This window comes from Rheinheimera aquimaris, from assembly GCF_020531985.1.
Lineage (GTDB): Bacteria > Pseudomonadota > Gammaproteobacteria > Enterobacterales > Alteromonadaceae > Alishewanella > Alishewanella aquimaris.
The window spans coordinates 574662-690004 of the sequence record NZ_JAJAVQ010000004.1; the positions used below are offsets into that span (position 1 = coordinate 574662).

Sequence of the window (115343 nt, forward strand, 5' to 3'; positions counted from 1 at the left end):
GTCCGTGCACGGAGATTTTCTATGATCACGGCGAGCATATCTGGGGCGGCCCACCAGGTTCACCGGAAGAAGACGGTGACCGTTATATCGAGATCTGGAATATCGTCTTTATGCAGTTTAACCGCCACGCCGATGGCCGCATGGAAAACCTGCCTAAACCCAGCGTTGATACCGGTATGGGGCTGGAGCGGATTGCAGCTATTTTGCAGCATGTACACAGCAACTATGAAATTGACACCTTTGTTGCATTGATCAAAGCGGCAGCAGAGGCGACAGGCGCAACGGATCTGAGTGATAAATCGCTGCGGGTAGTCGCCGATCATATCCGTAGCTGTGCTTTCCTGATTGTTGATGGCGTTCAACCGTCAAACGAGGGCCGCGGCTATGTGCTACGCCGTATTGTGCGCCGTGCTGTGCGTCACGGTAACAAGTTAGGCGCTAAAGGTGCGTTTTTCTACAAACTGGTCGCAGCGCTGGTAGCTCAAATGGGTGAAGCTTACCCTGAGCTGGCAGAAAAGCAGGCTGTGGTAGAAAAAATTCTGAAGCTGGAAGAAGAGCAGTTCGGCAAAACGCTGGAACGTGGCTTAGCGATTTTAGAAGAAGCGCTGGCTGGCCTGCAGGGTACCGAGTTGCCTGGCGAGCTGGTATTCAAGTTATACGATACTTACGGCTTCCCGGTTGACCTGACAAATGATGTGGCGCGTGAGCGTAATCTGACCATAGACCAGGCCGGTTTTGATGCCGCTATGGCAGAGCAGCGTAAAAGGGCACAACAGGCGTCAAACTTTGGTGCAGATTACAACGCAGCAGTGACTTCCAGTCAGCAGACAACGTTTACCGGTTATGAGCATGAATTTGGTAATGCTCAGGTAGTTGAAATCCTGTTTGAAGGCAAAGCTGTTCCGGCGATACAGGATGGTCAGCAGGCTATGCTGGTGCTGGACGCAACACCTTTCTATGCAGAGTCAGGCGGTCAGATGGGCGACAGCGGTACACTGACATTGGCCAGTGGCGCTGTGTTTACCGTGCAAGACACGATAAAACTGGGTAAAGCTTTTGCGCACAAAGGCAGTGTCGCGGGTAGCATAAAAGTTGGCGACAAAGTAGATGCGCAAATTGACAGCGCCCGCCGTGCAGCCATCAAACAAAACCATTCTGCTACCCACTTGTTGCATGCCGCCCTGCGCAACGTGTTGGGTGAGCATGTTACGCAAAAGGGCTCTTTGGTGGGGCCAGAACGCTTACGTTTTGACTTTAGCCACTTCGAGGCGGTAAAACCGGAAGAACTGCGCCTTATTGAACAAATGGTTAATGAGCAAATTCAACACAACAATGTGCTGCAAACCCGGTTAATGCCGATTGAGCAGGCCAAAGCCGCCGGCGCAATGGCGCTGTTTGGTGAAAAGTACGACGACGAAGTACGCGTACTGAGCATGGGCGAATTTTCTATTGAGCTGTGTGGCGGCACTCATGTAAGCCGCACCGGTGATATTGGTTTGTTTAAAATCGTCTCTGAAGGTGGTATCGCCTCTGGTGTGCGCCGGATTGAAGCTGTTAGCGGTAGCGGCGCCGTATCTTATGTACAGCAGTTAGAGCAGCAGGCACAAAGTGTAGCCAGCGCGCTAAAAGGCGACCTGTTTAGTATCAGCGAGCGTGTGCAGCAGGCGCTGGAGCGCAGCAAGCAGCTGGAGAAAGAAATTGATCAGTTAAAAGCTAAGCTGGCCAGTCAGGCAGGTGCGTCTTTATTGGAGCAGGCAGATAACGTAGCCGGGGCGACGGTGCTGATTACACAACTGCCAGCAACGGAGCCTAAAGCACTACGTACTATGCTCGATGAACTGAAAAATAAACTGAACTCAGGCGTGATCTTACTTGCCACAGTAAATGACGACAAAATCAGCCTGATCGCCGGTGTGACGTCAGATCTCACAGGCAAAGTACACGCCGGGCAGCTGGTTGGCTGGGCCGCTGAGCAACTAGGCGGCAAAGGTGGTGGCCGGCCCGATATGGCGCAAGCCGGTGGTTCGGATATAGCAGCTTTACCTGCAGTTATGACAGCGGCAAAAAAGCTTGTCGCAGAAAAATTGGGCTAAACTGCTTAAATCTACTATAAAGAAGGGCGCCAGCGCCCTTTTTTACTAATAGTGAAACAACAAGGCTGTCAGGTATCGCCGGGCAGGGAATTTGCCTTGTGGGCGTGTGTAAACATCGCGTATTTGCCGACGCAGGCTGGCAGATTGTTACAATATTAGGGTTAAGTCGTCAAAATGCCGTCTGGCAGTGCTAATTATTTAAACGCCTGACTTTTAATCAGCTAAGTAGCTGAGTTATGATACGGCGCTTTAGTGTAGACACCGGTGTGTATCATGCTGGGTAAAAGGAACAAGGAGCAAACGAATGCTAATTCTTACTCGTCGTGTTGGTGAGACACTGATGATTGGTGATGAAGTTACAGTCACCGTGTTGGGAGTGAAAGGTAATCAGGTACGTATTGGTGTCAATGCGCCAAAAGAAGTGTCTGTGCATCGTGAAGAAATTTATATGCGGATTCAGGCCGAGAAGGGCTCACCAGATTCAAGTTATGGTGACGATGAGTAAATTTCGCGTCATCTCTGTGCCTTGCCGATGATTTATGCCGTTTTTGTACGTTTTATGACTTAATTCCGGCGAATTGCTTAAAAGGTCGGCAAACGCGCTTTTCAGTTCCAAAAATTGTTTGACTTATTTTCCTGAGACATTAATATACACGCCGCAACACAGCGCGGAGAAATGGCCGAGTGGCTGAAGGCGCACCCCTGCTAAGGGTGTATAGGGGAAACTCTATCGAGGGTTCGAATCCCTCTTTCTCCGCCATTTTTCAGATGGACGCATAGCTCAGCTGGATAGAGTACTCGGCTACGAACCGAGCGGTCGGAGGTTCGAATCCTCCTGCGTCCGCCATCTGATATGGGCAGCACCGACACAGTGCTTAATAAATAGTGTGCTAAAATCTGTTTCATCCCGGACGCATAGCTCAGCTGGATAGAGTACTCGGCTACGAACCGAGCGGTCGGAGGTTCGAATCCTCCTGCGTCCGCCATATACGAAGAACCCGCTTCAGGTAACACTGCAGCGGGTTTTTTATTGTGCGTGAAAAAGTCATAGAAAAACGCTATGGCGAAACCATAGCGTTGCTATTAAAAAAGGTCTGAAGTCAGAGTATCGTCAAAAGCTCAGCGCGACGCTAAAGCTGACTGTGCGGTCTGCTCCTAGCAAGTAAGCACCTTCCTGGCCACCACTGATATAAGCTTTATCTGTGATGTTGTTCAGTGTCAGCGCCAGATCAGCACTGCGGAACATGGCATTGTTGCCCAGATCATGCTGGTAACCAAAGTACGCATTCCAGATAACGGATGACGGAATGTCATCACGGTTCCAGACACTGACGTCACCGCTGGTACTGCGTTTGGCTGCGCCGTAGTACTCACCGGTATATTTAGCGCTGATACCGGCTCGGTAGTGGCCATCATTGTAATGCAGTGCGCTGGCCAGCATTTGTTCAGGGATAGCGGCAACTTTATCGCCGGCGCGGTAGCCGTTAATGGTGTCGCTGTACTCAGAGCTATTCAGGGTTAGTGATGAGGTTAAAGACCAGTTTTGTGCAAAGCGCCAATCCAGACTGGCTTCAAAGCCTTCTGACTCGACACCGCCGACGTTGACAAAGGTACCATCCAGTTCGGTCAGGTAATCCGGTAGGTCATCAATTTCTTCATAGGCCAGCAGGGTGATACGGTTATTAAAGTCGATGCTGTAATAGGTAGCAGACAGATTAAGCGTTTCACCGAAGTAACGTATGCCCAGTTCATAGTTTTCAGCGGTTTCTGCTTCAAGCTGTGCGAAATCCTGACCGGCAGTATTTAAAATAGTGTCCGGGATAGCTTTGAAGTTTTCCGAGTAACCGGCAAAGGCTTCTAGCGTATCCGTTAAACGGTATACCAGGCCCAGGCTTGGCAGCAGATCAGAATCACTGTCGAGCTTACCGTTATTACTGGCATCAAAGTTATCGGTGCGGCTAATGTCTATCAGATACTGTTGCAACCCGAGGTTTAGCTGTAAGTCGCCAAAGCTTATTTGATCCTGCAGATAATATTTCACTACGTCTTGATCGTAATCATCATCAAACTGCACCCAGTAAGGCGTCTGGTCGAAGTAATGATACACCTTAGGGTCGATGACTTTGTGCCAGTCGCGGATTTGACTGCGCTCCTGCTGCTCAAGCCAGATCCCCGCCCGGATCTGATGCTGTGCCAGTGTCCACTGCAAATTAGCCGTAACGCCGTAACGCTGTTTCTCATAGTGGGTATGCCGGTAGGACGATACACGTGTCAGAGCACTGCTATCTTCAGGGCTACCCAGCACCGGCCTGCCGTTAGCGTCGATATAGTTGTAAGTGATACGCTCAGTGCCGTTACCTTTGCTGATTAGCTGACCGTTGCTGTCAACTGCATAAACCTGATATGGCGGCAACCAGTCGCCGCGGCCATTTTGCCAGTGCAGGTAGGGTGTAATATCGGCTTCCAACTGCTCGGTAATGTCGAATTCGGTTTTTACATACAGCAAGGTATTTTCACGCAGTGTAGACCAGGCTTCAGCAAAGTTCTGATCAATGTCCGGATCGCCGGTCCAGGCGCTGGTTAAGCCATCCCAGTGCGGGTTTTGCCTGAACTGCTCAAGTGAGCGGTAATCGTAGTTGTCTTCGTTAGCATCATCGTAGGATAAACGTGCGGTAATACGGACTTTATCAAGTTCGGTGATACTTTTTGCTTCAGCATGCAACCGTTCAGTTGCGCCATTGCTGCCGCTGCCAATCCAGCGGTTAGCGAAGCTGTCGGATAAACTGAAGTAGGCTGTAGTGTGGTCAAACAGCAGGCCGGTATCAAAACGGGCAAAATAACGCCTGGTATTGTTGCTGCCACTGCTGTACGCCGCTTTGGCGCCTTTATCTGCCAGTGGATTGTTGCTGACAAAATTCAGCGTGCCGCCCAGCGCGTCCAGTGACGCTGAGGCAATGTCGGCAGAGCCCTGGCCGACTTCAACATACTGTGTGTTTTCACTGTCCAGGTACCGGTTGGCTTTACTGCCGCCGGCATAGGCTGAGCCACCGTTGGGTACACCGTCCACTGTAATGCCTAATTGCTGATCTGCCCGATCAATCACAAAGCCGCGCAAGCTGATAGTGGTGGTATAGTCATCGCCGCCAAATGCATCGCCCTGACCTACGTTTACCCCCGGCAACGCATCGACCAGATCCAACACATTGCCGATGGCAGGTTGCAGCTGCTTGGAATTGCTATCGGTGCTGTTGTTAGCGTAGCTAACCCGTTTGCCGACGACTGACAGTACTTCAATATCGCTTTCATTACTGATGTTCTCGTTGGCATTGCTTTGCTGAGCCAGCAGCGGGGCTGACAGAATTCCCGCTATTGCCAGTGTGGTTGCTTTAAGTCTGAAGTGACGCACAATAAGTCTCCCTAACTTTGATTATATTATCGTTATGGTCGGATGAGCTTCCGACGGCGGCATATTGTGCAGAGCGAGTGTGTAATTAGCGTGACTATTAGATGTAGTTAATGTGTGAGTAATGTTTTATTTTTATGACGTAACAGGCTGTGTTCATCGCGTTGTCACAACAGCACAGTAGTGTTGGCGGGCTGGTTAGTCTTAATTTAAAAGCAGGAATTGCATGCGATACGTAATTTTTTTACTGGGGATCTTGCTTGGCGGATGCCAGGTAACGCCCAAAGCTTCAGAGCCATTAGCGCAAGTAGGCCCCAGGCCATTATATCTGCTGTCGCAGCTGCCGGAAGGCGACTTGAAGCAGCGGCTGGAGGTTTGCCGTCAACAGCCATTTTACCGCAGTGAGTTTTCGCTGGCACATCGCGGTGCCCCGCTCATGTTTCCCGAGCATAGCCGGGCGTCTTACCAGGCTGCTATTGATATGGGGGCAGGTATCGCTGAATGTGATGTTACTTTTACCGCAGATTTGCAACTGGTTTGCCGCCATGCGCAGTGCGATCTGCATCAAACCACTGATATCCTGCTGAGGCCTGAACTGGCAGCAAAATGCAGTATACCTTTTACGCCTGCCGACCCGGCAACAGGCCGCGTAGCAAACGCCCGTTGCTGTACCAGCGATATTACGGCTGATGAGTTCAGCCAGCTGTGCGCAAAAATGGACGGTGTTAACCCGGCAGCCATGCTGGCAAAGGATTACATCGCTGGCACTCCGGCGTGGCGCAGCGAGCTATACAGCCAGTGTGCTGCGCCATTGACGCACCGGCATAGTATAGCGTTGTTTCAGCAACAGGGTGTGAAAATGATCCCGGAACTGAAACAACCTGAAGTACCAATGCCATTTCAGCAACAATACACCCAACAGTACTTTGCTCAGCAACTGATTGATGAATATAAAGCCGCTGGTGTCGCGCCATCTCAGGTTTATCTGCAGTCATTTAACTGGCAGGATATTCTGTACTGGCTTGAACATGAACCGGAATTTGGCCGTCAGGCCGTATGGCTTGATGAGCGCTATGAACAACCGGGGTTTGACCCGCAGCAGCCACAGAGTTGGCAGCCCTCTATGGCAGCACTAAAAGCCGCCGGGTTGAATATTATTGCGCCGCCGTTATGGGTATTACTGCGTGAGCGGGACGGAACTATAGTACCGACTGCGTATGCTAAAGCAGCCAGAGCGGCCGGGCTTGATATCATTGCCTGGAGCCTGGAACGTTCAGCGCCATTGGCTAAAGGTGCTGACTGGTACTATCAGTCGTTACCGCTGCTGGCGAGAGATGACGGTGCTATCTTGCAGGTGTTACATGTGCTGGCACAGGATGTTGGTGTTATCGGTGTATTCTCTGACTGGCCCGGTACTACCACGTTTTATGCAAATTGTCTGCTGGCACCAGAATAATATATTGCGCGCCGCGGCCAGCTTTCTTCATCGCTAAGTGGTTGTGATTATGCTATAAATTGTCACTTAGATGCGGTGTTTATACTCAGGCAGGGTTCAGCTTTGTACTGGTAAAACCGCTTAGGGTATAACCACGGACAAGCCAGAACGTGACGTCAATCACCAGCGATGCTGCCATTCATACCAAGACGGATGCTACGCCTGAGCTGACCTTGTGTCCGCACTGTGATCTGGTGCAGCAGGTACCGCAACTGGAGCCGGGTGAAGAGTCCAGCTGTAGTCGTTGCGGGCATCATCTGGACGCGCGCCACCCTGAACCTATAGTGCGTCCAGTGCTGTATGCCGGTTCCGCACTCTTTATGCTGTTGCTGGCGAATTTGTTTCCCTTTGTCAGTATGTTTGCTGCCGGCAACAGCAATGAAATGCATTTTTTTGATACCTCGTCGGTACTGTTCAGCGAACATCACCAGTGGCTGGCGATTCTGATCTGGCTGCTGATCCAGTTGATCCCCGCTGTGTGCATGAGTGCTATTTTGTATCTGAAGCTTGGTATGCTGTACGCATTGCCAGCCAGAACATGGGTTGCCAGAGTGCTGTATATGCTTAAACCCTGGAGCATGGTAGATATTTTCCTGATGGGGCTCATCATCAGTTTTGTCAAGCTGGTAGCCGATGCGGATATTTCATTGGGGCCAAGCTTCTGGGCGTTCTGTTTATTTTGTCTGCTGCACCTTAGAGCGTTTCAGGTAATAGACCGGCGCGAATTATGGTCGAAGATAGCGCCTTGTCCGGCACCTGAAGTCAGGGCCCGGGCTGGCAGAACCGGTCTGTCACAGCAATTAAAACTGTGTAAAGTGTGTACTGCGATGGTGCCCGTTGCCCAGACACATTGCAGCCGTTGCCACAGCCGGGTTCGATTGCGCCAGCGCAGCAGCATTCAGAACACCATCGCGTTATTGATTGCCGCGACGCTGCTTTATGTCCCTGCCAATCTGCTGCCTATTATGCGCACCGTGTCATTTGGTGAAACCATTGATTCAACTATTATTAGTGGTCTGGTACTGATGTGGCAGGACGGAGCTTACCCGGTTGCGCTTATTATCCTGGTTGCCAGTGTTATTGTACCGGTAGCAAAAATCCTGGTGATGTTCTGGTTATGTTATTTAACCGCTATTCCACCGCACCGGCGTCAGCGCTATTCAACGCAGATTTACCGCCTGGTCGATTGGGTCGGACGCTGGTCTATGGTCGATGTGCTGGTAGTAGCCATTATGGCAGCGTTGGTACGGTTTGATTTATTGATGAGTGTGTATCCTGGCGTGGGTGCATTAGTATTTGCTGCCGTGGTGATTCTGACGATGCTGGCGGCACTGAGTTTCGACCCCAGGCTATTATGGGATCCACTGACTGAGCAAAAGGGAGTTCGATTTGACGCAACAAACGAGTGCTAAGGTTAACCGGATTAAGCAATGGTCACCCATCTGGGTAGTGCCTATTGCAGCCGTATTGATCGGTATCTGGATGCTGTATAACCATTATCAGCAACAAGGCGCTTTGCTGACGCTGCTGACAGCTGACGCTGAGGGTATTGTTGCCGGCAAGACACAGATTAAAAGCCGCAGTGTTGATGTCGGCCAGGTGGTGTCAGTAGAGCTGAGTCATGACTTAAAACAGGTCATCATTAAAGCCCGGATGAAACCGGCCATCACTGATTTGTTAAACGAAGACTCACGCTTCTGGGTGGTTAAGCCCCAGGTTGGCCGAGGTGGGATCACCGGGTTAAATACACTGTTGTCCGGCGTCTATATTGAGCTGCAACCGGGAGATTCAGACAAGCTGCAGCTACAGCATCAGCTATTGGATTCCCCCCCTGTGGCACCGGCCGATGCGCCCGGCATCCGGGTGGTGCTGACAACCGCTGAGACCGGTGGCCTGGCGGTAGGCGATCCGGTGCTGTACCGGGGCTACGAAGTCGGCACTGTCGAGCAGAGCGAATTTGATTTGTCGCAGCGTCGCACTCTTTATCAGTTGTATATCAGGGAACCCTTTGATGTGCTGGTATCTGAGAACGTGCGCTTCTGGCTTAGCAGCGGTTTTTCTGTCGATCTGTCAGCAGAAGGTTTGCAGGTTGATGTAGGCTCAGCCACAACGCTGTTAAGTGGCGGTGTCAGTTTTGACCTTATGCAAGGCTGGCCTGCTGGCGGTGCTGTAGCTGATGGTTCTGAGTTTCAGTTGTTCCCGAATAAACAAAGTATTCAGGACGGCTTATACAACGAGTTTGTTGAGTACTTACTGTTTTTTGATGAGTCAGTGCGCGGTTTGAAACCGGGCGCTCCGGTCGAGTATCGCGGTGTGCGGGTCGGAACCGTTACCAGTGTGCCGTTCTTCTTTTCGATAGATAAACCCTTTGAAGTGTCGTTGCAGCAGGGCATTCCGGTGCTGATCCGCATTGAAGCTGGCCGTTTATATGAAAACCTGACATTAAAACAACTGCGACAGGAGCTGGAAAAAGCAGTACAACGCGGTATGCATGCAGCATTAAAAACCGGCAATCTGCTCACGGGGGCGCTGTATATAGATTTAGACGTTAGCGAAGATTCTGCCCCGGACATTGAACAACAGGCACTGCAGGCACAACAATTAGCACTTAGCCAAAGCGCTGGCTATCCGATGCTGCCAACGACCCGCAGCGGGCTGAGTAACATAGAGCAAAAGGTGCTGATGGCACTGGATAAAATCAACAATCTGCCGGTAGAGCAGTTATTAGTGCAAAGCGAACAGACAATGCAAAGTACAGATGCGCTGATGCAGAACGCTGCCAAAATGGTCGCTCAGCTGGATAAACTCATTGCTAATCCGCAATTGCAACAGTTGCCGGCTCAGCTGCAGCAGAGTTTGCAGGAACTGCAACGCATGCTGGCAGGTGTGAGCCCCGGGGCCCCGGCATATGAGCGTATGGACAGCAGTTTGCAAACATTAGATCAGGTGCTGCGCGAACTGCAGCCAGTACTACAGACATTGAATCAGCAAAGCAATGCTTTGATATTTGAAGCAGATGTTACTGCAGATCCAGAGCCTAAGAGGGCAGAGCAATGAGATTATTCATCACCGCTGTGGTATTTCTGCTAAGTAGCTGCAGCAGTCAACCGCAAACCACCTATTATCAGTTGCCACTGTCCGCAGTAGCAGCCAGTGTCAGTAGTCAGTCATTACAAACGCTTTACGTTGAGCCTGTGCAGGTCGCCAGCTACCTGAATGGCCGCGGGCTGGTATTGCAGGTATCGGATGTGGAGCTGGTGATGGCACGGCAGCATTTATGGGCTGAAGCACTTGATCACCAGTTGCAACGTCAGCTGCGTAGCCGGCTGCAACTGTTGTTGCCACAGCACACCGCTGTTATGCAGCCTTCGGCTGATACGGTAAAGGTTACTGTGCAGCTGGACCGTTTTCATGGTCAGGAAGATGGTTACGCTATTGCCAGTGGCCGCTTTGTTGTCAGCAGTACAAACACCACTGAAAGTTTTTCTATCCGCGTACCTCTGGCCGATGACGGCTATCCGGCACTTGTTAGTGCCCTTGCTCAGTGCGTACAACAGCTTAGTGAGCAAATTTCCCGCCAGTTAACCAGCGAAAACTAGTTTTCATTTCCCGCCGGCAGCAGTGATATCACCGCTGCCGGTGTTGTGGATGGCTAGACATTTGAGTGTCTTTACGTGTACTGTGTGTAAATTATGCAAATTGTTCGCGTAAATAGCAGTTATCACCGGTTTTTATTTAGTCAGTTGTATTTAACTGCGCATAATGCGCAATCTGCCTGCTGATTACAGTTTGACCTGCTATCGTTCAGAGCAACTGAAGAATCTTTACCGCACAGTCAGCGTAGTGCGAATAACTGATGGAGAGACACTATGGTCGCACAACTGTTATTGGAAGCCGCCAACCTGATGTTTATAGGGATGGTGGCGGTATTTGCCTTCCTGTTATTACTGGTGTTTATCGTGCAGCTGATAAGCGCATTTATGTTGCGTTACTTTCCGGTAAAGCTTGCTGAAAAAGCAAGCCGTATCGACAGCGGCAGTAGCACGACCAGCCCGGCTATCGTGGCAGCAATCTCTGCTGCCGTGCACCAGTATCGCCAAAAACAATAAAAGGACGCCGTTATGAGCAAGCCACTACTACTGACAGAACTGGTGCTGCGTGATGCACACCAGTCACTACTGGCCACCCGTTTACGTTTGGATGACATGTTACCGATAGCCGATAAGCTGGATAAAGTGGGTTACTGGTCGATGGAGTCCTGGGGCGGAGCCACTTTTGACGCCTGCATCCGGTATCTGGGGGAAGATCCATGGCACCGTATTCGAGAGCTGAAAAAAGCCATGCCGAATACCAGGCAGCAAATGTTATTACGCGGCCAGAACTTACTGGGTTATCGCCACTATGCAGATGATGTGGTCGAAGCTTTTGTTGAACGCGCCCATAAAAACGGTGTTGATGTATTTCGTATATTTGATGCAATGAACGACATTCGCAACCTGCAAACGGCTGTGCAGGCGGCCATAAAGGTTGGCGCACATGCGCAGGGGACTATTTCTTACACTGTCAGTCCGGTGCATACCATTGATATGTGGGTTGATATGGCCCGCCAGCTCGAAGACATGGGCTGTCACTCTATCTGTATTAAAGATATGGCTGGCCTGCTCAAGCCCTATGAATGTGAAGAGCTGGTATCGCGTATCAAGGAAGCAACCGGCATTCCGCTGGCAATGCAATGTCATGCGACAACCGGGTTATCAACCGCTACCTACCAAAAAGCCGTTGATGCGGGTATTGATATGCTGGATACCGCTATCTCATCGATGAGCATGACCTATGGTCACAGTGCTACCGAAACCATGGTTGCTATCACTGAGGGTACCGCGCGTGATACCGGTCTGGATATGGAGCTACTGGCCGAAATCGCAGCCTATTTTCGCGATGTACGGAAAAAGTACGCGCAGTTTGAAGGCTCACTCAAAGGCGTAGACGCCCGTATTTTATTAGCGCAGGTGCCAGGTGGCATGCTGACGAATATGGAAAGCCAGCTGAAAGAACAAGGCGCTCTGGACAAGTTAGATGCGGTACTAAAAGAAATCCCGCATGTGCGCGAAGACCTGGGCTTCTTACCTCTGGTTACCCCCACATCACAAATCGTTGGTACTCAGGCAGTATTGAATGTGCTGACCGGCGAGCGCTACAAAAGCATCACTAAGGAAACGGCCGGAGTACTCAAAGGCGAATACGGCGCTACACCTGCTAAGGTCAATGCTGCATTGCAACAACGGGTGCTGGAGGGCGCTGAAGCCATCACCTGCCGCCCGGCCGATTTACTTCAGCCGGAGCTGGACAAACTGCAGCAGGAGCTGAGCAGTCTGGCGAAAACGGAAAGTATCAGGCTGGCCGATCAGCAACTGGACGATGTACTGACCTATGCGCTATTCCCGCAGGTTGGGCTGAAGTTTCTTAAGAACCGTGATAATCCGGCGGCGTTTGAACCTGCGCCCGACGCGGATAGCTCCGAGCATAAAGCAGCGCCGGCCAGCCGGGCGAAAGCGCCACAAAGTGGCCCGGCAAGCTACAGCGTGCGGGTAGATGGCAAGGTGTATGAAGTCGAAGTAGCGCCGAGCGGCGAGTTAAGCTCGGTAAAACCTGTGGTGGAAGAGAATATTCCGGCCAGCGCCTCGGTTACCGGCAACTCAACGCTGAATGCACCACTGGCAGGTAATATCTGGAAAATAGTCACCAAAACCGGCGCTACGGTAAAACGGGGCGACATAGTGATCATTATGGAAGCGATGAAAATGGAAACGGAAGTCAGGGCGGTATCTGATGGCATTGTGGCCAATATCCATGTGGCGGCGGGTGATACTGTCAGCACCGGCGATGTGCTGATTAGCTTTGACTAGACTTGACTGAGGATTATTCATGGATGCTGTTGCAACCTTAATTGCATCAACCGGGCTGGTAAATTTTACCGCCGGTCAGGTCGTGATGATGCTGGTAGGCTTTTTATTGCTGTATCTGGCGATTGCCAGGGGCTTTGAGCCATTATTGCTGGTGCCAATAGGTTTTGGTGCTGTACTGACCAACATTCCACTGGCGGGCATGGGCGAACCCGGTGGCTTGCTGTATATGATTTATGAAGCGGGTATCAGTACTGGCGTGTTTCCTCTGCTGATTTTTATGGGCGTGGGTGCTCTGACCGATTTCAGTGCCTTGATTGCGAATCCAAGAATGCTGCTGTTAGGCGCTGCCGCTCAGTTTGGTATTTTTGCGACATTGCTAGGTGCTATCGCGCTTAATGCGGTGCCGGGTTTGAGCTTTACCATGAAAGAGGCATCTGCCATTGCCATCATCGGCGGGGCAGACGGGCCTACGGCTATTTTCCTCGCATCCAAGCTGGCGCCGGATCTATTGGGGGCAATTGCTGTTGCCGCCTATTCCTATATGGCTTTGGTACCCATTATTCAGCCGCCAATCATGCGGGCGTTAACCAGCAATGCTGAGCGTAACATTCAGATGGTGCAGCTACGTGCGGTCAGTAAAAAAGAGAAGATAGTGTTTCCGCTGGCAGTGCTGTTGCTGACGATTTTGCTATTACCCAGTGCCGCGCCATTAATAGGTATGTTCTGTCTGGGTAACCTGATGCGTGAATGTGGCGTCGTTGAGCGTTTGAGTAAGACAGCGCAGAACGAGCTTATCAACATCGTGACTATCTTCCTTGGCCTGGCGGTAGGCTCAAAACTCAGTGCTGATAAGTTTCTGACGTTGCAAACGCTGGGCATACTGGTGTTGGGAGCTGTGGCATTTGCTATCGGCACCGCATCCGGTGTACTGATGGCTAAGTTGATGGGTAAGTTTTCAAAAGACCCTATCAACCCGCTAATTGGCGCGGCAGGCGTTTCGGCAGTACCTATGGCAGCAAGGGTAGTGAACAAAGTAGGGCTGGAAGCGAACCCGCATAACTTCCTGTTAATGCATGCGATGGGTCCGAATGTAGCGGGTGTGATAGGCTCTGCTGTCGCAGCAGGTATTTTACTGGCGTTAGTTGGCTAATAAATTACTGGCAATAAAAAATCCCGGGCTAACCCGGGATTTTTTATTGCTGAACCAGAAATTATGGCGCCGCAGTAGCAACCGGTGTGTCAGTGGTTTTTGCCAACAATACCCGCTCATTGGTTTGTAACTGCGCCAAAATTTGTTGTGCTTGTGCGGTAAACAGATTCTTTTCCTGGCCTTGCAATGGTGTGGCCTGCGGCAGTTTTACTGTTCTGGGGTTACGGTGTACGCCAGCGACCAGGAACTCATAGTGCAGGTGAGCGCCGGTAACACGACCAGTGCTGCCTAAACGGCCGATAGCTTCGCCCTGGCGTACCTTGTCGCCTTTGGCAACCAGACGCTTAGATAAATGCAGGTATTTGGTCACGATATTGTTTGCATGCTGCACAAACACATAGTGACCATTTAAGTTGTTGTAGGCTGATGCGATAACCCGGCCATCACCTGCCGCCATAATAGGGGTGCCAACCGGCGCCACATAGTCTACGCCATTGTGTGGTCTTACTGTTTTCAGCACCGGGTGCAGGCGCTTCGGGTTGAAGTTTGAACTTACATATTGAAAGCTGACTGGCGCTCTTAAAAACGCCTGACGCATGCTGGCACCATCGGGTTTATAGTAATTACCATCTGTGTGGCGGACCGCCTGATACAGGTGGCCCTGATTAGAGAACTGTGCCGCAACGATATTGCCGTTACTGATAAACTCTCCGTCAACATACTGGGTTTCATATAGCACGCTGAAGCTGTCCCCGGCACGGATGTCCAGACCGAAATCGATGTCCCAGCCAAAAATGCCTGCCAGACTCATGATCTGCGCTTCAGTCAAACCCGCCTCGATACCGGCGCTCCAGAAGTTACTGCGGATCTCGGCATTAGCAAACTGGCTGCGCAGTTCGACTTCTTTTTTCAGCTCTTCAGCAATAAAGCTACCGTCGCTAGTACGGCTGATACGTAAAGTGCTCAGGTGATTCAGTGCGTAGCGTAGTTCCTGCAGTTCACCTTCGGCATTGAGGCCAAACTCCAGCTGCTCACCCGGGAATAGCCGGGTCAGGGTTTTTACGCTGTTACCCAGTGCCAGCACATCGAGCATTACCTGCTGGCTGACATTGGCTTTTTTAAACAGAGCCGATAACGCATCACCTTTTTGTACCTGCAGTACCGACCAGTTTAATGACACATCCTCTTCCGGCAATGCCGGTAAATCGGCAATAGCCTGCTCTTGATCTACTACGTCTTCCTGTTGCGGAACGTTCAGGCTGTAACGTTTGCCAATTTCCAGGCTGTCGCTCTTACTACCTTTGGAAGCTGAAGCCTGTTCTGATGGGAATAATAGAATAACGGATAAAAACACCGAAGTTGCAGCAATCAAGACGCGGTGTTGTGTGGGAATTTTAGTGATAAATTGTCGCATAATACCAGTCTGGGCTTAGGAAACGCACAAAAACCGAGCATATACGGTTTTTTTGCCCGACACCAGACTTTTGTGCGTTTCCCCAAGGCTGAACATGCTATAGAATGCGGGTTCTTTGCACAATCAGGTGAAAAATCAGGAGAAAAAAATGGCGGATTGGGAGCTGGCTTTAGCTGAATTAAAACGCGGCTGCGAAGAAATTCTGCTGGAAGAAGAGCTAATTGCCAAATTAAAAGAAGGCAAGCCACTAAAAATAAAGGCTGGCTTTGACCCGACTGCACCTGATTTGCACCTTGGTCATACCGTTCTTATCAACAAACTGCGCGCTTTCCAGCAACTGGGGCACGAGGTTATTTTCCTGATCGGTGATTTTACCGGTTTAATTGGTGACCCGACCGGCAAAAACGTTACCCGTAAACCGCTAACCCGTGAAGAAGTGCTGGCCAACGCCCAGACTTACAAAGATCAGGTGTTTAAAATACTGGACCCGGCCAAAACCCGGGTGGCGTTTAACTCGGAGTGGATGAACGAGTTAGGTGCTGCCGGCATGATCAAACTGGCGGCCCGGCAAACGGTTGCCCGGATGCTGGAACGGGACGATTTTAAAAAGCGTTATGCCAATAACCAGTCCATTGCTATCCATGAGTTTTTGTATCCGCTGGTGCAGGGCTGGGATTCGGTAGCTTTACAAGCTGATGTCGAAATGGGCGGTACCGATCAGCGCTTTAACCTGTTGATGGGCCGTGAGCTGCAAAAAGATGAAGGTCAGCGCCCGCAAACAGTGATGATGGTACCGCTGCTGGAAGGCTTAGACGGCGTACAGAAAATGTCAAAATCCTTGGGTAATTACGTCGGCATTACCGATGCACCTAATGACATGTTTGGCAAAATTATGTCGATATCAGATGAGTTAATGTGGCGCTACTACGATTTGCTGAGCTTCCGCGCGTTGGAAGATATAGCCGCCCTGAAACAACAGGTGGCAGCAGGTGCCAATCCACGCGATGTAAAAATTGAATTGGCAAAAGAAATTATTGCCCGCTTTCATGACCAGGCCGCGGCAGACGCTGCGCATCAGGATTTTATTCAGCGCTTTAGTAAAAATGCACTGCCGGATGATATCCCTGAGCTAAGTATCAGCTGCGATGGCGACAGCATGCCTATCGCAAACCTGCTAAAAGAAGCTGGCTTAGTGGACAGTACCTCCGAGGCCATTCGTATGATCAAGCAGGGTGCTGTTAAGCTAAATGGTGATACCAAGATAGAAGACACTAAACTGGACATTGCCAAAGGCAGCGAAGCCATTTATCAGGTCGGTAAGCGTAAGTTTGCCAAAATTAGCCTGGTTTAAAAATTCTTTTATTTTATAAATAATTAGCGCAGCAGCTGTATAGTTGCTGCGCATCCCGCTTAGCCAGTCATTCACCGTTAATCCCTCGTACTGTATAGCTGATGAACTACACTTGAGTAATTTACAATCAGCACGAGGTAAGTCATGTCAAAGCGCAACCCTTTTGCCAGCGAACTGTTGGTCAATCAGAAGCCTTATCATATTTTCAGTCTGAAAAAAGCAGCAGAGACATTTGGCGATATTGACCGTTTGCCGTTTTCTCTGAAAATACTACTGGAAAACCTGCTGCGTAATCTTGATGACGATACCGTCACGAAAGACGATATTCAGGCGCTGGTGAACTGGCAGAAAACCGGCACCTCTGATCGTGAAATTGCCTTTCGCCCGGCACGGGTATTAATGCAGGATTTTACCGGTGTACCGGCAGTGGTTGATTTGGCCGCTATGCGCGCCGCTGTCGCTGCACTCGGCGAAGACCCGGATAAGGTCAACCCGTTGTCACCGGTCGACCTGGTAATTGACCACTCTGTGATGGTTGACAAGTACGCTACGGAGCAAGCATTTAAGCAGAACGTTGATATTGAAATGCAGCGAAACTACGAGCGCTACGCCTTTTTACGCTGGGGCGCCAAAGCATTTCGTAATTTTAGGGTTGTGCCGCCTGGCACAGGTATCTGCCATCAGGTAAACCTGGAATACCTGGGGCAGAGTGTCTGGGCAGAGCAAACCGATGACGGCACTCTGGCCTATCCCGATACTCTGGTCGGCACTGACTCGCATACCACTATGATCAATGCGCTGGGCATTCTGGGCTGGGGTGTCGGTGGTATTGAAGCCGAAGCTGCGATGCTGGGGCAGCCGGTGTCGATGATTATTCCTGAAGTGGTGGGGTTTGAGTTCAGCGGTAAGCTGCAGCCCGGCATTACGGCAACCGATCTGGTACTGACTGTAACGCAAATGCTGCGTAAGCATGGTGTGGTCGGAAAGTTTGTCGAGTTTTTTGGTGATGGTCTGGACCAGCTGGCGCTGGCAGATCGGGCGACTATCGCCAATATGGCGCCCGAGTATGGTGCCACCTGTGGTTTTTTCCCGGTTGATCAGGTGACCTTGGATTATATGAAGCTGACCGGCCGGGATGATGCGCTGATTGCCAGAGTGAAAACCTATTGTCAGCAGCAGGGGTTATGGCGTAAAAGCGGCGAAACACCGATATTTACCGACACCCTGCATCTGAATTTAGATACGGTAGTGGCATCGCTGGCAGGGCCGAAGCGGCCACAGGATAAAGTCACTCTGACCGAACTGAAACAGCATTGTGATGCCGCCATTGCGCAAGAGAAAAAGGTCAGCCAGCAGCGCGACGCCGAGCTGCTGAACGAAGGCGGCGGTCAGACTGATGCACCTGTCGTTGACCGCAGTTTCGACTTTAATGGCGAGCGCATTCTGCTGGATAATCATGCGGTGGTTATCGCGGCTATTACTTCTTGCACCAATACGTCCAACCCAAGTGTGCTGATGGCGGCAGGGTTGCTGGCGAAGAATGCTGTTGCTAAAGGGCTAAAACGTCAGCCCTGGGTAAAAAGTTCACTGGCACCCGGCTCTAAAGTGGTTACCCGTTATTTAGAGGACGCCGGGTTAATGCCGTCACTTGAGCAACTGGGGTTTCATCTGGTGGGCTATGGCTGCACAACCTGCATAGGTAACTCGGGGCCGTTAGCCAAGCCGATAGAAGAGGCTATTGCTGCTTCAGATCTGAATGTATCAGCGGTATTGTCAGGTAACCGTAACTTTGAAGGCCGCATTCACCCGCTGGTGAAATCAAACTGGCTGGCATCGCCGCCGTTGGTGGTGGCCTACGCTTTAGCCGGTACGGTAAATATTGATCTTGGCCATCAACCGCTTGGCAAAGACAAACAGGGCAACGACGTCTATTTGAAAGATATCTGGCCAGACAGCCAGCAAATTGCAGACGCGGTAGCCAAAGTTCAAAGCAGTATGTTCAGTGCAGAGTATGCTCAGGTGTTTGAAGGTGATGACAGCTGGCAGGCGATAGATGTGCCGAAAGCGAAGACCTACGCCTGGCCTGATTCTACCTATATCCGTCATCCGGACTTTTTCCGCGGCATGGCAAGAAAACCCAAAGCCGTAGCAGATATCCAGGGCGCGAGAGTATTGGCGATACTGGGCGATTCTGTTACCACTGACCATATTTCACCGGCGGGTTCTATTAAAGCCAGTAGCCCTGCCGGGGAGTACCTGCGTGAGCATGGGGTGAAGCGGGAAGATTTCAACTCGTATGGTTCGCGCCGGGGTAACCACGAAGTGATGGTGCGCGGCACTTTTGCTAATGTACGCATTCGCAATGAAATGGTACCGGGTTCAGAAGGTGGCGTGACCCGGCATTATCCGTCCGGTGAGCAGATGCCAATCTTTGATGCAGCCATGCGTTATCAGCAACAGCAGATACCGCTGATTGTGGTAGCAGGCAAGGAGTATGGTACAGGTTCATCACGCGACTGGGCAGCCAAGGGCACCTTGATGCTGGGTGTCCGAGCCGTACTTGCCGAATCGTTTGAACGTATACACCGCTCAAACCTCATAGGTATGGGGGTATTGCCACTGCAATTTCTGGCCGGAACAGATCGCAAAACGTTAAAGCTGACCGGTGAAGAAAGTTTTACGCTGCGCGGTTTGTCTGCTTTAAAACCGCGGCAAAAGCTGCAGCTGGTGATCACCTATCCGGATGGTGCTAAACAGGAAGTTGATGTGCATTGCCGTATTGATACTGGCAATGAGCTGGCGTATTACCAGCACGGTGGTATTTTGCAGTATGTATTGCGCCGTATGATAGGAGAGGCGTAACAGAGCGGGCGCCTGCTTTGGCAGGCGCCAGTTACTTATTACTCTGCCTTGGGCAATGACAGGCCAGATTTGATATGTAAGTCACGTTGTGGGTAAGGAATAGTAATGCCGGCCTGTTTAAAAGCGCGCCAGATAGCAACATTGATATCCGATTTTACCGTGTCTGCACCGTATTCCGGGTCGGCTATCCAAACCCGCAGTTCAAGTTCAATACCGCTATCAGCAAAGCTTTTTAGCATCACCGTCGGTTCTGGTGTATCCAATACCCGCTTAGATATATGCGCGCATTTTAGCATCAGCGCCATAGCTTGCTCGGGGTCATCTTCGTAGCTTACCTGTACCAGAATTTTCACCCGCACATTGCGGTCTTCATAACTCCAGTTGATCACCTCAGAGGTGATCAGGTTCTCATTTGGTATTAATGTGTCTACACCTTCACGGTTTCGCACCACGACATAGCGCGCTTTAAGCTCGTGTACCCAGCCAAAATTTTCACCGACCGAAATCACATCGCCCGGTTTTACACTGCGGTCCAATACCAGAATAAAGCCACTGATAAAATTAGAGGCAATACGCTGTAAGCCAAAACCTAAACCTACACCCAGCGCACCGCCAAATACCGCCAGTGAACTGAGGTTAATACCAACGGCATTCAGTGCGACTAAAAAGGCGATGGTGATCAGCAGGAATTTACTGAACTTACTAAAACCGACCTGCATGCTGGGGCTGATATGGCGGTTTTTCTTCATTTGTTGGTTTAGCAGCTCTGCCAGCCATAACGCCATGGTAAAAGCGAGAATAATCACCAGCACCAGCTTTACCGTGCCAAGCAGTGATAGCCGGGTTTCGCCAAGATTGAATGCCAGTGCATCCATAGTGCTCAGCAGAGGTGTTAGCCAGCCAGTCAGATGTAACACCACCAGCAACCAGATAACCAAAGCAATCACCGGTTCAGCCGATTTGACCAGCGGACTGGATAGAAAGGCTTTACGCAAGATGTACACCAGTAACCGGATCAGCCCCAGCGCCAGCGCGACCGGCACCAGCGGGGCCAGCAATTGTTGTGGCAGTTCATAGGCTTGCAGCAGTTCGCGACTGAGCGCTAATAAAGCTGCCATGCTAAAAGGCAGCAAAATACGGTGCGAGCTGCGAAGCGCAACATGGCGCAGGCCCTGGCCACCGCTGTCGCTAAGGCGTCGGCCCCAGACCCGGTTTATCAGCAGTGCCAGCACCAGACATACTGCAATAGCCAACAGCTGATACCAGAACGTAATCTGCTGCAGTTGTGTGACAACATCTTGCCACCAGGTCATTATCTGTCCTGACATAAGTCACTCAGGTGTTTTATGTTAATGCGTTTACCTTAGCAGAAAATTGCTGCCCGCCACAGCGGTTAAAACTTGCACTTTCGAAAAACAGCACTAATATGATATTAAATTGATATCACGTTAAGGGTGTTGGCATGTTGAAGGAACGAATGATTAACAGCAAAAGTGGTTTGGGCATGATAGGTGTGTTGCTGATGCTAAAAATATTGGGTATTGCCGGTATAGCGTTACTACCGGTCATACTCAAACCCGTTGCTTTGTTACTGGTCATAATGGTGTTTGTCTGCTGGTTTGGGTTTTATATGGTGCATCCGAACCAGTCTGCGGTCCTGCAGTTGTTCGGCCGCTATGTGGGTACAGATTTAAATAACGGCTTGCGCTGGGCTAATCCATTTTATAGCAAACAAAAGGTCTCGCTTAGGGTGCGTAATTTTGAAAGCAGCAAAATGAAGGTCAATGATAACGCTGGTAACCCGGTTGAAATCGCTGCCGTTGTGGTGTGGAAAGTGGTCGATAGCGCAGAGGCGGTATTTGAGGTAGACAACTATGAGAACTTTGTCAGTATTCAAAGCGAGTCTGCTATCCGCCATTTAGCCTCAAGCTATGCCTACGACGCCGGTAATGATGAAACCATTAGTTTGCGTAGCAGTACTGATGAAGTGACAGAACTGTTGAAACAGGAAATCCAGGCGCGGTTAAATAAAGCCGGCGTGCAGGTGCTGGAAGCCCGCATCAGCCATCTTGCCTATGCCGCTGAAATCGCCAGTGCCATGCTGCAGCGTCAGCAAGCAGCAGCTATCGTAGCGGCCCGGCAAAAAATTGTCGAAGGTGCCGTGGGTATGGTTGAAACAGCTTTGCAGAGTTTGTCAGAGCGTAATGTTATCGACTTAGATGGTGAACGCAAAGCCGCTATGGTCAGTAACCTGCTGGTGGTATTGTGTGGCGACCATCATGTTCAGCCGGTAGTGAATACCGGTAGTTTGTACCAGTAGGGGTTGTTGTGGCAAAGAAAGCCTTTGCGTTACGTATTGATGAGAAAATGCTCAGCGCGTTGCAGCGCTGGGCAGACGATGAGTTTCGCAGCATCAACGGGCAGATTGAATATCTGCTGCATGATGCGCTGAAAAAGGCCGGTCGTTTACCAGCTGTGGCTGATGAGAGTCGCAACGACGACTAATGCAGCAGCCAGGACACTACAGGTAACGTCAGCAAACCCAGCAATATACCCAGGCCAATAATGCCACTGACCAGCCGTGGCGCCAGCCCTGCCATAATAGCAATGGCGCCAGCGGAGATCATCGGTGGCATCGCAGCCTGAAAAATACTGATATTCACGGCTACACCACTGTAACCTAGTGTTAGCCACAATGCCGCAGCCAACAGTGGCATCATCAACAGTTTAATTCCCAGTGCACTTAACAGCGGCACAACTTCACTTTTGCTGAATTTGACTGTTAGGGCAAAACCGACGGCAACCATCACCACAGGTACCAAGGTTGCGGCCAGATTATCGATCAGTTGTGTGATAATGGGCGGATAGTCATATCCGCGCAGCAGCAAGCCAAGTGGCAGAGCAATAAATGATGGGAAAGTAATGATTTTGACTGCTATGCCTTTAAACGTCGGTTTGGCTGCCGTAGGGCTGTATAAGGCCGCGATAATCGTGACATAGCTTGCCAGCGCAATAAAAGAGCCTATCTGATCATATACCACGGCATAGGGCATGGCGGCATCACCAAACAATGCTGCTGTCATCGGGAAACCTAGAAACGAGGTATTGCCAAGCGGCAGCACTATTAACAGCGCGCCGGTTATCTCGCGCGGCCAGTTCAACCATTTACTTAGCAGCAATACAGTTGCCACCACAACCAGCAGCAAAAACCACGGCGTAACGGCCGGGATCAGCAGTTCAGCAGAGAACTGCAACTGAGGCACATTTTTTAAAATAAGCGCTGGTAAGGCGACGTACAGCACATACATATTCAGCGCTATACCACTGCTTTGCGGCATAGCCGGCAGACGGCGCAATAAAACACCTATCATCAGATAGGCTAGGATCAGAACAAAATTATCCATCGGACTCACTTTGGTTATAGTCAGCAACCAGCGCCAGCTTGGCACTTCTGGGCAACTGCTTCAGTTGATATTCGGCTTTTGCCGCACTGCTTTTATCAGGCAAACTTTGTTGAAATACCAGCGTCAGAGGGCCTTTACCGCGCAGCGCCTTCGCTCCGCCTGTTATTTCGCCGCGATGCTGGCGTAAGCGCCGCATCGGGTCAGTACTGATACCGGTGTATAAATGACCATTGGCGGTTTGTACCATATAAAGGTACCAGTTGTTCACTATACTAACTCCGCACGATGCTGTTCTGTTATACTGCGCACTTTGCTCTGGGCGCTATACCGATAAAGACGCCTGACAGCACGGGTCAAGGTTAGGTAAATCAGGAATTTTAATGTCATTTCAATCTCTCGCACTGGCTTCGCCCATCTTACGCGTTCTGACAGAGCAGGGTTATGCATCGCCTACGCCGGTGCAGCTGCAAAGTATACCGGTCATTTTAGCGGGTAAAGACGTTCTGGCTGGCGCTCAGACCGGTACAGGTAAAACAGCAGCTTTTACTTTACCGCTGCTGCAGCAAATGCTCAATGCACCAAAGGTCGTAGCTGCAAACCAGGTACGGGTGCTGGTATTGACGCCAACCCGTGAACTGGCGCAGCAAGTGTATGATAATGTGCGCAAGTATAGCCAGTACCTTAACCTACGTTCTGCCGTGTTTTACGGTGGTGTGTCGATAAGGCCACAGTATGATGAAGCAGAGCTGGGGCTGGACATACTGGTCGCGACGCCAGGCAGGCTGATTGACCACCTGCATCAGAAAACGGTCGACTTATCAGCGCTGGACGTGCTGGTATTGGATGAAGCTGACCGTATGCTGGATATGGGCTTTATTGTCGATATCAAACGCATCATGGCGAAATTGCCTGAGAAACGACAAACACTATTATTTTCAGCAACTTATTCAAATGAAATAAAACAACTGGCCGATGAGCTGCTCAATAGCCCTCAGCTGATTGAAGTTGCGGCCACTAATGCCGCAGCAGAGCGGGTTGAGCAACTGGCTTATCTGGTTGACCGTCATCGTAAACGTGAGCTGCTATCGCATGTTATTGGTAAAAATAACTGGCCACAGGTACTGGTGTTTGTCCGCACTAAACACGGTGCTGACCGTTTGGCGAAACAACTGGCAAAAGACGGTTTGAAGTGTGCTGCTATCCACGGTGATAAAAGCCAGGGCGCACGCACTAAAGCACTGGATGATTTCAAAACAGGCAGTGTGCGAGTACTGGTGGCAACCGATATCGCCGCGCGCGGGCTTGATATTAACGAGTTACCTTACGTAGTGAATTATGATCTGCCGCAAGTGCCGGAAGATTATGTACACCGCATTGGCCGTACAGGCCGGGCAGGCAACAGTGGTGTGGCCTTAACGCTTATCACGCCTGACGAAATTAAAGCCCTGCAGGATATTGAACGGTTAATTCAGCAGGTGATCACAGCGACAGTGTTGCCTGGTTATGAACATGACCCTGATTATGTTACGCCCGAGCAAGCTCAGGCCCGCCACGGCGAAAAAGCCAAAAAACCGATGAAGAAGGGCACGCTCAAAGCTAAGCTCAGAGCAAAAGCGCTGGGTAAAGCCTAAGCTCAGAGGCCATCAATGCAGACAATCACAAGCAGACCATAGCGTCTGCTTTTTTGGGGGTATAGATTCTCTATGTGGACTATTTATGTAATTTAGTCTATATTGATACTGTCGATGTAGCGGGTAGAGGCGGTTATGCAGCTAGTTCAGTTTGATAAGCAAAGCCAACGGCAGATAGCGGCCACCGGTCTGAAAACGGTATTTGCTATTCTGGATAAATGGCACTGCTCTGCAGAGCAGATACAGCGTATTTTGCAGATATCCAAAGCCGCTTATTATAAATACCGCAATGACCCTGGCTGCGCGAGCCTGACGCAAGACCAGTTAGAGCGTATAAGCTATCTGCTGAATATCCATAGCAGTTTGCGGCTGCTGTTTGATAACCCGCAAAACCTGTATGGGTTTATGGCGATGTCTAATCACAACCCATATTTTAATGGCCTTAGCCCGCTCGATGTTATCAGCAGTGGTCAGTTTTCTGCGCTTTATGAAACCTATAAGCACATTGATGCGTTACGCGGTGGTCTGTGGTGATAAAGGCTGTGCCAACTGCTCCAACGCTGGCTGATGTGAAAATACAACAGCAAAAGTGCTTCCGGCTGATTAATTCGAAATATCCGCCGCAGTCAGTATTTGACGATGTGGCTGATGCCGATGAATTTGACGCCCTGTTTGCACTGCAAGCGCTAACCAACCCCAGATTAAAAGCGATGGCCGGTAACCTGAGTCTGTTACCAAGCCGTGATATTCCGTTTGGTATTGCCGGCTGCTCTTATGCAGTCGCACCTTTTACCCATGTCAGTCCGGCAGGCAGCCGTTTTTCTGACGGACGTTTTGGCGTGCTGTATCTGGCTGATACGCTTAAAGCAGCTATTAGCGAAGTGGCCTATCATCAGAACAAGTACTGGTCTAAGGTACCAGAGCTGGCGTACGAGCGTTTTGTATTTCGTGCCTTAAGCTGTGAGTTTTGTGATGTTACGCTGGCAGATCTGACGGTTTTGCCAAGCACTGATGCCATTTATGCGAAAGAAGATTATGCAGCGGCTCAAACGCTGGGGCTAAAGCTGCGCGGCAGTGGTAGTGCCGGTGTGCAGTATCACTCAGTGCGTAGCAGCGGCGCTGTATGCTGGGGCTTGTTCAGCCCACGCTATGTAACCCAAATGGTACAAAGCGCTCATTATGAGATGATTTGGCAAAATGGCGGTATCAGTGCAATAAACAAGATTATCAGTTGCAGTGAATAAGCCACTAAGCTAGCTGCGATAGAGGGTTTTGATCAGGTGAAAACCAAACTGGGTTTTCACCGGCCCCTGAACTTCCAACACCGGGCCTTTGAACACCGCATCATCAAAGGCTTTTACCATCTGGCCTTTACGGAATTCGCCTAAGTCTCCGCCTTTTTTGCCGGACGGGCACAGCGAATGCTGCTTGGCTAACTTGCCAAAATCAGCACCTTTGGCTAATTGCTGTTTCAGTTTTTCCGCTTCTTCGCGGGTTTTTACCAGAATATGTAAGGCGCAGGCTTTAGACATGTACAAACTCCTAAGCTAGACGAATACGGAGATTGGAACCCCGTTTCGGTCGACACAGAGTGTCTGAGCGAGTGTGCAAACACTCGCGAGTTGCTGTGGCGAGCCGAGGCGGGTGTTGCGATCGAAGTATCGACTGCACATCAACTGTGCATTGTTCACGCAGTGGCTGCGTAGATCTTTTCTTCAACACGCCGTAAACCCATCCGTCCAGGCGTTCAACGGTCGAAGAAAAGACTACTTCGCAGCTGCTCACTGTGGCTGTTCAGCTAAGTGAGCAGCTGATATCAATTAACGGGGCTGCTGCTGCGTAATACAGTGAATATTACCGCCACCAAGCAGGATTTCACGCCCAGGCACGGTAACTACCTGATGATCCGGATACAGACGCTGCAGGATTTCTGCTGCAACTTTATCATTTGGATCATCAAAGGTTGGCAGGATTAAACCGCCATTACACAGATAAAAGTTAATGTATGAACCTGCCAGGCGGGCGTTCGCTTCGCGCGGGATAGCGCTCATGGTTGCATCCACAGTGGCGTACTCTTCGGCTTTAGCCATAATCGGCGCCGGTACCGGCAGCTTATGTACCTTAATTTTACGGCCTTTGGCGTCGGTAGCGGCTTCTAAGTAATCCAGCGCGGCTTTACTGCGGGCATACTGTGGATCGCTCTCATCATCCGTCCAGGCCAGCACCACTTCACCGGGTTTAACAAAGCAGGCCATATTGTCGATATGGCCATCAGTTTCATCGTTAAAAATACCGTCTTCTAACCACAGTACTTTATCGATGCCCAGATAGTCGCGCATCTGCTGCTCAATTTGCTCGCGGCTTAAATGCGGGTTGCGGTTGCTATTCAGCAAACATTCGGCTGTGGTCAGTAGCGAGCCTTCACCATCAACATGAATAGCGCCACCTTCAAGCACAAAGCCTTCGGTGCGGTAACGTGGCAGCTGCTCTATGCCGAGAATTTTACTGGCAACCTGGTCATCTTTGTCCCAGGGGAAATACAAACCACCGTTTAACCCGCCCCAGGCGTTAAAGGTCCAGTCGATACCGCGTACTTCACCTGCTGCGTTGGTGACGAAGGTTGGGCCGGTATCACGGCACCAGGCGTCGTTATTGGAAATCTCCACCACGCGGATAGGGAATTTTGTGCCCGCATCGGTCAGCTGCGCCAAGGCGTTAGCATATTGCGCTGCCGAGGCACCTACGGTAACCGGTTCAAAACCGGCAATGGCTTTAATCACAGTAACAAAAGCCTGCTGCGCAGGTTTAGCACCTAAACGCCAGCTGTCGGTGCGTTCAGGCCATACCATCCAGGTTTGTTTATGCGTTGCCCACTCAGCGGGCATGCTAAAACCATCGGCGCGTGGAGTAGAGGTTAAATTACGAAACGCCACTTAATTACCGCCTTGTGTTTTTGGTTGCTTGGTTTCACCGTCTTTGGTCAGCACGGCACCGTATAAATCAATGCGGCGGTCGCGGAACATGCCCCAGGCGCGGCGGGTAGCAGCAACGGCATCTAAATCAAAAGTGTGTACCAGTACAGCTTCTTCGGTTTCACCGGCTTCCTGCACTTTGGCGCCTGTCGCATCCGCAATAAAAGAGCTGCCGTAGAACGTAATATGGTAGTCGCCTTCGGTTTCAGTGCCGATACGGTTAGAGGCAATCAGCGGTGTTAAGTTTGCTGCCGCATGGCCTTGCTGCGTGCGCTGCCAGTGATCGCGTGAACTGATTGTTGGGTCGTGTGGTTCGCTACCGATAGCGGTTGGGTAGAACAGCAGCTCTGCACCCATCAGTGCCATGCTGCGTGCACATTCCGGGAACCACTGATCCCAGCAAATCCCCACGCCGATACGGGCGTATTTGGTATCGAACACTTTAAAACCGGTGTCGCCTGGCGTGAAATAGTACTTTTCACTGTAACCCGGGCCGTCTGGAATATGGCTTTTACGGTAGGTACCCAGATTTTCGCCGTCAGCATCAATAATCACTACGCTGTTATACAGGCAGTGGCCCGCACGCTCATAAATGCTGATTGGCAGCACTACATTCAGCTCTTTGGCTATTTTAGTAAAATGCGCCACAGCTTTGTTTTCTGCCACTGTAGTGGCAAATTCCAGATACTCTGGTTTTTGCTTCTGACAGAAGTAGTTACGCTCAAACAGCTCCTGCAGCAGAATGATCTGTGCGCCTTTTGCTGCGGCGTCACGTACTAAACGTTCACCACGGGCAATGTTTTCATCGACATTCCAGCCGCCAATCATTTGGGTGGCAGCAACAGTTACATTACGCATCAGTCATCTCCGGCACAGGGTAAAACCAACAGGCTAGCATCAGATATAACGCTTGCCAAACAGGGCGCGAAAAATGCCGTATTTTTATGCTGTCGTCAACGCTTTTCCGGAAAAAAACAGCAGCAGAGACGCGAAGTTTGTCTGCTGCTGTGAACAGGTGAGAGACAACCTGAAAATTGCAGAGCTTATTGCAGCGCTAACTCAGCCGCTTTTAGCAGTAACTCACTGTGCAAACGGGTTTTGTAGTTGATGTGCACATAATTAAACAGCGCCTCACCTTGGGTATTAACGATGTACACCGCAGGTACCGGTAACACAACTTTTTCAGTGCCCGCTTCGGTGGTGAGCAGGCTGCCCAGTTTGCCTTTGTAGGCTGCTGCGGTTTTGTCATCCAGATAATAGGCCAGGCCAAAGGCACTGCTGGCGCTGAATTTACTGTCTGACAACAAAGTGTAATTCAGCTGCTGCCCGCCAGTGTCTTTCAGACTTTTATTAATAGACGCTACGCTGTCTGGCGTTATCGCTATCAACTGGTAACCGAGTTTTTCAAGTGCGGGTTCAATCTCCCGCAGTGATGCCAGCTGTGCATTGCAATAAGGGCACCAGCCGCCGCGGTAAAATACCAGTACGCTGGGTTTTTGCTGCACCAGTTGCTGTAGTGCAACGGTTTTACCATCAGCTGTAGTTAAGCTGACCTGCGGTATGCTCAAGCCATTAAGTAACGGTGTAACTTGTTCTGGCGCTGCCGCGATAGTAGGCGCAGCCATAAGTTTGATGCTGAACAATATTGCCGAGGCAGCAATAAGATAACGTGTCATGGTGTATGTCCTTGTTGTCAGATGAACTGTCAACACAGACAGGGCTAATGCAGTTTTACTTTCAACAAAAATATAAACTTTTGCGTCTGAGCCTGAGATTTTCTTTTTTAGCGGGCCCTGGCGTACAATATGGTTAACTCTTCACAAGACAAAATGTTATGACTACGACAGCACAGCAGTTTGATATCAGTATCGTTGGCGGTGGCATGGTGGGGGCGGCTATTGCAGTGGCACTTAGTCAGGCCGGTATGCGGGTAGCTTTAATCGAAAAACAGCCCCCGGTAGCCTTTGATGCCGCCAGTGCGCCGGATTTACGCGTGTCGTCAATCAATCTTGCCAGTGAAGCCTGGCTGACGTCACTTGGAGCCTGGCAGCAACTGGAGAAAATGCGGGTATGTGCGTATCAGCGTCTGCAGGCATTTGAGCAGCCCGGCAGTATCGTTACCTTTAATGCTGCTGATATCAAGCGCAGCCATCTTGGACATATCGTTGAGAACAACCTGTTGCAGCTGGCGCTGTGGCAGCAGTTCAATGCCAATGTCACCACGTTTTGCCCATTATCCGTAAGTGCATTACAGCAGTTCGCTGACAATACAGAAATAACGCTGGACAGCGGCGAAGCGCTGAGCGCTAAGCTGGTGATCGCAGCAGACGGCGCTAACTCAAAGCTGCGTCAGTTAGCGGGTATCGGCACTAATGGCTGGCAATATCGCCAGGCGTGCCTGGTAGCGCTGGTTAATACACCTTACCCACAACAGGATGTCACCTGGCAGCAGTTTACGCCAACCGGCCCAAGAGCGTTTTTACCGTTGCCAGATCAGCAGGGCTCGGTTGTCTGGTACGACGATTTGGTTAAGGTAAAACAGTTGGCGGCATTAAACAGTAAGCAGCTGACACAACAGCTGCGTAAAGCTTTTGCCGCACAGCTTGGTGAAGTAGAGGTAGTATCAAGCAGTTGGTTCCCGCTGGCGCGGATGGACGCTAACCGTTATTACGCCGGCCGTGTTGTGCTGGCTGGTGATGCTGCGCATACCATTAACCCGTTAGCCGGGCAAGGCGTTAATCTGGGGTTTGCCGACGCCAAACTGCTGACTGAGCTGATCATTGATGCGCAGCGCCACAATAGTGATATCGGCAGCGAGCAGCTGCTGCAGCGCTATCAGCGTAAACGTAAGCCGGCAAACCTGCTGATGATGAGCGCTATGGACGGGTTCTACCAGGTGTTTGGCAATGATATCGCGCCGCTTCGCACACTACGCCAACTGGCGCTGAATGTCGCAGCCAGGAGCTCACTGCTTAAAACGCTGGTGGCACGTTATGCAGTGGGGTCGGAATAAGTAGGTATTATTAGCTCAGCGATACGGTTGCAACGCCTGCCGTGCTCGCCATAGCAACTCGTCCTTATGCCTGCGGCAGGACTCAGACACTCTATGGCTGCGCGCTGCAGGGTTCCAACCTTCTCTAAGTAGCAGATTAGAACTCTTTTGGCGCAGCCGCAGAGTGTCTGAGCAAATGCGGTAGCATTTGGGAGTTGCTGCGGTGAGCACAAAAGATGTTGTAATCGGCAAAAGTTAACTAAATTAGAAATGCTTTTGAATTGATGAAGCACTTAAAAGCAAAAACCCAGCATTAGCTGGGTTTTACTGTTTAATGGCAGGGGCGGCTGGATTCGAACCAACGCATGGCGGGATCAAAACCCGCTGCCTTACCGCTTGGCTACGCCCCTGCAAAACGGGCGTGTCATGTCGTTTTCAAAACCACACAACCTATTATAAATTAATGGCAGGGGCGGCTGGATTCGAACCAACGCATGGCGGGATCAAAACCCGCTGCCTTACCGCTTGGCTACGCCCCTGCAAAAACTTGTGTGCATCCACTTTTAAAGTGGTGCGGAGAGAGAGACTCGAACTCTCACACCTCGCGGCGCTGGAACCTAAATCCAGTGCGTCTACCAATTCCGCCATCCCCGCATGCACAGGTAAAGTTAAAGTGGTGGCTACAGCGGGAATCGAACCTGCGACCCCAGCATTATGAGTGCTGTGCTCTAACCAGCTGAGCTATGTAGCCACGCTAACTTGACCTAAGCAAGTGGCGCGTATTATCCAGAACTGCCCCTATAGCGTCAACCGTTTTTTACCTGCTTAATCGTAACTTATGTTTGTTTGCTGTTTTTTTACTCATGCTGCTATGAATTTAAACAAAACTAATTGCTTAATTACCTGGTTATGCTTCAGACAAACTTTGTAGCTTATACAGCATAAGCAAATTTAGTTTCTGGTATAGTGATCTAAATGACCTTGCTTTACGTTAAAGACGCTGGTTTGCAATCTGAGTATTTGCAGTAATTTATATCAGGAGAGCCTATGTTTGGCTTGTTTGGAAGTAGTTTAAAAGCAGAAAATATCCGCCTTAAAGAAGAAATTACTCTGCTCAAGCAGGCTAATGAGCGTTTTAGTGGGCAATTGATGTATCTGATACTGGATACCAACGGCATTATCAAAGCAGCTAACAGCAACTTCAGCAAAGAAACACAGTTGGAACAGAGCCAATTACTTGGCCGCAATATGGCAGATTTGGTTCCAGTGTTGCTGCGCAATACCGAACATTACAAAAAAATGTGTAATGCTTTAAACAGCAATAAGTTTTGGGTCGGTGCCTGGCAGATAGAAAACCACAAAGGCCAGCAGTTTTGGTTAAGGGCGGTCGTGGCGCCGGTGCTTAATAAGCATAACAAACTGGATCATTTTGAAGTTTTTGCCAATAACCTGACCAGAACCATCGATGCATCACAGCAATACGAAAGCATGATTAATGCGATACAACGATCTACAGCGATGATCGAGTTCGACATTGATGGCCATGTACTTTTTGCTAATGATTTATTTTTGGCGGCTATGGGCTATCGCCTGGAAGATATAAAAGGTAAACATCATCGCATGTTCTGTCCGCCTGATATTGCTGGCAGCAAAGAGTATCAGCAATTTTGGCAAAAACTCGGTCAGGGCCAGTTTATTGCGCAGCGTTTTAAAAGGCTGGATCGGGCTGGCAGAGATGTATGGCTGGAGGCATCTTACAATCCAATTGAAGACTCGACAGGTAGGTACTACAAGGTTGTTAAGTTTGCTACTGTGATAACTGAACAGGTGAAACAGGAGCAGGAAGTCTCTGCAGCAGCTCAGGTGGCGTTTGATACGTCCAAAGCTACAGATAACAGCGCCCGTCGTGGTATTGACGTTATGAACGATATGACGGCAAAGATGGGGCAGCTTGAACAGCAAATGACGGCGGCAGTAGAAAATATCAATGATTTGGCTAAACAGTCGCAGGTTATCGGTAACATAGTGCAAAGCATCAGTAGTATTGCCGATCAAACCAACTTACTGGCGTTGAATGCGGCAATAGAAGCGGCTCGTGCCGGTGAGCAGGGCAGAGGCTTTGCCGTAGTTGCAGATGAAGTTCGGCAGCTGGCGTCGCGCACCAGTGCTGCGACAGTAGAAATTGTCGAGGTGGTCAGCCGAAACCAGCAACTCTCCGGCAGTGCGGTTGATATTATTGAGTCAAGTCAGACGCGGGCAAAAGATGTCACTGAGCTGGTTAACCAGGCCAGGTTAACAATTGACGATATTCAGGAAGCGGCGCAAAAAGTGGTCGCTGCGGTGTCTCAGTTCGCTAACCGTATCGCGAAGTAGAGTTGGTGTAACAGCAAGTGAAGTAACAATGGACGGGAAACCTCTCTGCACCAGTCGGGCAGAGAGGTAGCAGCTTTTATACGTTAAAACGGAAATGCATGACATCGCCATCTTTTACGATGTAGTCTTTGCCTTCTAAACGCCATTTCCCGGCTTCTTTAGCACCAGCTTCACCGTTGTACTGCACAAAGTCGTCGTAACCGACTACTTCAGCGCGGATAAAGCCTTTTTCAAAGTCGGTGTGAATAACACCTGCTGCCTGTGGTGCAGTCGCACCGATAGCAACAGTCCAGGCGCGCACTTCTTTAACACCGGCAGTAAAATAGGTGTGCAGGTTTAACAGTGAGTAACCGCCCCGGATAACGCGGTTCAAGCCTGGCTCTTCCAAACCCATGTCAGCCATAAATTCGGCTTTTTCGTCATCGTCCAGTTCAGCAATTTCAGATTCAATGGCTGCACAGACTGGCACCACGATAGCATTTTCTTTATCGGCAATGGCTTTAACGATGTCCAGATAAGGGTTATTTTCAAAACCGTCTTCTGTCACGTTGGCGATATACATGGTTGGCTTGATGGTTAAGAAGTTCATGTACGCTATCGCAGCTTTCTCTTCTTTATCCAGCTCCAGCTGACGCAGCGTTAAGCCTTGTTCTAAGTGGGCTTTTACTTTTTCCAACACTGCCATTTCAGTTTTGGCGTCCTTATCGCCGCCTTTAGCTTTTTTGCTAACGCGCAAAATTGCCCGTTCTGCGCTGTCCATATCAGACAGTACCAATTCCATATTGATAGTGTCGATATCATCAGCCGGGTCAATTTTACCGGCAACGTGAATAATATTGTCATCGTCAAAGCAGCGTACAACATGGCCAATGGCATCTGTTTCACGGATGTTAGCCAGGAATTTGTTACCTAAACCTTCACCTTTGGACGCGCCTTTAACTAAACCGGCGATATCAACGAATTCCATCGTTGTCGGCAGTACGCGCTGCGGGTTTACAATAGCTGCCAGTTTATCTAAGCGCAGATCGGGAACTGGCACTACGCCGGTATTGGGCTCGATAGTACAGAACGGAAAGTTAGCCGCTTCAATGCCTGCTTTGGTTAAGGCGTTGAATAACGTGGATTTGCCTACGTTTGGTAAGCCGACGATGCCACATTTGAAACCCATAATTTGTATCCTTTGCGTGCTGTAATTAACGGCGGCTGGTTTAGCCGGCTTTAAAACTGTGTAAGCGGTTCTGCGCTTTAATCAGGCCATCTTTAGCCAGAATATCAAAGCATGACACTGCTTCATCTATCGTTTGTTCAATAAGTTTTTGCTCACCGGCTGGGGCTTTACCCAACACATAACCCGTGACTTTATCTTTATGGCCCGGATGGCCAATGCCTAAGCGCAAACGGTAAAAATTCTGGTTATTACCAAAACGGGAAATAATATCGCGCAGGCCATTATGCCCGGCGTGGCCACCACCTAGTTTAAACTTGGCAATACCCGGCTCCAGCGCCATTTCATCATGCGCTACTAATACATTTTCCGGTGCCAGTTTATAAAATTGCGTCATCGCCAGTACGGCTTTACCGCTCAGGTTCATAAAGGTGGAGGGGATAAGAAGTTTGTATTCTTGCCCGGCTGCTACAAACTTGCCGGTATGACCGAAGAATTTCGGTTCGCTTTTTAAACTGACGTTAAAGCTTCGTGCCAGTTGTTCAACAAACCAGACACCGGCATTGTGCCGGGTCTGGCTGTATTCCGGGCCCGGATTCCCCAGGCCCACAATCAACTGAATGGCTGATTGAGTCTTATCAGACATTACTCAGCGGCAGTTTCTTCTGCGTCAGCTGCTTTACCAGCTGGTTTGTTCACAGAAACAACGGCTAAGTCCTGACCTTTCGCTAACTGAACGAAAGTAACACCTTTTGGTGCTTTGATGTCAGATAAGTGCAGGTGAGCACCCACTTCAACATCGCTCATGTCAACTTCGATAAACTCTGGTAAGTCTTTCGGCAGACAAGAGATTTCTACTTCGTTAGCAGCGTGAACAACTACGCCACCTTTCTTAACGGCTGCTTCTTCGTTAACGAAGTGAACAGGCACTACAGTGTGCAGTTCCTGGCCAGCTTCAACGCGTTGGAAGTCAACGTGCATAATGCGTGGCTTGAACGGGTGACGCTGCATCGCTTTAACGATAGCTTTAACGTCTTCTTTGCCCACTTTGATCGTCAGAATGTGCGAGTAAAACGCTTCGAAGCTTTGTGCTTTTAACAGCTTAGAGTGCTCTAAGGTGATAGAAACAGGGGCTTTGCTACCACCGTAAATGATGGCTGGAACTTTGTCTTCGTGACGCAGGCGGCGGCTCGCACCTTTCCCCGAGTCAGTACGGACTTCTGCATTTAATGTAAAGATTGCATCAGACATGATGTACTCCAAAAATTTAAGTATCCCAAGACTTGCGACCAGTCTCAGGCTGGACGCCCCGTTTCGGGGGCGCGACATATTACCACCAGTGCCGCTTAGCTGCAATTGTTAAGGTGTCGGAAAGACAACAGGGCATTGATAATGTGGTCATTCACATGATGGCGGTGAAAATTCAGCGGATGTCAGTGGCTAACCAGTATGTATTGATATTAACCAACTCAGGCTTAAATGGCTTAACAAAACCACCGTAGTGAGTCGGTTACGGAGTGCTCGGTAGTTTTTACTGTATTGCCGGTTAATTCCAAGTCGATATTCACTTAAACGTAGCAGCACGAACAGGCAAGCCTGTAGCGGCAAAAAGTAAGGTCTGGCGCACAACAGCGCGATAAAGCTTAAGATTGGAAACATCACAGCAGCCAACGGCAGATGCCAGGCTTTTTCCGGTGCTGGTGTTTGGTTGTGTAAAACAGGCCATAAGACACCTGCCATAAAACCCAAAATAAGTGCGCTGTAGAGGCCATAAAGCTCAAGTACCTGCTCCGGGCTTAACAGTAGTGGTTTTACATACAACAGCGGTAATAGAATAAACGGGATAAGGCCGGCATACCCGAGCAGAGTGTTATATCGCACAGTTATCACGTCCACATTTGCTTCTTTTTGCTGCCCAGTATGAGTAGGCTTTCGTCGCCAGCCAGTAGCAGGGAGCTAGGCGCAAAAAGGCTACCAGCCAATGGTGTCCTGCAAGGTGCCAATAGTGCAAAGTGGCGTCAAAACCGGTAATAAAGTGATCTTGATGCCATAAATGGATTCTCTGCATCATCGCGCTTTTGCTGACGCCGGCAAAGCCGGTAAAGTGAGCTGCACTGATATCAACAAGCTCAAGCTGCGGGAGCAGTTTAGATGCCAGCCAGTTGATTTCACGCCGGCACAGGCGGCAGCTGCCGTCATAAAACAGTTTATCCATTGCTTACTCTGACAAAACACTGGTAACTGCAGATACGCTTTGAGCAGATTTTAGATCAGTAACAGTGCAGCTATTGCGGTTGTCGCAATCTGGTGTGTATAGCGAATAAAAAAGGCGCCATCAGGCGCCTTTTTTAAATACTGTGCTGTTAGTCAAACATTGAAGAGATAGATTCTTCGTTGCTGATACGGCGGATACATTCGGCCAGCATTTCGCTTAAGGTTAACTGGCGCACTTTGCTCACCGCTTTCATCTCTGCTGTAAGCGGAATAGTGTCAGTCACGATTAATTCGTCAATTACTGAGTTAGCGATGTTTTGCGCGGCGGTGCCAGAGAAAACCGGGTGTGTAGCATAAGCAAATACACGTTTAGCACCTTGCTCTTTTAACGCTTCAGCCGCTTTACATAAAGTGCCGCCGGTATCAATCATGTCGTCAACGATAATACAATCGCGGTCTTTTACATCACCGATGATATGCATCACCTGGGCAACGTTGGCTTTCGGCCGACGTTTATCGATAATGGCTAAATCGGCGTCGTTCAGCAGTTTAGCGATAGCACGGGCACGCACTACACCACCGATATCCGGCGATACGACTACCGGCGAGGTAAAGGCTTTTTTACGCATATCATCAAGCAGCACAGGGCTGGCGAATACGTTATCTACCGGTACATCGAAGAAACCCTGAATCTGCTCAGCGTGCAGATCTACTGTTAAAACGCGGTCTACACCAACGCTGGATAAGAAATCAGCGACGACTTTAGCCGTGATAGGTACCCGGGCTGAACGCACGCGACGGTCCTGACGGGCATAACCGAAGTATGGCATTACCGCTGTAATACGGCCGGCAGAAGCACGACGCAGCGCGTCTACCATAACAATCAGTTCCATCAGGTTATCGTTGGTTGGTGCGCAGGTAGACTGAATAATAAAGACATCAGAACCACGCACGTTTTCATTGATCTGAACGCTGACTTCGCCATCACTGAAACGGCCGACTTCGGCATCTCCAAGTTTGATATACAGGCGGCTGGCGATTTTACTTGCGAGTTCTGGTATGGCGTTACCAGCGAAAACCTTCATGTCAGGCACGGTAGGATCCTCAGGGCAGTGTTGAGTCCGGTTTATCAATTCACAGCGGCAATAGCACCGCTGCAGTTACTTATTCGGTATCTGCCAACGCAGCCCACACAGGTGACTGGTTGACCCCTTTTGCAATAAAACCACGGCAGGACGGTGGTAAATGCGCCAGGGCATGCTGAGCACTGGTCTGGTCCGGGAATGCGGCGAACACACTGGCGCCAGTACCCGTCATTTGACACGGCGCGTATTCTACCAACCACTGTAAGGTTATTGCAACAATAGGGTAGAGCCTCTCGACCAGTGGCTGGCAGTCATTTTGCCAGTGTGCTGTTAACACCTGCTCTGCACTGATGCAAGGTGTGTCTCTAATTAAATCAGGGTGTTGGAATATTTCAGCGGTGCTGATATGACAATCTGGTGTAACGACAAGGTAAACGCGCTCGGGTAAATCTACCGGCTGTAATTTTTCGCCAACGCCTTCGGCAAAGGAGGTTCGGCCACGCACAAATAACGGTAAATCGGCGCCCAATTTTAGCCCCAGTGCTGCCAGCTCATCATTGCTAAGGCCCAGTTGCCATAATTTATTCAGGCCAAGCAGTGTAGTCGCAGCATCAGAGGACCCACCACCTAAACCGCCTCCCATTGGCAATTGTTTATCCAGGTAAATATCGCAGCCCTTTGTGCAACTGCTGTATTGCTGCAACATATGTGCCGCGCGCAGCACCAGATTCTGCTCGTTTACCAGGGCAGCATCATTGCAACTAAGCACTATGTCACTGTCGTCACGCAAGGTAAAGGTCAGTTCATCACCGCTATCAAGCAGTTGAAACAACGTTTGCAGGTTGTGGTAGCCATCTGTACGGCGGCCGGTGATATGTAAAAACAGGTTCAGTTTCGCCACTGCAGGCAAAGTAATCGTTGTCATTGCCAGCTCCTGATTACAACTTTGATTTGGCTATCGCTGCTACTAAGCAAAATACGTTTGGGTAAGGCCAGGCTGTCGCTGAAAAAGCTCTGGTACTCAAGCTGCCAGATAATGCCGGTGCTGTCTGTCAGGTTAAACGACACTATGCGGCCAAACTCATCACGCTGGACATCGCGGCCATTACTACCGGGCAAGCCACGTAGCCATAGCGGCATATCCTGTAATGGCATCGACCAACCGGATAATTGCAATAGCAGGGTGCTGGTATCGGCGGCCCGGTAACTCTCACCTTTAATCTGGATCTCGCTGCCACTGCTGTCCTGTGTCAGCTCAAACAGACTGATACCAAGAAAGTTACTCAGCCGGGCATGATATTCAGTGTTGTTTTTCTGCTGCCAGCGCAGATTGCCGCTTATTGATTCAGCGGGGCTTTTTACACCAACACTGGCCTGCAAGCTGAACTGCTGCATTGCGGTTAATTGCTGCTCACGTTCTGACATATTAAGCGGCGCTTCAACCGGGCGCTGTTGCTGCAGCACAGTACAGCCGCTTAACCACAGAAGAAAAATACTGACTAACAACGGGCGTAACATCGGCTGGGCCACACTAAAGTCCTTCGCTTAGCTTTCTTAGCTTTTATTAAGTTGGGGCTTTTTGTACAATTCGCCCCCTGATAATTCTGAACATACAGGTGATGGCCATTTTCGCTCTTGGCATTAATCATAAAACGGCGCCCGTGGCCTTGCGCGAACAAGTCGCTTTTGCGCCTGAACAGTTGCCCGAAGCCTTGCGTGAGCTGACGACCTTAACCAGTATTTCAGATGCGGTGATTTTATCTACCTGTAACCGCACCGAATTGTATTTTAACGGCACAGCTACCCAAGCGGAACAGGTAATTGCCTGGCTTGCGCAATTTCATGCGTTGGATGGCACTGAACTGCAGCCGCATCTGTATTTGCACCAGGACAATGCCGCAGCAGAGCATTTAATGCAAGTGGCTTCAGGGCTGGATTCACTGGTACTGGGCGAGCCGCAAATTTTAGGTCAGGTAAAGCAGGCTTATAATCAGGCGCGCAGTGCTGGCACCGTTAACCCGCAGTTTGAGCGTTTGTTCCAGAAAACCTTTGCCGTTGCAAAGCAGGTGCGTACTGAAACCGATATTGGTGCTAATGCTGTGTCTGTGGCCTTTGCTGCAGTCAGTCTGGCGAAGCAGATTTTCGGCAATCTGAGCAAAGTAAAGGTGCTGCTGATAGGTGCAGGTGAAACCATTGAACTGGTGGCAAAGCACCTGCAGGAGCAGGGTACCGGCTGCCTGGTTGTGGCTAATCGCACCTATGAGAGGGCAGTGCAACTGGCCCAGCAGTTTAATGCTGCCGCGATAACACTGGCGCAGGTACCTAGCCAGTTGGCCGAGGCCGATGTGGTGATAAGCTCTACCGCCAGCACTTTGCCGATAGTGGGTAAAGGTATGGTGGAGCAGGCACTGAAACAGCGTAAGCATAAACCGATGTTTCTGGTTGATTTGGCTGTGCCGCGTGATATTGAGCAGCAGGTGACAGAGCTTGAAGATGCTTATCTGTATACTGTGGACGATTTGCAGTCGATTGTAGAGCAAAATCTGAATAACCGGCAGCAGGCAGCAGAGCAGGCACGTCAGATGATAAGTTTGGGCGCGGCCGAATTTGCCCAGTGGCTGACACTGCAGGGCAGTGTTGATTGGGTGCGCGATTACCGTCAGCGCTGCGAGCTGGTGCGCACCGACTTACTGGCAAAAGCGGTAAACCAATTAAACGCAGGGCAAGACGCCGAAAAAGTGCTGTCAGAGCTGTCAACCAAACTGACTAACCGGCTGATGCACAGCCCGACAAAAGCCATCCGCCAGTTAGGCCAGGATGATGAACTGAATAAACAAACTTTGATCAACACTTTGTTAGATCTGTAATCAGGCACATAAAACACCATGAAAGAATCGGTATACCGCAAGCTGGAAGGTCTGGCAGAGCGCTACGAAGAAGTGCAGGCGCTGCTGAGCGACGCATCTGTGATTAGCGATCAGACAAAATTCCGCGAGTTGTCTAAGGAATACAGTCAACTGGAAGATATCAGTAAAGCTTTTGCTGATTACCAGCAGGCACAGCAAGATTTAGCCTCTGCTGAAGAAATGCAAAAAGACAGCGATCCTGATATGCGCGAAATGGCGCAGGAAGAATATAAAGCGGCAAAGGAGCGTATTGAACAGCTGGATCAACAGCTGCAAATTCTGTTGCTGCCCAAAGACCCTAACGACAATAACAGCTGTTTCCTAGAGATCCGCGCCGGTGCCGGTGGCGATGAGGCGGCTATTTTTGCCGGTGATGTGTTTAGGATGTATAGCCGCTTTGCCGAAAAGCAGCGCTGGAAACTTGAAGTGATCAGCGCCAGTGATGGTGAGCACGGCGGCTATAAAGAAATTATTGCCAGCGTACAGGGCGAAGGTGCTTACGGTACGCTGAAATTTGAATCAGGCGGTCACCGGGTGCAGCGTGTACCGGCAACAGAATCACAAGGGCGGGTACATACCTCGGCCTGTACCGTCGCTATCATGCCGGAAATTCCGGAGAGCGAAGCGATTGAAATTAACCCTGCCGATCTGAAAGTGGATACCTACCGAGCCTCCGGTGCCGGTGGTCAGCACGTTAACCGTACCGACTCTGCTATCCGTATTACTCACTTGCCAACCGGTATAGTGGTCGAGTGTCAGGACGAGCGCTCGCAGCATAAAAACCGTGCCCGGGCGATGAGTGTATTAGCCTCACGCATTCAGGCGGCGGAAGATGAAAAACGTCGCTTAGCAGAAGAGTCAACCCGGCGCTCATTAGTCGGTAGTGGCGATCGTTCAGAGCGGATCCGTACCTACAACTTCCCGCAAGGCCGGTTAACTGATCATCGTATCAACCTGACCATTTACCGCTTAAATGAAGTAATGGAAGGTGATTTGGACCAGGTGCTGGAACCATTAAAGCAAGAGCATCAGGCCGACTTATTGGCAGCGCTGGCCGACGAGAACCGCTAAGTGCTGACGTTAGCTGCCTGGCTGAAACAGGCACAGCAGCAGTTTGCTGTGCTTAGCCAAACGCCGGACATCGACGCACGTTTATGCCTGTGCCATGTGCTGCAAGTCAGCAACAGTTATCTGTACAGTTATCCGGAGCGGCAGTTGACTGCTAGTGAACTTTCGCTGCTGGACGATATTGTCAGTAAACGACTGCAAGGCCAGCCGCTGGCGTATCTGTTTGGTTACTGGCACTTTTTTGATCTACGGTTAGCTGTGTCGCCATCAACCTTGATCCCCCGCCCCGATACCGAAATTCTGGTTGAGCAGGCGCTTAGTCTGATGTTACCCAGGCAGGCGAAGGTGTTGGATTTAGGCACGGGTACCGGTGCGATTGCGCTGGCACTGGCGCATAACAGACCCGACTGGCAACTGACGGCGGTGGATTACATTGCTGATGCTGTTGCCCTGGCTGAACATAACCGCAGTGCGCTTAAACTTGATAATTGCCGGGTACTGCAAAGTAATTGGTTTAGCGAGCTTGGCGGGCAGCGGTTTGACTTAATTGTCAGTAACCCCCCCTATATTGACCCTATTGACCCACATCTGGCGGCATTAACCTTTGAACCTCTAAGCGCGCTTACTGCGGCAGATCAAGGCCTGGCTGATATTAAACACATTGTCTCTATTGCAGGCCGTTATCTGAATCCGGACGGCTGGCTATGGTTGGAGCATGGTTACGATCAGGCTGATGCAGTAAGGCTGTTGCTGCAGCAAGCTGGTTTTGACCAGGTTTGTTCGAAGCGTGATTACGGCGACAACTGGCGTATCAGCGGTGGCTACTGGCGCGGCTGAGCGCTGTTTTTAGCAGTTTCCTTTGACCGCGTTCGTGATCCGGCATATAACTTAGTCACTGAGATTTATCCAGAATAAGCGCTAAGGAAAAGCGGATGAATGATGAATTTTTATTTGCTGAAGAACCCGAACACGTCGAACCGGCATTAAATGGCAGCTGGAAAGTACTGATTGTTGATGATGAGCCTGAAGTACATGCTGTGACCAAGCTGGCGCTGAGTGACTTTACGTTTCAGGGTAAAAACCTGACGTTTTTTAGTGCTTATTCCGGCAGTGAAGCGAAAAAGCTGATTGAACAGCATCCTGATGCTGCCGTTATGCTGCTCGATGTGGTGATGGAAACGGACGACGCCGGTTTGCTGGTGGCCAGCTATATCCGCGAGCAGCTACACAACGAGCACGTACGTATTATTTTGCGTACCGGTCAGCCGGGGCAGGCGCCGGAGCGACAGGTCATCATTAATTACGATATCAATGACTACAAATCCAAAACCGAACTGACAGCACAGAAACTGTTCACTGTGATCATGTCCAGCCTGCGTTCGTACCGCGATATTCTGTCACTGGAACAAAGCCGCATGGGGCTGGAAAAAATTATAAATGCCTCAGCGGACTTATTTTCATCGCACTCGATGGAGCAGTTTATCGATGGTGTATTGCAGCAACTGACATCAATACTGGGCTGCGGCGAAGATGCGTTAATCGTCAGCTCATCGCTGGTGGCCGGTAATATCAGCGGTGAAGTGGCCGATCCACACAAATTAGTGGTATTTGCCGGTCAGGGCGAGTTTGAAAGCAAAGAAGGCAAGCCAGTGCAGGAAGTTCTGGCACCAGAGCTGTTGGATGCTTTTGAAGCTGCGCTGAAATCACGCGGTATAGTGTATCGGGATAATTATCTGGTGGCGTATTGCACCAGCAAGTTTACCCACGGCTCGCTGCTGTATATCTCCGGTTTACCCGGCATTATCAGTGAGAGTCAGAAAAAGCTTATTGAGCTGTTCTCGCAAAATGTGCAGATAGCCTATGAAAATGTGCAACTGCAGCATGAAATAGAAGACACCCAGCGTGAGATTGTTTACCGCTTAAGTGAAGCGGTAGAGCACCGTTCTATTGAAACCGGTAATCACGTTAAACGCGTGGCGTTTATCTGTTACGAGCTGGCTAAAGCCTATGGTTTATCGGAAGAAGATGCCGAAAGGTTGATGTTTGCAGCGCCGTTACATGATGTTGGCAAGGTAGGCATTCCGGATGGCATTTTAAATAAGCCGTCCAAATTGCACGGCCAGGAATGGGAGGTGATGAAAACTCACGCCAGTATCGGGTATGAAATCCTCAAAGATTCTAAGCGGCCGATTATTCAGGCTGGCGCTGTGATTGCGCAGGATCATCATGAAAAATGGGACGGTACCGGCTATCCTGCCGGCAAAAAAGGTGAAGACATTCATATATACGGCCGAATAGCGGCACTGGCTGATGTGTATGACGCCCTGCGGCACCGGCGCTGTTACAAATCGGCCTGGTCGCTGGAGCAGGTGATGGCGCTGATAGTGGCGGAATCGGGTAAGCAGTTTGACCCCAAACTGGTAGAAATATTTAAAAGCCGGGTCGACAAACTGGAGGCAATACTGCAAAAATACCCGGACAGCGATGACTAACTGCAGCCAGCTTATGCTGGCTGTTTTTTTGATATGGAAGGATCAGCGTTTATGTATATGGCTTATAAGCATTTTCACCTGTTAATGGTGGCATTAAGTGTGAGTTTTTTCCTGTTGCGCTATGCAATGAGTTTAAAACCGGCAGCGCTGCTGCAGCGTAAGTTTTTCAAAATTGCGCCCCATGTAATAGATACTCTGTTGTTAGTCAGCGCAGTGATGCTGATGCTGACGTTGCAGCAGTACCCGTTCGTGCATACCTGGCTGACAGAAAAGCTGATTGCTGTACTGGCTTATATTGCACTGGGCGTGATGGCCTTTAAAGGCCGTACCGCCGCTATCCGCTGGATCTGCTTCTTAGGTGCTTTAGGCTGGCTGGGGCTGGCAGCGCGGGTAGCGATTACCAAACAAGCGGTATTTTTAACTGCTTTATGAGACTTTGCAGGCGGTTTGCCTGCTATTTAACTGAGATACATTATGACTGCGCAAATTATTCAGGTTGGCACCACGCAGGTGGCTAACCATCTGCCCTTTGTTCTGTTTGGTGGCATGAATGTGCTGGAATCGCGTGATTTAGCTATGCGTATTGCCGAGCACTATAAAGAAGTGACTACCAGGTTGGGTATCCCTTATGTGTTCAAAGCATCATTTGATAAAGCTAACCGCTCGTCGGTGCATTCTTACCGTGGGCCTGGTTTGGAAGAAGGCCTGAAGATTTTTCAGGAAATTAAGCAGACCTTCGATGTACCGCTTATTACGGATGTGCATGAACCTTTTCAGGCTGCACCGGTTGCGGAAGTGGTCGATGTGATCCAGTTGCCTGCGTTTTTGGCACGCCAGACTGATTTGGTTGTCGCCATGGCGAAAACCGGCGCGGTGATCAACGTGAAAAAGCCACAGTTTCTGGCACCGCATGAAATGCGCCATATTATTACCAAGTTTAAAGAAGCCGGTAACGATAAGGTTATCCTGTGTGAGCGCGGCAGCTGCTTCGGTTATAACAATCTGGTTGTTGATATGCTGGGCATGGATGAAATGAAGCAATATGGGCCGGTGATCTTCGATGCCACCCATGCGCTGCAAAAACCAGGCGGCCGGGAGAGCTCTGCCGATGGTCGTCGGGCGCAGGCGGCTCAGTTGGCCCGCTCGGGTATGGCGCTGGGGTTGGCAGGATTATTTATTGAAGCACACCCGGATCCGAACCAGGCTAAATGTGACGGCCCCTGTGCGTTGCCGCTGGCCAAACTGGAAGATTATTTGCTGCAAATGAAGGCAGTAGATGATTTAGTCAAAAGCTTTGCGCCGCTTGATACTGCCGCGAACTGATTATGAAGGCGGGACAGCATACATCAGCTGTCCCCTTTACCCCGTTAGTTAGCTGCTGATGCCGCCACATCCTGAATAGTGACTTTACCTTTGATACGATCTTCATAAGGTTGCAGCATGCGGGTGACTTTTACCGCCTGATTAGCCCGGGCAAAATCCATTAATTGCTGACCGTTGCATACAATCCGCTCTACCGCGTCCTGCTTGCTGATATAGTGCGATTTTAACGTTTTGTGTAGGCCTAAACGGTCATCTTCAGCGGTATCGGTACATACCTGCACCAAGGCTTTGTATAAATAACCATCTTTCTGATAATCGCCGGCGGTTGCCGGTACTGCCAAACTGGCGCTTGCCAGAGATACTGCGAATAAAATTGCGGTTTTCATTGTGCTGTCCTCTGCTGTGGGAAACATGGCGTTTGCCATAACGATATTCTGGCAGGGAGCAGGGGCTGTGACCGCTGTGTTGGGGTAAGAGGTGGCGCCGATGGTACTAAGTGATAAGGCGGCGCCGGGTAGGGATGAGCGGTGAATTCAGCTTTGTGGCAGGGCGCTCAGCTGCTCTGCCCAGTTCATTTTGTAGCGTCTTGACGCACTGACCAATTTGCCGTTAGTCAGAATAAACTGGTAGTCATTGTTGTGTGGCTGAACTTTGTGCACATGATGCAGGTTAAGTAAGGTCGAACGGTGTACCTGAACAAACTGCTCCGGCAGACGCTGCAGCAATTCTTTCATCGTTTCACGGATCACCACTGTCTCGTTTAGCGTGTGAATACACATGTAATTGCCGGCAGCCTCAATCAGTAAGATCTCAACGTCATCCAGCAGCAGCGTTGAAGCGCCGGTTTTAAAGGTTAATTTGTGGCTGGGTGTTGCTGCAACAGGTTGTTTGTCCAGTGCCGTTCTGGCATCAAGCAGTGTTTGCGCCAGACGCTGGCGCGATACCGGCTTGAGCAGATAATCAAAAGCGAAGTGCTCAAAGGCTGAGAACGCAAACTGCTCATAAGCTGTTACCAGAATAAACAGTGGCGGCGTCATCGCCGAGGCTTTGCCAGCTTGTTTTAAAATTTCAATACCCTTGATACCGGGCATCTGAATATCGAGAAACACCAGATCTATGTCTGTTGCTGTTTGCAAAAATGCCAGGGTGTCGTCGCCATTGTCAAAACAAGCGACAATGTCAAGGTTGGGGTAAACTGCCAGCTTCGCTTTTAAGTTACTGATTGCTAAAGGTTCGTCGTCGGCGATAATTACATTAAGCGCTGCCATCCAGGGCCTCCGTCGGTAAACTGATCTGGCTGTAGAAGCCATTTGCACTCTGGCTTAGCAGCAAGTGCGCTTTGTCACCAAACAATAGCTGCAAGCGCTCGGCCAGGTTAAGTAAGTTTGTGGGTCGCTGCGTATCAGGCCAGCCGCCTTCAGCTGTGGCGCCCTCTTGCGCCAATGTGATCTGTAGTTTGTTGTCCTGCACGCGAACATCAATATGCAGCAGCACGTCACCACTTAGCTCTGCAACACTGTATTGAATAGCATTTTCTGCCAGCGGCTGCAGCAACAGCGGTGGGAAATTCAGTGCCGGAACTTTGGCCGGTAACTGCCAGTTTAATTGCAGTCGCTGGCCAAAGCGGATTTGCTGAATGGCCATATAAGCCGATAACGCATCCAGCTCCTGCTGCAGCGGGATAAAGTTGTCATGCTGATTCTTCAGTGAATGGCGCAGGTAAGTTGATAAGTACTCAATCAGTTGCTCCGCCGCCAGCCCACTTCGCTGCACAATAAGCGCATTCAGCGCATTTAACGTATTAAACATAAAGTGCGGGTTAAGCTGATAGCGCAGCACTTTAAGCCGGGCTTGCCGGGCCTGCCTGGCCAGTTCCTGCTGTTTTAAAAAGCCGCTGTAATATAGCTGGTTGCTTTTTATCAGCATAAATACCGCCAGCCAGCCAGCGAGTGGCAATAGCACCAGCGAAAACGCCTGCAGATACTTAAGCGGTGAACTGACATCTGTCATTGTCTCTGATGCATAAGCCATAATCAGGCTTTGCCGCAGCACTACCATCAGTAGCCACAGCGGCAACAATACCGCCAGTAAACGGCGAAGCTGCTGCCGGAATGGACGGGGCTGGTGTAATTCGTGCTGGCCGAGCAAACCGGTAACCGTAAAATGTATCAGCGTTATCAGGCTGTATATCCACAGATAAGGCCAGGCAGCTTCATTTTGCAGCGGCACCAGTACGGCCAGGTGGATAAACTTTACCAACAGGTAGCTGAGCCAGAACATGGTGTGCCAGTACCAGAAATGACCGGCTCTGGAAGCCGAAAGACTTATCGCTGCCATCAGGCGCTCTGCCAGGGTAAGCTGATATCAACGGTAAAGCCTTGCGGTGTTGCCCCGATATCCAGCCGGGCGTCGGCGCCAAAGTGTTGTAGCAAGCGGTTACGGATATTGTCCAGGCCAACACCAGAACTTTGTGCCGGTGCGGCCAGTTCAGAACCCGGGCCGTCATCAGAAACCTGCAGATGAACGCTATTTTGCCGGCGTGTACCCCCGATAGTAATAGTGGCACCTTGCTGACGGGTGGCGACGGCATACTTGATGGCATTTTCAACCAGAGGCTGCAGCAGCAGCGCAGGGATCCGTTGTTGCTTTAATGACTCATCAATTTGCCAGTTAACTTTCAGCTTGTCACCAAAACGGGTTTTCTGCAGCTGCAGATAAGCATTGATGGCCGATAATTCGTCTGCCAGCTGTACCAGGCTATCCGGCGACTTGCTCAGCGAATAACGTAAAAAGGTGGCCAGTTGTTCCGACATGATTTCTGCATCATCGTAGCGCTCAGCTTCCAGCAGTGCACAGACTGAATTTAACGCATTAAAGGTAAAGTGTGGGTTCAACTGATGGCTTAATGCCTGCAGTTCAAGCTGCTGAATTTTCTGGCTGAGCTGGCTGGTTTCGGCCTCGCGGGCCAGCTGCTGCTGGTTAATCAGCACAGTAAGGTAACAGGCCGCCCAGACAAAAAATGCCAGCACTGAGGTATCCAGGTTGCCGATCAGCATACGCATATCAATAATATCTTTATCCCACAGCACCATCCAGAAGGCGTTTTCAGCCGGTATATAAATCAGTGCCACCAGCGCCACACCGGCAAGCAGTTGCCAGTTAGCAAAGAATTGCTGCTGGATTCGCCGGTAAGACCATACCACTACGATAGCCGTCAGCAGCATGGCCACCATCTCGCTGGCCAGCATAGTGGGTAGGTAGCGCCACTCAAATTCTTTGTTATGTATCAGGGCATTATGCCAGGAGCTTAGTAGTCCCAGGCTGAAAATTGCACACCAGTAGTACAGGTTAAAACGCAATAACTTACTCAGGCTGATAAAGGGCATAACGCGCACCGGTGGATAAACTGAGGTTCAGTATAAGCGATAGCGGTGTTTTTGCGCTAAGCGCTGGATAACCGGATGAAAATCCGGGGCAAAGCTGCTGTGAATATTCATAAAACTGCCATTTTTGTGCCGGGCGCGTCGGGTATGCTGTCATATAAACTTCATTACCGGGAGCACGACGGTTGTATAGCGAGACTGACACTATGCTGCCAGAGTTGTTGCAGTTGCAACAGATGATTGCGCAGGCGCCGGCGCAGCTGCGTACACAAGTGCTGACAAAAGTGCCGCACATGACAGAAAAGCTGCCGGTGTACGCACTGGCACTGGGCAAACAGGATAAAGCGCTACCCGCTGTTGTGCTGGTCGGTGGCGTACACGGTCTGGAACGTATTGGCACTCAGGTGGTGCTGGCTTACCTGCAAACCTTGCTAAACCGTTTACCCTGGGACTTATGCCTGCAGCATACGCTGGAGCATTGCTGTATTTATTTTATTCCGCTGCTAAACCCTGCCGGCATGGCCAATGGCTGGCGTGCCAATGGCAATAGTGTCGATTTAATGCGTAATGCCCCGGTAGACTGCACCGAAGGTGCAGCCTGGCTGGTAGGCGGGCAGCGGATCAGCCGGGCGATTCCGTGGCATCGCGGTAATGCAGAGCTTATGGAAGCTGAAAGCCAGGCGCTGGTCAATTTTATTCAGCGAGAGCTGTTCGACAGGCCGTTTTCGCTGGTGCTGGATTGTCATTCCGGCTTTGGTACTACAGACCGGTTATGGTTTCCTTATGCGAAAAGCAAGCGGCAACCGATAGCACATCTGGCCGAAATGTACCGCTTACGGCAACTGTTATTTCAAAGCTATCCGCACCAGAACTACATTTTTGAGCCGCAGTCGCAGCATTATCTGTGTCATGGTGATTTATGGGACTACCTGTACGATTTAGCTCAGACGCAACAGAGCATGATGTTGCCGTTGACGCTGGAGATGGGGTCGTGGAACTGGGTGCGCAAAAACCCGTTTCAGTTACTGTCGTCGCTTGGCATGTTCCATCCGGTGAAACCGCACCGGGTAAAACGGGTGCTGCGCAGCCATTTGATCCTGATTAATTTTTTGATTAACAGCACTATGTCCTATCAGAACTGGTTACCGCTGGCCAACGCTGATGCGCTGTCAGCCGAGGCAAAAGCGCTGTGGTACTAAATACAGAAGGTCGCAACGATGCACACTGTTGATACCACGCCGGTACTGTTGATCCGCGGCTTAATGCGCGAGCAGCGCCATTGGGGCGAGTTTAAACCGTTGCTGCAGGCGGCGTTACCCAATCCGGTATTGAGTCTGAACTTTGCCGGTTGTGGTGAGCTTTTTCAGCAGCGCTCGCCGTGTCATATCAGCGCACTGCGCCAGTCGGTGCGTCAGCAACTGCTGGTTGAACCGCAATTCAGTGGCAGGGTGCACCTGCTGGCGATTTCGCTTGGCGGTATGTTGGCGCTGGACTGGGCACTTAGCTATCCGCAAGAAGTGGCATCTCTCACGCTTATCAACAGCAGTGCCAGGCCGTTGTCGCCCTTTTACCGGCGGCTGAACTGGCGGAACTATCCGCGCATAGTAAGTACTCTGTTTGCCAGCGCCATGCAGCGCGAGCAGCTGATCCTGGCACTCACCAGCAATAACACAGCTAAGCATTCACACATTTTGCCTGATTGGCAGCGCTGGCAGCAGCAGTGTCCGGTCAGTACGGACAATGCACTGCGCCAGCTGTGGGCGGCGAGCCGCTTTAAGGTAACCGCTAAGCCACAATGCCCGCTGCTGCTTATCAGCAGTATGCAGGATCGGCTGGTGAGCCCACAATGCAGTGTCGATTTAGTCCGCCACTGGCAGGCGCAGCATATACAGCATCCGTGGGCCGGGCACGATTTACCGCTGGATGATGCGCCGTGGCTGGTGCAGCGTTATCAGCAGCAGCTGCGCTCATTTGACAGTGCAGAGCGCAGGTTTAACTGAGTGAAATCCAGCTCGCTCAAGCAGCGCAGTTTCATATCGGCAGCATCAAACTTGCTATGGTGCCAGTCGTGTTCGGCTGGTAAGGCGCAAACCTTCATACCGGCAGCTTTGGCGGCAGTCATGCCGGTGAAAGAGTCTTCAAATACCAGGCAGTGCTCTGGCGCAACACCCAGATTTTTCGCCGCCAGCAGATAAATATCCGGTGCCGGTTTACCTTCAGTGACCATTTCAACACTGCAGCAGGTGCTGAAATAAGGCCGGATCTGTAACTTTTGCAGCGTGGTATCCATTAAAAAGCCGGGCGAGTTGGTGGCCAAACCTACCGGCAATTCAGCCTGACGCAAATGATCCAACAGCCGCAGCAAGCCTTTTTTCGGCACACCAGCGGCGTTAATTTGTGTTGCTACCTGCTGTAACACTGCTTGTTCTGCTTCGTCTAACGACATAGACGACCACGGTGATTGCTGATACCAGTGTGCGGTGACCAGTTTGGTTGTCATACCAACGGTTTGTTGTTGGCGCTTGGGGCAAATGGTTACGCCAAGGCTACTGAACACCTCAAGCTCGGCCTGTTGCCACATCGGCTCTGAATCAATCAGCACACCGTCCATATCAAAAATAACTGCCTGGATCATAATGCTCCCGTTAGCGTTTGGCCTGAATCAGTCTGTCAGGCTCAAATGTGGTTTACCGGCAATATAGGCACTGCGAAAAGTAGCAAAATACTGTTGCAACGCTGTGGCAGCGGCGTCATCTTCGGCCAGTTTAAGTATTTCTATTGCCACTTCTGCCGTACAAAGCTGATGCAGATGTGCCGCTTCGCGCAGCGCATAGCTCGATGCCTGCTGCGGTTGAATGCCCAGCACCGGCATTGTCGCCAGATAGGGGCTTTTAAACATTTTTTTTGCCTCGCGCCAGGTACCGTCCAGCATCACAAACAGCGGTGTTTTACCCTGCTGCACGGCCGGTAGTGTCAGCGGGCTGTCAATGCAGCGCTCTGCATCGGCATATTGCTGCGGAAATACCACTACAGGTGCGTAGTTGTCATTGACTAATAACGCCAGCATCGCAGGATCTGGTCGGGTTCTGTCCCAAACATAGGCATGATTGTCGGTTATGACATCAGCAATAATGCGGCCGGTATTACTGGGTTTATAACATTCACCGGTGTACATGATAAAACAAAAAGCACTTTTGCTTACAACATTGGGTCGGGCAGTGCAGATACAATCTGTCCTGGGCAGTAAACACGTGTCGCAGCGTTTTACTTTACTGCCGCGGGCATTAAATACCCTTGTGGCTTTGGCCAGTTCGCGAGCGCGAAGCGATAGTACAGAATTAAGATGTGACACAAGCGCCCCGCATTGAGTTGACAGGGCGCTATTTTAGCCGCTTTTTACGTCAGGGCAATTGGCTTGTATCACCGCGCGGTGGGTTTTTCTACTACCAGGACAAAGCGATCTGTTTTGCCGCGAACCAATTGATCGAATACTGACTTGCTGTAGTCATCATTGCGGTTGGCAAGCACAGTACTGTCCGTGACCAGATTAAAACCAAAACCTTGCAGCTCTTGGCTAACATAAGCGGCTTCAATGCGGTGTAATTCTTGTGCTGCGCTAACTCCGCTACCCGCTGCAGCATTATGATCTACCACCAGCATACGGCCACCGGGTTTCAGTGCGATGTATATTTGTTTCATCAGTTGCTGCGGGTTTATCTGCCAGCCATCACTGACATGATACATATCGTGATAACCCATAATAAAGTACACCGCATCAATACTGTCGGGTTTAAGCGGTAATGCGTCCACTTCGGCATCCAGTCGCTCAACATTGCTTAACCGGTTCTTTGCCAGCCTGGTTTCAAGTTGCTTGCCGACATAAGGTAAATAAGCCTTGTTGTTATGCAGCAGAACCTTGCCGGTTTTGCCGACTTGTTGCGCCAGCAATTCACTGAAATAGCCGCCGCCCCCGAGTAGATCCAAGACGGTATCACCCTGCTGCAGAGGCAATAATGTTGCCATCTCACAGGGTAAACTGGCCGCATCACGTATTTTATCGGCGTCGCTGCGCGCGGCGTCATCAAGTTTAAGCTCGCACGCTATCAGCTGGGCATGAGTCAATACTAGGGTTATTGCTAATAATATACGGTACATAATTTTGCTGCCTTATTAGTCGGGAAACGACCCCAGCGTGACCGCCTGCAAGCAGGTGCAGCAGCAAATTGGTGCGGCCGGACGTGAAAATGTGGCAGGCGGGGCAATATTGCTGTGCTCACCTGTGACGGCACTGCTGTGCTAAACTGGCCGCTTTAAGCTGCTGCGGAGTTTGGGTGTCAATAGCAACTAAACCATCGGAAATAACCTTGCCGGCCGACAATGAAGGCTGGGCCACGGTATTACACTATTTAGCTGTAAAGTTTCCTTATATCGCCGAATCTGTCTGGCGACAGCGGATCCTGGCCGGCAAAGTGTACTGGTTTGGTGGCGAGCCCATTACTGTTGATACCCCGTTTAAAGCCAGCAAACGCCTTTGTTACTATCGCGAAGTAACAAAGGAACCTGTTATCCCTTTTACGCACAATATTTTATATCAGGACGAGCATATACTGGTGGCCGACAAACCTCATTTTCTGCCGGTAACGCCGGGCGGCGAATATGTGAATGAGTGCTTATTGGCGCGGTTAAAGCGCGACACCGGCCTTGAGGATATAGTACCTGTACACCGGCTTGACCGCGACACAGCGGGGCTGGTGCTGTTTTCGGTCAATGCAGACAGCCGGCCGGCGTATTATCAGCTGTTTAGTCAGGCTAAGATTAGCAAAAGCTATCAGGCCGTAGCCCGTTTAACCCCGGCGCTCTGCAATGCCGCACTGCCGGTAAACTGGCATATTGCCAACCGTATTGAAAAAAGCCAGCCCGCTTTTATTAATGCGATAGTGCCGGGAGAGGTGAATGCAATGTCGGATATCAGCTTGCTGCAGCATGCTGATGGCCTGGGTCTGTTTGAACTGATTCCGCATAGTGGTAAAACCCATCAGTTGCGTTTACATATGCTTAGCCTGGGAATGCCAATTTTGCATGATAATTACTACCCGGTACTGCAGCCAAAGCGTCCGCCGCAGTTTGACAAACCTTTACATTTACTCGCCAAAACCTTGAGTTTTATCGACCCGGTGACGAACTCGGCACAGGCCTTTACCAGCCAACAGCAATTGGCGCTGCGGCCGGCGGCAGTATCTTAAGCACTTTCCGGTATGCTAGCCGCGAGTAAACGCCGCCCTAACATGCAATACTGTGCCGCAGTCGACATGACAGATAAATATTTTTTCTTTAAAAATCAAAATTAGGGCGGCGCAACAGGCAAGTACAAAAAACTCAACTATGCTAACAAGATTACAGAGTCTGAGTACTCTCTGGATTAAATCGTTGTCTTAGAGTGAGATAGATTATGACCAGTCTGAAAAACATGTCTGTTAAATTGCAAATTGCATTACCTATTATCCTATTGTCACTTTTGATTGCCGTGGTAGGTATTAAAAGCCTGGTCACGGTCAACGGCGTGATTGCGCAAACTGATATCGCTATTAATAATCTGACACCGGCAACGACAGCGGTATTAAATGCAGACCGCGATCTGTATCAGGCTGAACTTGCCATGCGTGAATATGTATTATTAAGTTCGCAGGGGCGTCAGGTGGACGCTGCGATGCAAGATTTCGACGACAATGTGAAACAGGCGCTGGATCGGATGAATAAAGCATCAGCGCTGGTACGCCAACACGACGTTAGTGTGATGGCCGATGCAGAATTTAGCAAAGTGTTTGATAACTGGCTCAATCTGGCCAGGCAAGCAATGCAATATGCACAGCAAGGCAACGCCGAGCAAGCCCGTGCTTTAATTGAAGGTAGCGAAAGTGCTGCTTTTTCTACTTTGCGGGATGAATACAACGGCCTTGGTGAACGCATCGACAACCGGGCTATCGTTTTAGGCAAGGAGTTGTCCGCCTATGTCAGCCAGCAAAAAACACTGACTATTTTGCTGATGCTGATCGCCATCGCTATTGCTATTGTGACCATAGTGTTCAGCCCAAGCCTGATTGTTAAACCGCTAACGCAGTTAAAAAATATGGTAAGTGAGCTGGCCAGTGTTGGCGGCGATCTTACCCGTCGCCTGCCAGTCAGCGGCAGTAACGAAATTGGTGATGTCGCAGCCAGAACCAACGATTTTATCAGTACGCTGCAAGCCATGATGCGTGAAGTACAACAGCAATTGATAGATCTTGAGCAAGCTTCTAGCAATATTGCAGTCAAAACCGAACTGACCAGCAGTAAAGCGGGTGAGCAAACCACGCATATTGAACAGGTGCTGACAGCCATTCATCAAATGCAGCACGCCGTGCAGGAAATAGCCAGTAATGCTTCATTGACCAGTGGCGCGACTGAAGAAGCCAACAGTGCCGCAGACAGCTCAGGCAAAGTCATTCGTCAGTCGATGCAACAAATCAGTGTGTTGGCACGGGATATAGAGCAGGTGGTGCAAGCCATCAGCAATCTGGAAGTCGAAAGCCGTAACATCGTATCAGTGCTTGAAGTGATTGGCGGTATCGCTGAACAAACCAATTTATTGGCTCTGAATGCTGCTATTGAAGCGGCAAGGGCTGGCGATGCCGGAAGGGGCTTTGCGGTAGTTGCCGATGAGGTGCGTACGCTGGCGTCACGCACGCAGCAATCAACTAAAGACATCCACGATATGATTAGCCGGCTGCAAAATGGTGTAAGTCAGGCTGTCTCGGCAATGAATAATGCCAAAAGCCAGGTGACTCAAACCGAACAGCATGCTGAATCGGCCAGCGGCTATCTTGATCATATCGTGGCCGGTATTGCCAATATTAACGATATGGCCATACAGATTGCAGCGGCAACCGAGCAGCAATCAACGGTGGCTGAGCATGTCAACCAAACAGTCAACGGTATCAGCCAGAACGCAAATGAGCTGTCTGATATTGCACGTGAAACCGGTAATGATGGATCGAGGGTGCGACAGTTAGTGCAGTCGGTCAGTAATCAGGTTGGGCGCTTCAGGGTGTAGCATGCTTCTGCAGTAAGGTGTCCAGTTTATTGGCAAAGGCTTGCCTGTCGCTCTGGTTAAGAGGCGGCGGGCCGCCTGTGTGTACACCGCTACCGCGCAGGGTGTCCATAAAATCGCGCATGGTCAGCTTTTGTTTAATGGTGTCGTTGCTGTACATCTCGCCGCGAGGATTCAACGCAAAGGCGCCTTTGGCCAGCACATCGGCGGCCAGCGGAATATCGGCGGTAATCACTAAATCACCGGCTTCGCAGCGGCGTACAATTTCGTTATCTGCCTCATCAAAGCCACTGGCAACGGTAATGGCAGAAATAAAGCGCGATGGCGGCACCCGGATCAGCTGGTTAGCCACCAGTAAAGTGCTGATTTGTTTGCGCTCGGCGGCACGAAAGATAATGTCTTTAATCACCACCGGGCAGGCATCGGCATCAACGTATATTTTCATCTGTCAGGTTTTTCCGTTTAGCAGTTTTTGCAGCGGCAGCAGTATATCAGTTGCCAGCAAACCGCGCTCGCCCCGTTCTGCAGCCAGCTGATCTGCCGCGCTGCCATGCAGCCAGCCACCCAAAGCCGCTGCATCAAAACTGTTTAAGCCCTGGGCCAATAGTGCTGCAATAATGCCGGATAACACATCACCCATACCGCCGCTTGCCATGCCTGGGTTACCACAACTGAGCCTTGCCAGTTGCTGCTTTGGCCCGGCAATCAGGCTGTGCTGGCCTTTTAATAATACTGTGCCACCAAACTGTTGTTGCAGCTGTTGTACGGCCGCTATTCTGTCGTGTTCAATCGCTGCTGTGGGGCAGTTGAGTAAACGCGCAGCCTCACCCGGGTGGGGTGTCAGCACCCGGTTGTCATGCTGCAGCTGCTGTTGTTCTGCGGTGCTAAGCGTGGCCAGATAATTCAGTGCATCGGCATCGAGTAGCTGTGGTTTATTACTAACAAGCAGTTGTGCCAGCAGGGCTTTGCCCCAGCTGTCAGGTCCAAGCCCCGGGCCGGCCAGAATTACCGTAGCGCGGTCCAGCATAGTGGTGAAATGCTGGTGGTTTGCCATCACCTCTGGCTGACGGCTTAACATGGCGCTGATATGCTCCTGGCGGGTGTATAAACTGACCAGGCCGGCACCGCTGCGTGCAGCAGCTTGCGCCGCCATAATAGCTGCGCCGCCATAACCATGGTCACCACCCACCACCAGCACATGGCCAAAGTAACCTTTGTGGGCCTGAGCGGGGCGCCTCGGCAGCAAACGCTTTAGCCACTGCGCATCGACAGTTTGAATTGTGCGGCTCATTAGGCATTTATCCTTCTGGCTGACGGTATCTGTTAACCCTAGTGTCTGTCGTCTGTGCTGTCATCCTGATATTGATGGTAAAAACGGATGTTATCAGGGTAGGGGAAGATATCCTCTACCACACCGTGGCGAATATTATCCTGCTTCTGCCGCCAATAGGCAGCATCGAGCAGTTCAGGATGCTGGCTAAACAGCAGTTCACGGATTTGCGGCTGTGGTGTAACAAAGGTTGCCATCTGCTCCGGAAACACATCACCAGGCGCCGCGCAGACAGTGCCTTCGGCAAACATCGCATCTTCATAGTTATCTGTTTTCGGAAAGCTTCTGAAATTGACATCCAGCAGGTACTGCACTTCGTCGTAGTCATAAAACACCACCCGTTTATGCCGGGTTACGCCGAAGTTTTTCAGTAGCATATCGCCGGGAAAGATATTGGCAGCGATCATCTGCTTAATTGCCAGGCCATAATCGTCCATGATCTGGGCTTTTTCATCTGTGGAGGCGTTTTCCAGATACAGATTAAGCGGGATCATCCGTCGCTCTATATACAGGTGTTTAATCACCACTAAATCATCTTCAAAGCTAAGTGACTGGCCAATAACCTGCTGCAGCTCATCCAGCAGCCCGGCCGAAAACCTGTGCCGGGGCAGCGCTACGTAAGAGTACTCCAGCGTATCGGCCATGCGGCCCACCCTGTCGTGCTGTTTCACCAGCTGATAGCGCGCTTTTACGGTGTCGCGGCCAAACTCTTTACTGGGAGCAAATTTGTCACGGATAACCTTAAACACATATGGAAACGATGGCAGCGTAAACACCATCATCACCATGCCGCGAATACCGGGCGCCGCCACAAACTGATCTTTGCTGTTGGCCAAATGATTTAACAACTCGCGGTAAAACTCGGTTTTGCCCTGCTTATGCAGGCCTATGCTGGCGTATAGCTCGGCCAGCGTTTTATGTGGCAGCAATTCACGTAAAAAATGCACCAGTGCCGATGGCACCTGGTTTTCTACCATAAAATAAGCACGCGAAAAGCCGAAGATGATGGTCATCTGCTTAGCATCTGTCACCAGTGTATCAATATATAAACCGGCGCCTTCGCGGTGTAACAGTGGAATAATAAACGGCTGCTGGCCGTCGGGCGTTACTGCCCGCCCGACAATATAAGCGGCTTTATTACGGTAAAACACCGACTTCAAAATATCAAAACGGATCTGGTAGACCGGGTGGCGGCCATGGCTGGATTGCGCCATAAAGCTTTTTACAATCAGCCGGATATCGCGGTCCAGGTCAATAAAGGGCGTAATAAAACCAAAACCGGACAAAATATTCCGCAGTGTTTGCTTTAAGCCATCCTGCGCCGGAAAGTAGCTGTCGTACACCGAGGCCACCGGGGCGGGCAAATGGGTTTTATTTAATGTCGACTCGACAAAAATATTCTGGTTGTGGAAATACTTACGCTCAAACAGCTGGCAAAATACTGAGTTATAAAAAGTCTCGGCCAGTTCAGCCTGCGGGTGAAATGCCAGATATTCCATATAGTGCTGCTTCACCTGCTGCCACAAGGTTTCATCCAGGCATTGTTTCGGCAGTTCTGTCGCCAGATGTGCTATCGCTTCAGTCACGCGCCTGTCGTAAAACGAAATACGCTCAGAGCTGTCCTGCTGAAACGCACGCCAGTCGGCCAGTTCAAAGCGTTGCTTGGCTTTGGCAGTAATAGCCTGAAACAAACTAAAGTGACGGCGGAAACCTTTTAAAATAATGTCGGCAATTTGCTTCGCCTGACTCATATAGTGGCCTGTGATTAACGTGTTGGCTGCTGCCCGGTTAGCGTACTCTAATCAGGAAAGCCATTAAATGCCAGTAACACTGTGAGCAACCGCAATACGTATTGCCTGTTGCCACTTGCCTGCACAGCGCCCTTTGTATAGGCTTGGCGCCCTCATTTGCTGTTGACTGTTCCGGAGCGTGCTGTGGCCTTGTTTGCCCTGACCATTTTTTTAAGTGCTGCGTTGTTGTTTTTAATTCAGCCGATGCTGGCCAAACAGCTGCTACCATATTTGGGTGGTGGTGCCGCAGTATGGACCGCCTGTATGCTGTTTTTTCAGGCTATGCTGTTGGCCGGCTATGCTTATGCCCATGCTCTGTGCCGTTTTCTGTCCCCGCTGGCACAGCGCCGGCTACACAGCCTGTTATTACTGCTGGCGCTATTAAGTTTGCCGCTGCTGTACCAGCCGGATGTCAGTGCCTTTAGCACGCAGCCGCCATTACTGGCGGTATTGCTGTTTCTGCTGTTTACCACAGGGCTACCTTATTTTTTGCTGTCGGCCACCGGGCCTTTACTACAGCACTGGTTTGCCGGCTGCTATAGTACGGCGTCACCTTACCGCTTGTATGCGTTGTCAAATATCGGTTCTTTGGGTGGTTTGCTGGCATATCCGTTTTTACTTGAACCGGGCTTGTTGCTGTCGGAACAACGCTTGTATTGGGTGTCGGGTTTTGTCGTGTTTGCGGCTTGCTGCCTGGGCTTGATGTGGCGGCATCTGGCGGTGTTAGCGCCGTCGTATCGGGCCGGTGCGGCAAGGCTGCGTCAACCGGGGGCTGTACGCTGGCTGTTGTTGTCGGCCAGCGGTGTGGTGTTGCTACTGGCGGTCACGCAGCAACTTACTCAAAACGTGCCGCCGATCCCCTTTTTATGGGTAGTGCCGCTGTGTTTGTATTTACTCAGCTATATCCTGGTATTTAATAAACCGCATTGGTACCAGCGGGGGCTGTGGTGCTATCTGTTTTGTCTGAGCATGGTTTTTGGCCTGTTGTTGTTCTATATGGGCCGTCAGTTTGATTTAATCTCGCAGTTGCTATTGTATCTGCTGGTGCTGTTCAGTGGTTGCATGTTATGCCACGGCGAGCTGGCGCGGTTAAAGCCAGAGCCGCGTGGCTTAACCGGCTATTACCTGTTGCTGGCAGCAGGCGGTGCTCTGGGTAGCCTGGCTGTTAATTTGCTGGCGCCGCTCTGGTTTACCCAGCAGTGGGAATTTTTACTGGTACTGCTGGCTATTTATTTGCTGCTATGGCCAGTAGGGCCGGGTACGCGGCGCTGGCAGCAGGCGCTGTGGTTAAGTGGCGCTGTGCTGTTTACATTAAGTGTGCTGGCACTGGAGTGGCAACCTGGCCGGCAAAACGTTTATGCCGAACGTAATTTCTACGGCAGCCTGAGTGTGCGGGACATCAGCCTGAACGGCACTATGCAGCGGCGGTTAATTGATGGCACTACCAGCCATGGTGCGCAGTATTTGGCTGCCCCGTTGTCGCTTGAAGCGCAAAGTTATTATCGCACCGGCACCGGCGCCGCGCTGGCATTAGAGTACTTTTTACCGGCAGTCCTGACACGCAGTGCCCAGCAGTTACAACAGCGTAAATTTGGTTTGGTCGGGCTGGGCGCCGGAGCTTTAGCCGTGTACGGCAAGCCTGGTGATACTATGGTGTTTTACGAGCTGAACCCGGCCGTCATTAAAGTTGCGTCAGAGCATTTCAGTTACCTCAGCGACAGCGCGGCCACAGTGGACATTGTGCAGGGGGATGCCAGGTTAATGCTACAGGCTCAGCTGGAGTCTGGTAGTCAGCAGTTTGATGTATTGGTGCTGGATGCTTTTAGCAGCGACAGCATTCCGCAGCATTTGCTGACGCTGGAAGCTATGCAGCTGTATTGGCAGCATTTACACAGCGATGGTGTGCTGGCAGTACACGTGTCGAATAACTATCTGGATTTAACCGGTTTATTGCGAAATCAGGCTGCGAGTCGTGGCCTGCAGGCGTATTTTATTGCAACCCCGGCACAGGGCACTGACCCTGCCGCTCATTGGGTTTTGCTGACGAATAATCAGCGCTTTATACAACAGCCGCAGGTGCAGCAGGCGTTAAGCCGTTGGCTCACCCCGGCACACGTTGCGGTTAACTGGACAGATCAGCACAGTAACTTGCTGCAGGTACTAAAATAACGCCTGAGACACAATGCAAAAGGCCACCGTTAAGGGTGGCCTGGCGCAGGTCCGGCTGTTACTCGTCGTCTTCTACCATCGTCATCAGTGAGGTATTACCGCCTGATGCGGTGGTATCAATACTGATCGTTTTCTCTGTCACCAGACGTTTGATCAGCGTGTCGTAATATTCGGCACTGATCACCGGTAAAATTGCGCCGTCGCGCTCCGCCAGTTGCTGGCTGAAGTAGCCAAACCTGGATGAGCGTGCGGCAACGACAGCCCCGGCTAAATGCGGATGTGCCAGAATCGCCTGCAGTTGTCCGGGTTTAGCAACCTGAAATACACCCTCAGCCACGCCGGTTGCCAGAAACTTGTTTTTAAAGGCGTTGGCTTCTTCATAAAACAGCTCAGACGCAACGGTAATCACAGTATTACCCACTCCTAACGCAGTGATAATCGAAATAGCCCAGAAGTTAAACGAGGTGCTTTTATCGGCGTAGCACACCACACAGCCACGAGGCTCGATATGCAGGGTGTTCGACTCACCGGTTGGCCCGGGCAGCTCGGTGCTTTTACGCATATATTTTTCCAGCCGGTTCAGCTGGGCACGGGCATCTGCCAGTGTCAGTGCCAAATCATCTGCCAGCTCATCAATAATATCGACAGTGGCTATTTTGGCCAGTAGCTGGCGCAGTGCCGATACCCGGTCGTTTAGCGGCGTCGCGCGCCAGGTTTTTTCGTCGCGTAACGAGTTTGCCATTAACTGGGCAACCTGTTTTTCTGCGTCCGGGCTGTTGTGCCGGTTTAGCTCGTCCGGGCTTAAGTTGGTCATCTGTACGTTTTCCGGCGACGCTTTCTCTTTTACCAGCCGCAGCAGATAGTTCGGGCCACCGGCTTTGGGGCCTGTGCCAGATAAACCGCGGCCACCAAAAGGCTGCACACCAACAATAGCGCCGATCATATTGCGGTTAACATAGACATTGCCGGCGCGCGACATTTTAGCCAGATAATCACAGCGATCTTCAATGCGCGAGTGAATACCCATTGTCAGGCCATAACCGGTGCCATTTATCTGGTCGATAACCTTGTCCAGTTCGCTGGCTTTGTAGCGGATCACATGCACGCAGGGGCCGAACACTTCACGTTTTAGCACCGATAAATCTTTTATCTCGTACAAACGTGGTGCAAAGAAAAAGCCGTCGCTGCTTTGCTCTGGTAGCTTGCACTGATACAGCAAGCTGGCTTTGTCTTTCATGTCTTCAGCATGTTGCTGCAGGGTTTTCAGCGCTTTGCTGTCAATTACCGGGCCGACATCGGTACTTAACAGCGCCGGATCGCCAACCTGCAGCTGCGCCAGTGCGCCTTTGAGCATATCGATAATACCATCGGCAACGTCCTGCTGGATAAACAGTACCCTAAGCGCTGAACAGCGCTGGCCGGCGCTTTGAAAGCCAGAACTTATCACATCGTCAATCACTTGCTCCGGCAGGGCGGTAGAGTCAACAATCATGCAGTTTTGGCCGCCGGTTTCGGCGATTAGCGGTACCTGAATATCATTGCGCTGCGCTAAGGTGCGCGAGATTAAGCTACCGGTATCGGTAGAGCCGGTAAACATCACGGCCTGAATGCGCGGGTCGGGCAGCAGGGTTTCACCGACATCAGCACCGCGGGCCAGAACTGCCTGCACCACGTGCTCGGGTAAACCGACGTTATGCATCAGCTCTATCGCACGCAGGGCAATCAGACTGGTTTGCTCGGCCGGTTTGGCGATAACGGTATTGCCGGTAACAATGGCAGCAGCTACCTGGCCGAGGAATATTGCCAACGGGAAATTCCACGGGCTGATACACAGCACCACGCCGCGCGGTTCAAAGCGCTCGTCTTGCGCCAACTCTTCAGCCCGGGCAGCATAGTAGCGGCAAAAATCGACGGCTTCACGTACTTCGTCTATGCCATCTTGCGCGACTTTGCCGGCTTCTTTAATACAAATGGCCACCAGTTCGTCGTGATGACGCTCCAGGCTATCGCCAATGCGGCGCAGCAAATTAGCACGCTGACTTATGCTGGTTTGAGACCAGCTGGCAAAGGCGTCATCTGCTTGTTTTAGCATTTTTTGCATATCATCGCTGTTGTGTAATCGCACAGCACCGATAACTTCCTGCTGGTTAGCTGGGTTTCTTACCGCCATCGCGCCTTCAGGCAGTTGCTGTTCACTCAGTGTGTGCTGGCGTAGCCAGTTATCGAGGTTGGCTTTAAACGGCAGCAGCGTATTGACATCGGTTAAATCCAGGCCCTTTGAATTGGCCCGTTCATCGCCGTATAAATCAATAGGCATCTTTATCTGCGCATTGTGCTTATTGCGCAGGCCCTGCAAGGTTTCGACCGGATCAGGCAGCAGCGCTTCTACCGGCTGGCGGGTATCAACAATAGCATTAACAAAAGACGAGTTGGCGCCGTTTTCCAGCAGGCGCCGCACCAGATAAGCCAGCAGGTTTTCATGTTCACCCACCGGTGCATAAACGCGACACTGAATTTTTTCGCTGCTGACAATCTGATCGAATAAGGATTCGCCCATGCCGTGCAGGCGCTGAAACTCAAAGCCACTGTGATCACCTTTGGCAACTTCTAATATGGTTGCGGCGGTATAGGCATTGTGGGTAGCAAACTGGGGGTACAGTACGTCGCGCGCCTCCAGCAGCTTGATGGCACAGGCTTTGTAGCAAACATCGGTGGACGCTTTGCGGGTAAAGACCGGGTAATGGTCAAGGCCTTTTTGCTGGGTGGTTTTGATTTCGGTATCCCAGTAAGCCCCTTTTACCAGCCGCACCATCAGTGGCCGTTTTACCCGTCTTGCCAGTTGCACCAGCCACTCGATAACAAACAGGGCGCGTTTTTGATACGCCTGCACGGCCAGACCAAAGCCGCCCCAGTCACCCAGCGCATCGTCGCTGTAAATTGCTTCAATGATATCCAGGGACAGATCAAGCCGGTCTGCTTCTTCGGCATCAACGGTAAAGCCAATGTCATAGCTTTTGGCTACCAGTACCAGCTCTTTTAGTTTTGGCAATAGCTCTGACATCACCCGCTCGCGGTGGCTAAATTCATAACGCGGATGAATAGCTGACAGCTTAACTGAAATGCCGGGGCTTTTTACCGGGCCGCGGCCGTTTGCCGCTTTACCAATGGCATGTATAGCCGTTAAGTAATGCTGGTAATAACGTTCGGCATCCTCCATCGTGCGGGCACCTTCGCCCAGCATATCGTAAGAGTAGACATAGCCTTTTTTCTCAGTGTCGGCAGCGCGTTCTATCGCATCATCAATATTGGTGCCCATGACAAACTGCTTGCCCATAATTTTCATCGCATAGTTTACCGAGCGGCGGATCACCGGTTCACCAAGGCGGCCAATGGCTTTTTTCAGGATGCCAAATTGCTTTGCTTTGCTTTTATCACTGTAACTGACCATTTTGCCGGTGATCAGTAAGCCCCAGGACGAAGCGTTAACGAATAATGATTCGCTGGTGCCCAAATGCGCACTCCAGTCACCCTTGACCAGTTTGTCGCGGATCAGCAGCTCCTGCGTGTCGCTGTCGGGTACCCTGAGCAGTGCTTCCGCCAGACACATCAGTACTACACCTTCTTCGCTCGACAGCGAAAATTCGTTTAGCAAGGCATCTATGCCGCCCTGGCCGTCTTGCTCCTTACGGATCGTTTTAACCATCTGCCGTGCCCGTTCCCATGCCCGGCTGCGGGCCTTAACGCCGACTTCTGCCAGCGGCAACAGCAAATCAATTACGCTGTTTTCATCGACACGGTAATGGTTACGGATTTTCTGCCGCAACGGGCAAGAGGTGGTTAAATCAGCATCAAATAACATAAGTCGGCCTGTCATAGGGGCATAATCACCGAAGCGCTACGCCGGGTTAACATGGGTTTACTTCGCGCATACTAAAGAAAATACGACAAAATAGGCTAGTGTAATTTGGTGTAAAAACAGTAAATCACATGGGTTATGTGTGTTTTATCGGTATAAAGTTCGGCGTTTTTTCGAAATAGCCGTGAATTGTTAAGCTGTGTCAGCCCGGCAAGCTGACGCAACGGCAGTTTATTCTATGTCGTGCTGTTTGCAGGTTAAGCGCTATTTCTCCCGTAGCACCAGCGTATCGGCCAGTTTATCCTGTATCGCCTGACGGTTTGGGTCCCAGTATATCTGTAAGAAGCCCAGCAAACCGGTGGCAAAGCCAGCGCTGTAGCCGCCCTGGCGGCCAAAGGCTCCCCACAGCGACAGTGGCTTGTTGTCCAGTTGCACAACACGGATACCGCACAGCTTTTTGCCGATGGTCTGGCCGTTATTCCAGGCAATAAACAATGTGAAATAGCCTATCGCCCAGCCAAAACCGATACCCAGATCAGACAAAATGCCCTGGATCCATTTCAGAATGCTGTGATCAGAGCGCTGTAAACGTTGCCACCACGATGCAGTGATGTCAGCCTCGGCGGGAGCGCTGCCGGCAACAGCGGCAATGTTAGTGTCCGGCCCGGCTTGAAGTTGTTTGACTGCTTGTTTGTACAATGAAACTTTGCTGTCATCTTCGACGTTGCTGGCATCAAGCAATGCCTGCAGTATTTCTTTTTGCTCGGCTTCTGTCAGCGTGGCTGCATGCAGTTGCGGCAGCAGTAAGTTCAGCTGATCTTCTGCACAAACGATATCACAACTCTCCTGCGACATTTTCAGTGCATTAGCCGCAAACAGCGCGCTGGCAGTAAATTGCTTAACGTTATTGTTAACCGGTAGTGAAGGCAGCCAGTTATTGCTGATAAACATCAGTAAGCCAGCTGTCAGCAGCAGCGCCATCTGGCCGGTTTTAGCTGCCCTCCAGCGCGCCCAGGCGATATACGCCAGCATAGGCAGCACAAAGATCAGGCTGCCGGATGTCAGAGCTGCAATAAAAAAACCATCTATCGCCATGGCAACACCCCGGCGCGCTGGTTTTGCCAATGGCTTGCCGATCAGTTCCGGCGCTACCGCAAACACATGAGGGGTAACAACAGCGCGTATCTGATGCTCATCCAACTGATGACCGCTGCTATCGACAAAGGTATCCGGCGATACTTCGGTAATACTGGGGTTGTTTTCAGGTTGCGGGGTGCTCATAGTTTGCTTACTCTAACCGGCTGAATTGAAATTACTTTAACTATACGGTTAGTGCAAAGCAATGCGAAATACTGTCTGGCTGAGTTGAGGCGGAGACAGCAGGAGATAAGCTATTAAAACGACAAACAAGAAAAGCGCAGGCTTTTACTGGCTGCTTACACTATTTATCGGCATCGCATGGCTTGGCTGCGCCGCAGTGTTTGCAGATCTGTGCCTGAGTTTTGGTGGTGGTGGTAATAGTGGCTGTATCAGCCACTTTAATTACCCGGATCTGATCACCGGTATCGCTATCGCCGGTGTGGTGCTGTTGATCCCTGTTTTCTGCATTGCCGGCTTAGTCGCGCTGGTGGTCACATTTTTCAGGTAAAAAGAGCTTACGCCTGCAGTGAAGCAATTTTTTCCTTCAATGCGGCATTGCGGCTTTTTTCTTTTTCCAGCATTTGCTTTAGCTGGTTAATTTTGGCGAATGCATCATCATCCTGCACTGCTTTTAGTTGATAGTCCTGGCTGTCGGCGGTGCGAACTTTTTTGGCTCTGGCATTACAGGTTGGGCAGATATGAATATCAGACATCATTAACTCCTGACTGGTTTTTACGAAATTGGTTGATATAATCAACTTTATTATTGGCTTTATGGTTGACAATGTCAACTATGTGGGTATGCACAGGGTAAGGTAATGGATAAACAGCAGGATATACTCGACCAATTGCAACAGCTAACTGCTGAGCTGCGTAGCCAGTTTTTTCAGCAGTTGGCACCCGAGTTGCCGGGGCTTAGCGCTATGCACAGCCGTTTGTTATTGCTGCTGGCGGCAAAACCAGGCATTAGTGCGCTGCAGCTGGCACAGATGCTACGGCGCGATAAGGCGCAAATTACGCGGCTGGTAAATGATTTAGAGCAAGCAGCCTTATTACAACGTACACCAGATCCGGCCGACGGCCGGCGTCAGCAGTTGCTGTTATCGATAGCAGGGGAACAGTTGGCAGCAGAGCTAAAAGCTAAAAAGCGCGGCATAGCCGGTAAAATGCTGACAGGCATAACGCTACAGCAGCAGCAACAGGCCGCAACAGTGCTGGCGCAGATGTACCAGAACCTGGTTAACCCTGAATAATACATTATGCCTGCGCTACTGCTATTTACGCACTGGCACCGCTTCGAGCAGGGCTATGATAGTGCGGTTATCATCCAGCCGGGCTAAATCCAGCAGATAGTCTTTTTCCAGTTGCTGCATCGACTTACCTGCCAGCAGCTCTTTTATCCGCTGCGCTTCATTGTTGGCTATTGCTGTTTTCAGTGCCTCATAGTTGGCAATACCGTGGCTGTTTTGCGTTGAGGTGTCTGTTGTCATCTGCTTGGCCTCCGGGTTGTTTGCGCCTGCAAAGCAGAGTGCCGCTTTGCAGGCGCGGTGGCTTTAATTGCCGTCGAATGAGGTGATATCAAGCGTCACATCGCAGTTTAACAGCTTGGATATCGGGCAGTTTAATTTGGCTTCTACTGCGGTTTTCTCAAACTCTTCACCGCTGATACCGGGCACTTTCGCATCCAGACGGATTTCTGATTTGGTAATGGTGTAGCCGTCACCGTCTTTTACCAGCGTAATGTCCACTTTCGATTCGAGCGTACCTTTGCTAAAGCCCTGTTTGGCCAAAGCAAAAGACAGTGCCATGGTAAAGCATGATGCATGGGCGGCAGCTATCTGTTCTTCCGGGTTGGTGCCGGCCTTATTTTCAAACCGGGTGTTAAAACCATAAGGCTGTTGTTTTAACGCGCCTGACTGGGTAGACACCTGGCCTTTGCCGTCTTTACCCAGGCCTTCATATTTTGCCGTTGCCCAATTAATAATTGCCATCTGGTCCTCCTAAGTACTTAACATTAGTAGTTAACATTCGCCGGTGGTGGCGGTAAATTCTGCTAAAGAGTACAGCAAGAGCTGTTCCAACCCGGCAAAAGTGCGTCATAGCGGCACTTGCAGTAACACTGCCGTTAGTCAGCCCTGTAAGGTGTTCATGTCAGCGAGTGTAATTTGTAAAAGTTGCAGGTTTGGTGCGAAGCAAAATGTTATCTTACGGCTGGTTACAGCCGCAGGCGGTAGTGGGTTGATGTGAAGCAGGTGATTAAGTGGGTAACAATATACTTCTGGTAACAGATATTTTCGGTAACTGCAGCGCGCTGCAGCCCTTGCTGCAAGCTATTACGGCAGCAGGTGATGTGGTGACCATTATCGACCCTTATCAGGGCAAACTGCAGTGTTTTGCTGACGAGGCAGAGGCTTATCAGGTTTATAGCAGCCAATGTGGCCATGACGCTTATGCCGCCTGTGTTGCACAGGCGCTGACGCAACCCTGTGCGCTTGCGCTGGGCTTTAGTGCCGGCGCTACAGCCTTGTGGCGGGCACTCGGTGCAGCCAGTGCCGGGCAAATAACCCGAGCAGTACTGTTTTACCCCGGGCAAATTCATCAGCATCTTGCCGTTACACCAAAGCTGCCGGTGCAGGTTGTTTTTGGTCACAGCGAACCGCATTTTGCTGTGGCAGCTATCTGCAAAGAGCTTAGCCAGAACCCCGGTATAACTGCAGAGCACACAGCCTACGGCCACGGTTTTATGAATCCTGCATCAAAGGCGTTTGACAGCGAGGGCTATCAGTGTAACGTCAACATGCTTATAGCATTGTTGGGCTAGGTCGCAATATTAAGGATATTTGGCATCAAGCATGTCAAATGCAGCTATTGCAATACTAAATTTAGCCCCATTTCTCTGAGTCAGATTGAACAGTTATATATTGCGACTGCTCTCAACCCGCAGTGAAGCAGCGTGTTATCTGAGCATGCTAATAGCATAAAACGTTATGTTATTGTTAATTATGCCGGCTTCCAGTATTGTATTTTAAACTGACCTTGGATAATTTCGGCAAAACATTAACCCGGTTTTATTACAACTTCGTTTGCAGTAGAGATCAGGTATGTCAGACTTTACAGGATGTATTGTATGAAAGTATTTTCAATTTTATTAATGGCTTTTTTAATTTCATTTAGTCATTTATCACAGGCGAACGTCGATGAAATAGGCGGTTACAGAGTGCTTGTAACGAGTTCATTAGATGAGAATGGGATGCCAGTAGATGAACTTGAATCTATTCATTTCGATCACAAGTTGTTCTACGTTTTCTCAGAATGGAACCTACCAGCAGGCGAATATAGATACAGTTGTATCATTTATGATGGAGAGCGGCGGGTAGTTAATTCCCAATTTAATACTTTCAATTCTGACGGCAGTAATTTCAATTTTTGGTGTTCACACTACTTAAATAAAAGCACTGATAAACCAGGAAGTTGGTATGCAGAAATGGGTATAGAAGGTTATGGTTCTGCTGCTATATATTTCTCCGTCAGCGAAGATGATATTAGAAAATCGTTAACTGGCGATTGGGGTTGGAGTGATCAGATAGATAGTTGTAAATCAGAGCATGCTATTACCATATCGTTTAATGATGCCGGTACTAAGATGTACCACACATCCAAATCTGGATTACATCTATCAACCAGCACAGTGCAATATGAAAAAATTATTTATTCGATTCTATCTGAGGGTGATAAATATTTACGCACAATAGTGATTAATGAAGCGCAGAAAACAGACGATGGAGAAATGTTTCTCTGGGACTTAATCCTACTTGATGATGAGTCATTTTGTTGGAAGCAGTCTGAATGGCCTGAAGGGCATTGCACTGCAAAATTGCTAAAGTGTAGTGAGTGAGTTTAAGCAGGCCGTAAGACAAAATCATGACGAGCGGCTGACAGTATTTACTTGCCAGCCTGCAGCTCGTCCCAACATAAACTGCAATGCACCATGAGTAGAGTCTTTTCATAACGTTTGGACAATTCAGATCTGGGGCTTGAGTTTTGCCTTGGTGAAACGAATGCGTGCTTGATTGTGTCACCAAGTGTTTAAGTGTTCCCTAACACAGCGACTATAGCCATTTATTGACGTAGCTCAGCCACATTGCTGCAGCCAAATCCAACTCTCTGGCTTAATACCTAAATCAGTAGCCGTTTGCATAAAGGCATCACACTGCGTTTGGGCCGGGGTTTTACTGCGTGATAGCAATCAGGCGTAATCCAACGACGGCCCGATGACCAACGCCATGCTGTAGTCGTCGCTTAAGCGTGCCACATTGTAGCTGCCGTAAAACGGGCCAAAGAACGATACCTTAAGCGCACCGGTATTAGAGTCACCGACAAAATAGGCCTTACCTTCGGCTTGCTCCCTGGCGTTATCCTCAGCGTTAAAACCACGGTTGATGACTTTTACACCACCATCCTCACGCAGGCTGTAGTTTGCAGTTACATCCGTTAAACCGCGCTCAAAGCGGTGATCAAGCCGCGCAATTTCATGCCACTGGCCTAAATAACGCTCAAGCGCAAACGGCGTTACCGGCGTTACGCCATCGGGTTTGCCGGTGCAGCCGGGCAGGGCGGTAAGCAGAATACATAACAAAGCAGTATAAATACGTGTTTTCATCGTGGTCCTTTGATTTGTCTGTCTGATAACCGGTACTACGGTATAACAAAGTTTTTGTATCAGTACAGCGGCAAACTGATGCAAAAACAGCGCTGGAAAAATATCAATGCAGCTGCATCCGGTTTAAAGCCTCAGTCGTTATATAGCCGATAACTGTAGTCCGTTGTTGGAGTTTATCGACATCACTGAACTTAACGGAGAAATACCATGTTTAGCAATAAAACGGCTTTTACGTTGTTGATAGCAAGCGCTTTTCTCAGTACATCAGCCCTGGCTGGGCATACTAACAGCCTGTTGGAAGCGACCCTGGATGGCAGGCAGGAGGTCGCGGCCGATGGCAGCAACAAGCGGATAGTGGGTGACCCCAATGGCAGAGGGCATGCTTATGTGTTTGGCATTGATAACGACCCCTTTACGCTGTGCTATGTGTTGACGGTTGCCAAAATTCAGCTGGTACCAGTGGGTAGTGGCATTGCGGCGCACATTCATCAGGGTAAACAAGGTGAAAATGGCCCTGTGGTGGCGGTGCTGGCCGGGCCGGAAGATGGCAATGCCGCCGATTGTTTAACTGAAGGCGAGGCCGGCAAGTTTCCCACCGGTATCAGCGTCAGCGAAATTCTGGAAAACCCACAAGACTATTACATTAACGTACATAACCCCGATTACCCGGCCGGCGCCATTCGCGGGCAGTTGTTTTATCAGGCTGATGAATAACCAAAGCCGAAACAAAAAAAGGGCGCCTGCGCCCTTTTTTAATTTCAGCCTGTGTTGTACTTTTCTTCTACACTGAAGGGGCTGCTGTTCACGTAGCATGAAATGGCCTTAGGAGCTTAAGTGATTAACAGGTACTTCTTCATTTTATTACCGCAGCTTCTGGTTATCACACTGATAATGTTGGCTTTTGCACCGGCTGATGCTTTAGCAGCGGACACAGAATCCAAGCCGCAGACTGCTCTGCGTATTATCACTGAACCCAGTGGCCGTGGCAGGTTAAAAGACAAATATGGCCAGGTTTATGGCATGTCTACCGAGTTGGTTAAGGCGATACAGCAACAACTGGGTGATACGGCAAAAATAGAAATCCTACCCTGGGCGCGTGCCTACGCTATAGCGGTAAGCAGCGACAATGTCGTGGTGTACGACACTATCCGTTCGGCAGAACGGGAGAACAAATTTAAATGGGTAGGGCCAATTAAGCTTTATGCCGTCAACCTGTATGCCCAGCGTGGCACTGTCGCCGAAAATGCCAGCCTGGCCGACCTGCTAGACAAACATGTAGTATGTGAAACCCGTAACACCAGTATTGTCAACGAGTTGCTGTCGCTGGGTTTTGTTATTGATAAAAACCTGATCCTCAGCCTTCAGGCCGGTGATTGCTATAAAATGCTGCAGATTGGCCGTGCCGATTTACTTGCTATGCACAGCGACATCACCCCTAAACGTTTAGCTGAACTACAACATGCCGGTTTTGATTTACAACCGGTATATCCGCTTAAGAATATCGAAATGTATCTGGCTTTTTCTAAAACGGTTGATGACAAGGTGATACTTGACTGGCAGTGTGCACTGAACAAGGTCGTACTGGATGGCGGGTTCAGGCAGCTGTACCAGGGCGAATACGCTGATTCGATGATAGCGGACATAGAAACCCGGGCGGCACAATCGCAGCAGCAACTGGCCTGCCATTAGCTATCCCGGCTCCAGCCATTCTCTTTGCCCACTGGCTGCAAAACCTTAACTGATCGGCCTTACCTAATGTGGTGCTATTGCGGCAGACATAGCTTGTAACAATAACGCACTAGGCAAAAACAGTTTTTCCGCGCAGCATCATTTCAGCCGCCATCCGGGTGGTATCCCATCAGATTAATGACAAGGATGTGTAAAAGATGAGCTCAGCTACTGCTGCAGTGTCACAGGGTTATGTGCGTTTTGCCGGCTGCTGTTATTTACTGATAATCGCGTTAGGTTTGTTTGCCGAAACCCAGGTGCGCGGCAGCCTGATTGTTGCCGGTGATGCCAGTGCCACCGCCGCACAAATTGGCGCGGCAAGCACACTTTGGCGCAGCGGCATCGTCGCTGACTTGTGTATGCAGCTGTTAGACATTCCGATCATCGTGCTGTTTTATCTGTTGTTTAAACGGGTGAATGCCGCGCTTAATTTAACCGCTACCGGTTTTAACCTGATCCAAACCGCCGTGCTGGTCGCCAACAAGCTTACCTTAATGCTGCCACTGCTGCTGGCAGGCAGCGGCGCATATTTAGCTGCCTTTTCCACCGAGCAGCGCGACGCCTTAGCGTATCTGGCAATACAGCTACACGGTTATGGCTTTGCCATTGGCTTGCTGTTTTTTGCGCTGGCCTGTGTTATCCGCGGTTATCTGATCATTCAATCGCAGTTTTTCCCAAAAATACTGGGGCTAATGCTGGGCCTGGCCGGTGTCTGTTATCTGGTCAATACGCTGGCACTGCTATTGGCGCCCGAGCTGGCTGATACGTTATTCCCGTGGATCATGCTGCCGGTGCTGGTAGGGGAGTTATCGCTTAGCCTGTGGATGATAGTGAAAGGCGCAAACTTTGCGGAGCAAGCAGCATGAAAGCCTACCGGGTATCACTGTGGTTTCCTCTGGTGGCCTTGTTATTGGCCGCTACCCATTTAACCATTGAGTATGTCTCCGGTGGTGTGCAAAGCCATCATTTGCTAAATGATGCCACTTTACCTGCCATTTCAAACTGGTTCGAACTGGTTACGTTACCGCTGCTGGGTTTAGCGTTGGCAAAATATGCGCAGTTACAGCCGGCACATATCGTGCGTCTGGCAACAGTGCCGGTTAGCTTATTGCCGGGGCTTATCGGTGCAGTCTGCTACGGTGCCGTGTTTGCTGCCAGTTTTGCACTGGGCCAGATGACATTAACTACAGTGTTGTTTTTCGGCCTGTTACCTTGTGCGGTGTTGTTTCCGCTGTACCGGCTGCACTATATCAGCGGCTTTACGGTGGCGATGACATTTACCTTCGGTGGCATACTGCCGCTGGTCATCGCTGCCGCGTTAGCGCTTGTGTCCTGGTGTAGCCGTTTTATCATCGCCCGTGTGGTGACAGGCTGGCGCAAATACCGGGCCTCGCCAGCACAACCGCTATAGGCCGACTGGCTGCAAAGGCAGATATTAACGGCGGCCATTGTTCCTTGCCTATGCCACCGTTACATAGAATGACGGCTTTAGCTGACGAGCGTAAAACCTTCATCCAGCCAGCCGGTAACACCGCCAATCATCTTTTTAACCGGCCGGCCGAGCCTGGCCAGTTTTATCGCGGCTTTTTCGGTGGCATTACAATGCGGGCCGGCGCAGTACACCACAAACACAGTATCGTCAGGGTAGGCTTGCAGCGCAGCTTCGTTAATGCTCGGGTAGGGCAGCAGCACAGCACCGGCAATATAGCCGCGCCTGGCAGTATCTAAGCCGCGTACATCCAGCAGCACAAAGTCATGCAGGTTATTGTTCAGTGCATAGTGCACATCCCAGCAGTCGGTTTCAAAGCTAAGTAAACGCTGAAAATGTGCCAACGCATCAGCGTTGTCGGCAGGTTTGGGGTTAACGACTTTAGATGGCATGCTGTTTCTCCGTATGGTGGTGTTAACCCTATTATCAGCTGCGCCGGTATTTAGCGAAATTGTCTAAATAGACAACATTCGCTAATATCAAGCCATTGTTGATTAGGGTAAAGCGGCTTTATGCGCGTAATTATTTTGCTGACAGAACAGTTGTCGTTATTTGAACTGGGCTGCGCTGTGGAGCTGTTTGCGATGCCAAGGCCCGAGTTTCAGCCCTGGTACAGTACACAAATTCTGTCGTTATCTGCGGGCAGCTATAACGGTTTAGCCGGAAGCAGCTTACAGTGCGAACAGGTTGATACCTTACCGCCAGCCGATTTATTGCTGATCCCAAGCTTTCCGGTTTCGGTAATAACGCCAGACGCCAGGCTGATTGCCGAACTGCAGCGCCATTACCAGCAGGGTGGGCGTATCATCAGTTTTTGCTCGGGCTCGTTTTTACTGGCTGCGGCAGGGCTATTAGATAACCGCATTGCCACCACCCACTGGCGCTACGCCGGGCAGTTTAAACAGCGTTATCCAACGCTTGAATACAAAGACAATATTCTTTATCACTACGATGGTGTCATCGGCTGTTCAGCGGGCAGTGCAGCGGCGATAGATTTAGGCATCGAAGTGATAAGGCAGGATTTTGGCTATCACTGTGCCAACAGCGTCGCCAGGCGGCTGGTGCTGCCTGCACACCGTAGTGGTGGCCAGGCGCAGTTTGTTGAAAAGCCACTCACGCTGACTAAATCGGGTATTTCACAGGCATTGGACTGGGCGACCAGTAATTTGTCGGCACAACTTAGCATTGACGACATCGCCAAAAAAGCCAATATGAGCCGGCGCACCTTTGACCGGCATATCAACAAGCACTACAACATGACAGCGCTGCAGTGGCTAACCGAGCGTAAGCTCGACAGTGCCAAAACGCTGCTGGAGGCAAGCGAACTGTCTATTGATGAAATCGCCGTGAAAGCCGGTTTCGACAATGCGGTAACGCTAAGGCATAACTTCAGAAAGTACTTGTCGGTATCGCCGATGCAATACAAACGCACCTTTTTGCGCGGTTAAGCCGTTATCGCTTTTGCCATATGCACATGTTAAAGCTGATTAACATTCACCAGGATACGGCCGCGCACCTGGCCGTCGAGTAAACGCTGGGCGGTATCACACACCTGCGCTAAACCTATCTCGGTGGAGACTTGTTCCAGTGTGTTGGCGCTTAACACCTTGGCTAATCTGTCCCAGGCTTCGATGCGATCGTGAAGTGGCCGCATCACACTGTCGATACCGGCCAGTGTGACACCGCGCAAAATAAAGGGCGCGACGCTACCGGGTAAATCCATACCCTGGGCTAAGCCACAAGCCGCTACTATGCCGCCGTATTTGGTACTGGCGCAGGCATTTACCAGCGTATGGCTGCCGACCGAATCCACTACACCGGCCCAGCGCTCTTTGGCCAACGGTTTGCCAGGTTCCGACAGCGTATGGCGGTCAATAATCTCGCTGGCGCCAAGCGCTGTTAAATACTGCGCTTCTGCCATTCTGCCCGTGGCGGCGACAACGCTGTAACCGAGCTTAGCCAGTATCGCGATGGCGTAGCTGCCCACGCCACCATTGGCACCTGTTACCAGCACTTCGCCGGAATCCGGCTTTACACCATGCTTTTCCAGCGCCATCACGCACAGCATAGCGGTGTAGCCTGCGGTACCAATGGCCATTGCCTGTTTGGCCGACAACGTCTTGGGCAGGGCAATCAGCCACATACTTTGTAATTGGGTCTTTTGCGCCAGGCCGCCAGAGTGCACTTCACCCACACCAAAGCCATTTAGCAGCACCTCGTCACCGGCTTTAAACTTTCCCGAGCTGCAGCTTATTACCGTACCGGCCAAATCAATGCCCGGTATCAGCGGAAATTTACGCACCACCGGGGCTTTACCGGTAATCGCCAGCGCATCTTTATAATTCAGCGTGCTGTAGGCCACCTTTATCAGCGTATCGCCGTCCATCAGTAACGTATCGTCTATATCGCGCAGTGCGGCGCGATAACCTTGTTCGTCTTTTTCAATTAATACGCCTTTAAACATATCGCCTCCTAAATAGACCGGTCGTCTATTTTTTGGTAAAAAAACACAAAAATTAACAGCCTAAGCCGCGCATAAACAGCGCTACATAACTATCCAGCGGCTTTGTACTTTGCTGCAGCCGCGCGCGGCTAACCGCGCCTTCCCAGCCAATCCAGAAAAACTCGGCCAGCGCATCACAATCAGCCGTTAGCGCTAACTCACGTGCTTCCTGTGCTTCCCGCAGGCAGTTCGCAATACGCTGCTGCCAGCTGTTTAGAATAGCTATCAGCACCGGGCGAAAACTGTCGGGTAACAAATCTACTTCCTGGCCTAAGTTACCCACCAGACAGCCGCGTTTAAACTGATGCCTGGCAATACCGTGTTTGGCATCATCAACAAAATTACTAATGCGTTTAAGCGGCGTATAGGCTTTGTCCAGCAAACAGCTATCAAGCTTGCAGGCAAAGTAGTTGGCGTAGCTGTTTAGTACCGCATGGCCAAAGGTTTCTTTGCTTTGAAAGTAAAAATAAAACGAGCCTTTCGGTACACCGGCTTTTTTCAGAATTTTATCCAGGCCCGAGGCGGTAAAACCGATTTCGGTTAAATGCTCCAGCCCGCTTCGAATAAGTTCAGCGCGGATATCCCGATCTTGTGCGGCCGCTTTGGGCGGCCGGCCCCGGCGAGGTGTGGTGTGTAATGTAGTCATGCAAAAAATAATAGACCGGTTGTCTATAAAATAGCATTAGACAATAGTCGGGGTATTAAACGATGCTGGTTTAGTGAACGTCAGTTGCTGGTAAATAATATTGATATCGCTACGCTTAACGGCGCGCAGTCACACTACACGCTGGATACCGGCAAACATCAAACCTACTCTGTAACGTTGTTTGCTGCCGTTTTGCTTAAGTTAGTTTTCAGTCATTTTCACGCTTTCTATCCCGTCTAGGCAGTAAAGTGCGATCAGTTGCATTATTATCGCTTTATTTACATAAGAAACAGTTAGCGAGGGAGTGACAGGAAAACGGCAATATCAGCAAGAAATCAGAAGTTCGTAGGTATTCTTTGGACCTAGAGTGGCAGTATGGCTTTTACTACTATTAGCGTAAGCATGGTAAAAAAAATGAAATTCAAGGATTTTGAATTATTTAATATCTTTACGATGTTTGGGTTTCAGGTAAAAGTGGTTGTTGTTGCAGGAATTAAAACTATTTTTTCATAGGTAAATCTAATGAAGTTTTGTTGGTTTTTGCCTAGTTTCCAGAGAATATTTATAACATGGCAGTGTTGAAGTTTGTTGCTCATAGCAAAAAGGCAATAAGTATTGCTTTAAGTCACGGATGGAGCCCGGGGGCTCGATATACAAACATGAGAGATGTAAAGACATTTAGATTCGAGGGTGTTGGTTTTCTTGATATTGACTGGAAGCACTATTGCTTTGGTCGCCACTTAGATGCTGCGCAAAAATATAAACCTAAGATTACGATGGCGCGAGATGTTGAGTGTATTTTCCAACTTGACAAGATTTTGCGAGAAGCTGAGATATTATTAAAGCACTCTGATCAAGTTGCAATTGTACCGAAGGATACACAGTTAAATGGAAGGTTATCGGAGCTAATTCCTAGGGAGTTTATTTTAGCTTACAGTGTTCCAACTAAATACGGCGGCACTTCAGTATCAATAGAAAGTTTTGACCGGCCAGTTCATCTCCTTGGCGGGAGGCCCGATGTGCAAAGAGCGCTGGCTGGTAAGCTTAAAGTCTATTCAATGGATTGCAATAGATTTACACTCGATGCACGTTTCGGAGATTATTTTGATGGAAAGAAATTTAGACCACACTCTGCAGGTGGCTATGAAAATTGTCTGATAGACTCGATAAAAAATATTAATTCTTTATGGCATGACTATATTGTCCATGAAGACGTAAAAAATTTGTATTAACTGGTGGTGTGAAAATGGCTTATAGAGAAGAATTACTACTTAGGATGTACGACCAACTATTTAATGACATCAACAGACATATTATGGTCGTTTGGCAGAGCGTTGGAGTTTTGGTCGGTGCATTCGCTATTTTTGCATTAGTTGAGAAAAATATTATATCAAATGATATTGCCTCTAGTATTATTATGCTGCTTTGTTCTTGGTTGATTGCTCATTTGTTCGATGCTGCATATTGGTATAACAGAAATTTAGTTATGATTGCAAATATTGAAAGGCAATTTCTGGTTAAAGCTGATCTTAAAGAAATTCATTACTATTTTGGGGCTCACCGCCCGAATAATAAAATGATTGAGCATCTTCGTCTTCAGCTGGCTCTCGGCGTTGGATTAGGATTTATCGTGTTAGCTTATCATTTTTATGAACGGGTTGTACCTGGATTTAATTCTTCCCTAGAGAACTTCGATCCTGTAAGAGCAACACCATATGTTGTTGTTATTTTTTCTTGTGTTTATCTATATAAATTGAAAGGAAAACTAAAGGCAAAGTATCAAGAATTTATAATTAATTCACCTGGTAAAGTTGTGGATGCTTCTGAAGTTAGTTTTGGTGTTGGACATGGCCACGAACCAAAAGTATAAACGAGTTAGTGTAATGATAAATGGGTGGTAGAATATTGTATTTATTATGTTTGCATTAAAGGTTGTTGTTGTGGGGAGGCTGAGTGTCTAGTGACAAAAGGCAAGACCTGAAACTGAATTTTTTAAGATTGCAAAATTAATCAGAAGAAAAAGTTAGTAAAAGCCAACTTAAGAGGCTGTTTTGAAAATAACTAGCACCATTAAAAAGGGCAATGAGCTTGAAGACGTGATTTTCAAAATATTGTCTTCAGATATCGAAAACGGCTTTTTTTGGGCACCTTCAGCATGCTGCAAAATTTTTCAAAAGAAAGGTTATTATTCCAAAGACCGAGAGAAAAATATAATATTTGATATATCAATAGAAGTTTTCCTTCCCGGTAAAGATGCGTATTCATTATTAGTTCTAGTTGAATGTAAAAATTATAATCATAAAGTACCAGTAGATGATGTTGAAGAGTTTTACTCTAAAGTTCAGCAAGTTTCAGGGGCCAATATTAAAGCTGTAGTTGCTTCCAGCGATGCATTGCAAGATGGAGCTTTTAAATTCTCAAAATCTAAAGGTATTGGATTTCTTCGTTATTTTAGTGAGAAAAATAGCGAGTGGGTTTTAACTCGATCTCCCTCTTGCATAGGTCGCAGTGTTAAAGAAACAGAGCATGCATCAATTTCGCAAGCCATATTGCAGCAAGATTTCGTCGGTAAGGGATTTGAATTTTACTGTTTTAATGGTATTGATTTTACAAACTCGATACATTATTTCTTTGAAAGACTTATGCTGTCAGACGTCCCAGAGTCTCAAATAGGTCAGTTCAAAAAAATACGCACAGATATTCTTATTCCAAGATCTTCAGTTTCATATGTTGATTTCAGCTTTATTGAAAGTAAAAGTAATGAACTGCTTAAGTTGATAGGTTATTTCAATGGTTTTGTGCGTGACGACAAATTAGTTGACGTTGCAAAGGAAAAATATGGCTTATCGTTGGATCTTGGTGCTGAATTGCCGCTTGGAGTGCTTGGGACGGTAGACTTTCAGAGAAACGCTATTTGTGTGGACAGCAATCAGTGCGGAACAAAGGAAAGAGCAAGGTTTACACTAGCGCATGAGTTAGGGCATTTCATTCTTGGGCATTCTAAGTATATTGAACGCGAGCGCTGTTATAATTCACATTTATCCGAAAGTCGCGACGACATTTCTATAAAAGATATTATGCGATTGGAGTGGCAGGCTAACCAGTTTGCTTCTTGTGTGTTGCTACCAAAGAAAGCTTTTGTTAATGCATTTATCGAGCAGGCCAACGTAAGGGGTATAAAAAATCGGGGTTTTGGTGCTTTATATGTTGATGAACAGCGTTGTAATATATCTGCTCTTAACTTAGTCACGGCTTCATTGATGAAGCAGTTTAACGTTTCAAAAACCGTAATTGTTATTAGGTTGAAGCAATTAGGTATTATACGTGAACGATTCCCTAAATAGAAAATGAAATAGAAGATGGGGTCGGAGCAATTTAGATGTAAATGACCAGAGATTTTGAAATTGCATAATAACAATACAAAACAGCAATTAATTGCACTGGAACAACTGCTGGTGCAGCCCGCTACGCGGTTATCTGCCGAGCTGCTTAACTGTTATTTAGCTGATGATTTCTACGAAATTGGTGCCAGCGGCCGCTGTTTTGGTAAAGCTGATGTGCTGGAACGTTTGCCCACTGAAACGCCGCCGGTGATTACTCAGCAAGATTTTGACTGCCGAGTGTTAGCCGACGGGCTGGCGCAATTGACTTACCGCGCCACGATACAGCGCGAGGGGGACTATACAGTGGCGTATTCAATACGAAGCTCAATCTACCGTTTTGATGGTGAAAACTGGCAGATGATTTTTCACCAGGGCACCGCATGCGAGCCGTTTTGAAAAATGGCGAAGCCAGTACAAATTAGCTGTCGTTTAAACCTCGACTTTGATTTCTAAACGCACCGGGTGGCATCCCTACGTATTTATTAAACGCGACATGAAATGCGCTAGCTGATTGATAGCCAATTTGAAAAGCAATCTGCTCAAGCTTGTCTGCAGTGCACAACAAAGCCTTTTTGGCCAACGACATTCGCCAGAAGAGAAGGTATTGCATAGGTGGCATACCCACGACCTTGTTAAAGGTCGCGAAAAAAGATGATCTGGACATGGATGCCTGACTGGCGAGAGACGTTACTTGCCAATTGAAACTTGGTTTTTCGTGAATATTATGCAGCGCCAACGAGATCTTTTCATGTTGCAGACCTGCCAATACTCCCGCAGACTCAAACACACCATTATGTCCCCGCAGTGACTCAATCAATAACAATTGTAACAGTTGCACCAAAACGACCTCTCGACCAGGTCGTCTTGCTTTGCTCTCATCTAAAAGAAGTTCGAACAACGTTATAAATCGCGGCTGTTCTTTAATTAATATTTCTTTCGGTAGCAACGATAGGATCAGTTGCTTGTCTTGAGTGTCAAAATCGCAATGACCTAAATACATCAGCAGGTCTGGCTCTCCATCTGGTGAACCAATTCTCACATGGTTATTTGCAATCATTGTCGGCATAGTAATGTCAGACGTACGCTCTAACCCTGTATTTGTGTTTTCCAATGAATAAGCGGCGGGTATCAAAAGGAAATCACCGGCAACCAGCAATTGGGGCCCTTCGCCGTTGATATTAATCAGGCATTCGCCTGCTAATACCGCGCAGAAAAACGCCTCGCCTCCGGCCTGCCGGACAATGCGCCAGATACCCGCACCTTCAACGAGTTTTGAATGTGAAGGCTTGGGATTTAGCAAAGCGACAATATCGGTTAAAGGATCAGACAATGGACTATCTCTAAATATATTCGGATTTTAGATTATATTAAATCCAACTTCTGCTGGCTATGATCGCCATTCTGGTCAACAGTGAGGAAAAAATATGTCTACAGTACTGATTACAGGTTGCTCATCCGGTTTTGGGCTTGAAACAGCCAAACTTTTTTTAGAAAAGGGCTGGCACGTCATTGCCACTATGAGAAAGACCGACCCATCACTATTACCAGAGAGCAATAATTTAACGCTGCTGCCTTTAGATATCACTTCTACCAGCAGTATTGATAACTTGATGCAAGAGGTTAAAAATATTGACGTTTTAGTCAATAACGCCGGTTTCGGTGCACCGGTGCCGGTTGAACTGACACCACTCGCGACCGCACAACAGTTAATGAATACGAACGTGCTGGGAACATTATCATTAACTCAACGGTTTCTTCCGCTGATGCGCCAACAAGGCAGCGGGGTAATAATCAATGTTTCTTCATCGGTAACAACCAAGGCGATGCCATTAATTGGTCTCTATCGTGCGAGTAAAGCGGCGCTTAACGCGTGGAGTGAGTCCCTGGCAGTAGAAGCTAAGCCCTTTGGTATTCGGGTACATGTTGTACTGCCCGGACGTTCACCTGAAACAAAATTCGGGGAAAATGCCAGAGCATACTTTGCAGGGATGGACGACCCGGCGTACGGTAAAATGGTGAATGACTTTGTGCAAATGGCGGGTAAAACAAACTCGCCCGTGACATATGCTAAAGATGTGGCGAGTACCATCTTTGCTATTGCAATCGATCAAAATTCGCCGTTTTACTCGTCAGCCGGTGAAGATGCAAAACTGTGGTTAGAAGAATCACAACAACAATCTCCGTTTTGCCGTTAAGCCAATATCGCTTAGTTGAGCCTGGTTTAAGACAATTCTGTTGAGGCCGCCACGCAGGCAGCAATTGAAATATTTTCAGACCACCAGCCGGTAAAGATTATCTACCGGCATTAGGTGTAATAAACGACCAGATGCAGTTAATGTTTGTTGCGTAATAACCGGGCTAGTGTTTGCAGGGCAGTTAAGCGGCTGCCAACCATCGGGTTGGTAAAGCTGAGCCGCAAAAAATGCTGAAACTGCCCGCTACTGGAGAATAACTCACCCGGGGTTAGCACTATGCCTTGTTGCAAACAGTGGGTGTAAGCTTCTGTGCAATTCGGCTTGCCGGGTAATTCCAACCATAATGCCAGCCCGCCTTGTGGCACCGTGTAGCGTGCTTCTGGCCAGTAGAGCTGCAACGCATTAAGCAACTGATCGCGCTGGTGCTGCAGCTGGTTGCGATAGTGCTGCAAATGCCGTTTGTAATGGCCCTGAGCTAAAAACAGCGCCAAGGCCTGCTGCACACTTTGGCTGCCTGCTAACTGGCTGACAAGTTTTAACCGCGCCACTTTGTCATGCCAGCGGCCGGCGGCTATCCAGCCTATGCGTAAATCCCGCGACAATGCTTTGGAAAACGAGCTGCATAAAATCACCCGCTGCTCGGTATCTAAGCTTTTAAGCGGCGACGGGCGCTGGTAAAAGCCCAGATCGCCATAGATATCATCTTCTATCACCGCCAAATCATACTGTGCTGCCAATGCCAGTAAATGTTGCTGTTTTGCCGGTGACATACAGGCACCAGTGGGGGTGGCATAGGCTGGGGTGACCACACAGGCTTTTACCTGCCAGCGGCTAAGCGCCTGCTGCAGTGCCGCGGTATCCAAGCCGTCTTGCTGAGTGGGAATTTCCAGTACCTGTAACTGCAGCTGCTGCAACAACTGCAGTACACCATAAAACGCCGGATGCTCCACAGCGACAATATCGCCGGGCTGGCACACCGCCTGCAGCGCTAAAAACAGCGCATGCTGGCAGCCGGCGGTAATACAGAATTGGTCTTCTTTTAGCGCTAAGCCATAGTGGCGATAATGCAGCGACAATTGCTCGCGCAGTGCCGGCAGCCCGGTTGGCTCGTCGTAGTGCAGCGCGTAGCGCGAACCATGCTGGCGTAAGGTGCGGCTTAATAAGCGGTGCAGCAGGGTTAAGTGCGGCAGGTTAACCACAGGCCCTTTTGGCTGAATATCAAAGGCTGCGCTGCGGTTCATAATATCCACAAATAACTCCGGTACCGTTACCGGTGCCGGGCTGGCAGGGGCTGACTCAGGTTTGGTGGTAGCAACCGCAGACAGCGGCTGACGCACATAATAACCGGAACGTGCTCTGGCCTCGACTAACCCCAAAGCTTCCAACTGATGCAGCGCATGCTGCACTGTGGCTAATGACAATTGATATTGTTTGCACAAGGCTCTGACTGACGGCAGGCGCTCTGCTGGCTGCCAATGGCCTTGTGCCAGCAACTGTTGCAACTGCTGTGTTAGCTGCTGATAGCGAAAGTTCTCTGCCATGGCTGTTTCCGGAAAATACAACTGTATCTATTTTAATTTAAATTTTTGTATCTGTATTGGCTTTTGTCTGATCGTTACACTGGCGGCCCATTAAGTCACACCCTCACGGCGCTTAGACGCGAAGGTGTGTGCAGCATTTTTTTGCCAATATACAGGTCATTCTATGCAACAACGCCCGGCCGCCGAACAGATTATTTTTTCAACCAAAGACAGTAGCGGTAAAATTTATATCCGCGAGCAAAAAGGCTACTTTCAAGTTATTCGTCGCAGCATTAACACGGTGTTGATGTTGATATTTGTCTGCCTGCCCTGGCTTAATTTTCAGGGGCAGCAGGCCATACAGCTGGATGCCGCGCAGCAGCGTTTATATATCTTTGGCCGGGTATTGCTGCCGCAAGACTTTTTGATTTTTGCCCTGTTGTTTACGCTGGCCGCCTTTGCGCTGTTTTATCTGACCAAACTCTATGGCCGGATTTGGTGTGGCTATACCTGCCCGCAAACGGTCTGGACGTTAATGTTTGTCTGGCTGGAGCGGCGCATTGAAGGTAGCCATAACCAAAGTAAAGCGCTGGACAACGCGCCCTGGCATGGTGCAAAACTGAGTAAAAAGCTGGCGAAACACAGCAGCTGGCTGCTGCTGTCACTACTCACTTCGCTGGCTTTTATCGCCTATTTTGTGCCGGCCCGTAGCCTGTATGCTGATTTTTTCAGCCTTAACAGCTCTGGCACTGTGTATGGCTGGGTAGGGTTTTTCGCGCTGTGTACCTACGTTAACGCCGGGCTTATCCGCGAAAAAATGTGCCTGCATATGTGCCCCTATGCCCGTTTTCAGTCGGCCATGTTTGAGCCGGCGACCAAAATAGTGGCTTACGATGCACAGCGGGGTGAGCAGCGCGGGGCGCGTAAACGCCACAGCGAAAAACCGGCGGCAATGGGCGATTGTGTCGACTGCCAGCTGTGCGTACAGGTATGCCCGGTGGGTATCGATATTCGCTATGGCATGCAGTACGAGTGTATTAACTGTGGCTTGTGTATCGATGCGTGCGACCAGACTATGCGCCAGTTTAATTATCCGGTTGGGCTGATACGTTATCAGGGCGAAGTATCAACACAAACGGCATGGCAGCGTCATTTGGGGTATGGCAGCGCCATCTTGCTGACAGTGCTGGCGATGGCGGCCTGGGCGTATCAGTGGCAAAGCACTGAGCTGAGTATCAGCCGTGATCGCCAGGCGATGTACCGCGTTAACAGCGACGGCCTGACCGAAAATACCTTTACCCTGACGCTGAGCAACAAAACACAACAACCGCGCCACTATCAGCTGAGCATCGCCGGGCTGGCCGGTGCTGAGCTTAAAGGCGCTGCACAGATAACGCTGAAACCGGCCGAGCAACGCCAACATATTATCAGTATTGCTATGCCCGAACAGGCGGCAGAAGTTTATACAGCTTTTACGTTGCAACTTACTGATGCCGAGCGCGGCGACAGTGTCAGTGCTGCCAGCCGCTTTTATCATGTTCGCTAAAGCGCAAGCAGGTGGTTACAGCAGGGCTTTAGTTGCTACCAGAACGCCATTATTATCGGCATAAACATACTGGCCGGGGATAAAATCGACCCCGGCGAAGGTTATCGTCAGGTTGATATCACCCAAATCACGTTTGTCAGTTTTCATCGGGTGAATACCCAGCGCCTGCACGCCAAGCGCCGTTTGGCGTATTTCGTCTATATCGCGAATACAGCCGTTGATAATAATGCCTTCCCAGCTATTTTGGGCTGCTTGCCCGGCCAGCATATCGCCCAGCAGCGCATGGCGTTTCGAGCCGCCACCATCGACCACTAACACCTTACCCTGACCCGGTGTGGCGACTAACTGCTTAACCTTGGAGTTATCTTCAAAGCATTTAACGGTAACAATTTGCCCGCCAAAGGCGGTTTTGCCACCGTAGTTGTGAAAGATAGGCTCGGCTACACGAATGCAGGCGGCGTGAGCGTCGCAGAGGTCGGGTAGGGTAAATGGTTGCATCAATAACCTCTTACTGAATTTTGTGTTCACTCTGGTTGTTATTGTTACGGCGTGTCAATAGGCTAACTTGCCGGCAGACACCCGCTGCCCGGTTTTTAGCAGCATTAGCTGCAATGACAGACTAAGTAAGATATACAGCAATTCCGGTGTTGTTTGAAATGCACCCAGCAGCAAAATTAGCACCAGCAGCATATTAAAACTTAAGATCGCCCGCAGGTATTGGCTTACTTTGCGCTGTATCAGTGTAGTTTGGTTGTCCACATCGTTAAAATTTTGCCGTTTGCGAAACACGGTGAAATACACTGCGAAAAATAATATGGCATTGGTTAGCAAGCCCACAGCACTCAGCTGCCATAACTTTGCCATAGCCATTGGCCACTGACCGCTAAATGCCAGTGCGCTTGCCAAAAGCGGGACGACAAGCACGGCACTTACTGACATTACCCGGACGGCTGGGGACACATAATCCAGCACCCGGCGCCGTTGTAAACTGGCTTTGCGTTGTGTTGGTAATATTGGCGCTGGTTGCAGCCATTGCCGCTGTGCCAGCAATAATAAGACTTGCAGACCGGTGAACGCCAATAATATGGCTAAGTTAAAGACTATCCAGCCAGTTATCTGCGCCAGTAATAAAGCTGAACCTGCCAGCAGAACCAGCCGGTTTATCCATGTAAACCCAAGCTGTAGCAGCCGTTTGTCTGGCTGCCGCTTGTGCTGCTGACAACGGCGGGGCAACACTACAGACAGCAATGCCAACTGCAGCGCAAAGATCACATTTATCGCTATATGCATTATGGTCATAAGGCCTCCGTTAACGTTCTTTCTTTGATTAGCTCAGCAAACTGCAGGCGAATTTCAGAGTCAGTCAAACCAAGCTCCCGCAATTGCATGATGGTTGTACTCATCAGTTGCCGGGCTTGCTGACTGTAATCAATCAGGCAGTTTTGCTGTGCCTGAGAATGAATAAAAGTTCCGCGGTAGCCTTTGCCAATAATAACTTTGTCGCGTTCCAGTAACTTATAGGCTTTGGCAACAGTATTTTGATTAATACCCAAATCGGCAGCCAATTGGCGAATAGAGGGTAACTGAAAGCCAGGCTCCAGGTTTCCATTGCTGACCAATTGCTTAATCTGGCTGATCAGCTGCGCAAAAATCGGTTCTGTGCTGTCGGTATCAATCAGAATTTCCATATTTCCCCCGCTAAATTCTGATTTTAATTGTACTACTTGATCTAATAGTACACCGATGCTAGTCTGCCAGCAACATGTACTACTTAACCTAGTAGTGCATATGGGCTTGACGCTCCGGATAGATAAAGTTGTTAGATAAACCGTTAACTGCCGCACTGCGGTAAGTCATGAGGAAATACTGATGAAAAAACTACCTGTTAATATGCTGCATAGCTTGCTCTGGGCCGCGATTATTCTGCTGCTGGCCTGGTTATTCCGTGATACTGCGCAATCTCAGAACTGGTTGTTTTGTGTCATTGCATTGTGGTGCTGCAGCAATTGCCTGTTGCAAAACCGCCTGTGCCGGCGGCAAAAGCCCTGCACGACATTGAGCGAAACCGACAAGGAGCTTAAATGAACACTCTGCAGCAGTGCCTTAAAAGAATGCATTTAATTTTATGCAGCTTAAAAAGCAAAAAGATACAAAGGGTTGTACTGTCAGGTTGTTTGTCACTGAGCATGTTATTGCTACCCGTTCAGGCTGAAACCGCAGCAGAACCCGATTTGCATGGCGCCTGGGTTGGAACGTTGCAGGTTGGTAGCAGCCAGTTGCGGCTGCGCTTTAATATTAGCCGTGAGCAGGATCAGCAATATAGCGCGACAATGGACAGCATTGATCAGGGAGCCAGTGGCATTCCTGTTAGCCGGGTTAGTGTTAAACAACAACATATTGAGCTGGAAATACAAGCCGCACAGGCTGTCTATGTTGGCGAGTACCAGCAGGCTTCTGAGCAAATTCAAGGCAAGTGGCAGCAAGGCGGCCAGGCTTTTGATTTGATTCTGAGCCGTCAGCAACAGCAAGAGCGCAAACCACAGGATCCGGTAAAACCTTATCCGTATATTGAAGAGCAAATCAGTTTTAACAACGCTGCAGCGGGTATTCAACTGGCGGGCACGCTTACCAGGCCGGCAAATACATTGCACCCTGTGCCAGCTGTGGTGTTAATTTCAGGCTCGGGACCTCAGGACAGAGATCAGCAATTACTTGGTCACAGACCATTTTTGGTAATGGCCGACTACTTAACACGACAAGGTTTCGCGGTGCTGCGCTTTGACGATAGGGGTATTGGCAAATCTGGCGGAACATTTTTTCAGGCGACCAGTCTGGATTTCGCCAGTGACGTTGGCGCTGCAGTGCGCTATTTGCAGCAGCGGACAGAGGTTCGTGCCGATCAAATTGGCTTAATCGGCCACAGCGAAGGAGGGCTGATTGCGCCAGTGGTTGCGCAGCAGCAAGCTGGGGTCAGTTTTCTGGTGCTACTGGCTGCCCCTGGCGTAACCGGAGCAGAAGTGTCAGCTAATCAGTTTGAGCGTATGCTCGTTGCGCAAGGACTAACTGAAACAACAGTGAGACATGCGACCACAATCTATACCAATATGAATAAGCTTGCGGCAAGGCCGGAAGCGCCAACGGCTGCAGAGCTTAAGGCGTATTATCAAACGCAGTGGCAGGCATTGCCCGAAGAAATTAAGCAGCAACTTCTTCCTTTAGGGGGCGGGGCATTGTCCGCAGAGCGGCTGGCCGAATTGCAAAATGCATGGTTTCGCTATTTTCAGCAGCATGATCCCTATATGTGGCTAAGTAAGACAACGCTGCCAACGCTGGTGCTGTACGGCAGCAAAGACCGGCAGCTGGATGCTGAGATAAATCTTACCGCCATTGAGCATGCGCTGCAGGCTGCCAAAAACAACCAATATAAGTTGCTCCGGTTGCCAGGGCTAAATCACCTGTTTCAGGAAGCAAACACCGGGCGCTGGGATGAATATGCCAATATCACGCAAACACTATCGCCGACGTTACTCAGCAATCTTGCTGACTGGTTGCTACAGGTGACCAGCAGCAATGCTTCTGAGCACCGTTAAGGCTTAAAGCAACGGGCTGTCGATGTATAACAGCCCGGGCGAAACAACGGGTTAGCTGCCTGCTTTGGGCTGCTATGTTACACCTGCAGATAATCCAATATACCTTCGGCGGCTTTCCGGCCCTGGGCGATGGCGGTAACTACCAGGTCAGAACCTAACACCATATCGCCGCCGGCAAAGATTTTCTGCTGGTTAGTTTGCATGGCATAGGTGCTTTGCTCGCTGGCAATAACCCGGCCTTTGCTATCCAGCTCCACACCCATATCGACTAGCCACTGTGGCGGGCTGGGCTGAAAACCAAAGGCAATCACCACAGCATCGGCGGGCAGTACCTGCTCTGAACCCGGCACCGGCTCCGGGCTTCTGCGGCCTTTGGCATCCGGTGCGCCCATTTGGGTGGTCACCACCTTAACGCCAATCACGTTACCTTCGGCGTTAACCTCGATACCCAGAGGTTGTAAGTTGAACAAAAACTCGACGCCTTCTTCGCGCGCGTTTTGCACTTCTTTACGTGAGCCGGGCATATTGGCTTCGTCGCGCCGGTAGGCACAGCTTACCTTGGTTGCGCCCTGGCGAATGGAGGTGCGTACGCAGTCCATCGCTGTGTCGCCTCCGCCTAATACCACGACGGTTTTATCTTTTAAGCTAACGAACGGATGCTCTGTTTGCCAGCCCATCAGGTTATTGATATTACCAATTAAAAACGGCAGCGCTTCATAAACGCCCGGTGCATCTTCATTGGCTAAACCGCCTTTCATCGGTGTGTAGGTACCCAGCGCTAAAAACACTGCGTCGTATTCGTTTAATAAGCTATCAAAGCTGACATCCACGCCAACGTTAGTGTTTAAGCGAAACTCGATACCCATCCCGCCGAAGATTTCACGGCGCAGTTTCAGTACGTCTTTCTCCAGCTTAAACGGCGGAATACCGAAGGTGAGCAGGCCACCGATCTCCGGGTAGCGGTCAAATACTACCGGCGTTACGCCGTTGCGCACCAGTACGTCGGCACATGCTAAACCTGCCGGGCCGGCACCGATAACGGCGACGCGTTTGTCGGTTTTCACCACGGCTGAAAGGTCTGGCCGCCAGCCCATTTCAAAGGCTTTGTCGGTAATGTACTTTTCTATGCTGCCGATGGTGACAGCACCAAAGCCTTCGTTTAGCGTACAGGCGCCTTCGCATAAGCGATCCTGCGGGCAGACCCGGCCGCACACTTCCGGCAGGCTGTTGGTTTTGTGCGACAGCTCTGCTGCTTCAATAATTTTGCCTTCGTTGGCTAGCTTTAACCACTGCGGAATATAGTTGTGCACCGGGCACTTCCACTCGCAGTAGGGGTTGCCGCAATCGAGGCAGCGATCAGCCTGACCTTCGACCTGGGTGTGGGTCATTGGCTGGTAAATTTCCACGAACTCAATAGTGCGTTCGCTGTGTGAGCGTTTTGGCGGATCAATCCGTTTTACGTCAATAAACTGGTATACATTCTGTGCCATAACGCCTCCCTACATCGCCTGCACCCGCAGCTCGGCAGACGAGCGTGCGCGGTGACCCAGCAAGGTGTTTACATCGCTGGTTTTCGGTTTTACCAGCTTGAATTTGCTTAAATAGCTGCCAAAGTCGTTTAAGATCTTTTGCGCTTTTTCGCTGCCGGTTTCCTCTACGTGCTGGTGCAGCAAGCTACGCAGGTGCTCCTGCAGTATCGGCGTGCTGACATCCAGCGCTTCTACCAGCTCCGGGTTAAGCCTTAAGGCTAAATCATCCTGCTCATCTAACAGGTAGGCAAAGCCACCGGTCATACCGGCACCAAAGTTCACACCGGTGCAGCCGAGCACCACGACCACGCCGCCGGTCATATATTCGCAGCAGTTATCGCCTGTGCCTTCAACCACCGCCAGCGCGCCGGAGTTTCGTACCGCAAAGCGCTCGCCGACTTTACCGGCAGCATAAAGCCTGCCGCCGGTGGCGCCGTATAAACAGGTGTTACCGGCAATGGTAAAACCGTTTTTAGCAAAAGTAGCGCCCTTGGCCGGGTAAATCGCCAGCATACCGCCGGTCATGCCTTTACCGACGTAGTCGTTGGCATCGCCCTGCAGCGACATATGCAGGCCGCCGGCGTTCCATACACCAAAGCTCTGGCCGGCGGTGCCGTTTAAGCGGATACGGATAGGGTCGGTTGCCATGCCCTGGTTACCGTGCTGACGGGCAATAAAGCCCGACAGCGCAGCACCGACAGAGCGATCCGTATTGCGGATATTGACACTTAACTGGCCACCGCTTTTGTTCAGTACCATCTGCTCGCAGCGCGCTAACAGCTCCTGATTCAGCTTGCCCTGATCAAAGGGTGTGTTGTTTTGCACGCAGTACAGCGCTTTATCAGACTGCACGCCACTGGCCTGCAGGATCGGTGTTAAATCCAGCTTGGCCTGCTTTTGCGTTTCACTGTCTCTAACGCTTAATAAATCAGTGCGGCCGATAAGCTCGGTCAGCTCAGTTACACCCAGCTGTGCCATCAGCTCGCGCACTTCATAGGCTAAGAACTTAAAGTAGTTCATTACCATTTCCGGCAGGCCGTTAAAGTGATCGCGGCGTAGTGTTGCATCCTGAGTTGCTACACCGGTGGCGCAGTTATTTAAATGGCAAATCCGCAGGAACTTACAGCCCAGCGCCACCATAGGGCCGGTACCAAAGCCAAAGCTTTCGGCACCTAAAATAGCGGCTTTAATCACATCGAGGCCAGTTTTTAAGCCGCCATCGACTTGCAGCCGCACGCGGTCGCGCAGACCGTTTTCCACCAAGGCCTGATGCACTTCAGCTAAACCCAGCTCCCACGGGCTACCGGCGTATTTCACCGACGTTAACGGGCTGGCGCCGGTGCCGCCGTCGTAACCGGAGACGGTAATGAGATCGGCATAGGCTTTAGCCACACCGGTGGCGATGGTGCCGATGCCTGGCTCTGATACCAGTTTTACTGATACAAGCGCCTGCGGGTTAACCTGTTTTAAATCGAAAATCAGCTGGGCTAAATCTTCAATCGAGTAAATATCATGGTGCGGCGGTGGTGATATCAAGGTCACACCAGGCACCGAATAGCGCAGGCGGGCAATTTCCGCAGTGACCTTTTCACCCGGCAGCTGGCCACCTTCGCCAGGCTTGGCGCCTTGTGCCACTTTGATTTGGATAACTTCAGCGTTAACCAAATAATGCGGCGTCACCCCAAAGCGGCCGGAAGCGACCTGCTTAATCTTGGAGTTTTTCTCGGTGCCAAAGCGGCGCGGGTCTTCGCCGCCTTCACCCGAGTTAGAACGCCCGCCTAAGCGGTTCATTGCTATGGCTAAGGCTTCATGCGCTTCCGGGCTAAGTGCACCTATCGACATAGCGGCACTGTCAAAGCGCGGGTACAGCTTATCTTCAGTTTCAACCTGCTCCAGCGGTATAGCGGCCGCCGCGTTTAACTTAAACAAGTCGCGCAGGTGTGCTACCGGGCGCTGGTTAACAATGCCGCTGTACTGCTGGTAGTCCTCGTACTTGCCTGAGCGCACGGCTTTTTGCAGTGTTTGCACCACATCCGGGTTATAGGCGTGGTACTCGCCATCGTGCACGTATTTGAGTAAACCACCATGGTTAAGCGGCTTGCGTTTAAGCCAGGCCACGTTAGCCAGTTGCTGTACATCCTGCTCAAAATCAGCAAAACCGGCACCACCGAGGCGCGATGGGATATCAGCAAAGCACTGGCGCATCACGGCTTTGTCGATGCCGACGGCTTCAAACAGGTTAGAGCAGCGGTAGCTGGCCACTGTTGAAATGCCCATTTTCGACATGATTTTGTACAGGCCTTTATTAATGCCTTTACGGTAATTCAGTACAGCCTGGCGCGCACTTAGGGTAATAACGCCTTTTTCTACCAGTTGCTCGACTGTTTCATAGGCCAGGAACGGGTAAATACCGGTGGCGCCAAGGCCAATCAGCACGGCAAAGTGATGCGGATCGCGCGCGGTAGCCGTTTCGACAATAATGTTTGAGTCGCAGCGCAGCTGGGCATTTACCAGCGCATGCTGCACAGCACCCACGGCCATCGCTGCCGGTATTGGCAGTTTGCCCTGTTCAATACGCCGGTCGGTTAGCATCACCAGCACCACGTTGTTGTCGCGCACGGCGCTGATCACATCTTCACATAATTTACTGACCGCTTGTTCCAGGCTGAAACTGGCCGGGTCGAAGTTCAGTGAGAAGATCTGGTGTTTGTAGTACTTCTCGTCCGCTTGTTTTAACTGCTTTAAGTCGGAATACATCATCACCGGCGATTCAAACTGAATACGGCGGGCGTAACCGGCGGTTTCTTTAAACACGTTATGCTCGCGGCCAATACTGGTGGCCAGCGACATCACATGTGCTTCGCGCAGTGGGTCAATCGGCGGGTTGGTCACCTGAGCAAACTGCTGGCGGAAATAATCATACATAGTGCGTGGTTTGCGCGACAGCACAGCCATTGGCGTGTCATCACCCATGGAACCGACCGCTTCCTGGCCATCTTTGGCCAGTACTGTCATCACCTGATCAATTTCTTCATAGCTGTAGTTAAACAGCTTATGGTAGGTCAGCATTTCGTCGTCAGTAAATACGCGCTTACCGATAAGATCGGTTTCGTATTTCTCATACGGTACCAGCCGCTGCACGTTGTTGTTCAGCCAGTCGCGGTAGGGGTGGCGTGCCATTAAATCAGCATCGATTTTATCTGAGCGCCAGATCTCACCGCTGGTAGTATCCACCGCCAGCATTTCACCCGGGCCAACGCGGCCTTTTTCAACCACTTCATCCGGCGTGTAATCCCAGATCCCCACTTCTGAAGCCAACGTGATCAATTTATCGCGCGTAATCACAAAGCGCGCCGGACGCAGGCCGTTACGGTCGAGGTTACAGGCAACATGTTGACCATTGGTCATTACGATGCCGGCCGGGCCGTCCCACGGCTCCATATGCATGGAGTTAAATTCATAGAAGGCTTTTAAGTTGTCGTCCATTACGCGGTTGCCCTGCCAGGCAGGCGGCACCAATAAACGCATGGCGCGGAATAAGTCCATACCGCCGGCCAGTAGCAGTTCCAGCATGTTGTCAAGCGAGCTGGAATCTGAGCCGCTTTGGCTGACAAAAGGTGCGGCATCCTGTAAGTCGCTCAGCAGCGGCGAGGCAAACTTATACTGGCGCGCACGAGCCCACTGCCGGTTACCGGTAATGGTATTAATTTCGCCGTTATGGGCTAAAAAGCGAAATGGCTGTGCCAGCTGCCAGCGCGGCATGGTGTTGGTAGAAAAGCGCTGGTGGAACACACAAATGGCGGTTTCCATGCGGATGTCAGCTAAATCGAGATAATAGCGCGGCAAATCAGCCGGCATCATCAGGCCTTTAAATACGGTAACCAGTGACGAGAAGCTGGGAATGTAAAAGTCGGCATCGTCAGTTAATTGCTTTTCAATGCGGCGGCGCACCATATACAGGCGGCGCTCTAAGTCATGATCGCCCCAGCCGTGCGGCGCGTTGACAATAACCTGGGAAATCGCCGGCATAGAGCTAAGCGCTAATGGGCCGAGCACACTGCTGTCGATTGGCACTGTGCGCCAGGCCACCAGCGTTAAGGTTTCGCGGGCAATTTCCTGCTCGATAATTTTTTTTGCCAGCGCTGCCTTTACCGGATCCTGGCTGAAGAAAATCATACCGACGCCGTACTTCTTCGCCAGGTTCCAGCCGTTCTCTTCGGCTATAGCCCGGAAGAAACTGTCGGGCTTTTGCATTAATAAGCCGCAGCCGTCACCGGTTTTACCATCGGCAGAAATACCGCCGCGATGTTGCATCCGATCGAGGCCATTTATCGCAGTTCTGACTATTCTGTGGCTGGCCGCGCCCTCCAGATGAGCGATAAGACCGAAGCCACAGTTCTCTCTAGCCTGACTGTGCTGGTACAACGCCATGACACACCTCCACACTTGTCCTGATATTTAAATAAATATTTATTATTTTTGAATTATTATTCTTTTTGTTGTTTTTTGCTGCTGCTGAAAGAAAATAACGGTTACTCTTTCAGAGGTCAATGCGTTGTAGAGTATTTACTCTTGAAATGTTTAGCCATCTAAACGTTCAATTGCTGACAGGTATACCGGCATTTTGCTAAAAAAGCAAGCGCGATTTGTGGCATCACGCTGGGTGAATAGCGCAGAAAGCGTACTTCTGAAATTGAAAATTAATTACATGAATTGACGATATTTTTGCCATTAATAACAGTTGGCATAGCAAAAAAGCAACGATAACAGTTTATTAGTCGGGGTTGTTACCGCTGCTTAGTGCCATATTTATGCGGATTTGTGTTTTGCGCTTAGCGCTCGAAAGTGCCTTTTACCAGCGCCTGTCCGTGCTGCACTAACAGCCTGCCTTTGGCAAATACGCTGTCGATGAGCAGGTCATCGCGGCGCAGCAACACCAGATCGGCATCCAACTGCGCGGCGAGACGGCCTTTTTGTTTTAACCCCAGCACTGCGGCCGGCGCTGCAGTAATGCTGCAGATAGCATCGCTTAAGGCGACCTGATGTTTTTGTACTGCATCGCGTGCAGCCTGGTAAAGGCTTTGTACACTGCCAACCTGCAGCCCAAGCAGCTCGCCTTCGTCGTTATAAATTGGCAGGCTGGCATTGCCATCGGAGCTGAGTGTCAATTGCATAGCATTGATGCCAAACGCCAGCGCTTCGGCCAAAGCCGCAGCAGCCGCCACTTCGCCGTGTTTTAAATCAAAGTCGGTGGTGCTGGTCGTGAAATCAATCACACCGCCTTTGCCGGCAAACTCTAAACCGGCTTCAAATACCCGGCGGTTTCGGTTCATATGGGTCGGGTAGAACTGCTTCAGTTTTAATTCCGTACCGGCGACAGCCTGATAAATGGGTTGTAAAATACGTTCGCCAGCGCCCATATGCACACTGACCACGCCACTTTTACCCGACAAAATGCCACCAACGCGGGCGGCGGCTGCCACTTTGCGGATTTCGTCGGTAGTGGGCTGTGACGAGCGGTGATCGCTGATAGCGATTTCACCAACACCGATAAATTTATCAATCAGGATTAAATCATCGGTAATATTGCCGGTTAGAGTGCGGCAGGGGATTTCATAAGAACCGGTATGGCAATAGGTGCTGATGCCTTCGGTTTCCAGCGCATGGGCTTTAGCCAGCAGATTCGTTAGCGTTCGGGTGGTAGCATCGGTACCTAGCACGCCAATGGCGGTAGTGACACCACCTAAAGTAGCGTCGGTCAGCTGCATTTCCGGCGTGCGGGTAGCAAAGCCACCTTCACCGCCGCCGCCAATAAAATGTACCAGCGAGTCGACAAAGCCCGGCGTAAGGTAAAAGTCCTTAGCGTCGATTACCGTTACCGGCAGGTTGGAGCCGGCCAGATTAAAGTCTTCTCCAATAGCGGCAATGGTATTGCCACTGACAACTACGTCTTTTTTGCCGAGACTGTGCGGGGCCAGCAGTTCAGCATTTTTTATCAGAATAATGTTGTTCAAAATAATAACCTTAAACAGCACTCAGGCTGCTATTGATAAGCGACAGCGACGGCAATAAACATAAAGCTACTTGCCAGCGCAAACAGGCATAGCTGCAGTTTCCAGACAAAACGCAACCAGACTGTCCAATCAACCCGCACGACGCCAAGACAGCCGATTAAGGCGGCAGAAGTGGGAATAATACAGTTGGTTAAGCCATCACCAAGCTGAAACGCCAATACCGCAATCTGGCGTGAAAGCCCGACTAAATCGGCCAGCGGCGCAATAAGTGGCATAGTCAGTGCGGCCTGACCGGAGCCGGAGGCAACAAAGAAATTAATCACTGATTGGATCACCAGCATCAGCCAGGCCGATAAATATGCTGGTAAATCGCCAAGCAGTTGCCCGCTGTAATACAACAGGGTATTGAGCACCGATGGTGACTCGGCATTGTCGCCACCTAACAGCAGCACTATACCTTTGGCCATACCGACAATCAGTGCTGCAGGCAATAGCTCGGCTGCACCGTGTTTAAAGCCATCAGCGGCGTCATTCATACTAAAACGCTTACCCATTACCGCGATAACGGCAATTACCACCCCTATGGTAAAAAATTGGCTGGCAATTTCCGGAATGTAATACTGCCTGACGGTTACGCCCCAGATTATCCAGACTAAGCCGGCAAAAAACGCCAGCAGAATGATGGAGTCCAGAGCGTTATATTGGTTTTTCGCGCTGTCACTTTGCTCTGAGCGCAGTTTTTGGTCGCTGGCAAAACTAAGCGATAGTTCAGGCTGAGCCTTAATTTTTGCGGCATATTTGATGGTGAAAATAATGCCAAACAGCGTGAACACTGCCCACATCACAATCCGTAGGTCACTGCCGGATAACAGCGGGATTTCAGCAATGCCCTGAGCTATAGCGACATTAAACGGGTTCATCCACGAAGTGGCAAAACCGATTTGGGTGGCAACATAGGTGACCAGTACTGTGGTAATAGCATCGTAACCCAGCGCCAGCATCAGCGGCAGTAGTACTATGCAAAAGGCAATGGCTTCTTCGCCCATACCAAACACAGCGCCGCCTAACGAAAATAAACCAAACATCAGCGGGATAAATAAAAACTGCATGCGCTGGGTTTTGGCGATAAGCGCCAGGATGCCATTGTGGATAGCACCGGTTTTCATAATGATGCCAAAGGCACCACCGGTCAGCAGAGTAAAAGCAATAACGCCAACGGCGGAGCCCCATTTATCGCCCGATACCAGGCCCTCAAAGGCATAATTAAAAAAGCCAATACCTCCGCCTTCAGCAAACAGCGGTGCACCTTGTTCAGCGTCATGGTGCAGCGTAAAGCTGTTAGGGTCGATTTTGCTTTTCAGTTTGGCGGCGCCTTCAGTAATTGGCGCTGGCTCCAGCATAGTAAAAGAGCCGGCAGGCACCAGATGGGATGCCAGTGCTGCCAGTATCATGACAAAAAACAGAATGATAAAGGCGTCAGGCATCGATACCGGTTTGTTTGTTACGGCGGACATAAGGGGTACCTGTAAAGTAGCTGATAAAAACAGTATGCCTCTGTTAGGAAGCGATATTTATTCTTTGGTTTAAAGTGGATGATGGCAGCGGTAAACGCCAGCCAGGCACGGTTTAATGCCTGACATGTGTCTACTCGTTAAACCACTCTGACAGGTAGTAAGACGAGTAATGATATGAACTCAGCGTAAAGGCTTTTTTCAGCATATCGTTACCGGAAAATGAATGTTAAATGAATTTAACCCTGATATTAGAATTACTGCTAATTGGCAAAGAAGTCAATACAGGATAATCTATGTCCACTTTATTTTAGGGTTGCTATCTGTCGTAGTGGTAGTTAAACACGTCTGCGCTAATTATAAGAAAGAGAACAATGAGATCACTCAGCCTTTGTATCTTTGCAGCCTTACTGGCTGGTACGGCTTCTGCCGCAAATGTAAACGGTAATAAAAAATTCCCAGATTACTCTATGGTGCTGATAGGTGGTGGGTTAAATACCTGCACTTCTGCCAGTGTGCGTGATTGCACCGACACGGATACCTTCAGTGCAGCCGCCAAAGCAGCAGATGTATTTATGCTGACGCAGGAACATTTGGCAAATATTGCTGACAGCACCTTCTGGAGTGAAGAGCGGGTAATAGAACAGCAGCAAACGCTGGCCTTGCTGGAATTTGTGCGCAGCCGGGTAGGTAGTGAACGGATATCTGAGCGCGAGCTGGCCAGATTATGGCGCTCTGCAGAGATTGAAATTGACGGTATCTGGGTGTCGGGCAGAGTGAACTACAACGCGTTAACCGACAGAGAGCGCAACTTTGTTTTTGATCAGCTGCAGATAATGGCTTCTGCGGACAAAGGTTCCAAACGTAATGCCACCCGGCAGAAAGAGTTTGCCAACCTGGCAAAAACCAAAGACGGTTTTACCGCTGAGATTTACCGCAAAATAGTTGAGCTGGCGCAGCAGGTGGCAGGGCCAAGCCGCGCACCAAGAATTCTGGTGGTTACCGCGTCCGGACGGGACCCTTTCGCTGCTGTCGATATGTATACCAATGTATTTGATGAAGCCGGTGCTCAGACCAGCTGGCTGCCGCTGAATGCCGCATATCAGGCAGCTCAGCATGAGCTGGTTGATAATAAACCAAGTTGCGATCAGCTGCCTCAGTATCTGGCCGCTTATCATGGTACTTATCAGCGCGAGCGGGTTTATCCTGACTTAATGCAGCAGCTGCAGACGTTTTGTAAACAAGGCACCGATGCTGCCGTTGAACAGATCCGCCGTGCTGATGCCATTTTCATTAATGGTGGTGATCAGAGCCTGACGTTACAGGCTTTTCGTCAGCCGGATGGCACGGCAACAGCTGAGCTGAAGCAAATTGAATCTATGCTGGGTGCCGGACAGATTATTATTGCCGGTACCAGTGCTGGTACTGCTGTGATGGCAGGCGGCAGCTATCAGGGTCGCAGAACACCAATGATCACTAACGGCGACAGTTACAGTGCGATGCAGTATGGCGCTTTTGATTTAGCTGCGCCTCAGCCCGGCTGCGATAAAGACCAAAGCTGCAGTAATGGCCTGGCAGAGCAGCATCTGACGTTTTCCGGCGCCGGTGGCCTCGGCTTGTTCCCTTGGGGCGTGCTCGATACGCACTTTTCTGAGCGCGGCCGGCAGGGACGTTTGATCAGGCTACAGAACGATACCCAAACCCGTTTTGGCTTTGGCATTGATGAAGCAACGGCTTTGTTGGTTGCGCCGGGGCAGCAAGACAATGAGCCTGAAGTGACAATGGAGGTGCTTGGTGCCGGCGGCGTCTATATTGTCGATAATGAAAAAACACAAAGTGCCGGTGAGGGCGCGGCTACCAGTATTACTCAGGTCACTACTCACTACCTTACCCGTGAGGATAAACTGGAACTGAAAGAAGGTAATCTGCGCACCCGCTTTGCACAATGGAAGTTTGCCCCCAATAATAACCAGGCCCCGCTGTTAAATTCGGGTGATCTGTTTGAACGTGACAACTACCGGCAGTTGGCACAGTTGTTGTGTCTGACACAAAGCCGCCAGGCTACAGCCAGAGCGGTACGGGTTGGACAGGGGCATGAAATACGGCTTTATAAAGATTTATCTTCATATACGCGTGAAGGTGTATTTCGCCAGCCAGGCTCTGAGACTCAGTACTGTTCATATCGCAACGTGATGCTGGACATTCAGCCTGCTAACTGACAGCGATAAAGCGAGGTGAGCCCCTGATGCAAGGACCGGTACATCCGCAGGTTAAAGCCTTTGCCAGTTGGATCCGGGCCTGGGGCAAGTTAAAACTGGCATTGATATGCCAGTTGTTGTTTGTGCTGTGCGCGGCGCTGCTAACTGCCTGTTATGGGGTGGTTGCTGGCAACAGCGTGGACTGGGCCCTGATAAAGGGCTCAGTGCTTGTGTCAGTTATTTTTGGTCCGCTATTTATTGCTTTTCTGTTTTATCTGGTGTTGCACCTCGATGCCGCCCTGTCTTATCTGGAAGATTCTGCGCATCAGGAACGCCTGCTTAACGAAGGCATGCAGGATAATATCCGCCAGCTTAATTTTGAGATTGAAGAACGTAAAAAGGCATTTCAGGCCAAGCGGCGTGCTATAGACGAACTGCGCAAAGAAATCGCCGAGCGTAAAAAAGCCCAGATTGAACTGGAAGAGCAGAGCTTGCTTATCCGCTCCATTGTCGACAGCTCGCCTGACCTGTTTTACTACCGTGACGAAACCGGCCGTTTTGCCAGTTGTAATAAGATGTTTGAGCTGATTATGGGTAAGACGGCCAGTGAGCTTATCGGCCATTATCCGGCCGATATCTACACCGAAGACAGTGCCCAATCCGCTATTCTTACCGAGTATGAAGTCAGTATGCAGCCGTCAGAGCTGACGTTAGATGTGCAGTTTGTTAAAGATGATGGCCAGGTACTGTGGTTTGAAATGCGTAAGGTACCATTCTACGACCGCCATGGCCGTTACATTGGTCTGCTGGGCTTCGGCCGGGATATTACCTCACGTAAGTTGGCAGAACAGGCACTGGAGAAAGCTTATCAGGACAAAGGTAAGTTCATTGCCACGCTAAGCCATGAGCTGCGTACGCCGCTAAATGGTATTGTGGGCTTAAGCCGGCGCTTATTGGAAACTAAGCTGAGTAAACAGCAGCACGGCTGGGCTAACACTATTTTCAGCAGTGCTGAAACCCTGGGTAATATTTTCAACGACATTATCGATCTGGATAAAATAGACCGCCAGGATCTGGATATTGTTTATCAAAGTGTGTCTTTAAAGCAGTTTATTAATGATATTGCTAACTTCGCGGAACTATTATGTCAGCAAAAAGGGCTGCAATTCACACTGCAGTGTGATGGTCCTTTAGATATTAACCTTAAACTTGACCCAACACGCTTGCGCCAGGTGTTGTGGAACCTGATTAACAATGCGGTCAAATTTACTGCAAGTGGCGAAATTAGTTTGCATTGCCAACTGGATACCGAAGCTGGCCGCTTACATTTTTCCGTGCAGGATACCGGTATAGGCATCGCCGGCGAAGAGCTGGAACGCATTTTTGATATGTACTACAAATCCAATGATGGCCGGCGGCTGAGTATTATGGGGTCGGGCATAGGTTTGTCTGTTTCCAGAGCGTTAGTTGAAGCCATGCAGGGCGCTATTGCTGTGAACAGTGCAGTCGGGCAGGGTAGTTGTTTCAGTGTCGACCTGCCAGCACAGCAGCTGGCGCAGGAACAACAGCAGACCATTGACTGCCCGGAACTGACCATACTGCTGGTAGAAGATGTGCCGTTAAATGCTGAGATAGCGACAGCCTTATTGGAGCAGCGCGGCCACACTGTCATTCTTGCTGAAACCGGTGAAGATGCCATAGCGCTGTTGGAAACCGAAGATGATATCGATTTGGTATTACTCGATATGCAACTACCTGACATGGACGGCGAACAAATTGCGAAGTATATCCGCGAGGAACCGCATCTTGCGTCGTTGCCGATAGTGATACTCAGCGCCAATGTGCGCAAAGCAGAGCAACAATTGGCAAACCTACAGATTAACGATGCTCTGGCTAAGCCAATTAATACTGCCCGGTTGGATCAGATGCTGGCAAGGCTGTTTTCACCCAGCGCGGTAAAATTACTGCAGGCTAAAGATACCGTAGAAGTCACAGAGCCACAGCTGTTAGATCAGGCGACATTAAATGATTATATCCAGTCTCTGGGCAAAGATGCTGTTAAGCGCAGTGCCCAGTTGTTTGCACAGCTGTTGCCTGGCTATATGAACCGTTTGATGGAAACCGCGGTACAACGTCATCTGACGGAATTTCAGGAAGCTGCGCATAAGCTGAAAGGTGCTGCAGCGTCAGTAGGGTTATTATGGGTACAGCAGCAGGCGAAGCGCTTTGAACAGGAAACGGTGAACTGGCAGGGGTTGGAGCGGCAGTTAGTGGACTTTCATTTGCAAACAGAGCAGCACCTGGCTGCTCTGTTTGAATACATCGATCAGGCTTAGCAGCTTACTTTTCCAGTTTACCCACGAAGCGGTAGCCTTCACCATGGATAGTGCTGATTAACTCAGGGCTATCGATATCTGACTCGAAGTGTTTACGGATACGGCGGATAGTTACATCAACAGTACGATCGTTAGGGCGTAAATCGCGGCCAGTCATATGGCGAATTAACTGTTCACGGGTGAAGATTTTACCCGGTGTGTCCAGCATTAAACGCAGCGCGCGGTATTCGCCTTTTGGTAAACGACGTGCAACACCTTTTGGCGATGTCAGATTGCGGCTGTTCTCATCCAGTGTCCAACCGTTAAATTTAACTACGCTTTTGTGCTCTTCAACCACAGGTTGCGCAACAGTACGGTTTAACAGGTTACGGGCGCGAATGGTTAGCTCACGTGGGTTAAATGGCTTAGTCAGGTAGTCGTCAGCACCAATTTCCAGACCCAGGATGCGGTCAACTTCGCTGTCGCGGCCGGTCAGGAAAATCAGGCCGATATTTTCTTTTTGACGTAGTTCTCTTGCCAGAATAAGGCCATTTTTGCCTGGCAGATTAATGTCCATAACAACCAGATTTACCTTATTGTCGGTAAGCTTCTGGTTCATTTCTTCACCATTCACAGCTTCAATGACGTCATACCCTTCTCCCTGAAACAGGCTCACCAGGTTTAAACGGGTTACTTCTTCGTCTTCAACGATAAGAATCACAGGAGTTTGCATTAGAGTTAGACCTTATGTGAATTGTGTTAAATTAATAACGGGATTTTGTTTTATATATGACTTGGAATTGTCAAATAATGCGTAATTATAACCAGCCATCCAATTGTTAACAAGTTTTTTGTTAACAATTAGATTTTTCTAATGTTCGTTGGTGGCAAATGACTGATAGCTACAGCAATTACTCAGTTAATGTTGATCGTTTTTAATCACGATAACGGGAAAATTTATGCTGATGCGGATACCGTGGCCTAAGGTACTGTCGAGCTGGATCTTGCCATTTAATGCCTGGGTGACCAGGTTATAGACCAGGTGTAGCCCTAAACCACTGCCTCCTTCACCACGCTTGGTGGTGACAAAGGGATCAAAAATACGCTTTTTAATCGATTCCGGTACACCAGCACCATTGTCGGTGTAAATCAGCTGGCAGTTACTATCCTGCACCGAGATATCAATGGTCATTTCACCCTGTTCGATATGTTCAAATGCATGGATCAGGCTGTTCATGATAAGGTTTATCAGTATCTGATTTATCGGTCCGGGTTTACTGTCAAGTTCGAGCTCAGCGGGGCAATTGACAATAATCTGATGCTGGGTTTTTTTCAGATTGGGTCTAAGTGACAGCAGCACTTCATTGATCAACTGCTGCATATTAAACTGACGCCGGTTTTCATTGGACTGATCTACAGCAACCCGTTTAAAGCTGGAGATCAGGCTGGCAGCCCGTTCCATATTGCGATAGATGATACCGAGGTTTTCTTTACTCTCAGACAAAAACTTTGCCAGCTGTGAAGAGGTGAGTTTTTTCTCATCAAAAGCGCGCTGGATATCAGCCAGTTTGTCCTGCAGCAAGGTTGATGCCGTCACACCAAGACCAATTGGCGTGTTAACTTCATGCGCAACGCCGGCGACCATCTGGCCCAGGCTGGCCATTTTCTCGGTTTCAACAATCTGGTTCTGATACTGATGCAAGGTGGCCAGCGTGTTCAGCAGCTCCTGATTAGATGTTTTCAGGGCGTCAGTACGTTCTGCTATTTTCTGCTCCAGGCTCAGCGTCAGTTGTCTGTTTTCCTGTTCAGCCAGCTGCAGTTTACTGATTTGCTGTTCGATACGGTCCAGCATGGTGTTAAAGGCGCGGCTTAACATGTTGTACTCTTTGATCGGCGCTGTAGGTGCCCTGACCTGATAGTCTTTTTGCTTGGACACTTTTTGCATCACGTTAAGTAAATTCTCTATCGGGCTGGTAAAGCGTTTCTGCAGTTTAGAGCTAATAAAAAAGGCACTGCCAAGTGCAATCAGTGCAATAAGAATATCGAGCAGAATGCGCGTCTGAATATAAGCGCTCAGTTCTTCCTGGCTTGCGCGTACATAGACATAACCTGATATTTCCTCATCAGCATAAATGGCTTTAGTCAGTTCGATATAATTGTCACTGATATAAGGCTTAAGAAACTGCTGCACCCGGGAGAACTGCACCGGGAAAGGGCCAATGCCATCACGGTTGTAGCTGGCAAAAAAACTCAGCTCATCTGAGCCGGGAGTCTTTTTGTAGATATGAATATTGTGCAAAATATTAACCGCTTTAAAGGATTTCAGCCGGTTTTCCTCTGTATCGGCATCGTCCTGCAGAATGCTGTTTTGGGCATTGAAGGCAATAATGCTGACGTAACCCTCTAACTGGGTTACCAGCTTTTTTTGCTGTAGCTTTACATCCTGAGCTGTCGATACCAACATCGCGAGGCAGAGTGTCAGACTGCAGATAAGCATAATCACCCAAATCAATGCACTTTTAATGGACGTGGTTTTATCTATTGCAATCATTCAGTTATCTCTGTGAACTTGATGGCCGTTGCGGCTCTGACAGCCTGCATTGATGTTATGCACATTAAGCCAAATTAGCAAACTGCGCTGGTAAATTTCGTAAAGCAGTTTATAGTTGGAGCACTTGTTACTTTTAGGGCTGGTTATGAGTCTGTGGGAAAGTTATAAGACCAGTGTTTTTATCTGCCATCAGGTGCTGAACTGCAATATTGATTTTGCCATTATCAGCGCTCAGAACCCCGCCGGTGTAACCGGGCATCCCTATCTTAACCTTCGTCGTGACAAAGAATTTCAGGCTTATCTTAATCAGCAAAAATTGCCTTATCGCTCTGTTATAGGCTGTGCTCCGGATCACAGTTTTCAGGAGAAAAGCTGGATAGTGCTGTGTGAGAAAAATACGGCTATTACGCTGGCGCGGCAGTTTGAACAAAATGCTATTTACTGGGTTGAGCAGGGTGAGTTATTTCTGGTGCCTGTACTGCTGACTCAACATGAAGAAAGCCTGGGTAATTTCAGCGAACGTCTGGTATTGATGCCTGACTAATTTTTACGCTGCAGAATGTCCAGCACCGCTTGCAATTTGTCACCGTAGATCACTTCCATCTGTCTTCTGGTCATGTTCTGGCTGACTTTTTCACCTTCTGTTTGCGGTTGCTGCAGCAGTGCTGCAAAATCACTGGCACAAATGCAGATCAGGCCTGGTGCTGCCATGCCGGGTAACTGTGCTGTGCGGTACAACATATTCGGGCAGGCTTTGGTGCGTTTCGGGCTCTGTACACAGCTAAAATTGTCAGCTGCTGCCGATGCTACTGTGAATAACAAAAACAGCGCTGACAATTTATACATAAGAAGCCCTTAGTTTTTCTGGCTTGCGCGGTATATCACAAAGCCATTAGCTTTTGCGATAACACTTACCTGCTTAAATGAGTTTTGCAGCAGTTCCTGATAGGCCAGATGGCTGTTAGCCACAATGGTTAAGTTGCCCTGGCTGCTCAAGCGGGTAGCACTTTGAGCAATAAAAGCCTCGACAATACTGTAGTCAGTTTTTATGCCGGTGTGAAATGGCGGGTTACTGACAATGTAGTCAAACTGCTTCGGGAACTCTGGCAGGCCGTCTGCCGCTATCACGGTTCCACTTAACTTATTCGCCGCCAGCGTAAGTTCTGTCGCCTTAACGGCCAGGGCACTGATGTCAGAGCTGAACAGTTCAATCTGGGGATGTTTACGTTTTAACACGGCACCAATGACACCGCAGCCACAGGCGAAATCAAGCACCTTACCCTGGCTGATAACTGGCAGGTTGTCCAGCAGCAGCGCAGTACCAAGATCGAGCTTGCCGTGGTTGAACACCCCAGGCAACGAATGCAGCCTAAGCTGTTCACCGGCGGCTGTAATACTGAAGTGGCTGTCAGCTATCTTTGGCAGTGCAGCAAAATCACCAAACAGTGAAAACCACAGGCAATGCTTGGCGTTATCCAGCTTGTTAGCACCCAAACCAAGCTTCTGAGCGTGGCTGCCGAGGCTCTTAATGCCTCCTTTATTATCACCGGTAACGAAAACTGCGGTAGTACTTTTAATCGCAGGTTTAAGCTGACTGAGGGTATACGCCAGCTGCTCTTTGCTTTTGGGGTAGAAAATTACAATGGTATCAAAGCTGTCGCTAAATGCCGGTTCTGCGCTGTTGTACAGCGTAACGGCTGGCTGTCGCCAGCTGGTAGCGACGGCGGCGTCAGTGCTGTAACAGCTTAACTGTAACTGCGGCACCAGATGCAGAAGTTCAGCGGCTAAGTTATCTGCCATAGGCTCTGCCAGCAGCACTTTACCGCTCAGATCGGCAATGTTACGTAAAACCAGTTGACTGGCGTTGGCTAACATTTAGTTGTCCTTTTTATACATCAGATCCCAGACGCCGTGGCCTAAACGCTGGCCGCGCTGTTCAAACTTGGTCAAAGGTCTGTGTTCAGGCCGTTCAACATAGGTGTTATCAGCAGAGAGGTTACTAAAGCCCTCTGCTGCCTGCATGACTTCCAGCATATGCTCGGCATAGTTTTCCCAGTCAGTTGCCATATGAAACACACCGCCGGGTTTTAGTTTTCGCCTGAGCAGTTGTACAAACTCCGGCTGCACAATGCGGCGTTTGTGATGACGTTTCTTATGCCACGGATCAGGGAAAAACAGCTGAACGGTGTCCAGGCTATTGTCCGCGATGGTATCTTCCAGTACTTCAACGGCATCGTGCTCAAATACCCGCAGGTTTTTTACCTGCTGTGCAACTGCATCAGACAAACAGGCACCGACGCCCGGACGGTGAACTTCAATACCGATAAAATCTTTTTCCGGCGCTTCTTTTGCCATCTGTACCAGAGATTTACCCATACCAAAGCCAATTTCCAGCACTACTGCACTGCTACGGCCAAACACATCTGCCAATTGCAGTGCAGAGCTTTGGTATTGCAGGCCATAATCTGGCCAGTAGGTATCCAGCGCATGTTGCTGGCCTTTGGTCAGCCGGCCTTCGCGCAGCACAAACGAGCGGATTTTCCGCATATAAGTTGTGTTTTCAGCCTGTTCGCCGTGCTGCTCGGTACTGTCTGTCATGTGTTGCTCCGCATAATCGTTAACGGCGCGTATTATCCTTGTATTAGCGCCTTTGCTCAACCGCGATTATGGTTGGCAAGGTCAGGCGCTGTGCTTATACTGCCGGCAATTGTTCTGGCAGAGGCCGTTATGTTACAACAACAGGATGCAGTTTGGTTTTCAAATCAGTTAGTTAGCTGGTATCAGCAGCACGGACGTAAAACACTGCCGTGGCAACTGGAGAAAACGCCTTATAAAACCTGGCTCAGTGAAATAATGCTGCAGCAAACCCAGGTTGCGACTGTTATTCCTTATTTTGAACGCTTCTTGGCACGTTTTAACGATGTCGAGGCATTGGCTGCAGCAGAGCTTGATGAAGTACTACATTTATGGACCGGGCTTGGTTACTACGCCCGGGCGCGCAATCTGCATAAAGCCGCAAAAATGATAGTGGCAGAGCATCGGGGCCAGTTCCCGCTAGGGTTTGAACAGGTACTGGCACTGCCGGGCATTGGCAGGTCAACCGCCGGTGCCGTACTGTCGTTAGCTTTGGGCCAGCATTACCCTATTCTGGATGGTAACTGTAAGCGCGTTTTGGCGCGTTTTGCGGCAGTACCCGGCTGGCCGGGAGACAAAGCTACAGAACAAACACTGTGGCAACTGGCTGAGCAGATAACACCAAAACAGACGGTGGCGCAGTTTAATCAGGCCATGATGGATCTTGGCGCGACATTATGCAGCCGCAGTAAGCCGCGCTGCAGCGAATGTCCGCTGAAATTAAAGTGTAAAGCGGCGCTGGCAGGCGAACAGGCGCTTTATCCGGGCAAAAAACCGAAGAAAGCGCTGCCGGAGAGGCAAAGCTTCTGGTTGCTGCTGCAGCACCAGCAGCAGGTGTTGTTGTTACAGCGACCGGCAGCAGGCTTGTGGGGGGGGTTGTATGGCTTTATTGAATTTGCCACCGCACAGGAGCGCGAGCAGTACCTGGCGTTACATGCTTTGCAAATTGAGACTACCGAACAGCTACCGGCTTTTCGGCATACCTTCAGCCATTTTCATCTGTGGATCCAACCGCAATTGCTTAAGTTGAAATCGTTGCCGGATGCAGTGCAGGAGCATTCTGGTGCAAGTTGGTTTAGAATAGATGCCATTCCTGCGGTTGGTTTGTCAGCTCCGGCAAAGCAGCTGTTTCAACAACTGATTGCTACAACAGCGGATTCTGAGGATCGTTAAGTATGAGCCGTACAGTATTTTGTGAATATTTAAAAAAAGAAGCACCAGGCCTGGATTTTCAATTGTATCCGGGAGATTTGGGCAAGAAAATTTTTAACTCAATCAGTAAAGAGGCTTTCGCCCTGTGGCAGGCCAAGCAAATTATGCTGATTAATGAAAAAAAGCTTAACATGATGAACCCGGAGCACAGAAAACTGCTGGAAGAGCAGATGGAGGCTTTTCTGTTCAAAGGTGAAAATGTTGAAATTGAAGGCTATAAGCCAGTAGATAAATAGTTGTAAGTTAGAATGGTGCTGGCTTAGCGCCAGTGCCAGCGCTATAATTCGGATTAGAAAATTTAATCATTAAAGAGAGATTATGGCGCGTCGCTTGCCCCCGCTTAATGCATTAAAAGCCTTTGAAACTGCCGCCAGGCATTTAAGTTTCACCAAAGCTGCTGAAGAAATGTACGTGACTCAGGCCGCTATTAGTCACCAGATTAAAGCACTGGAAGATCATCTGGGCCTGAAGCTGTTTATGCGGAAAAACCGCTCTTTGTTACTGACAGAAGAAGGGCAAAGCTATTTTCTTGATATTAAAGAAATTTTCCTGCAATTACATGAATCAACCGAGAAGCTGCTGGCGCGTGGCGCTAAAGGCTCGCTGACGGTAAGTTTGCAGCCAAGCTTTGCTATTCAGTGGCTGGTGCCGCGGTTAAACCTGTTTAGTGAGCTACACCCTGATATTGACGTGCGGATAAAAGCGGTTGACCTGGACGAAGGCTCGTTAACAGATGATGTGGACGTTGCCATTTACTATGGCCGCGGTACCTGGCGTAATCTGCATGCTGATAAACTGCATACTGAGTACTTACTACCGGTATGCTCGCCGTTGCTGCTGAACCGCAGTAAACCGCTGTTGGAGCCAACAGACCTGCAATACCATAACTTATTACATGACGGTTCACGCCGGGCTTGGAAAGCCTGGTTCACAACGCAGGGCTTTAAGCATTTTAACGTAAACCAGGGGCCGATTTTCAGCCATTCCTCTATGGTGCTGCAGGCAGCTATTCATGGTCAGGGTGTAGCACTGGCGCATAACGTTCTGGCACGGCCGGATATTAATTCTGGCAGGTTAATAGTGCCGTTTAATCACGTGCTGATCTCAAAAGATGCCTACTACTTAGTGTGTCGGGAAAGCCAGACGGAGCTGGGTAAAATTACCGCTTTTCGCCAGTGGATGACACAGATGGTTGAGGCTGAACAAGCTGAGTTTGCTGAACAGCAATTTACCAATGCGGTGGCACTTGACTGAGCTCATTAAAGATAAACCTGCACAGCCGAAAGCCCGCTTATTGCTGGCACATGGCGCCGGTGCTGGTGCCGGTAGCGATTTTATGTGTCAGTTAGCTGCTCAGTTGCTGCAACACAATGTGGAAGTATGGCGCTTTAACTTTGCCTACATGCAGCGTTTTATCGACACAGGTAAGCGCAGCCTGCCGGATAAGTTGCCGCTGTTGCAGCAGCAGTTTAGTCAGCTTATTACAGAGTGCCCTGACGATTTGCCGCTGTTTGCCGGCGGTAAATCTATGGGCGGCCGGGTTGCCAGCATGCTCAGTGCGCATAATAAAGTGCGGGCAGTTGTAGCTTTTGGCTATCCTTTTCATGCCCCTAAAAAGCAGCAGTGGCGCACAGAGCATTTTGTTATGTTGAATTGTAAGCTGTTTATTGCGCAGGGTGAACGTGATGCCTTTGGCAACCGGGAAGAAATTGCTGCGCAAAGCTGGCCGCAGGTAACCGTTAACTGGCTAACAGATGGCGACCATGATTTAAAACCCAGAGTAAAAACCGGTCTGACACAAAGCCACCTTATTGCGCAGGCCGCACAGTTTTGTAGCAGGAGCATTGATGAAGTACTTTTGGCAAATCAGTAATAGTACGGCAGCCTTTTATGGTGCTGCTGTAGTGGGGCTAAGTGCGGTGCTGATGCATTTATGGCAGGGCAGCTTAAGCACCGAAGCTGTCGCCCGGGTAATAAGTGCGCTGGCCATGCTGGCTTTTCATGCTCTGGCACTACTGGCTATTGGTGCGCAGCGCAGCAGCGCTAAGTTAACACAGCTGGTGGCGCTGCTGTGGCATCTTGGTTTGTGGTGTTTTGTCTGGACTATACTGGCAGGCGTTTTCGTATTGCCATTTCATTATTCTCAGCTGGCGCCGATAGGTGGCCAGCTGTTTATTGCTGCCTGGTTGCTGTTCGCTGTAACGGCCTGGCGGCGGAGTTAACATGCGACAATTATTACTGTATTGCCGTGCAGGCTTTGAGAAAGAGTGTGCTGCTGAAATTCAGCACAAAGCCGGCCTGCACAATGTGTTCGGCTACTGTAAATTAAGCAGTAACAGTGCTTATGTTATTTTTGAAGCCTATGATGCCGACAGCCTGGCAGCGTTTTACCGCGATTATCCGTTTGAACAGTTTATTTTTATCCGGCAGTGGAGTTTGTTGCAGGCAGAGCTGTTGGAGTTACCACCGGCAGACCGTATCGCCCCGGTGATTGAAGCTGTGCTTGGCGCAGAACTTAGCGGTTGTGGTGAGCTGAGGGTTGAATACCCGGAGACCAACGACGGTAAAACCCTGTCAACATTGGCGCGAAAGCTGACGGTGCCGCTGCGCCAAGCCCTGCGGCAGGCCGGGGTGTTGCTCGCTAAGGAGCAAAAGCGGGCACCTGTGCTGCATTTGTTTTTATTAAGCGGCCAGCAAGGCTATGTGGGTTTATCTTACCCTGAAAACAACAGCCCGCTGGAAAACGGCATTATGCGGTTAAAGTTTCCGAATGAAGCGCCGAGCCGCAGTACGCTTAAACTGGAGGAGGCCTTTTTGCAGTTTATTCCCAAACATGAATGGGACAAACGTTTAGCTGGTGGTATGAATGCGGTAGATCTTGGTGCCTGCCCGGGCGGATGGACTTATCAGCTGGTTAAGCGCAGCATGATGGTTACAGCTATTGATAACGGCCCGATGGCAGAGTCGCTGATGGAAACCGGCCAGGTAAGACATTTAACCGTCGATGGTTTTAAATTTGAACCGCAGAAGAAAAATGTGTATTGGCTGGTGTGCGACATGATTGAACAGCCGCAACGGGTTGCTGAGCGGATAGGGGACTGGTTGATTAATGGCTGGTGTCAGGAGACGATTTTTAACCTGAAACTGCCGATGAAGAAGCGCTATGAAACGGTAAATGAGATCTTAGAACAGTTTGAACAGCGTTTAATTGAGGCCGGTATTAAATACCGGCTGCAGGTTAAACACCTTTACCACGACAGGGAAGAGGTAACGGTGCACGTACAAAATCTGGTACAGCGGTTTTAGCCGCTGTGCTTAAAGCGCTGAGTTACTCAGCGCTTAATGCTAACTTCACCCATACCATACGATGATCAGAGCTGGCGCCGCGCGAGCCCACTAAAGGGTAGAGCGGGTCAGACTTCTCTGGCCAGAATACGCCACTTTCGAGCACTTGCCAGCCTGCTTTTGATGGCAACACATAGTCTGCCCGCATCCGCCAGCCTGCGGTATGAAATGCCGCTTTTGGGTTATCCGGTGTATGTTCGGCGCCGCCTTTACTTTGCGGTGGCAAACTGTTGTTTACGCGCGGGTGCTGGTACAGCGAGCTGATAGCGCTGTTAAAGGCATCACCTTCGCCGTCCGCTGAAGAGTTTTGATCGCCGAGTAACACAAAGCGGGCATCTTTCGCCAAACCACCTTTTTTAGCGTTGTCGTCATAGATATAGCCGCTGTTGGCGGGAGTCAGGTAGTCTGCCCAAAAACGGATCTCATCATGGTTGCGGATGCCGTTGCGGTTTTCTTCGCCGTCAAACACCGGTGGTGTCGGGTGGCTGGCCAGCACATGCACTTTGGCGCCATCAATAGTAAGCGGAATATCCCAGTGGCTTTTTGACGACAACGGAAATTCTGCCCAGGCTTCTTTACTGTACCACGGGCTGCCATCGGCTTTCTTCGTCGGCATAAAGTTCGGCATATCTTTCCATTTAAAATGCTGGAAGGTACGCACCTTAGCTGTATCTATCGGATACTTCGACAACAGCACCATGCCATACTGGCCCGGGTAAAATCCGAAACCCCAGGCATCAGCACCTGTACCATTGGCAACACCATCATTGTCCAGATCATAAGGGCTGGGCTGGCCGGTATTCACTGTGCTGTAGTAAAAGTAAGGGTAATCAATGGCCTCTGCTTCACCCTGCGCTTTATTCAGGTAATTGTGAATAAAAGCCTTAATACCTTTTTCCGGCTGCTGAATATAATCAAACTCGTTTAATAACAGTACGTCCGGCCGGACCAGCTGAATAATGTGCGCGATATTGCGGATCTGAGGCTGAGTATCTGTCTCAAGAAGTTTTGCCAGCACGGCACCATCACCAGGCTCACCGGCGGGCAGGTAATTTTGCGCTTCCATACTGACATTAAAGGTGGCAAAGGTGACTTCAGTAGCATGCATAGACACAGAAACTCCAAGGCTTATAACTGCACTGAGGATAGTTAGAGCTTTATATGTTTTCATCAGAAAAGAGGGAATAATTCAGACAGGCGGCTAGCATAAAGCGCACTGCGTCTAAAAACCAGCAGAAGCATTAATTTTGCCGGAAAGTCATTTTATGAGCAAATTCCAGCTACATAGTGCGCAACTCCGACCTGCTATGTTACACTTATATGGCAGTCGCCTAAGACAATTAGAGGAGCAAAAAGTTCCCATAAATCGGATTGGCGTAAGAAAAATGTAATATGGTTTCGATACCATTATCTCCCAAATTGAACGCAGCATCTGTATTCAAATGGATTTAGATAAATACCTACAACTACCAGGTGAAAAACGATATGAAAATTAAAAGTCTAGCTCTTGCGGTAACGCTCGCTCTTGGCGTAAGCAATATCGCTATTGCGCAGGAAACCTCATCAGCAGTGCGCGGTGTTGTCACCACAGAAGCTGGTTCTACAGTTTCAAATGCAACAGTAACAGTAACAGATAAAAGAAATGGCACTAGCCGTACTTTAACGACTAATGATACAGGTACTTTCTCTGCGCGCGGTTTGCAGGTTGGTGGTCCATACCTGTTAACTGTTACCGGTCCTGAAGGTCGCACTGAAACAATTGATAATGTGTACCTAACTTTAGGTGAGACACAGAACCTGAATGTTGTGATTCAGCAGGCTGACGTAGAACGTATCGCAGTAACCGGTGCGGCTATTACAAACTCTGCATACGGCAGCAAGAGCCCTGTGGCTAATTTCAGTCTGACAGATCTGCAGACAATTCCGGCTATTAACCGTGATTTGTCTGATGTTGTAGCCGCCGATCCGCGTATTTATGTAGATGCTGGTTATGCACGCGGTATTCAGTGTAACGGCGCAAGCCCACGCTTTAACAGCTTGACAGTTGATGGCGTGCGGATGAATGATAACTTTGGTCTGAACGACAATGGTTACCCAACAGAACGTATGCCGTTCTCTTACGACGCCATTCAGCAGGTCGCCGTTGAGTTTGCACCTTTTGATGTTAAATATGGCCGTTTTACAGCTTGTAATATCAACGCCGTAACAAAGTCAGGTACAAATGAAGTAACGGGTTCATTCTTCTACGACTACACTAACGATTCACTTCAGGGTGACAAGCTTGAAGGCACTAAATTACCTTCTGATAATTTCAGTGAGAAACGCTACGGCCTGAATGTTGGTGGTGCTTTAGTTCAAGACAAACTGTTCTGGTTTGCTGCTTACGAGAAATATGAAGGTGCAGACACCTTTGCCCGTGGTGCGCAAGACACCAATGCCGGTACGCCGGTTGCCGGTTTGAACCAGGCTGACATTGACCGTATTGCACAAATTGCCCGTGACGTTTACGGTTATGAAGTAGGTGCACCTATCGGTTCATCTCCGGTTGAAGATGAAAAGCTGTTAGTGAAGTTAGACTGGTACATCAATGATGCTCACCGCGCAGCCTTCACATACAACTATAACGATGGCGGTGCCGTGCGCGAGTCAGACAGTGCTTCGTACAACTACGAGTTCTCTGACCACTATTACGACCGCAACTCTGTTTTTGAATCCTATGT

107 protein-coding genes and 7 tRNA genes (2 of these 114 cut by a window edge) are annotated in these 115343 nt (G+C 49.9%); 59 read left to right on the plus strand and 55 right to left on the minus strand.

Annotated features, from left to right (window positions below):
* The 5 genes from alaS to LHL18_RS15200 all read left to right on the plus strand — a co-directional run.
* Positions 1–2093, plus strand: the 3' portion of a protein-coding gene (gene alaS, locus LHL18_RS15180) for an alanine--tRNA ligase (protein ID WP_404817945.1). Its footprint begins 526 nt before the window's first position; 2093 of the gene's 2619 nt are visible here — the last part of the coding sequence; its start codon lies off the left edge, out of view; the stop codon is at positions 2091–2093.
* A 304-nt stretch (positions 2094–2397) separates the two neighbouring features.
* A complete protein-coding gene (csrA, locus tag LHL18_RS15185; protein WP_134056983.1) occupies positions 2398–2598 on the plus strand; it encodes a carbon storage regulator CsrA in 201 nt (66 codons plus the stop codon).
* A gap of 165 nt (positions 2599–2763) precedes the next feature.
* Positions 2764–2853, plus strand: a tRNA-Ser gene (locus tag LHL18_RS15190).
* Between the two features lie 10 nt (positions 2854–2863).
* A tRNA-Arg gene (locus LHL18_RS15195) sits at positions 2864–2940 on the plus strand.
* A 62-nt stretch (positions 2941–3002) separates the two neighbouring features.
* Positions 3003–3079: transfer RNA gene (locus LHL18_RS15200), tRNA-Arg, on the plus strand.
* A gap of 125 nt (positions 3080–3204) precedes the next feature.
* Here the strand turns inward: LHL18_RS15200 and LHL18_RS15205 are convergent.
* On the minus strand, positions 3205–5499 hold the full coding sequence (locus tag LHL18_RS15205; RefSeq protein ID WP_226767674.1) for a TonB-dependent receptor domain-containing protein: 2295 nt from the start codon (positions 5497–5499) through the stop codon (positions 3205–3207).
* A 223-nt stretch (positions 5500–5722) separates the two neighbouring features.
* On the opposite strand from LHL18_RS15205, the gene LHL18_RS15210 reads away from it, so the two are divergent.
* The 7 genes from LHL18_RS15210 to LHL18_RS15240 all read left to right on the plus strand — a co-directional run bounded on the left by LHL18_RS15210 (position 5723) and on the right by LHL18_RS15240 (position 14047).
* Entirely contained in the window at positions 5723–6952 is a 1230-nt protein-coding gene (locus LHL18_RS15210; protein ID WP_226767675.1) for a glycerophosphodiester phosphodiesterase family protein, read from the plus strand.
* A 149-nt stretch (positions 6953–7101) separates the two neighbouring features.
* On the plus strand, positions 7102–8403 hold the full coding sequence (locus LHL18_RS15215; protein WP_226767676.1) for a PqiA/YebS family transporter subunit: 1302 nt from the start codon (positions 7102–7104) through the stop codon (positions 8401–8403).
* Complete coding sequence (gene pqiB, locus LHL18_RS15220; RefSeq protein WP_134056973.1) at positions 8381–10048, plus strand: intermembrane transport protein PqiB; 1668 nt, start codon at positions 8381–8383, stop codon at positions 10046–10048. The genes LHL18_RS15215 and pqiB overlap by 23 nt, the downstream gene beginning before the upstream one ends.
* A complete protein-coding gene (locus LHL18_RS15225; RefSeq protein ID WP_226767677.1) occupies positions 10045–10590 on the plus strand; it encodes a PqiC family protein in 546 nt (181 codons plus the stop codon). Before pqiB ends, LHL18_RS15225 begins: the two co-directional genes overlap by 4 nt.
* 270 nt (positions 10591–10860) lie before the next feature.
* Positions 10861–11100 carry an OadG family protein gene (locus tag LHL18_RS15230; protein WP_134056969.1) on the plus strand — a complete coding sequence of 80 codons (240 nt, stop codon included), beginning with the start codon at positions 10861–10863 and terminating at the stop codon, positions 11098–11100.
* 12 nt (positions 11101–11112) lie between these two features.
* Entirely contained in the window at positions 11113–12897 is a 1785-nt protein-coding gene (gene oadA, locus LHL18_RS15235; RefSeq protein WP_226767678.1) for a sodium-extruding oxaloacetate decarboxylase subunit alpha, read from the plus strand.
* Between the two features lie 19 nt (positions 12898–12916).
* On the plus strand, positions 12917–14047 hold the full coding sequence (locus LHL18_RS15240) for a sodium ion-translocating decarboxylase subunit beta (RefSeq protein ID WP_134056965.1): 1131 nt from the start codon (positions 12917–12919) through the stop codon (positions 14045–14047).
* A 61-nt stretch (positions 14048–14108) separates the two neighbouring features.
* Here LHL18_RS15240 and LHL18_RS15245 read toward each other — a convergent pair whose 3' ends face one another.
* The gene (locus LHL18_RS15245) at positions 14109–15461 is read right to left on the minus strand and encodes a peptidoglycan DD-metalloendopeptidase family protein (protein WP_226767679.1); all 1353 of its coding nucleotides are present in this window, start codon (positions 15459–15461) and stop codon (positions 14109–14111) included.
* A gap of 148 nt (positions 15462–15609) precedes the next feature.
* On the opposite strand from LHL18_RS15245, the gene tyrS reads away from it, so the two are divergent.
* Together tyrS and acnA are read left to right on the plus strand one after the other, a co-directional pair.
* Entirely contained in the window at positions 15610–16812 is a 1203-nt protein-coding gene (gene tyrS, locus LHL18_RS15250; RefSeq protein ID WP_226767680.1) for a tyrosine--tRNA ligase, read from the plus strand.
* A 144-nt stretch (positions 16813–16956) separates the two neighbouring features.
* Positions 16957–19674, plus strand: coding sequence for an aconitate hydratase AcnA (gene acnA / locus LHL18_RS15255; protein WP_226767681.1), 2718 nt, complete (start codon positions 16957–16959; stop codon positions 19672–19674).
* A gap of 38 nt (positions 19675–19712) precedes the next feature.
* Here the strand turns inward: acnA and LHL18_RS15260 are convergent, their stop codons facing one another.
* Entirely contained in the window at positions 19713–20987 is a 1275-nt protein-coding gene (locus LHL18_RS15260) for a mechanosensitive ion channel family protein (protein ID WP_226767682.1), read from the minus strand.
* Between the two features lie 149 nt (positions 20988–21136).
* Between LHL18_RS15260 and LHL18_RS15265 the strand changes: the two genes are divergently transcribed.
* Positions 21137–21994, plus strand: a complete 858-nt coding sequence (locus tag LHL18_RS15265) for an SPFH domain-containing protein (RefSeq protein ID WP_134056954.1) — start codon at positions 21137–21139, stop codon at positions 21992–21994.
* 8 nt (positions 21995–22002) lie between these two features.
* Positions 22003–22179: an Arc family DNA-binding protein gene (locus tag LHL18_RS15270; RefSeq protein ID WP_226767683.1), complete on the plus strand. Its 177-nt coding sequence runs from the start codon at positions 22003–22005 to the stop codon at positions 22177–22179.
* On the opposite strand, the gene LHL18_RS15275 is transcribed toward LHL18_RS15270, so the two are convergent.
* Positions 22176–23078: an AEC family transporter gene (locus LHL18_RS15275; RefSeq protein ID WP_226767684.1), complete on the minus strand. Its 903-nt coding sequence runs from the start codon at positions 23076–23078 to the stop codon at positions 22176–22178. The two genes, LHL18_RS15270 and LHL18_RS15275, sit on opposite strands and share 4 nt — an antisense overlap.
* The gene (locus tag LHL18_RS15280) at positions 23071–23346 is read right to left on the minus strand and encodes a GIY-YIG nuclease family protein (protein WP_226767685.1); all 276 of its coding nucleotides are present in this window, start codon (positions 23344–23346) and stop codon (positions 23071–23073) included. Before LHL18_RS15280 ends, LHL18_RS15275 begins: the two co-directional genes overlap by 8 nt.
* Positions 23347–23458: 112 nt before the next feature.
* Here LHL18_RS15280 and LHL18_RS15285 point away from each other — a divergent pair, with 112 nt between their 5' ends.
* The 3 genes from LHL18_RS15285 (at position 23459) to LHL18_RS15295 (ending at position 25953) form a co-directional block, all read left to right on the plus strand.
* Entirely contained in the window at positions 23459–24709 is a 1251-nt protein-coding gene (locus LHL18_RS15285) for a DEAD/DEAH box helicase (protein WP_134056946.1), read from the plus strand.
* Positions 24710–24844: 135 nt separating this feature from the next.
* A complete protein-coding gene (locus LHL18_RS15290; protein WP_226767686.1) occupies positions 24845–25243 on the plus strand; it encodes an MbcA/ParS/Xre antitoxin family protein in 399 nt (132 codons plus the stop codon).
* Between the two features lie 8 nt (positions 25244–25251).
* Entirely contained in the window at positions 25252–25953 is a 702-nt protein-coding gene (locus LHL18_RS15295) for an RES family NAD+ phosphorylase (RefSeq protein WP_226767687.1), read from the plus strand.
* Between the two features lie 9 nt (positions 25954–25962).
* Here LHL18_RS15295 and ppiC read toward each other — a convergent pair whose 3' ends face one another.
* The 4 genes from ppiC to LHL18_RS15315 form a co-directional block, all read right to left on the minus strand.
* Positions 25963–26241, minus strand: a complete 279-nt coding sequence (gene ppiC / locus LHL18_RS15300; RefSeq protein ID WP_226767688.1) for a peptidylprolyl isomerase PpiC — start codon at positions 26239–26241, stop codon at positions 25963–25965.
* A gap of 288 nt (positions 26242–26529) precedes the next feature.
* Positions 26530–27642: an agmatine deiminase gene (gene aguA, locus LHL18_RS15305; RefSeq protein WP_226767689.1), complete on the minus strand. Its 1113-nt coding sequence runs from the start codon at positions 27640–27642 to the stop codon at positions 26530–26532.
* Positions 27643–28539: an N-carbamoylputrescine amidase gene (gene aguB / locus LHL18_RS15310; protein ID WP_134056938.1), complete on the minus strand. Its 897-nt coding sequence runs from the start codon at positions 28537–28539 to the stop codon at positions 27643–27645. It abuts the gene before it with no gap.
* Positions 28540–28724: 185 nt separating this feature from the next.
* Complete coding sequence (locus tag LHL18_RS15315; RefSeq protein WP_226767690.1) at positions 28725–29357, minus strand: peroxiredoxin-like family protein; 633 nt, start codon at positions 29355–29357, stop codon at positions 28725–28727.
* 158 nt (positions 29358–29515) lie between these two features.
* Here LHL18_RS15315 and LHL18_RS15320 point away from each other — a divergent pair, with 158 nt between their 5' ends.
* Positions 29516–30694 (plus strand): FAD-dependent oxidoreductase, encoded by a 1179-nt coding sequence (locus LHL18_RS15320; protein ID WP_226767691.1) that lies wholly within the window; start codon positions 29516–29518, stop codon positions 30692–30694.
* A 314-nt stretch (positions 30695–31008) separates the two neighbouring features.
* On the opposite strand, the gene LHL18_RS15325 is transcribed toward LHL18_RS15320, so the two are convergent.
* The 4 genes from LHL18_RS15325 to LHL18_RS15340 all read right to left on the minus strand — a co-directional run bounded on the left by LHL18_RS15325 (position 31009) and on the right by LHL18_RS15340 (position 31424).
* Positions 31009–31083: transfer RNA gene (locus LHL18_RS15325), tRNA-Gln, on the minus strand.
* Positions 31084–31137: 54 nt separating this feature from the next.
* A tRNA-Gln gene (locus tag LHL18_RS15330) sits at positions 31138–31212 on the minus strand.
* Positions 31213–31242: 30 nt separating this feature from the next.
* Positions 31243–31327, minus strand: a tRNA-Leu gene (locus tag LHL18_RS15335).
* Positions 31328–31347: 20 nt separating this feature from the next.
* Positions 31348–31424 (minus strand) — tRNA-Met (locus tag LHL18_RS15340).
* A 296-nt stretch (positions 31425–31720) separates the two neighbouring features.
* Between LHL18_RS15340 and LHL18_RS15345 the strand changes: the two genes are divergently transcribed.
* The gene (locus LHL18_RS15345) at positions 31721–33046 is read left to right on the plus strand and encodes a methyl-accepting chemotaxis protein (RefSeq protein WP_226767692.1); all 1326 of its coding nucleotides are present in this window, start codon (positions 31721–31723) and stop codon (positions 33044–33046) included.
* A gap of 76 nt (positions 33047–33122) precedes the next feature.
* Here LHL18_RS15345 and ychF read toward each other — a convergent pair whose 3' ends face one another.
* From ychF to lolB, 8 genes are all read right to left on the minus strand, one after another.
* On the minus strand, positions 33123–34214 hold the full coding sequence (ychF, locus tag LHL18_RS15350) for a redox-regulated ATPase YchF (RefSeq protein ID WP_134056929.1): 1092 nt from the start codon (positions 34212–34214) through the stop codon (positions 33123–33125).
* A 40-nt stretch (positions 34215–34254) separates the two neighbouring features.
* Complete coding sequence (pth, locus tag LHL18_RS15355) at positions 34255–34857, minus strand: aminoacyl-tRNA hydrolase (RefSeq protein ID WP_226767693.1); 603 nt, start codon at positions 34855–34857, stop codon at positions 34255–34257.
* Positions 34857–35462 carry a 50S ribosomal protein L25/general stress protein Ctc gene (locus LHL18_RS15360; RefSeq protein ID WP_134056925.1) on the minus strand — a complete coding sequence of 202 codons (606 nt, stop codon included), beginning with the start codon at positions 35460–35462 and terminating at the stop codon, positions 34857–34859. Before LHL18_RS15360 ends, pth begins: the two co-directional genes overlap by 1 nt.
* 189 nt (positions 35463–35651) lie before the next feature.
* On the minus strand, positions 35652–36092 hold the full coding sequence (locus tag LHL18_RS15365) for a DUF3429 domain-containing protein (RefSeq protein WP_226767694.1): 441 nt from the start codon (positions 36090–36092) through the stop codon (positions 35652–35654).
* Entirely contained in the window at positions 36082–36426 is a 345-nt protein-coding gene (locus LHL18_RS15370) for a thiol-disulfide oxidoreductase DCC family protein (RefSeq protein ID WP_226767695.1), read from the minus strand. The genes LHL18_RS15365 and LHL18_RS15370 overlap by 11 nt, the downstream gene beginning before the upstream one ends.
* Before the next feature lie 148 nt (positions 36427–36574).
* Positions 36575–37510, minus strand: coding sequence for a ribose-phosphate pyrophosphokinase (locus LHL18_RS15375; RefSeq protein ID WP_240783744.1), 936 nt, complete (start codon positions 37508–37510; stop codon positions 36575–36577).
* A 79-nt stretch (positions 37511–37589) separates the two neighbouring features.
* On the minus strand, positions 37590–38435 hold the full coding sequence (gene ispE / locus LHL18_RS15380) for a 4-(cytidine 5'-diphospho)-2-C-methyl-D-erythritol kinase (RefSeq protein WP_226767696.1): 846 nt from the start codon (positions 38433–38435) through the stop codon (positions 37590–37592).
* Positions 38432–39040, minus strand: coding sequence for a lipoprotein insertase outer membrane protein LolB (gene lolB / locus LHL18_RS15385; protein WP_226767697.1), 609 nt, complete (start codon positions 39038–39040; stop codon positions 38432–38434). Before lolB ends, ispE begins: the two co-directional genes overlap by 4 nt.
* 89 nt (positions 39041–39129) lie before the next feature.
* Between lolB and hemA the strand changes: the two genes are divergently transcribed.
* The 6 genes from hemA to kdsA all read left to right on the plus strand — a co-directional run bounded on the left by hemA (position 39130) and on the right by kdsA (position 45299).
* Positions 39130–40377: a glutamyl-tRNA reductase gene (gene hemA, locus LHL18_RS15390; protein ID WP_226767698.1), complete on the plus strand. Its 1248-nt coding sequence runs from the start codon at positions 39130–39132 to the stop codon at positions 40375–40377.
* Positions 40378–40395: 18 nt separating this feature from the next.
* Positions 40396–41487 carry a peptide chain release factor 1 gene (prfA, locus tag LHL18_RS15395; RefSeq protein WP_134056913.1) on the plus strand — a complete coding sequence of 364 codons (1092 nt, stop codon included), beginning with the start codon at positions 40396–40398 and terminating at the stop codon, positions 41485–41487.
* Positions 41488–42321 (plus strand): peptide chain release factor N(5)-glutamine methyltransferase, encoded by an 834-nt coding sequence (gene prmC, locus LHL18_RS15400; RefSeq protein ID WP_226767699.1) that lies wholly within the window; start codon positions 41488–41490, stop codon positions 42319–42321. It abuts the gene before it with no gap.
* A gap of 95 nt (positions 42322–42416) precedes the next feature.
* Positions 42417–43976 carry a DUF3369 domain-containing protein gene (locus LHL18_RS15405; protein WP_226767700.1) on the plus strand — a complete coding sequence of 520 codons (1560 nt, stop codon included), beginning with the start codon at positions 42417–42419 and terminating at the stop codon, positions 43974–43976.
* A 51-nt stretch (positions 43977–44027) separates the two neighbouring features.
* Positions 44028–44408: a SirB2 family protein gene (locus LHL18_RS15410; RefSeq protein WP_226767701.1), complete on the plus strand. Its 381-nt coding sequence runs from the start codon at positions 44028–44030 to the stop codon at positions 44406–44408.
* 42 nt (positions 44409–44450) lie between these two features.
* Positions 44451–45299: a 3-deoxy-8-phosphooctulonate synthase gene (kdsA, locus tag LHL18_RS15415; protein ID WP_226767702.1), complete on the plus strand. Its 849-nt coding sequence runs from the start codon at positions 44451–44453 to the stop codon at positions 45297–45299.
* Between the two features lie 44 nt (positions 45300–45343).
* Here the strand turns inward: kdsA and LHL18_RS15420 are convergent, their stop codons facing one another.
* The 4 genes from LHL18_RS15420 to LHL18_RS15435 all read right to left on the minus strand — a co-directional run bounded on the left by LHL18_RS15420 (position 45344) and on the right by LHL18_RS15435 (position 48685).
* Positions 45344–45685, minus strand: coding sequence for a DUF3718 domain-containing protein (locus tag LHL18_RS15420; RefSeq protein ID WP_134056905.1), 342 nt, complete (start codon positions 45683–45685; stop codon positions 45344–45346).
* 147 nt (positions 45686–45832) lie between these two features.
* On the minus strand, positions 45833–46567 hold the full coding sequence (locus tag LHL18_RS15425; RefSeq protein WP_226767703.1) for a LytR/AlgR family response regulator transcription factor: 735 nt from the start codon (positions 46565–46567) through the stop codon (positions 45833–45835).
* Positions 46554–47636, minus strand: coding sequence for a sensor histidine kinase (locus LHL18_RS15430; protein ID WP_226767704.1), 1083 nt, complete (start codon positions 47634–47636; stop codon positions 46554–46556). Before LHL18_RS15430 ends, LHL18_RS15425 begins: the two co-directional genes overlap by 14 nt.
* Entirely contained in the window at positions 47636–48685 is a 1050-nt protein-coding gene (locus LHL18_RS15435; protein WP_226767705.1) for a sensor histidine kinase, read from the minus strand. The genes LHL18_RS15430 and LHL18_RS15435 overlap by 1 nt, the downstream gene beginning before the upstream one ends.
* 182 nt (positions 48686–48867) lie before the next feature.
* On the opposite strand from LHL18_RS15435, the gene LHL18_RS15440 reads away from it, so the two are divergent.
* Positions 48868–49881: a M14 family zinc carboxypeptidase gene (locus tag LHL18_RS15440; protein ID WP_226767706.1), complete on the plus strand. Its 1014-nt coding sequence runs from the start codon at positions 48868–48870 to the stop codon at positions 49879–49881.
* Between the two features lie 18 nt (positions 49882–49899).
* Entirely contained in the window at positions 49900–50682 is a 783-nt protein-coding gene (locus LHL18_RS15445) for an alpha/beta fold hydrolase (RefSeq protein ID WP_226767707.1), read from the plus strand.
* Here LHL18_RS15445 and hxpB read toward each other — a convergent pair.
* The 3 genes from hxpB to LHL18_RS15460 form a co-directional block, all read right to left on the minus strand.
* Positions 50634–51317, minus strand: coding sequence for a hexitol phosphatase HxpB (gene hxpB, locus LHL18_RS15450; RefSeq protein ID WP_226767708.1), 684 nt, complete (start codon positions 51315–51317; stop codon positions 50634–50636). The genes LHL18_RS15445 and hxpB overlap by 49 nt on opposite strands.
* A gap of 27 nt (positions 51318–51344) precedes the next feature.
* Positions 51345–52034 (minus strand): tRNA-uridine aminocarboxypropyltransferase, encoded by a 690-nt coding sequence (locus LHL18_RS15455; protein ID WP_226767709.1) that lies wholly within the window; start codon positions 52032–52034, stop codon positions 51345–51347.
* A 68-nt stretch (positions 52035–52102) separates the two neighbouring features.
* Positions 52103–52837 carry a class I SAM-dependent methyltransferase gene (locus tag LHL18_RS15460; protein ID WP_226767710.1) on the minus strand — a complete coding sequence of 245 codons (735 nt, stop codon included), beginning with the start codon at positions 52835–52837 and terminating at the stop codon, positions 52103–52105.
* Positions 52838–53013: 176 nt separating this feature from the next.
* On the opposite strand from LHL18_RS15460, the gene LHL18_RS15465 reads away from it, so the two are divergent.
* Positions 53014–53925, plus strand: coding sequence for a pseudouridine synthase (locus tag LHL18_RS15465; RefSeq protein ID WP_226767711.1), 912 nt, complete (start codon positions 53014–53016; stop codon positions 53923–53925).
* Between the two features lie 206 nt (positions 53926–54131).
* Positions 54132–55772, plus strand: coding sequence for a methyl-accepting chemotaxis protein (locus LHL18_RS15470; RefSeq protein ID WP_226767712.1), 1641 nt, complete (start codon positions 54132–54134; stop codon positions 55770–55772).
* Here LHL18_RS15470 and LHL18_RS15475 read toward each other — a convergent pair.
* Genes LHL18_RS15475 through aceK form a run of 3 tightly spaced genes read right to left on the minus strand, consistent with a single transcriptional unit; the run spans position 55762 to position 58850 of the window.
* Positions 55762–56214 (minus strand): YaiI/YqxD family protein, encoded by a 453-nt coding sequence (locus LHL18_RS15475; RefSeq protein ID WP_134056885.1) that lies wholly within the window; start codon positions 56212–56214, stop codon positions 55762–55764. The genes LHL18_RS15470 and LHL18_RS15475 overlap by 11 nt on opposite strands.
* A gap of 3 nt (positions 56215–56217) precedes the next feature.
* Positions 56218–57060 carry an NAD(P)H-hydrate dehydratase gene (locus LHL18_RS15480; RefSeq protein ID WP_134056883.1) on the minus strand — a complete coding sequence of 281 codons (843 nt, stop codon included), beginning with the start codon at positions 57058–57060 and terminating at the stop codon, positions 56218–56220.
* Positions 57061–57098: 38 nt separating this feature from the next.
* A complete protein-coding gene (gene aceK, locus LHL18_RS15485; protein ID WP_226767713.1) occupies positions 57099–58850 on the minus strand; it encodes a bifunctional isocitrate dehydrogenase kinase/phosphatase in 1752 nt (583 codons plus the stop codon).
* Between the two features lie 183 nt (positions 58851–59033).
* Between aceK and LHL18_RS15490 the strand changes: the two genes are divergently transcribed.
* Positions 59034–61058, plus strand: a complete 2025-nt coding sequence (locus LHL18_RS15490; protein WP_226767714.1) for a spermidine synthase — start codon at positions 59034–59036, stop codon at positions 61056–61058.
* 58 nt (positions 61059–61116) lie between these two features.
* Here the strand turns inward: LHL18_RS15490 and putA are convergent, their stop codons facing one another.
* Both putA and LHL18_RS15500 read right to left on the minus strand, forming a co-directional pair.
* The gene (gene putA / locus LHL18_RS15495) at positions 61117–64917 is read right to left on the minus strand and encodes a bifunctional proline dehydrogenase/L-glutamate gamma-semialdehyde dehydrogenase PutA (protein WP_226767715.1); all 3801 of its coding nucleotides are present in this window, start codon (positions 64915–64917) and stop codon (positions 61117–61119) included.
* A gap of 261 nt (positions 64918–65178) precedes the next feature.
* On the minus strand, positions 65179–66195 hold the full coding sequence (locus LHL18_RS15500) for an RDD family protein (RefSeq protein WP_226767716.1): 1017 nt from the start codon (positions 66193–66195) through the stop codon (positions 65179–65181).
* Positions 66196–66391: 196 nt separating this feature from the next.
* On the opposite strand from LHL18_RS15500, the gene LHL18_RS15505 reads away from it, so the two are divergent.
* Entirely contained in the window at positions 66392–66562 is a 171-nt protein-coding gene (locus tag LHL18_RS15505) for a hypothetical protein (protein ID WP_166670459.1), read from the plus strand.
* Between the two features lie 7 nt (positions 66563–66569).
* On the opposite strand, the gene LHL18_RS15510 is transcribed toward LHL18_RS15505, so the two are convergent.
* On the minus strand, positions 66570–66770 hold the full coding sequence (locus tag LHL18_RS15510) for a hypothetical protein (protein WP_226767717.1): 201 nt from the start codon (positions 66768–66770) through the stop codon (positions 66570–66572).
* Between the two features lie 102 nt (positions 66771–66872).
* On the opposite strand from LHL18_RS15510, the gene LHL18_RS15515 reads away from it, so the two are divergent.
* On the plus strand, positions 66873–67307 hold the full coding sequence (locus LHL18_RS15515; RefSeq protein ID WP_226767718.1) for a MarR family winged helix-turn-helix transcriptional regulator: 435 nt from the start codon (positions 66873–66875) through the stop codon (positions 67305–67307).
* 21 nt (positions 67308–67328) lie between these two features.
* On the opposite strand, the gene LHL18_RS15520 is transcribed toward LHL18_RS15515, so the two are convergent.
* Positions 67329–67544: a hypothetical protein gene (locus LHL18_RS15520; protein WP_226767719.1), complete on the minus strand. Its 216-nt coding sequence runs from the start codon at positions 67542–67544 to the stop codon at positions 67329–67331.
* Between the two features lie 63 nt (positions 67545–67607).
* A complete protein-coding gene (locus LHL18_RS15525) occupies positions 67608–68045 on the minus strand; it encodes an OsmC family protein (protein ID WP_226767720.1) in 438 nt (145 codons plus the stop codon).
* Between the two features lie 269 nt (positions 68046–68314).
* On the opposite strand from LHL18_RS15525, the gene LHL18_RS15530 reads away from it, so the two are divergent.
* Complete coding sequence (locus LHL18_RS15530; protein WP_226767721.1) at positions 68315–68875, plus strand: dienelactone hydrolase family protein; 561 nt, start codon at positions 68315–68317, stop codon at positions 68873–68875.
* Between the two features lie 306 nt (positions 68876–69181).
* Positions 69182–69949: a hypothetical protein gene (locus LHL18_RS15535; RefSeq protein WP_226767722.1), complete on the plus strand. Its 768-nt coding sequence runs from the start codon at positions 69182–69184 to the stop codon at positions 69947–69949.
* A 351-nt stretch (positions 69950–70300) separates the two neighbouring features.
* Here the strand turns inward: LHL18_RS15535 and LHL18_RS15540 are convergent, their stop codons facing one another.
* Positions 70301–70714, minus strand: coding sequence for a lipocalin family protein (locus LHL18_RS15540; RefSeq protein WP_404817944.1), 414 nt, complete (start codon positions 70712–70714; stop codon positions 70301–70303).
* 207 nt (positions 70715–70921) lie between these two features.
* Here LHL18_RS15540 and LHL18_RS15545 point away from each other — a divergent pair, with 207 nt between their 5' ends.
* The 4 genes from LHL18_RS15545 (at position 70922) to LHL18_RS15560 (ending at position 73853) form a co-directional block, all read left to right on the plus strand.
* The gene (locus LHL18_RS15545) at positions 70922–71428 is read left to right on the plus strand and encodes a CHRD domain-containing protein (RefSeq protein ID WP_226767723.1); all 507 of its coding nucleotides are present in this window, start codon (positions 70922–70924) and stop codon (positions 71426–71428) included.
* 120 nt (positions 71429–71548) lie between these two features.
* Positions 71549–72403 carry a substrate-binding periplasmic protein gene (locus tag LHL18_RS15550; RefSeq protein WP_226767724.1) on the plus strand — a complete coding sequence of 285 codons (855 nt, stop codon included), beginning with the start codon at positions 71549–71551 and terminating at the stop codon, positions 72401–72403.
* A gap of 197 nt (positions 72404–72600) precedes the next feature.
* Positions 72601–73308, plus strand: a complete 708-nt coding sequence (locus tag LHL18_RS15555) for a DUF4386 domain-containing protein (protein WP_226767725.1) — start codon at positions 72601–72603, stop codon at positions 73306–73308.
* Positions 73305–73853 (plus strand): hypothetical protein, encoded by a 549-nt coding sequence (locus LHL18_RS15560; protein ID WP_226767726.1) that lies wholly within the window; start codon positions 73305–73307, stop codon positions 73851–73853. The genes LHL18_RS15555 and LHL18_RS15560 overlap by 4 nt, the downstream gene beginning before the upstream one ends.
* A gap of 77 nt (positions 73854–73930) precedes the next feature.
* On the opposite strand, the gene LHL18_RS15565 is transcribed toward LHL18_RS15560, so the two are convergent.
* Positions 73931–74323 carry a rhodanese-like domain-containing protein gene (locus LHL18_RS15565; protein ID WP_226767727.1) on the minus strand — a complete coding sequence of 131 codons (393 nt, stop codon included), beginning with the start codon at positions 74321–74323 and terminating at the stop codon, positions 73931–73933.
* 120 nt (positions 74324–74443) lie between these two features.
* Here LHL18_RS15565 and LHL18_RS15570 point away from each other — a divergent pair, with 120 nt between their 5' ends.
* On the plus strand, positions 74444–75379 hold the full coding sequence (locus tag LHL18_RS15570; RefSeq protein WP_226767728.1) for a helix-turn-helix domain-containing protein: 936 nt from the start codon (positions 74444–74446) through the stop codon (positions 75377–75379).
* 29 nt (positions 75380–75408) lie between these two features.
* On the opposite strand, the gene acuI is transcribed toward LHL18_RS15570, so the two are convergent.
* Entirely contained in the window at positions 75409–76395 is a 987-nt protein-coding gene (gene acuI / locus LHL18_RS15575; RefSeq protein ID WP_226767729.1) for an acrylyl-CoA reductase (NADPH), read from the minus strand.
* Positions 76396–76447: 52 nt separating this feature from the next.
* On the minus strand, positions 76448–77080 hold the full coding sequence (gene acuR / locus LHL18_RS15580; protein ID WP_226767730.1) for an acrylate utilization transcriptional regulator AcuR: 633 nt from the start codon (positions 77078–77080) through the stop codon (positions 76448–76450).
* A 569-nt stretch (positions 77081–77649) separates the two neighbouring features.
* Between acuR and LHL18_RS15585 the strand changes: the two genes are divergently transcribed.
* From LHL18_RS15585 to LHL18_RS15600, 4 genes are all read left to right on the plus strand, one after another.
* Positions 77650–78312 carry a DUF6610 family protein gene (locus LHL18_RS15585; protein WP_226767731.1) on the plus strand — a complete coding sequence of 221 codons (663 nt, stop codon included), beginning with the start codon at positions 77650–77652 and terminating at the stop codon, positions 78310–78312.
* A 14-nt stretch (positions 78313–78326) separates the two neighbouring features.
* Positions 78327–78950, plus strand: a complete 624-nt coding sequence (locus tag LHL18_RS15590) for a hypothetical protein (protein WP_226767732.1) — start codon at positions 78327–78329, stop codon at positions 78948–78950.
* 181 nt (positions 78951–79131) lie between these two features.
* A complete protein-coding gene (locus tag LHL18_RS15595) occupies positions 79132–80424 on the plus strand; it encodes an ImmA/IrrE family metallo-endopeptidase (RefSeq protein WP_226767733.1) in 1293 nt (430 codons plus the stop codon).
* Positions 80425–80478: 54 nt separating this feature from the next.
* Complete coding sequence (locus tag LHL18_RS15600; RefSeq protein ID WP_226767734.1) at positions 80479–80859, plus strand: nuclear transport factor 2 family protein; 381 nt, start codon at positions 80479–80481, stop codon at positions 80857–80859.
* Positions 80860–80881: 22 nt separating this feature from the next.
* On the opposite strand, the gene LHL18_RS15605 is transcribed toward LHL18_RS15600, so the two are convergent.
* Positions 80882–81793, minus strand: a complete 912-nt coding sequence (locus LHL18_RS15605; protein WP_226767735.1) for an AraC family transcriptional regulator — start codon at positions 81791–81793, stop codon at positions 80882–80884.
* A gap of 94 nt (positions 81794–81887) precedes the next feature.
* On the opposite strand from LHL18_RS15605, the gene LHL18_RS15610 reads away from it, so the two are divergent.
* Entirely contained in the window at positions 81888–82658 is a 771-nt protein-coding gene (locus LHL18_RS15610) for an SDR family oxidoreductase (protein ID WP_226767736.1), read from the plus strand.
* A 137-nt stretch (positions 82659–82795) separates the two neighbouring features.
* On the opposite strand, the gene LHL18_RS15615 is transcribed toward LHL18_RS15610, so the two are convergent.
* Positions 82796–84199 carry an aminotransferase-like domain-containing protein gene (locus LHL18_RS15615; RefSeq protein ID WP_226767737.1) on the minus strand — a complete coding sequence of 468 codons (1404 nt, stop codon included), beginning with the start codon at positions 84197–84199 and terminating at the stop codon, positions 82796–82798.
* Positions 84200–84362: 163 nt separating this feature from the next.
* On the opposite strand from LHL18_RS15615, the gene ccoG reads away from it, so the two are divergent.
* The gene (gene ccoG / locus LHL18_RS15620) at positions 84363–85724 is read left to right on the plus strand and encodes a cytochrome c oxidase accessory protein CcoG (protein WP_226767738.1); all 1362 of its coding nucleotides are present in this window, start codon (positions 84363–84365) and stop codon (positions 85722–85724) included.
* Between the two features lie 15 nt (positions 85725–85739).
* On the opposite strand, the gene rraA is transcribed toward ccoG, so the two are convergent.
* The 3 genes from rraA to LHL18_RS15635 are packed head-to-tail and all read right to left on the minus strand — an operon-like array spanning position 85740 to position 87412.
* Positions 85740–86222 carry a ribonuclease E activity regulator RraA gene (gene rraA, locus LHL18_RS15625; protein WP_226767739.1) on the minus strand — a complete coding sequence of 161 codons (483 nt, stop codon included), beginning with the start codon at positions 86220–86222 and terminating at the stop codon, positions 85740–85742.
* Between the two features lie 54 nt (positions 86223–86276).
* Positions 86277–87023 carry a hypothetical protein gene (locus LHL18_RS15630; protein ID WP_226767740.1) on the minus strand — a complete coding sequence of 249 codons (747 nt, stop codon included), beginning with the start codon at positions 87021–87023 and terminating at the stop codon, positions 86277–86279.
* Positions 87020–87412: a GntR family transcriptional regulator gene (locus LHL18_RS15635; RefSeq protein ID WP_226767741.1), complete on the minus strand. Its 393-nt coding sequence runs from the start codon at positions 87410–87412 to the stop codon at positions 87020–87022. The genes LHL18_RS15630 and LHL18_RS15635 overlap by 4 nt, the downstream gene beginning before the upstream one ends.
* Positions 87413–87593: 181 nt before the next feature.
* On the opposite strand from LHL18_RS15635, the gene LHL18_RS15640 reads away from it, so the two are divergent.
* The gene (locus LHL18_RS15640; RefSeq protein WP_226767742.1) at positions 87594–87809 is read left to right on the plus strand and encodes a hypothetical protein; all 216 of its coding nucleotides are present in this window, start codon (positions 87594–87596) and stop codon (positions 87807–87809) included.
* A complete protein-coding gene (locus LHL18_RS15645; RefSeq protein ID WP_226767743.1) occupies positions 87806–89314 on the plus strand; it encodes an alpha/beta hydrolase family protein in 1509 nt (502 codons plus the stop codon). Before LHL18_RS15640 ends, LHL18_RS15645 begins: the two co-directional genes overlap by 4 nt.
* 77 nt (positions 89315–89391) lie before the next feature.
* Here LHL18_RS15645 and LHL18_RS15650 read toward each other — a convergent pair whose 3' ends face one another.
* From LHL18_RS15650 to yfcC, 4 genes are all read right to left on the minus strand, one after another.
* On the minus strand, positions 89392–90804 hold the full coding sequence (locus tag LHL18_RS15650) for an FAD-dependent oxidoreductase (RefSeq protein ID WP_226767744.1): 1413 nt from the start codon (positions 90802–90804) through the stop codon (positions 89392–89394).
* 9 nt (positions 90805–90813) lie between these two features.
* Positions 90814–95274, minus strand: a complete 4461-nt coding sequence (gltB, locus tag LHL18_RS15655; protein ID WP_226767745.1) for a glutamate synthase large subunit — start codon at positions 95272–95274, stop codon at positions 90814–90816.
* Positions 95275–95675: 401 nt separating this feature from the next.
* Positions 95676–96857, minus strand: coding sequence for a beta-aspartyl-peptidase (iadA, locus tag LHL18_RS15660; protein WP_226767746.1), 1182 nt, complete (start codon positions 96855–96857; stop codon positions 95676–95678).
* Positions 96858–96886: 29 nt separating this feature from the next.
* Positions 96887–98371: a putative basic amino acid antiporter YfcC gene (gene yfcC / locus LHL18_RS15665; RefSeq protein ID WP_226767747.1), complete on the minus strand. Its 1485-nt coding sequence runs from the start codon at positions 98369–98371 to the stop codon at positions 96887–96889.
* A gap of 371 nt (positions 98372–98742) precedes the next feature.
* Here yfcC and LHL18_RS15670 point away from each other — a divergent pair, with 371 nt between their 5' ends.
* Positions 98743–100587, plus strand: coding sequence for a cyanophycinase (locus LHL18_RS15670; protein WP_226767748.1), 1845 nt, complete (start codon positions 98743–98745; stop codon positions 100585–100587).
* 26 nt (positions 100588–100613) lie between these two features.
* The gene (locus LHL18_RS15675) at positions 100614–102902 is read left to right on the plus strand and encodes an ATP-binding protein (RefSeq protein ID WP_226767749.1); all 2289 of its coding nucleotides are present in this window, start codon (positions 100614–100616) and stop codon (positions 102900–102902) included.
* Between the two features lie 4 nt (positions 102903–102906).
* Here the strand turns inward: LHL18_RS15675 and arcA are convergent, their stop codons facing one another.
* Positions 102907–103614 (minus strand): two-component system response regulator ArcA, encoded by a 708-nt coding sequence (arcA, locus tag LHL18_RS15680; protein ID WP_134056822.1) that lies wholly within the window; start codon positions 103612–103614, stop codon positions 102907–102909.
* Between the two features lie 186 nt (positions 103615–103800).
* Positions 103801–105432, minus strand: coding sequence for a HAMP domain-containing sensor histidine kinase (locus LHL18_RS15685; RefSeq protein ID WP_226767750.1), 1632 nt, complete (start codon positions 105430–105432; stop codon positions 103801–103803).
* A gap of 145 nt (positions 105433–105577) precedes the next feature.
* Here LHL18_RS15685 and LHL18_RS15690 point away from each other — a divergent pair, with 145 nt between their 5' ends.
* On the plus strand, positions 105578–105976 hold the full coding sequence (locus LHL18_RS15690) for a DUF3293 domain-containing protein (protein ID WP_134056818.1): 399 nt from the start codon (positions 105578–105580) through the stop codon (positions 105974–105976).
* Here the strand turns inward: LHL18_RS15690 and LHL18_RS15695 are convergent.
* Genes LHL18_RS15695 through trmB form a run of 3 tightly spaced genes read right to left on the minus strand, consistent with a single transcriptional unit; the run spans position 105973 to position 108030 of the window.
* The gene (locus tag LHL18_RS15695; protein WP_134056816.1) at positions 105973–106278 is read right to left on the minus strand and encodes a hypothetical protein; all 306 of its coding nucleotides are present in this window, start codon (positions 106276–106278) and stop codon (positions 105973–105975) included. The genes LHL18_RS15690 and LHL18_RS15695 overlap by 4 nt on opposite strands.
* A 9-nt stretch (positions 106279–106287) precedes the next feature.
* Entirely contained in the window at positions 106288–107307 is a 1020-nt protein-coding gene (locus LHL18_RS15700) for a class I SAM-dependent methyltransferase (protein ID WP_226767751.1), read from the minus strand.
* Positions 107308–108030: a tRNA (guanosine(46)-N7)-methyltransferase TrmB gene (trmB, locus tag LHL18_RS15705; protein WP_226767752.1), complete on the minus strand. Its 723-nt coding sequence runs from the start codon at positions 108028–108030 to the stop codon at positions 107308–107310.
* 129 nt (positions 108031–108159) lie between these two features.
* Between trmB and mutY the strand changes: the two genes are divergently transcribed.
* The 6 genes from mutY (at position 108160) to rlmM (ending at position 112584) form a co-directional block, all read left to right on the plus strand.
* Complete coding sequence (gene mutY / locus LHL18_RS15710) at positions 108160–109239, plus strand: A/G-specific adenine glycosylase (protein ID WP_226767753.1); 1080 nt, start codon at positions 108160–108162, stop codon at positions 109237–109239.
* 2 nt (positions 109240–109241) lie between these two features.
* Complete coding sequence (locus LHL18_RS15715) at positions 109242–109514, plus strand: oxidative damage protection protein (RefSeq protein WP_134056808.1); 273 nt, start codon at positions 109242–109244, stop codon at positions 109512–109514.
* An 82-nt stretch (positions 109515–109596) separates the two neighbouring features.
* Positions 109597–110532, plus strand: coding sequence for a transcriptional regulator GcvA (locus LHL18_RS15720; RefSeq protein ID WP_134056806.1), 936 nt, complete (start codon positions 109597–109599; stop codon positions 110530–110532).
* Positions 110513–111151: an alpha/beta family hydrolase gene (locus LHL18_RS15725; protein ID WP_226767754.1), complete on the plus strand. Its 639-nt coding sequence runs from the start codon at positions 110513–110515 to the stop codon at positions 111149–111151. The genes LHL18_RS15720 and LHL18_RS15725 overlap by 20 nt, the downstream gene beginning before the upstream one ends.
* Positions 111126–111500, plus strand: coding sequence for a DUF423 domain-containing protein (locus LHL18_RS15730; protein ID WP_226767755.1), 375 nt, complete (start codon positions 111126–111128; stop codon positions 111498–111500). Before LHL18_RS15725 ends, LHL18_RS15730 begins: the two co-directional genes overlap by 26 nt.
* 1 nt (position 111501) lies before the next feature.
* Positions 111502–112584: a 23S rRNA (cytidine(2498)-2'-O)-methyltransferase RlmM gene (gene rlmM / locus LHL18_RS15735; RefSeq protein WP_226767756.1), complete on the plus strand. Its 1083-nt coding sequence runs from the start codon at positions 111502–111504 to the stop codon at positions 112582–112584.
* A 22-nt stretch (positions 112585–112606) separates the two neighbouring features.
* Here the strand turns inward: rlmM and LHL18_RS15740 are convergent, their stop codons facing one another.
* Complete coding sequence (locus LHL18_RS15740) at positions 112607–113731, minus strand: endonuclease/exonuclease/phosphatase family protein (RefSeq protein ID WP_226767773.1); 1125 nt, start codon at positions 113729–113731, stop codon at positions 112607–112609.
* A 377-nt stretch (positions 113732–114108) separates the two neighbouring features.
* On the opposite strand from LHL18_RS15740, the gene LHL18_RS15745 reads away from it, so the two are divergent.
* On the plus strand, positions 114109–115343 hold the 5' portion of the coding sequence (locus LHL18_RS15745) for a TonB-dependent receptor (protein ID WP_226767757.1). It continues 1909 nt past the right edge of the window; 1235 of the gene's 3144 nt are visible here — the first part of the coding sequence; it begins with the start codon at positions 114109–114111; the stop codon falls past the right edge of the window.

Excerpts from the sequence above, each read along its gene's own strand:
- hxpB (WP_226767708.1), bottom strand. The coding sequence starts at position 51,317 with ATGATCCAGGCAGTTATTTTTGATATGGACGGTGTGCTGATTGATTCA.
- LHL18_RS15410 (WP_226767701.1), top strand. The coding sequence starts at position 44,028 with ATGTATATGGCTTATAAGCATTTTCACCTGTTAATGGTGGCATTAAGT.
- kdsA (WP_226767702.1), top strand. The coding sequence starts at position 44,451 with ATGACTGCGCAAATTATTCAGGTTGGCACCACGCAGGTGGCTAACCAT.
- LHL18_RS15405 (WP_226767700.1), top strand. The coding sequence starts at position 42,417 with ATGAATGATGAATTTTTATTTGCTGAAGAACCCGAACACGTCGAACCG.
- LHL18_RS15430 (WP_226767704.1), bottom strand. The coding sequence starts at position 47,636 with ATGGCAGCGATAAGTCTTTCGGCTTCCAGAGCCGGTCATTTCTGGTAC.
- LHL18_RS15565 (WP_226767727.1), bottom strand. The coding sequence starts at position 74,323 with ATGCCATCTAAAGTCGTTAACCCCAAACCTGCCGACAACGCTGATGCG.
- putA (WP_226767715.1), bottom strand. The coding sequence starts at position 64,917 with ATGTTATTTGATGCTGATTTAACCACCTCTTGCCCGTTGCGGCAGAAA.
- LHL18_RS15720 (WP_134056806.1), top strand. The coding sequence starts at position 109,597 with ATGGCGCGTCGCTTGCCCCCGCTTAATGCATTAAAAGCCTTTGAAACT.
- LHL18_RS15290 (WP_226767686.1), top strand. The coding sequence starts at position 24,845 with ATGCAGCTAGTTCAGTTTGATAAGCAAAGCCAACGGCAGATAGCGGCC.
- trmB (WP_226767752.1), bottom strand. The coding sequence starts at position 108,030 with ATGACAGACAGTACCGAGCAGCACGGCGAACAGGCTGAAAACACAACT.
- LHL18_RS15610 (WP_226767736.1), top strand. The coding sequence starts at position 81,888 with ATGTCTACAGTACTGATTACAGGTTGCTCATCCGGTTTTGGGCTTGAA.
- LHL18_RS15730 (WP_226767755.1), top strand. The coding sequence starts at position 111,126 with ATGAAGTACTTTTGGCAAATCAGTAATAGTACGGCAGCCTTTTATGGT.
- LHL18_RS15555 (WP_226767725.1), top strand. The coding sequence starts at position 72,601 with ATGAGCTCAGCTACTGCTGCAGTGTCACAGGGTTATGTGCGTTTTGCC.
- LHL18_RS15510 (WP_226767717.1), bottom strand. The coding sequence starts at position 66,770 with ATGATGTCTGATATTCATATCTGCCCAACCTGTAATGCCAGAGCCAAA.
- LHL18_RS15535 (WP_226767722.1), top strand. The coding sequence starts at position 69,182 with ATGAAAGTATTTTCAATTTTATTAATGGCTTTTTTAATTTCATTTAGT.
- LHL18_RS15435 (WP_226767705.1), bottom strand. The coding sequence starts at position 48,685 with ATGCCCTTTATCAGCCTGAGTAAGTTATTGCGTTTTAACCTGTACTAC.
- LHL18_RS15645 (WP_226767743.1), top strand. The coding sequence starts at position 87,806 with ATGAACACTCTGCAGCAGTGCCTTAAAAGAATGCATTTAATTTTATGC.
- aguB (WP_134056938.1), bottom strand. The coding sequence starts at position 28,539 with ATGCGTAATGTAACTGTTGCTGCCACCCAAATGATTGGCGGCTGGAAT.
- pth (WP_226767693.1), bottom strand. The coding sequence starts at position 34,857 with ATGTCTGATAAGACTCAATCAGCCATTCAGTTGATTGTGGGCCTGGGG.
- ccoG (WP_226767738.1), top strand. The coding sequence starts at position 84,363 with ATGCAACAACGCCCGGCCGCCGAACAGATTATTTTTTCAACCAAAGAC.
- LHL18_RS15260 (WP_226767682.1), bottom strand. The coding sequence starts at position 20,987 with ATGACCTGGTGGCAAGATGTTGTCACACAACTGCAGCAGATTACGTTC.
- LHL18_RS15265 (WP_134056954.1), top strand. The coding sequence starts at position 21,137 with ATGTTGAAGGAACGAATGATTAACAGCAAAAGTGGTTTGGGCATGATA.
- LHL18_RS15275 (WP_226767684.1), bottom strand. The coding sequence starts at position 23,078 with ATGGATAATTTTGTTCTGATCCTAGCCTATCTGATGATAGGTGTTTTA.
- LHL18_RS15240 (WP_134056965.1), top strand. The coding sequence starts at position 12,917 with ATGGATGCTGTTGCAACCTTAATTGCATCAACCGGGCTGGTAAATTTT.
- LHL18_RS15740 (WP_226767773.1), bottom strand. The coding sequence starts at position 113,731 with ATGCATGCTACTGAAGTCACCTTTGCCACCTTTAATGTCAGTATGGAA.
- LHL18_RS15715 (WP_134056808.1), top strand. The coding sequence starts at position 109,242 with ATGAGCCGTACAGTATTTTGTGAATATTTAAAAAAAGAAGCACCAGGC.
- LHL18_RS15615 (WP_226767737.1), bottom strand. The coding sequence starts at position 84,199 with ATGGCAGAGAACTTTCGCTATCAGCAGCTAACACAGCAGTTGCAACAG.
- LHL18_RS15480 (WP_134056883.1), bottom strand. The coding sequence starts at position 57,060 with ATGAGCCGCACAATTCAAACTGTCGATGCGCAGTGGCTAAAGCGTTTG.
- LHL18_RS15315 (WP_226767690.1), bottom strand. The coding sequence starts at position 29,357 with ATGACACGTTATCTTATTGCTGCCTCGGCAATATTGTTCAGCATCAAA.
- LHL18_RS15210 (WP_226767675.1), top strand. The coding sequence starts at position 5,723 with ATGCGATACGTAATTTTTTTACTGGGGATCTTGCTTGGCGGATGCCAG.
- LHL18_RS15690 (WP_134056818.1), top strand. The coding sequence starts at position 105,578 with ATGAGTCTGTGGGAAAGTTATAAGACCAGTGTTTTTATCTGCCATCAG.
- LHL18_RS15500 (WP_226767716.1), bottom strand. The coding sequence starts at position 66,195 with ATGAGCACCCCGCAACCTGAAAACAACCCCAGTATTACCGAAGTATCG.
- rraA (WP_226767739.1), bottom strand. The coding sequence starts at position 86,222 with ATGCAACCATTTACCCTACCCGACCTCTGCGACGCTCACGCCGCCTGC.
- csrA (WP_134056983.1), top strand. The coding sequence starts at position 2,398 with ATGCTAATTCTTACTCGTCGTGTTGGTGAGACACTGATGATTGGTGAT.
- LHL18_RS15685 (WP_226767750.1), bottom strand. The coding sequence starts at position 105,432 with ATGATTGCAATAGATAAAACCACGTCCATTAAAAGTGCATTGATTTGG.
- LHL18_RS15525 (WP_226767720.1), bottom strand. The coding sequence starts at position 68,045 with ATGGCAATTATTAATTGGGCAACGGCAAAATATGAAGGCCTGGGTAAA.
- LHL18_RS15320 (WP_226767691.1), top strand. The coding sequence starts at position 29,516 with ATGACTACGACAGCACAGCAGTTTGATATCAGTATCGTTGGCGGTGGC.
- LHL18_RS15425 (WP_226767703.1), bottom strand. The coding sequence starts at position 46,567 with ATGGCAGCGCTTAATGTAATTATCGCCGACGACGAACCTTTAGCAATC.
- LHL18_RS15225 (WP_226767677.1), top strand. The coding sequence starts at position 10,045 with ATGAGATTATTCATCACCGCTGTGGTATTTCTGCTAAGTAGCTGCAGC.
- mutY (WP_226767753.1), top strand. The coding sequence starts at position 108,160 with ATGTTACAACAACAGGATGCAGTTTGGTTTTCAAATCAGTTAGTTAGC.
- LHL18_RS15560 (WP_226767726.1), top strand. The coding sequence starts at position 73,305 with ATGAAAGCCTACCGGGTATCACTGTGGTTTCCTCTGGTGGCCTTGTTA.
- acuR (WP_226767730.1), bottom strand. The coding sequence starts at position 77,080 with ATGACTACATTACACACCACACCTCGCCGGGGCCGGCCGCCCAAAGCG.
- yfcC (WP_226767747.1), bottom strand. The coding sequence starts at position 98,371 with ATGTCCGCCGTAACAAACAAACCGGTATCGATGCCTGACGCCTTTATC.
- LHL18_RS15230 (WP_134056969.1), top strand. The coding sequence starts at position 10,861 with ATGGTCGCACAACTGTTATTGGAAGCCGCCAACCTGATGTTTATAGGG.
- LHL18_RS15630 (WP_226767740.1), bottom strand. The coding sequence starts at position 87,023 with ATGACCATAATGCATATAGCGATAAATGTGATCTTTGCGCTGCAGTTG.
- LHL18_RS15590 (WP_226767732.1), top strand. The coding sequence starts at position 78,327 with ATGGCTTATAGAGAAGAATTACTACTTAGGATGTACGACCAACTATTT.
- prfA (WP_134056913.1), top strand. The coding sequence starts at position 40,396 with ATGAAAGAATCGGTATACCGCAAGCTGGAAGGTCTGGCAGAGCGCTAC.
- LHL18_RS15570 (WP_226767728.1), top strand. The coding sequence starts at position 74,444 with ATGCGCGTAATTATTTTGCTGACAGAACAGTTGTCGTTATTTGAACTG.
- arcA (WP_134056822.1), bottom strand. The coding sequence starts at position 103,614 with ATGCAAACTCCTGTGATTCTTATCGTTGAAGACGAAGAAGTAACCCGT.
- LHL18_RS15360 (WP_134056925.1), bottom strand. The coding sequence starts at position 35,462 with ATGTCTGATGCAATCTTTACATTAAATGCAGAAGTCCGTACTGACTCG.
- LHL18_RS15475 (WP_134056885.1), bottom strand. The coding sequence starts at position 56,214 with ATGAAAATATACGTTGATGCCGATGCCTGCCCGGTGGTGATTAAAGAC.
- tyrS (WP_226767680.1), top strand. The coding sequence starts at position 15,610 with ATGGCGGATTGGGAGCTGGCTTTAGCTGAATTAAAACGCGGCTGCGAA.
- acuI (WP_226767729.1), bottom strand. The coding sequence starts at position 76,395 with ATGTTTAAAGGCGTATTAATTGAAAAAGACGAACAAGGTTATCGCGCC.
- LHL18_RS15670 (WP_226767748.1), top strand. The coding sequence starts at position 98,743 with ATGAGATCACTCAGCCTTTGTATCTTTGCAGCCTTACTGGCTGGTACG.
- LHL18_RS15635 (WP_226767741.1), bottom strand. The coding sequence starts at position 87,412 with ATGGAAATTCTGATTGATACCGACAGCACAGAACCGATTTTTGCGCAG.
- LHL18_RS15445 (WP_226767707.1), top strand. The coding sequence starts at position 49,900 with ATGCACACTGTTGATACCACGCCGGTACTGTTGATCCGCGGCTTAATG.
- LHL18_RS15345 (WP_226767692.1), top strand. The coding sequence starts at position 31,721 with ATGTTTGGCTTGTTTGGAAGTAGTTTAAAAGCAGAAAATATCCGCCTT.
- ispE (WP_226767696.1), bottom strand. The coding sequence starts at position 38,435 with ATGACAACGATTACTTTGCCTGCAGTGGCGAAACTGAACCTGTTTTTA.
- LHL18_RS15520 (WP_226767719.1), bottom strand. The coding sequence starts at position 67,544 with ATGACAACAGACACCTCAACGCAAAACAGCCACGGTATTGCCAACTAT.
- ppiC (WP_226767688.1), bottom strand. The coding sequence starts at position 26,241 with ATGTCTAAAGCCTGCGCCTTACATATTCTGGTAAAAACCCGCGAAGAA.
- oadA (WP_226767678.1), top strand. The coding sequence starts at position 11,113 with ATGAGCAAGCCACTACTACTGACAGAACTGGTGCTGCGTGATGCACAC.
- LHL18_RS15370 (WP_226767695.1), bottom strand. The coding sequence starts at position 36,426 with ATGGATAAACTGTTTTATGACGGCAGCTGCCGCCTGTGCCGGCGTGAA.
- LHL18_RS15285 (WP_134056946.1), top strand. The coding sequence starts at position 23,459 with ATGTCATTTCAATCTCTCGCACTGGCTTCGCCCATCTTACGCGTTCTG.
- LHL18_RS15420 (WP_134056905.1), bottom strand. The coding sequence starts at position 45,685 with ATGAAAACCGCAATTTTATTCGCAGTATCTCTGGCAAGCGCCAGTTTG.
- hemA (WP_226767698.1), top strand. The coding sequence starts at position 39,130 with ATGGCCATTTTCGCTCTTGGCATTAATCATAAAACGGCGCCCGTGGCC.
- LHL18_RS15545 (WP_226767723.1), top strand. The coding sequence starts at position 70,922 with ATGTTTAGCAATAAAACGGCTTTTACGTTGTTGATAGCAAGCGCTTTT.
- LHL18_RS15375 (WP_240783744.1), bottom strand. The coding sequence starts at position 37,510 with ATGAAGGTTTTCGCTGGTAACGCCATACCAGAACTCGCAAGTAAAATC.
- LHL18_RS15650 (WP_226767744.1), bottom strand. The coding sequence starts at position 90,804 with ATGGCACAGAATGTATACCAGTTTATTGACGTAAAACGGATTGATCCG.
- LHL18_RS15675 (WP_226767749.1), top strand. The coding sequence starts at position 100,614 with ATGCAAGGACCGGTACATCCGCAGGTTAAAGCCTTTGCCAGTTGGATC.
- LHL18_RS15585 (WP_226767731.1), top strand. The coding sequence starts at position 77,650 with ATGGCAGTGTTGAAGTTTGTTGCTCATAGCAAAAAGGCAATAAGTATT.
- rlmM (WP_226767756.1), top strand. The coding sequence starts at position 111,502 with ATGCGACAATTATTACTGTATTGCCGTGCAGGCTTTGAGAAAGAGTGT.
- LHL18_RS15695 (WP_134056816.1), bottom strand. The coding sequence starts at position 106,278 with ATGTATAAATTGTCAGCGCTGTTTTTGTTATTCACAGTAGCATCGGCA.
- gltB (WP_226767745.1), bottom strand. The coding sequence starts at position 95,274 with ATGGCGTTGTACCAGCACAGTCAGGCTAGAGAGAACTGTGGCTTCGGT.
- LHL18_RS15700 (WP_226767751.1), bottom strand. The coding sequence starts at position 107,307 with ATGTTAGCCAACGCCAGTCAACTGGTTTTACGTAACATTGCCGATCTG.
- LHL18_RS15640 (WP_226767742.1), top strand. The coding sequence starts at position 87,594 with ATGAAAAAACTACCTGTTAATATGCTGCATAGCTTGCTCTGGGCCGCG.
- acnA (WP_226767681.1), top strand. The coding sequence starts at position 16,957 with ATGTCAAAGCGCAACCCTTTTGCCAGCGAACTGTTGGTCAATCAGAAG.
- LHL18_RS15470 (WP_226767712.1), top strand. The coding sequence starts at position 54,132 with ATGACCAGTCTGAAAAACATGTCTGTTAAATTGCAAATTGCATTACCT.
- LHL18_RS15245 (WP_226767679.1), bottom strand. The coding sequence starts at position 15,461 with ATGCGACAATTTATCACTAAAATTCCCACACAACACCGCGTCTTGATT.
- ychF (WP_134056929.1), bottom strand. The coding sequence starts at position 34,214 with ATGGGTTTCAAATGTGGCATCGTCGGCTTACCAAACGTAGGCAAATCC.
- LHL18_RS15515 (WP_226767718.1), top strand. The coding sequence starts at position 66,873 with ATGGATAAACAGCAGGATATACTCGACCAATTGCAACAGCTAACTGCT.
- aceK (WP_226767713.1), bottom strand. The coding sequence starts at position 58,850 with ATGAGTCAGGCGAAGCAAATTGCCGACATTATTTTAAAAGGTTTCCGC.
- LHL18_RS15540 (WP_404817944.1), bottom strand. The coding sequence starts at position 70,714 with ATGAAAACACGTATTTATACTGCTTTGTTATGTATTCTGCTTACCGCC.
- LHL18_RS15460 (WP_226767710.1), bottom strand. The coding sequence starts at position 52,837 with ATGTACCGTATATTATTAGCAATAACCCTAGTATTGACTCATGCCCAG.
- LHL18_RS15725 (WP_226767754.1), top strand. The coding sequence starts at position 110,513 with ATGCGGTGGCACTTGACTGAGCTCATTAAAGATAAACCTGCACAGCCG.